This is a genomic window from Actinomycetospora sp. NBRC 106375 (assembly GCF_030269665.1).
GTDB lineage: Bacteria > Actinomycetota > Actinomycetes > Mycobacteriales > Pseudonocardiaceae > Actinomycetospora.
The window spans coordinates 1-115,343 of record NZ_BSTS01000012.1 but is presented as its reverse complement, the minus strand read 5'-3'; the positions used below and the strand labels follow the sequence as shown (position 1 = coordinate 115,343).

Genomic DNA, 115,343 nt, shown 5'->3' with positions numbered 1-115,343 from the left:
CGACCCTGCTCGACGACGTCGACGTCTGGCTGCGCCGGCCCGACATGGCCGTCGACCTGGGCGCCGACGCCCGCTCGCTCGACGCCGCCGTGCACCAGATGCTCACGGTCACCGACCCGCTCACGCGCACCCTGCTCGTCGTCCCGGATCGCGACACCCGCCGTCGGATGACCGGGTGGACCACGGTCGCCTACCACGCGGCGCGGCTGGCCCGGGCGGCCCGCGCGGTGCCCCGGGGCCGGGGGAGCGACGGGGGCGGGGCGCACCGCCTGGCGCGCCTGGCCGAGCGGTGGGGCGCCGAGGACCCCCGGACGCCGCGCGCCGCGACGCGGGCGGTCGGCGACCTCCTGGCCCACGCCGACCGGACCGGACGGCCGGGTGACCCCGTCGTGCGCGAGCTGCTGAGCCTCCACGAGGCGGTCACCGCCCTGGCCGACGCGCGGGGCTTCCTCGGGGACCGGGCCGACGACGACCCCGGCGTCCGGGGCCGCGTCCTCGACGCCGATCTCGCGCCGGCGTCCGCGACCGTGACCCTCGTGGACCGCGACGGCACGGGCGGCACGCCGGTGGCCACCGACGCCGACGGCGTGTACGCGACCGGCACGACGCCGGGCGGCCAGCTCGTCGTGGTGCCGGGACGCGGGCTCGACGCCGGGCCGACGGCGTTGCGCCTGCCCCGCGACGGGGCCGCTGTCCTGCCCGATGTCGTGCTGCCGCGACGCCGGGAGCTGCCGCGGGCGGCGCCGCCGCACCGCGTCCCGGCCGCCGTGGTCTGACACCGGGCGCTGCGGGACCGGGCGCTGCGGGACCGGGCGCTGCGGGACCGGGCGCTGCGGGACCGGGCGCTGCGGGACCGGGGTGGACGGCGCCCCCCGGGCCGTCCACCCCGGACCCCCTCACCCCCGCCGCGTGCGGAGCAGCGCGATCCCCAGCGCGATCCAGGTGAGGCCCCAGACGGCGATGGCGACGCTGCGGGGGACGTCGCCGAGCGCGCCGGCGGCCGGGATGGTGGCGAGCGGCCACACGCCGGCCGCGAGCGTCGTCCACCGCGGCAGGACGGCCGGGCCGCGGACCATTCCGAACGCCGCGACGACGAGCCCGCCGGCGGCGAGGACCATGAAGACGCTGAAGAGGATCACCGCGGTGTCCTCGTCGACCAGCGCGTAGGCGTGGGCCAGCGAGAAGATCGTCATGGCGACCGCGGCGACGGCGAGGGCGCCGGTCACGAGGCCGGACGCGCCGACCGCGCCCGCAAGACGCCGCACGCCGACGATCGCGGCGGCGAACAGCAGGCCGGCGGGCACGACGGCCGCGAACCAGCCGGCTCCCACGGCGGCCGGGTCCAGGGCGCCGACGATTCCGAGGACGGTGATCACGGCGCCGGCGAGGGCGGCGGCGACGCCGGAGGGTCGGACGCCGGTGTCGGTGCGGGCGAGGGTGTCGGTCATGGCTGCTCCCGGATGTCGGAGTGGACGAAGCAGGAGCGAGCCTCGGCGCGCGACCGTCCCGTCCGGCAGGGCCGGAGCACCCGGCGCGTGCCCGGGGCCGTCGGGAGGAACATCCCGGCCTGACCGGGAGAAACGGCCGCAGACAAGCGCCCGGCGGGGTCGCAGGATGAGCACATGGGGGGCACCCGTACCGACCGGCCGCCGTGGCTCGCGGTCGCCGTCACCGCCGTGGGGCTCGCGGAGACGGTGGCGGCGGTCGTGGGCGTCCTCGTCACGGGCATGTCGTTCGCGGCGGCCCGGGACAGCTTCCTCGTCTCCAACGCGGTCATCGGCACCGTCGGCACCCTCTGCGGGGGCCTGATCGCGGCGTACCGACCACGTCACCCGCTGGGCTGGGTGCTGCTCGGAGCCGGCGTCGCGCAGACGGCCACCGCGGCGGTGACCCCCTGGCTCGCCGCGGCGCTCGTCGCCGGCGACCCGACCGCGATCACCTGGACCGCGACGGTCTACTCCGCGGCCTGGCCGTGGGCGATCGGCCTGCTCCTGCCCCTGGCCCTGCTGGTGTTCCCGGACGGCCGGGTGCCGCGCCCGCTGCTCGCGGTCGCGCTGGTCAACGGGGTCGTCCAGGTCCTGCTGTTCAGCGCCGACCCCTACCCCCTCCAGACGGTCGCCGGGTTCGCGGCGGGGGAGGCGCCGCCGGCGTGGTCGGTGCTGGCGGTCCCCGGCCTGGGGTCCGGCCCGGTCGACGTCGCGTCGAACGTCGTGCTGGCGGCGACCTACCTCGCCGGGGTGGTCACGCTGGTCGCGCGCTACCGCCGCGGTGACGAGCGCACCCGCCGCCAGATCCTCTGGCCCCTGCTCGCCGCCGTCGCGACGGTCGTCGTCATCGCGGCGACGCGGGCGCTGTGGACGCTCATGCCCACGGGCACCGTCTTCCCGGTGATCTCCACGGTCGCGGTCGCCCTCGTCCCGATGGCGATCACGGTCGCCGTCCTGCGCCACGAGCTGCTCGACATCCGCCTGCTCTGGTCCCGGGCGGTCACCTACCTCGTGCTGACCGTCGCGCTCGTCGCCACCTACGTCGCGGTCGTCGAGCTCGTCGCGCGCCTGGTCGGGCCGGCCGACGGGCTGGCGTCCTCGGTGGTGGCCACGATCGTCGTCGCGGCCGCCTTCGACCCGATCCGGGTCCGGCTGCAGCGCCTGGTCGACTCCCTGCTCTACGGCGACCGCGCCGACCCGGTGCGCGCGATGTCGTCGGTCGGCGAGCAGCTGGACCGGCCGGTGGACGTCCTGCCGGCGGTGTGCCGCGCCCTGCGGCTGCCCTGGGCGGCGCTCGCGGTCGACGGCGCCGTCGTCGGCGAGACCGGGACGCGACCCGCGGAGGTCGAGACGTTCCCGCTGCGGCACGCCGGTCGCACCGTCGGCGAGCTGCGGGTCGGGGTGCGCTCCGGCGAGGCCCGCCTCGCGGCGTCCGACCGGGCCGTCCTCGAGCTCATGGCCCTGCCGATCGGCGTCGCCCTGCACGCCGAGGCGCTCTCGGCCGCCGTGCAGCGCTCGCGGCAGGAGATCGTCGCCGCCCGCGAGGAGGAGCGCCGCCGCCTGCGGCGCGACCTGCACGACGGGCTCGCGTCGGTGCTCACCGGCGTCGCGTTCCAGGCCGACGCCGTCGTCACGCTGGCCGATGGGCAGGTCGCGACGCTCGGCGAGAGCATCCGCACCGGGGTCACGGGCGCGCTCGCGGACGTCCGGCGCCTCATCAACGAGCTGCACCCGACCGCGCTGGACGAGCTGGGCCTGGCCGAGGCGGTGCGCCGGCACGCCCAGCGGCTCGCGCGCGGGGAGCCGGCGCCGCTGGCGTTCGCGGTGCTCGACGAACCGGTCGGCGAGCTGCCCGCGGCGGTCGAGGTGGCCGCCTACCGCATCCTCGTCGAGGCCCTGACCAACGTCGCCCGCCACTCCGGCGCCACGCGCGCGGAGGTCGAGATCCGGCGCTGCGACGGCGATCTGGTCATCGGTGTCCGCGACAACGGCACCGGTGCCGCGGACCGCTGGGACACCGGTGTCGGTCTCGCGTCGATGCTCGAGCGCGCCGCGGAGCTCGGCGGGCTCGTGTCCGCGGCGCCGTCGCCGGCGGGCGGGCGGGTCGAGGCGCGCCTGCCGCTCGCCCGGGTCCCGTCGTGACCGAGCCGGCGGTGCGGGTGGTGCTCGCCGACGACCACCCGGTCATCCGCGACGGGCTGGCGGCCCTGCTGACCGCGACCGAGGGGATCGAGGTGCTCGCCACCGCGGAGTCCGGCGCCGAGGCGGTCGACGCCGCCGTGACCGCCCGGCCCGACGTCCTCGTGGTCGACCTGCACATGCCCGGCGGCATCGACGGCGTCGAGGCGACGCGCCGGGTGCGCGCCGGGGCGCCCGAGGTCGGGGTCCTCGTGCTGACCATGCTCGACGACGACACCTCGGTGCGCGCGGCGCTCGACGCGGGCGCGGCCGGCTACGTGCTCAAGGGCGACTCGCGCCAGCAGATCGTCCGCGCCATCCACGCGGTCGCGGCGGGGGCGACGTTCCTCGGGGCGGGCGTCACGCCGGGGCCGTTCGGGGCCGACGCCTTCGCCGAGCTGACCGCCCGCGAGCGCCAGATCCTCGACATGCTGGCCACCGGCGTCCCCACCGCCACCATCGCCGCCCGTCTCGGCGTCGCCGCCAAGACCGTCACCAACAACCTCTCGACCATCTTCGCGAAGCTTGGCGTCACCGGCCGCACCGAGGCCGCACTGCTGGCGCGCGACCACGGGCTCGGGCGGCGCGGCTGATCAGCCCGAGTCACCGCAAGGCCGCGAGGTGCTCGAGGGTCATGGCGACGACCTCCTCGTCGCGCAGCGTCCGCCCGCGCAGGACGGCCCGGTCGAAGGCCTCGTCGCCGAGCCGGGTCCGCAGCGTCTCGACGGTCGCGGCGACGCGGTCGGCTTCGACCGGCTCGAAGGGCAGCGCGGTGGCGGCACCGGCCGCGTCGATCGCGGCGTGCAGAGCGGCCGCGACCTCGTCGAGCCCGTGGTCGGCGAAGATCGCGAAGACGTGGCGCAGGGAGAGCCACTGGTTGGCCCAGTCGCCGCCACGGAACCAGGTCTCGACGACCTCGGGCCACCCGTCGACCGCCGCGCCGACCTCGCCGCGCGCGGCGCGCACGGCCAGCTCCTCGGTGCGGGCGAACGCGCGCAGCCAGCGGTTGCCGACCCCTTCGGCGAGCTCGACGCTCTCGCGCAGGTACCGCAGGGCCCGCTCGGGGTCGTCGCGCTCGCAGGAGACCCCGAGCGCGTAGGCCGCCTGCGCCCGCGCGGTGGGCGACCCGCTGCGCTGCGCCGCCTGCCGCGAGTGGTCGGCCAGCGTCCGCGCCGCGTCCGGGTCGCCGATGCTCGTCGAGGCCACCGAGCGCATGTAGTCCACGTGCGCGGCGAGGGCGTGGTCCCCGGTGCGCGCCGCGTCCTCGCTCATCTCCTCGAGGACCCGGAGCGACGGGTCGGTGTCGCCGCGGTAGATCAGCGCGTTCGCGAGCGTGCGCTCGGCGAGGGCGCCGGTGCGGACACCGAGGCGCTCGGCGCTCGCGAGCGCCTGCCGGGCGCCGACCACCGCCCCCGTCAGCTCCCCGCGGACGAAGCGGCCGTAGGCGACCACCCCGAGGACGACGGGGGACCACGGCCGGTCCTCGGCGCCGGGCGCGGCGAGCGCCGCCTCCGCCCAGCGGAAGATCTCGTAGCGCACCGCGCGGAACGCGAACTCGCGCACGGACGCGACGAGCTCGAGGGCGACGTCGACCTCGCCGAGGGCCAGGCTCGTGCCGAAGGCCTCCCGCAGGTCCTCCATCTCCCGGTCGACCTCCCGCAGCCAGGCGCCCTCCTCGGGCCCGCCGAACCCGTCGCGCGCGGCGCGGGCCGCCGCGAGGTGCGCGCGGGCGTGCGCGAGCCGGACCGCCGCCGCCTCCGGGCGCTCGTCCAGGCGGGCGCGGGCGAAGGCCCGCAGCGTCTCCAGGAGCCGGTAGCGCGTCCCGCCGTCGACCTCGCGGGCGACCACCATCGACTTGTCGGCCAGCGTCGCGAGCAGGACGGCGACGTCGGCACGGTCCAGGTCGCCGTCGGCGCACACCTCCTCGGCGCGGCGCAGCGTGAAGCCGCCCGCGAACACCGAGAGCCGGGCGAACAGCGTCTGCTCGCCCGGCGCGAGCAGGCCGTGGGACCACGCGACGACGTCGAGCAGGCTGCGGTGGCGGACGTCGGCGTCGTGCCGGCCCGCGAGGAGCCGGAAGCGCTCGTCGAGACGCTCGGCGACCTCGGCGACGGTCATGGACCGGACCCGCGCGGCGGCGAGCTCGAGCGCGAGCGGGAGGCCGTCGAGGCGCACGCAGATCTCGGCCGTGGCCCGGGCGGACCGCGCGTCGAGGGTGTACCCGCGGCGCGCGGCGGTGGCCCGGGCGACGAACAGCGTCACGGCGGGGGAGGCGCGGACGGCGTCGGGGGTGACGTCGTGGGCGCCCGGCACGGCCAGCGGCGCCAGGGTGTGCGTCACCTCGCCCGGGAGCCCGAGCGGCTCGCGGCTGGTGGCGAGCACGCGCACGCGGGGGCACCACCGCAGGATGCGGGCGACGAGCGGTGCGACGGCCTCGAGGACGTGCTCGCAGTTGTCGAGGATCAGGACGAGGTCCGCCGACCGCAGGGCCTCGACGATCGAGTCCTCGAGCGAGCGCTCCGGGCGCCGTTGCAGGTCGAGCTCGGTGGCCAGCGTCGCCGTGGCGGCCTCGGGGGAGCGCACCGCGGCGAGCTCGATCCACCGCGCCGTGTGCCCGCCCGGGTCGCCGGCGAGCTCCTGCGCGAGCCGGGTCTTGCCGACACCGCCGGGGCCGACGAGCGTGACCAGCCGGTGCGCGGCGAGCTGGTCGCGCAGCACCGCGAGGTCCGCGGCGCGCCCGACCAGGTCGTCGGACGCGGGAGGGGGCTCGGGGGCGGGGACCCGCGCCGCCACCGGGCGACCGTCGAGCTCGGGGCTCTCGACGAGGATCTTCCGCTCGAGGTCGCGGACGTCGGGCGTCGGATCCATGCCGAGCTCCTCGCGCAGCAGGAGCCGCAGCTGCTGGGCCCGCCGGAGCGCCTCCGCCGGACGCCCGGAGCGGTAGAGCGCGAGCATCAGCGCCGACCAGAGGCGCTCCCGCAGCGGGTGCTCGACCACCAGGGCCTCGAGCTCGCCGACGACCTCGCGGTGGAGCCCGCACGCGAGGCCCGCCTCCGCCGCGAGCTCGTGGCCGGCGACGCGCAGCTCCTCCAGCCGGCCCGCCTCGGCGCGGACGCCGTCGGCGCCCGCGAACTCCGCGAACGCCGGGCCGCGCCAACGGGCGAGCGCCGTCGCCGCGAGCCGGCGGGCCGCGGCCGGGTCGTCGTCCATCCGCGCGCGCACGCCGTCGATCTCCGCGGAGAACCGGTCCGCGTCGACGTCCGCCGCGGCCACCATGAGGCGGTAGCCGGGGGCGCGGGTCTCGAGGACGGCGCCGCCCCCGTCCAGCGTCCGGCGCAGGCGCGAGAGGTGCGTCTGCAGCGTGGGGATCGCGGTGGACGGAGCGTCCTCGCCCCACAGGACGTCGACCAGGCGGTCCGTGGTGATCATGTGCCGCCGGTGCGCGAGCAGCACCGCGAGGAGCAGGCGCGGCTTCGGCCCGCCGAGCGCCCGCCGGTGGCCCTCGGTGACGACCTCGAGGGAACCGAGGACCCGGAACTCCATCGAAGGAGTGTGCCCCATGTCTCATTGATGACCGAAGAGTCACCGATGGGCTGCAAGGCCGGTTGCGCACGCTCGGCCTCGCCGGCGGCGCCGAGGGGCCCGCCCGGGACCACGGAGGGGCTCATGCGGATCCAGAAGGACGACATCCCGCGGACGATCGACGCACCGGGCGCGATCGCGCGCCAGCGCCAGGACTTCGGCGAGGCGACCGGCTACGGCTCGATCGCGGGCGAGTACTTCTCGCTCGGCGGCGGCGCGGACATCGCCCCGCTGCTCGTCGGGCTGCCCGGCGACAGCTGCCACGCCCCGCACTGGGGCTACATGATCTCCGGCGAGGTCACCGTCTCGTACGTCGACGGCACCGAGGAGACCGTCACCGACGGGGATCTCTTCTATTGGCCGCCCGGCCACACCGTGCGCGTCGGCCGCGACGCCGAGGTGATCCTCTTCAGCCCCGCGCAGGAGCACAACGCCGTGCTCGACCACATGAAGACCACGATGGGCGCGTGACCCGTCGCCCTCCTGCGACCGTCGCGTCCGCGCTCAGGCGGGCGCGGCGGCGCGGGCGTACCCGCGCATGGTCGAGACGACCTCGTCCTGCGCGGGGGTCGTGGGCCGCGGGGCGGCGGGGGAGATGCCGCCCTTGTCGCGGTTCATGAGCAGGGGGATGTCGGGCTCGTCCTCGTCGTCGGACACCCGCGCCATCGACCACCGCCCGAACGCCCGCTCGGCGTCGGGGGACTCCTCGAGGATCGTGAGCCGCTCGTGGCGCGGGTCCTTGCGGATCGTCTCGTAGAGCTCGCGGACGACCGCCTCGTCACCCTCCAGGGCCTGGACGACGCTGTCGTGCCACACCAGCAGCGCGCCGGTGACACCCTGCTTGGTGTTGTTCGACCGTGCGGTGCTGAAGATCGCCCCGAGCTGGGCCTTGCGCTCGTGCGCGGGGATGCGCAGGTGGCTGCTGTAGATCAGTCGAAAGCACGCCTCGGGGGCCTGGTCCGCCATCACGTCGCTCCTTCGCCGGGATCACCGGCGACGCTAGCCCATGGTGACCGCGACCACACCCGGGCGGGCGGCGGGGATGCCGGCGCATGCCGTGTGCGGTGAGTCACCGGCGACGGGATCGGTGAGGGGCTCGCCAGCTGTCTCCCCGGCTCGTCGATGCTGCTCCGACGAGGGCAACGGGACACCGCAAAGGGCGGCAGGGGCGCCTGCCCTCGAGCTTCATTATCACGCCCAGTAGTTCTTCGCGACGACGCGTAACGCCATCGACATCGCCTCGTTGAGTGGAGTCGTCACCGTGTGAGTCGGAATCCGGCCCGCCCGGCGGCGAGGGGGCACCACGGGCGGACACGTTCGGGGCGTTCCCCGCTCCCCTGAACTGCCACACGAGGAGTCCCTGTGCTGAAGAAGATGGGTGTCGTGACCGCGGGCGTCACGGCCGGGCTGCTGGCCGCCGCGCCGTTCGCGTCGGCGACCGAGTGCCACGACGGCGACCACCACGAGTCGAAGAGGTCGCACAGCTCGGAGAGCAACTGCAACGTCACCGGCGGCAACTCCGAGGCCAACTCGGAGATCAGCGGTGACTCGCTCGCCAACGCCGTCACGCAGGCGCCCGTCGGCGGGTCCAACGTCGGCAACATCGTCTGCAGCAACATCCTGAACGACAACCTCAGCGGCAACCACCTCAACATCAAGGTGCTCTGACGCGCTGAGCCGTCGCCGGGCCCGATCACTGGGGAACCAGGGGTCGGGCCCGTCGCCTGCCCGGCCCGCTGTGCACGCGCTCACGCTCCGGCACTGCGCCCTCGCCCGGTGTTGCTGTTAGGTTCGCCTAAGCACACCTGCAGCCGACGGAAGGGTGCGCGGTGGGTTCCACGGCCGTCGCCGGGCCTCGCCTGTCCGGGCCGCCGGTGCGTCGGCGGGGTCGCCCGGTGCTGGCCCTCGGTCTCGGGCTCGGTGCCCTCGCCGTCGTCGTGGTGCTCAGCATCGCCGTCGGCTCCGGACCCACGACCCTGGACGAGGTCTGGCGCGCGCTGGTGGCGCCCACCGGCTCGCCGGCCGACATCGTCGTCCGCGACCTGCGCGTGCCGCGCACCCTGCTCGGTGTGATGGTCGGTGCGGCGCTGGGGGTCGCCGGCACGCTCATGCAGGGCCACACGCGCAACCCCCTCGCCGACCCGAGCCTGCTGGGCATCAGCGGCGGCGCCGCGTTCTGCGTCGTGCTCGCGACGACCGTCCTCGGTGTCAGCGACGTCTACGGCTACATCTGGTTCGCCTTCGCCGGGGCGGCGCTGGCCGCGATGATCGTGTTCTCGCTCGGTGCCGCGAGCCGGGGCGGGCCGACGCCGGTGACCCTGGCGCTGGCCGGTCTGGCGGTGTCCGAGCTGCTGCTGGCGATCACGTCGGGCCTCGTCCTCGGGGACGGGCCCTCGCTGGACGCCTACCGGTTCTGGTCCGCGGGCGCGCTCGACGACCGCGGTGCCGACCTGATCCTGCAGGTGCTGCCCTTCGTCCTCGTCGGCCTCGCGCTGGCCGCGGCGAACGCCCGCGCACTCGACGTGCTCGCCCTCGGGGAGGACAGCGCCCGCGGTCTGGGGCAGAACGTGACGCGCGCGCGGGTCGTGGGCCTCCTCGCCGTCACCCTGCTCGCCGGGGCGGCGGTGGCGGTCAGCGGGCCCATCGGGTTCGTCGGCCTCATCGCGCCGCACATCGTGCGGTCGCTGGTCGGGCCCTCCCACGGGCGCCTGCTGCCCCTGGCGGCGCTGGTCGGGGCGGTGCTCGTGGTGGCCGCCGACGTCGTCGGGCGCGTGGTCGTGCGACCGGGCGAGCTCGCCGTCGGCATCGTGCTCGGGATCGTCGGCGCGCCCTTCTTCATCGCCCTCGTGCGGCGGAGGTCGGTGCGGCTGTGACCACGGAGACCGACACCACGGAGACCGGCACCACGGAGACCGGAGCAGGCACCCGGGTCCCCGACGCCGTAGCCGGCCGCCGCCCGCTGCGCGCCGGCCCCGTCTCGGCGGTCTGGCGGCCCCGCGGCGCGGCGGTCGTGCTGGTCGGCGCGGCCGTCCTGGTCCTCGTCGGGGCGGTCAGCATCGGCCGGGGCGACTACCCGATCGCCGTCGGGGACGTCCTGCGCGTGCTGTTCGGGGGCGGCAGCCGGAGCGAGACCTTCGTCGTCACCGAGCTCCGGCTGCCCCGCGTCCTGACCGGGGCCCTCGTCGGCGCGGCGCTCGGGATCGCGGGTGCCATCACCCAGGGCGTGGCGCGCAACCCGCTCACCAGCCCCGACGTCCTCGGCGTCACCGACGGGGCCGGCGTCGCCGCGCTGCTGGTGCTGGTGCTGGCCGGCACCGGCGGGTCGGCGGTGGGCTTGCTGGCGGCCCTGGGGCTCCCGCTCGCGGCCCTCGTCGGCGGGCTGCTCGCCGCGGCGCTCGTCGTCGTGCTCGCGTACCGCCAGGGCCTCGACGCGTTCCGCTTCATCCTCGTGGGCCTCGGCATCAGCGTCGCGCTGGTGTCGGTCACGTCGTGGCTGCTCGTGATCGCCAACGTCCAGCAGGCGGGGCTCGCGCTGGTCTGGCTGCGCGGCTCGCTCAACGCCCGCGGCTGGGAGCACGTGCTCCCCGTGGCCGTCGTGCTCGTCCTGGTCGTGCCGGTCACGATCGCGCTGACCTTCCGCCTCGATGCCCTCGACCTCGGCGACGACACGGCCCGGGGCCTCGGCGTGCGGGTCGACCGGACCCGGATCTCGCTGCTGGGCCTCGCCGTGGTGCTCGCGGCATCGGCCACCGCCGCGGCGGGCCCGATCCGCTTCGTGGCGCTCGTCGTCCCCCAGGTGTCGCTGCGCCTGGCCGGGGGCTCCCGACCACCCCTGATCGCCTCGGCGATCGCGGGCGCGGTGCTGGTCGTCGCCGGGGACCTCCTGGCGCGCACGGTGCTCGGCGGCGAGGTCCCCGTCGGCGTCGTCACCGTCGTGCTGGGCGCCCCCTATCTGCTGTTCCTGCTGGTCCGCCGGACGAGGAAGGACTCCGCGTGAGCGCCCACACCGAGGACGCCGTCGAGCACGAGGCGACCACCGACGCCGGCACCCGCCTGCGCGCCGAAGGCGTGCGCGTGGGGTACGGCGACACGGTCGTCGTCGGCGGCACGGAGGGGCTCGACCTCGACGTCGTCGAGGGCACGGTGACCGCGGTCATCGGCCCGAACGGCTGCGGCAAGTCCACGCTGCTGCGGACCCTCGCCCGGCTGCTGACCCCGCGGCACGGGCACGTCCTGCTCGACGGGCGGCGCCTCGACGCCGTCCCGTCCCGGGAGGTCGCGACGGTCCTGGGCGTCCTTCCCCAGGATCCCACGGCGCCCGAGGGCATCACGGTCGCCGACCTCGTCGCGCGCGGCCGGCACCCGCACCAGCGCTGGTTCCGGCAGTGGTCGGCCGAGGACGAGGAGGCGGTCGCCGAGGCCCTGGAGTGGACCGGCATGGCCGGGTTCGCCGAGCGCACCCTCGACACGCTCTCCGGCGGTCAGCGCCAGCGGGTGTGGATCTCGATGGCCCTCGCCCAGGGCACCGACGTGCTGCTCCTCGACGAGCCCACGACCTTCCTCGACCTCGCCCACCAGGTCGACGTGCTCGAGCTCGTGGCCCGCCTCAACCGCGAGCGCGGCCGGACCGTGGTCATGGTGCTGCACGACCTCAACCTCGCCGCGCGCTACGCCGAGCGGCTGGTGGCCCTGCACCGCGGCGAGATCGCCGTCGAGGGCACGCCGCACGAGGTGCTCACCGAGGACACGGTGCGCGACGTCTTCGGGCTCGAGGCTCGCGTCGTCCCCGATCCCGTCGCCGGGACACCCATGGTCGTTCCGATCGGGCGATACGTCACATAGCGGACGGTTGACGTCTCCTCGGCGTTAGGTAAGCCTCCCCTATCGAGATCACTCTCCGATCGCCGACGATCCACGGAGCGCTTGCATGTCCCTCGTCCCCGCCGGAGCGACCACCCGCCTGCTGGGCGCGCTGGCCGCGGTCCTCGCCCTCGTGCTCGCCGGATGCGGTGGGGGAGGTGACGAGCAGGGCTCCGGCGGGTCGGCTCCCGCACCGGGGTTCCCGGTGACCATCCCGCACGCCTTCGGCCAGACCACCGTCCCGACGAAGCCCACGCGCGTCGTCACCGTCGGGTACAACGACGCCGACTTCGCCCTCGCGCTCGGCACCGTCCCGGTCGGGGTGCGTGACTTCATCGGCGCCTTCGACGAGACGACCCGGCCGTGGGCCCAGCAGGCCCTGAACGGCGCGCGGCCCGAGATGGTCGGCGGCAACGAGATCGACATCGAGAAGGTCGCCTCGCTGCAGCCCGACCTGATCCTCGGCGTGTACTCCTACATGGACCGCGCCACCTACGACCGGCTCTCGCAGATCGCGCCGACGGTCGCCGACCCCGTCGAGAACGTGGCCGCGCCCTGGCAGGAGCAGACCCGGATCACCGCCCGCGCCCTCGGCGTGCCCGAGCGGGGCGAGCAGGTCGTGGGCGACGTCGAGCGCCGTTTCGCCGACGCCCGGACGGCGAACCCCCAGTTCGCCGGCAAGAACATCGCGGTCGCGCTCGTGGCCTCGGGTGAGTACAACCTCCTCGGCCGCGACGACGCGCGCACGCAGGTCTTCACCGGCCTGGGGCTGGGCGTCCAGGAGACCACCGAGACCCTCTCGACCGAGCAGCTCGGCCGCCTCGACCAGCAGGGCGTCGCGGTGCTCGGGGTGCCGCCGCAGGTGGCGCTGTCCAACCCGCTGTTCGCGAACCTCGGCGCCGTGCGGGCCAACCGTGTCGCCTTCCTCGGCGACGAGGCGTCGCCGGTGGCCGGGGCGCTCGGCTTCTCGAGCCCGCTGAGCCTGCCGTACGCGCTCGACCAGATCACGCCGGAGCTCGCCCGGGTCTACGGCACGACGTAGCCCGCGTCCGGCGGCCACACCCCTGCCTCGCGCGGGGGTGTGGCTGGTCGTCGACTACGGATAGCCTCACCTAACATCGCGCGCGGACCTCGAGGAGAGCCATGAGTGCGCAGTCGAGCAGCTCGGACGCCCCGGAGACCCTGGACGTCCTCGGCGTGGGCTTCGGGCCGTCGAACCTCGCGCTGGCGCTCGCCGTCCAGGAGCACAACGAGCAGTCACCCGGGGACCAGCGGATCCGGGCGTCGTTCGTCGAGCAGCAGGCGGCGTTCGGCTGGCACCGCGGCATGCTCATCGAGGGCGCCACGATGCAGGTGTCGTTCCTCAAGGACCTGGTCACGATGCGCGACCCGACGAGCCCGCGGTCGTTCCTCAACTACCTGCAGGGCCAGGGCCGGCTCGCCGACTTCATCAACACCAAGACGATGTTCCCGTCGCGGATCGAGTTCCACGACTACCTCGAGTGGTGCGCCGCGGACGTCCGGCACCTGGTCTCGTACGGCACGCGCGCCGTCGGGGTGCACCCGGTCGCCGGGCGGGCGGACGGCCGCATCGAGGAGCTCGAGGTCGTGCTGCGCGACGTGGCGACCGAGCGGTCGCGGGTGGTGCGCACGCGCAACCTGGTGCTGGCCACCGGGCTGGTGCCGTCGGTGCCGCCCGGCGTCGCACGCTCGCCGAGGATCTGGCACAACAGCGAGTTCCTGCACCGCCTCGCCGCGGTGGACGACGACCCGGATTCTGCGCCGCGGCGCTTCGTCGTGGTGGGCGCAGGCCAGAGCGCGGCCGAGACCACCGAGCACCTGCACAGCCGCTACCCCGACGCCGAGGTGCACTCGGTGTTCTCGCGGTACGGCTACAGCCCCGCCGACGACACGTCGTTCGCGAACCGCATCTTCGACCCCGACGCCGTCGACCACTTCTACTCGGCGCCGGGCGACGTCAAGCAGATGCTCATGGACTACCACGCGAACACGAACTACTCCGTGGTCGACCCGGAGCTGATCCAGGAGCTCTACACGCGGGCGTACCAGGAGAAGGTCCACGGGCGTCAGCGCCTCCACGTCCACGGCGCCTGCCGGGTCGCGGGCGTCCGGGAGCCCGCCGGGGACGCCGCGGACGACGGGGCCGGCGGGGCCGACGGCGCCGACATCGAGGTCGACATCGAGTTCCTGCCCACCGGCGAACGGGAGACGGTCGGGACCGACGTCGTCGTCTACGCCACCGGCTACCGGCCGATCGACCCGACCACCCTGCTCGGTGACCTCGGGATGTGGTGCCGGCGCGCGGAGAACGGCGAGCTGCTCGTCGAGCGCGACTACCGCCTCACGACCGAGGAGCCGCTCGACGCCGGGATCTACGTGCAGGGGCCCACCGAGCACACGCACGGCATCAGCTCGACGCTGCTCTCGACGACCGCGGTGCGCGTCGGCGAGATCGTCGCGTCGCTGCGCGGACGCCGACCGGCCACCGCCGCGGCTCGGGCGTCACCGGCGCCGCGCCCGCGGCCCGAGGACGACGGCGACGAGCCCGTCGACGGCGGCCCGCTCTCGCCCGACGCCCGCGTCGTGGACCACGCCGGCAACCGGCCGGTGGGTTCGTGAGCACGCTCGACGCCGCCCGGCCCGCGGCGGTCGGGGTGGGCCGGACCTGGCCCGACCGGTTCGCCGAGCAGGTCGCGGCCCGGGGCGACGCCGTCGCGGTGGAGCTGGGCGACGAGTCGCTGACCTACGGCGCCCTGGCCGACCGGGCCGGGCGCCTGGCCGCGGCCCTGCAGGCGCACGGTGCGGCGCCCGAGCGGTTGGTCGGGCTCGCGCTGCCCCGCTCGGTCGACCAGGTGGTCGCCCAGGTCGCGGTGCTGTGCGCGGGGGCGGCCTACCTGCCGGTCGACCCCGACCAGCCCGAGGAGCGCATCCGGTTCGTCCTCGACGACGCCGCGCCCGCGGTCCTGCTGACGACGCCGGAGCTGCGCGACGCGCTCCCGCCGGAGTGGCGTACGCGGGCCGTGCTCCTGTCCGACCTCGATGTCACCGGGACCCCACCCGCGCCGCTCGACCCGGGGGTGTCCGTCGACGGGCTCGCCTACGTCGTCTACACCTCGGGATCCACCGGCCGCCCGAAGGGTGTGCTGGTCACGCACGCGGGTGTCGACAAGCTCGTGGCGACCCAGACCGAGCGGCTCGGCGTCGGCCCCGAGGACCGCGTGCTCGCCTTCGCGTCGCCGAGCTTCGACGTCGCGTTCTGGGAGCTGTGCCAGTCGCTGCTCTCGGGCGCTCGCCTGGTGGTCGTGCCCAGCGAGCTGCGGGCACCGGTCCCGGAGCTCGCGGCGTACCTGTACGCCCACGACGTCTCCGTCATGATCCTCCCGCCGGTGCTGCTGGCGGCCATGCCCGAGGACGTCACGCTGCCCCCCGGCGTGCTGCTCGCGGGCACCGAGCGCGTCGCCCCGGAGCTCGTGGCGCGCTGGGGTCGCGACCACCGGATGTTCAACGCGTACGGGCCCACCGAGGCCACCGTGAACTCCACGCTCGGCGAGAGCCACCCCGACACCCTCGACGGGACGTCGGTCCCCATCGGCGTGCCCGACCCCCTGACCACCGCCCGCGTCCTCGACGCCGCGCTCGTGCCGGTCGCCGACGGGGAGCCGGGCGAGCTCTACCTCGGCGGCCCCGGCCTCGCGCGCGGCTACCTCGGGCGGCCGGGCCTGTCGGCGGAGCGCTTCGTCGCCGACTCGTTCGGCAGGCCGGGCGACCGGCTCTACCGCACCGGCGACCTCGTCGTCCGCCACGGTGAGGTCCTCGACTTCCTCGGCCGCACCGACGACCAGGTGCAGATCCGCGGCTTCCGCGTCGAGCCGGGCGAGGTCGAGTCGGAGATGCGGTCGCACCCGGGGGTGGCGCAGGCCGCGGCCGTGGTGCGCGAGGACCTGCCCGCCGGGCGCGGCCTCGTGGGCTACGTGGTGCCGGCGCTGGGAGAGGCCGGCGAGGGCCGCGTCGACGAGTGGAAGGAGCTCCACGAGGTCCTCTACACGGCGGCCGACGAGGACGCGGCGCTCTTCGACGACGGCTTCGCCGGCTGGAACTCGACCTACGACGGCACCGACATCCCGCGCGAGCACATGCGCGCGTGGCGCGACGCCGTCGTCGACCGCATCCGCGCGCTGCCCGCGGGGCGGCGCGTCCTGGAGATCGGCGTCGGCAGCGGGCTGCTGCTCACCGAGGTCGCGCCGGAGGTCGAGCGCTACGTCGGCATCGACCTCTCCGCCGAGGGCGTCGCGTCCCTGCGACGACGGGTCGACGCCGACGACGAGCTGCGCGGGCGCGTGGTCCTCGAGACCCGCCCGGCGCACGAGGTCCGCGGGGTCGACGGCGGGCCGTTCGACGCCGTCGTGATCAACTCGGTGGCCCAGTACTTCCCCGGCGCCGACTACCTGGCGGCGGTCCTGCGCGACGCCGCGGGGCTGCTGGCGCCGGGGGGCTCGATCCTCGTCGGCGACGTCCGGCACGCGGGTCTGCTGCGCGCCCTGCGCGCCGGCGTCGAGACGGCCCGGGACCCCGGAGGCGACCCGGCGGCGCTGCGCCGGGCCGTCGACGCGTCGGTGGCGTGGGAGCCCGAGCTGCTCGTGCACCCCGACTTCTTCCGCGACGTCGCCGACGAGCTGGGCCTCGCCGCCGACGTCGAGCTCGAGCGCACCCCGCACCACGACGAGCTCTCCCGCTACCGCTACCACGCCGTCCTCCGTCCGGCCCATGTGAGCGAAATTCCCGGCTATGGCCGGGAACTTCGCTCACATACCTGGACCGGGTCGGTGGAGGAGGTGCGGGCGGCGCTGGCGGCGTCTCCCGGGCTGCGGCTGCTCGGCGTGCCGAACGCGCGGCTGACCCCGGACCTCGAGGCGCTCGCGCGGGTCGACGGCAGCGCGCTCCCGGACGCGCCGGCCGCGGACCCCGAGGACCTGATCGCGCTCGCACCCGGCCGCGCGCGGGTGACCTGGGACCCCGAGGACCCGACCCGGTTCGAGGTCCTCTACGGCGACGCCGGGCCGGCCTTCCGCGGCGGCGGGCCCACCGGCACCACGACCCCGGCACCGTTCCGCGACGTCGGCGCCCTGACCGCCGGGGTGCGCGAGCACCTGCGCGACCGGCTGCCCGAGCACCTGGTGCCGGCGGCGGTCGTCGCGGTCCCCGCGCTGCCGACCCTGCCCAGCGGCAAGCTCGACCGCGCCGCGCTCCCCGCGGCCGACCTCGCCGCCGAGCTCGACGGCACCGCGCCGCGCACGCCGCGCGAGGAGCTGCTCGCGGCGGTGTTCGCCGAGCTGCTCGGCGTGCCGGGCATCGGCGTGCACGACGACTTCTTCGCCGTCGGCGGCGACTCGATCCTGTCGGTCTCGCTCGTCGCGCGGGCTCGCTCCGCCGGGCTGGAGATCACGCCGCGGCAGATCTTCACGAGCCGGACCGTGGCGGGACTCGCCCAGGTGGCGGTCGCCCACGAGGACACCGCGGACGCTGACGGCGTCGCCGTGGAGCTGGACGACACGGCGCAGGCGGTGCTCGGCGACGCGGCCCCGATCACCGAGGTCTGGCCCGTCTCCGCGCTGCAGGAGGGCTTCTTCGTCCACGCGGCGCTCTCCGACGTCTACACCGTCCAGGAGGTCGTGCGGCTGCGCGGTCCGGTCGACGCCGGTGCCTGGCGTGCGGCGGCGCAGCGGCTCCTCGCACGCCACCCGCAGCTGCGCGCGGGCTTCGCGCAACGTGCCGACGGCCGCGTCGTCCAGGCGATCGCGGAGTCCGTCGACCTGCCCTGGCGCGCGGTCGACCTCCGCGACCTCGACACCGCCGCCGCCGAGCGCGCCCTCGACGACGTCGTCGTCGCCGAGCGCGCCGAGCGCTTCGACCTGGCCCGCCCGCCCCTGATCCGCGCGGCCCTCGTGCACACGGGCGAGGAGGCGGCCGCCCTCGTGCTGACCTTCGAGCACATCGTGCTCGACGGCTGGTCGGTCGCCGTGGTGGTGCGGGAGCTGCTCGCGGACACGGGGGACGACAGTGCCCCCGACACCGACCTCCCGACCCACCGCGCCCGCTGGGCCCGGCCGCCCGACCAGGCCGCCGACCTCGCCGCGTGGCGCGACGCGCTCGCCGACCTCGACGGCCCCACGCGGCTGCTCGAGGCGCTCGCCCCGGACGCCGGTGTCGGCGCACCCGAGCCCGAGCGCGCCCCCCGCCACCACCAGCGCCGGCTCGGGATCGACGAGCAGACCACCGGCCGGCTCGTCGCCGCGGCCCGGCGCCGCGGCCTGACCCTCGGCACGGTGCTGCACGGCGCCTGGGCGCTGGTGGTGGGGCGTCTCACCGGCTCCCGTGACGTCGTCGTCGGCAGCACGGTCTCCGGCCGCGACGGCGTGCTGCCCGGCGTCGAGGACGCGGTCGGCCTGTTCATCAACACGGTCCCGGTCCGGCTGCGGTGGGCGCCGGGGGAGCCCGTCGCCGACGTCCTCGACGCCCTACAGGCCCACCGCACCGCGCTGCTCGACCACGACGGCGTCGCGCTCGCGGCGCTGCAGCGCGAGCTCGGGCACGGGGAGCTGTTCGACTCGCTGGTGGTCGTCGAGAACTACCCGCGACCGGACGGGGTGGAGGCCGTCGACGTCGTCGACGCCGTGCACTACCCGGTCGCGCTCATCGCCGCCGTGGGCCCGCGCCTCGAGCTGACGGTCAAGCACGACCCGACGCGCGTCGACGCCGCGGCCGCCGAGCTCGTCGTCGCCCAGCTGCGCCGCACCCTCGACCGCCTCGCGGCCGACCTCGACGCGCCGGTCGCCGCGATCCCGCTGCGCGACACCCCGCCGCGCCACCCCGACACCGCGCGCACCGTCGCGCCCGCGACGCTCACGTCCTGGATCGCCGAGCAGGCCGCCGCGACGCCCGACGCCCCCGCGGTGATCGCCGAGAACGGCACGCTGACCCACGCGGAGCTGGCCGGACGCGCCGCCGGGCTGGCCCGGCACCTGGCGGGGGAGGGTTCCGTCGTCGGCGTCGCCGTGCCGCGCTCGGCCGACCTCGTCGTCGCCCTCGCCGGCGTGCTGCACGCGGGGAAGGCGTACGTCCCGCTCGACCTCGACCTGCCGCGCGATCGCCTCGCCGCGGTGATCGCCGACGCGGGTGTCGAGGTCGTCGTGACCACCGGGGCGACCGCGCTCCCCGACGGCCCGCGGCGCGTCCACGTCGAGGACACCGGCACGGCCGACACCGCCCCGGTCTCCGCAGACCCCGACGACGCCGCCTACGTGATCTTCACGTCGGGCTCGACCGGGCGCCCCAAGGGCGTCGTCGTCAGCCACCGCGCGATCGTCAACCGGCTCGCCTGGACCCAGGACACCTACGGGCTCGCCCCGGACGACCGCGTGCTGCAGAAGACGCCGGTCGGGTTCGACGTCAGCGTCTGGGAGTTCTTCTGGCCGCTCGTCACCGGGGCGGCGATCGTCGTCGCGCGCCCGGGCGGGCACCGCGACCCGGCGTACCTGGCCGGTCTCGTCGCCGACGCCGGCGTGACGACGATGCACTTCGTCCCGTCGATGCTCGAGGCCTTCCTCGCGTCCGACGAGGTCACCGAGGACCCGTCCTGGGCGGGGTCGCTGCGCCGCGTGCTGGCGAGCGGCGAGGCGCTGCCCGCGGGCGCCGCCGCGCGCTGGCGGGCGCTCACCGGAGTGCCGCTGCACAACCTCTACGGCCCGACCGAGGCCGCCGTCGACGTCACGTACCACCGGGTCAGCGACGTCGACACGGCCCACGTGCCGATCGGTGCGCCGGTCTGGAACACCACGCTGCACGTCCTCGACCCCTGCCTCGTGCCGGTGCCCGACGGGGTGCCCGGCGAGCTCTACCTCGCCGGCGTCCAGCTCGCCCGCGGCTACACCGGCCGGCCCGGCCTCACCGCCGAGCGCTTCGTCGCGGACCCGTTCGCGCCCGGCCGGCGGCTCTACCGCACCGGCGACCTCGTGCTCCGGCGCCCGGACGGCGAGCTCGAGTACCTGGGGCGCACCGACGAGCAGGTGAAGATCCGCGGTCAGCGCATCGAGCCGGGCGAGGTCGAGGCCGCGCTCGCCGCGCAGCCCGGCGTCGCCCGGGCCGCGGTGACCGTGCGCCGCGACGGCCCGTCGCCGGCGCTCGTGGGGTACGTCGTGGGAGACGCCCACGGTCTCCGGGAGGCCCTGGCCCGGGAGCTGCCCGAGGCCATGGTCCCGGTGGCGGTCGTGGCGCTCGACGCGCTGCCCCTGACCGCCAGCGGCAAGCTCGACCGTCGGGCGCTCCCGGCCCCCGAGCTCGGGACGGGGCCCGCCCGCGAGCCCGCGACCGAGGCCGAGCGCGTGCTCTGCGCGATCTTCGCCGAGGTCCTGGGCCGCGAGACCTGCGGTCCCGACGACGACTGGTTCGCCCTCGGCGGCGACTCGATCTCCGCGATCGGCGTCGCGAGCCGGGCGCGCCGCGCGGGCCTGGCCGTCGGGCCCGCCGAGGTGTTCGCGGGCCGCAGCCCGGCCGGGGTCGCGGCGCGGGTGCCGGACACGGCCGCCGACGCCGCCCGGGTCGAGGACCTGGCCGCCCCGGTCGCGCCGGAGCAGGTCCGGGCAGACGTCGACGTCGCCGAGGTCTGGCCCCTCTCCCCGCTGCAGGAGGGCCTGTTCTTCCACGCGGGACTGGACGGCAGCGCCGACGTCTACCGGGTCCAGGAGACCGTCGACCTCGACCACCGGCTCGACGCCGACCGCCTGCGCGACGCGGTGGCGACGCTGCTCGCCCGTCACGACGCGCTGCGCGCCGGCTTCACCAGCGAGGGCCTCGACGAACCGGTGCAGTTCGTCGCCGCGTCCCTCGAGCCGCCCGTGCGCGTGGTCGACGCGCCGTCCGACGACGCCGTCGCCGCGGCCACCGCCGAGGACAGGGCCGCCGGCTTCGACCTGGCCGCGCCGCCGCTGTTCAGGGTCGTGCTCGTGCGCGGTCCCGCGAGCGACCGCGTCCTGATCTCCCGGCACCTGCTGCTGTGGGACGGCTGGTCGGCGTGGACGGTGCTCGCGCAGCTGCTCGGCGCCTACGCGGGCGACGAGCTGGAGCCCGCCGGCTCGTACCGCGACCACCTCGCCTGGCTCGCCGCCCAGGACACCGACGCGGCCATGGACGCCTGGCGGACCGCGCTCGCGGGTCTGGAGGAGCCCACGCTCGTCGGCCCGGACACGCCCGAGCCCCTGCGCGAGCGGGACGTCGAGCTCGACGCCGACGTCACCGCCCGCCTGCGCGCCCTGACGCGCGAGCGGGGGATCACCGCGCACACCGTCCTCTCGACCGTGTGGGGCCTCGCGCTCGCCGCGGCGACCGGACGCACGGACGTCGTCCTCGGCACCACCGTCGCGGGCCGCCCCGACGCCGTGCCGCACGTGGAGACGACGGTCGGCCTCTTCCTCACGACCGTGCCCACCCGCCTCGTGCTCGACGCCGGCGAGTCCGCGGGCGCACTGCTCGCGCGGGTGCAGGACGAGCGGCTGGGGCTGCTCGCGCACGAGTGGGTCGGGCTGGGCGCGATCCAGCGCGCCGCGGGCCGGCGGACCCTGTTCGACACGCTGTTCGTCTACCGCCCCGAGGGCGGCGAGGAGCGCATCGCCGACCTCTCGGACCGTCACGGCGTCACGGCCCTGCAGGGCGACGACGCCACGCACTACCCGCTGACCTTCATCGTCACCCCGGGCGAGCGGATGCGGCTCACGCTGGCCCACACGCTCTCCGACGACGACGCGCGGGCGTGGCTCGACCGCTTCACCACCCTGCTCGACCAGGTCCTCGCCGACCCCGAGGCGGCGGTGCCCGCGCTGGACCCGCTGCTGCCGGCCGAGCGCGAGGCGGTGACGGGCGGCCGCGACGGGGCACCGGTGGATCTGGGGAACGTCACCGTCGCCGACATGCTCGCCGAGCGGGCCGCGCTCGTGCCCGACGACCTCGCGCTGGTCTCCGGGGACTCCGGTGAAGAGGCGCTGACCTACCGCGAGCTCGACGCGGCCATCGACCGCACGGCGCGCCTGCTGCGGTCGCGCGGCGCGGGCCCCGAGACCGTGGTCGCGCTCGCCGTGCCGCGTTCCGCCGAGACCGTCGTCGCGCTCTTCGCGGTGCTGCGGACGGGCGCGGCGTACCTGCCCCTCGAGCTCGACCACCCGGCCGAGCGGCTCCGGGAGACGATCGCGGACGCGGAGCCGGTCGCGCTGGTGACGGTCGCGCGGGTGGCCGACAGGTTCAGCGGGGTGCCCGCGATCGTGCTCGACGACCCGGACGTCGCCGCCGAGCGCGACGCGCTCCCGGCCGGGCCGTTGTCCGACGCCGAGCTGGGCGACTTCGCGCGCGACCGCGCCGACCGCCTCGACCGGCCCGCCTACCTGATCTACACGTCCGGCTCGACGGGCAGGCCCAAGGGCGTCGTCACCCCCTACCGCGGGCTGACGAACATGCAGATCAACCACCGCACGGAGATCTTCGACCCGGTGGTGGCGGCGGCCGGCGGGCGGCGCCTGCGGATCGCGCACACCGTCTCGTTCGCCTTCGACATGTCGTGGGAGGAGCTCCTCTGGCTCGTCGAGGGCCACGAGGTGCACGTCCTCGACGAGGAGCTGCGCCGCGACGCCACCCGGCTCGTGGCGCACGCCGACGAGCACGCGGTCGACGTCGTCAACGTGACCCCGACGTACGCCGACGCCCTCATCGAGGAGGGCCTGCTCGGCGGGACACGGAGCGATCAGGGGAGCACGCCGATAGGGGAGCTGGACCCGTCGAGACGGCGCGGCATGCCGCTGGTCCTGCTCGGCGGCGAGGCGGTGTCCGACACGGTCTGGTCCACGCTGCGGGACACCGGCGGCACCCTGGGCTACAACCTCTACGGCCCGACCGAGTACACGATCAACACGCTCGGCGGCGGCACCGAGGACAGCGCGACCCCGACCGTCGGACGCCCGATCACCAACACGCGCGCCCACGTGCTCGACCCGTGGCTGCGCCCGGTCCCCGACGGCGTCCCGGGCGAGCTCTACATCGCCGGGACCGGTCTCGCCCGCGGCTACTGGCGGCGCCCGGGTCTGACCGCCGAGCGGTTCGTCGCCGACCCCACCGACCCGGCCGGCGGCCGGATGTACCGCACGGGCGACCTCGTCCGGCGCCGCCCGGGAACGGGCGGCGTGCTGGACTTCCTGGGCCGTACCGACGACCAGGTCAAGATCCGCGGGCACCGCGTCGAGCCGGGCGAGGTCGCCGCGGTGCTGACCGCGCACGACGCCGTCGCGCGCGCGGCCGTCGTCGCCGACAGGTCCGGGCCGGGCGGGTCGGCGCGGTTGATCGGCTACGTGGTCCCGGCGGCGGGAGACGCAGCGCAGCGGAGCTCGACCATCGATACAGCGCTCGACCTGGCCGCCGTCCGCGACGACCTGCGCGGCCGCTTGCCCGACCACCTCGTCCCGGCCGCGCTCGTCGAGGTCGACACCCTGCCGCTGACCGTCAACGGCAAGCTCGACGTCGGTGCGCTGCCGACGCCGGACCTCGCGCCGGCCGGCGGCGGGCGCCCACCCGCGACGCCGCAGGAGGAGACCCTCTGCGGGATCTTCGCGGCGGTGCTCGACGTCCCGCGCGTCGGCCCCGAGGACGACTTCTTCGACCTCGGCGGGCACTCGCTGATCGCCACGCGCCTGCTCTCGCGGGTGCGCACCGCGCTCGGCGCCGACGTGGCCCTGCGGGACCTGTTCGACGCGCCGACCCCGGCGGCGCTGGCCGGGCGGGTCGGCGCCCGCGAGCCGGTCGCGGCGCGTCCCGAGCTCGCGCCCCGCGAGCGGCCCGCTGCCCTGCCCCTCTCGGCCGCCCAGCAGCGGCTGTGGATGCTCGCGCAGCTCGACGAGACGGGCGGCTCCGCCAACAGCGCCTACCACTACCCGATCGTGCTGCGGGTGCGCCCGGACGGCGAGGAGCTGGACCTCGACGCCCTCGCCGCCGCCCTCGACGACGTCGTGGCCCGGCACGAGCCGCTGCGCACGCTGATCGACGGCGTCACCCAGCGGGTGCTGTCCGACGTGCGGATTCCTCTGACGCGGGCATCCGCGTCCTCGGAGGACGAGGCCGCGGAGATCGTCGCGGCCGAGGTCGCGCGCCCGTTCGACCTCGCCCGCCGACCCCCGCTGCGGGCGACGGTGATCGCGCTGCCCGGCGCTGATCCCGGGGGTGGCGAGCACCTCATCGTGCTCGTCCTGCACCACATCGCGACCGACGAGTGGTCCGACGGGCCGCTGTTCGCCGACCTCGCCGCGGCCTACGCGGCCCGGCGCGACGGGCACGCGCCCGCCGTCACCCCGCTGCCGGTGACCTACGGGGACTACGCGCTGTGGCAGGCCGAGCTGCTCGGCTCCTCCGACGGGGGGTCGCCCGAGGCCGACCGCCAGCGGGCGTTCTGGGCCGACGCGCTCGCCGGCGCCCCGGAGGAGCTGGCGCTGCCGACCGACCGGCCGCGCCCGGCGACGCCGAGCTTCACCGGCGGCACGGTCGCGCTGCCGCTCGACGACGCCGTGGCCGAAGGCCTGCGCGAGCTCGCCCGCGAGCGCGGTGCCAGCACGTTCATGGTGCTGCAGGCCGCCGTCGCGGTGCTGCTCGCGCGCCTCGCCGCCGGGGACGACGTCCCGCTCGGCGCCCCGGTCGCGGGCCGCACCGACCCACGCCTCGACGACCTCGTCGGCTTCTTCGTCAACACGGTCGTGCTGCGCACCGACCTGTCGGGCGCCCCGTCGTTCGGCGAGCTCGTCGACCGTGTCCGGGCCGCCGACCTCGCCGCGTTCGCGCACGCCGACCTGCCGTTCGAGACCGTCGTGGAGCACCTCGACCCGCCGCGCGTGCTCGCCCGCACCCCGTTGTTCCAGGTCATGGTGGGCCACCACGCGCGGTCGGGATCGCCGCTCTCGCTGCCCGGGCTCGAGATCAGCGAGGACGACGTCGCCGGCACCACGGCGAAGTTCGACCTCGTGTTCTCGTTCGTGGAGGACACCGCGGCCGGCGGCGCGATCACCCTGCACCTCGAGTACGCCGCGGACCTGTTCGACCGCGGCTCGGCCGAGCGGATGGCAGAGCGGTTCGCGCGGGTGGCGGGGTCGGTGGTCACGGCGCCCGACGCCCCGGTCGCCGACGTCGACGTCCTCGCCGACGACGAGCGCGAGCGGCTCGCCCGGATCGAGGGCCGTCCCGACGCACGCGCCGTGCCCGAGGAGACCCTGGTCGCGTCGTTCGAGCGTCACGTCGACACCACGCCCGACGCGGTGGCCGTGGCGGACGTCGACCGCGCGGTCTCGTACGCCGAGCTCGACGGGCTGGCCGAGGGCGTCGCCGACCTCCTCGACGGCGTGGGGCCCGAGGACGTCGTCGCGGTCGCGGTGCCCCGGTCGGTGCCGATGGTCGCCGCGGTGCTCGGGGTGCTCAAGCGGGGGGCCGCGTGGCTCCCCATCGACCTCGCGCACCCCCCGGAGCGCCTGGCGCACATGCTGGCGGACTCCGGGGCGGTGCGGGTCGTCGTCACCCCGGCCACGGCCGAGCGGGCGCCGTCCGGGGTGACCCGCCTGGTGCTCGACGGTGTCGTGCCGGCCCCGCGGCGGGACCGCGCCCGCCCGGCGAGCCTCGACGCCGCCGCCTACGTCCTCTACACCTCGGGCTCCACGGGCCGGCCCAAGGGCGTGGTCGTGCCGCACGAGGGCATCGGGAGCCTCGCCGCGACATCGGTCGACCGCATGGGGGTCACCGCCGAGTCGCGCATCCTGCAGTTCGCGTCGGTCGGGTTCGACGTCGCCGCGTTCGAGCTGACGATGGCGCTGACCCTCGGCGGGCGCCTGGAGATCCTGCCCGACGACGCCCGGGTCGCCGGTCCGCCGCTGACCGACTTCCTCCGCGACCGGAGGGTCACCCACGCGATCCTGCCGCCGTCGCTGGTCGCCGCCCTGCCCGACGACTGCGTGATCCCCGGCGGCACGACGGTGCTCGTGGGCACGGAGACCGTGCCGCCGGACCTCGTCGCGCGGTGGGCCGAGCGGCTGCGGATGCTCGTCGCCTACGGGCTCACCGAGGCGACGGTGAACTCGACGCTCTGGCGCACGCGCACCGACTGGTCCGGACCCCTGCCGATCGGCGAGCCCGACCCCAACACGGTCGTCCGCGTGCTCGGGCCGCGGCTCGACCCGGTGGCGCCCGGGGTCATCGGCGACCTCTGGGTCGGCGGGCGGGGGCTCGCGCGCGGCTATGTCGGCCGCCCCGACCTCACCGCCGAGCGGTTCGTCGCCGACCCGTACGGCGCGCCCGGCGCAAGGCTCTACCGGACCGGGGACCGCGCGCGCTGGCGTCGCGACCCCGCGGCGAGCGCGGGCTGGGTGCTCGACTTCCTCGGCCGCGACGACGACCAGGTCAAGATCCGGGGTGTGCGGATCGAGCCCGGCGAGGTCGCCGCGGCGCTCGCCGAGCACCCCGGGGTGGCGCAGGCCGTGGCGGTGGCCGACAGGGACGGGGACCTGGCCCGCCTGGTCGGCTACGTGAGCCCGGCGTCCGGTCCCGTCGACGTGGACGAGGTGCGCGCGGCGGCCGCGGCCCGGCTGCCCGAGCACATGGTCCCGGCGCTGGTCGTCGCCCTCGACGGGCCGATGCCGCTGACGCCGAACGGCAAGGTGGACCGCCGGGCGCTGCCGGCGCCGGACTGGTCGGCGCTCGTGACCTCGGCGGCGCCGACGACCCCGGAGGAGGAACGCCTCGCCGCGATCGTGGCCGACGTGCTGCGGCTCGACCGGGTCGGCGTCGGCGACGACTTCTTCGCGCTCGGCGGACACTCGATGGCCGCGATGCGCCTGGTGTCGGGGGTGCGCGAGGCCCTCGGCGTCGAGCTGGTGGTGCGTGACGTGTTCGAGGCGCCGACCGTCGCCGCGCTGGCCGTGCGGGTGGCCGACGCGCCGCGCGCCCGGCCCCGTCCGACACCGGGCGGGCCACCGGGGGCGGAGGAGCCGCTCGCGCCGGGGCAGCGCCGCCTCGTCGCCGACGGCACGAGCCGGCGGCCCGATCACGCGCTGCTCCTGGACGGGCCGTTCGACCGGGACGCGCTCGCCGCGGCGGTCGACGACGTCGTCGCGCGCCACGAGCCGCTGCGCACGACCGTCGGGGAGGTCCGCCGTGTCGCGACCCGCGGGCCCGGGCTGACCGAGCGCCGCGGCGTGCTCGAGGACCTCGCCCGCGAGCCGTTCGACCTCGCCGCCGAGCCGGCCTTCCGCGCGCACCTGGTCGACGGGCGGCTGCTGCTCGTGCTCGGCTACACGGCGGTCGACGAGTGGTCGGTCGTGCCGCTGCTGCGCGACCTCGCCACGGCCTACGCCGCCCGTCGCGGCGGCGGGGAGCCGGCGTGGGCGCCGCTGCCGATCTCCTACACCGACTACGCGCGCTGGGCGACGGCGCTGCCGGTCCGGTCGGCGTCGGAGCGCGCCGACCTGGAGGAGCTGCCGACGTCGTTGTTCGCGTCCGGCTCCGGCGGCGAGGCGTCGGTGATCGCCGTCGAGCTGGACGCGGGGCGCCGGCTCGCGCTCGACCGGCTGGCGCGCCGCACCCGCACGAGCCTGCTCATGGTGCTGCAGGCGGCGCTCGCGTCCGCGCTGACCGCCGAGGGCGCGGGCGAGGACCTGCCGCTGGTGACCATGGACGCGGGCCGGGTGGACGCCGCCCTCGACGACCTCGTCGGGTCGGTCGCCGACCTCATCGTCGTGCGCACCGACACCTCCGGCGACCCGTCGGTCGAGGAGCTGCTCGACCGCGTGCGCCGCGCCGACCTCGCCGCGTTCGCCCACGACACCGCGTTCGCCGACGTCGCCGCGCACACCGGGCTCGCCCGCCCGCCGGTGGCGCTCGTGCACCACGAGGACGTGGGGATGGCCGGCGAGCAGTCGGTGCTCGGCGCCCTCGACGCGGTGCCGACCGGGGCGTCGCCCGCCGACCTCACCCTGGCGTTCTGGGAGACGGCGCCGGGGCGGCCGATGGCGATCGAGCTGATCCACGACCCGGCGGTGGTGGACGACGCCACGGCCCGCCGGATCCTCGACCGCGTGCTGACGTTCGGGGTCTGATCACCGACCGCTGGCGACGCGGCCGACCCCGGCGGCCCAGAGCTCGGCGTAGCGCCCGCCCGCGGCGAGCAGCTCGTCGTGGGTGCCGTGCTCGACGACCACGCCGGCGTCCAGGACCGCCACCCGGTCGGCGGCGGCCGCCTGCGACAGGCGGTGCGCGACGACGAGCGCGGTGCGCCCGCGCAGCGAGTGGTCCGCGGCGGCCTCGAGGATGCGCGCGCCGGCGCTGCCGGCCTCGGCGGTCGCCTCGTCGAGCACCGCGACGGCCGGGTCGGCGAGCACGAGGCGCGCGAGGGCGAGCTGCTGGGCCTGCGCCGCGGTGAGCGTGTGGCCGCCGGTGCCCACGACCGTCCGCAGCCCCTCGGGGAGCCCGGCCACCCAGCCACGGGCGTCGACGACGTCGAGCGCGGCCCACAGGTCCTCGTCGGTCGCGCCGGGCGCGGCCAGGCGCAGGTCCTCGGCGACCGTGCCGGCGAAGACGTGGACCTCCTGGCTGACCATGGCGACGTCCCCGACCTCCACGCGACCGGCGCTCGCCCGGTGCACCCCGGCGACGATCGTCGCGAGCGTGGTCTTCCCGGCCCCGCTCGCCCCGACCAGCGCCAGGCGTTCCCCGGGCGCCAGGTCGAGATCGACACCGGAGAGGACCTCGTGGCCGGTGGTGTAGGCGTGGGAGACACCCCGGACGCGGACACCCCCGTCGGGCGACGCCGACCGGTCGTGGCCGTCGGCGTCGTCGGTGTCCTCGGTGTCCTCGTCCCGGTCCACCACGCCGACGACCCGAGCGAGGCTCGCGCCCGCCGACTGGAGGGTGTCGAGCAGGAAGAGCACCTCGTTGATCGGGGTGAAGAGGTTGATGAAGTACAGCGCCGCGGCGCTGGCCGTGCCGACGGTCGCGGTCCCGGCGCCGACGAGCGCGAACCCGGTCGCGAGCACGGCCGCGACGCCGAGGAACTCGGCGAGGTTGAGCCGGCCGAAGAAGCCGGTCTGCAGCCGGACGACCCGCAGCGCGAGGTCGACGACGTCCGCCGCGCGGGAGCGGACCCGGTCGCCGTGGTCGTCGTGGAGGTCCAGGGCGCGGACGGTCGCGATGCCGCCGGCGGTGTCGAGGAGCTGCTGCTGCTGCGCCCCGCCGACCTCGCGCTGCTCGCGGTAGAGCGGGCTGGACCGGCGCACGTACCACCGGGCGGTGAGGACCTGCACCGGGACCGCCACGAGCGCGGCGACGAAGAAGCGCCAGTCCAGGAGCGCGAGCCCGCCGAGGCTCAGGACGATCACGAGGGCCCCGCGCGCCATGTCGGGCACGGCCTGCCGCACCGCGTCGCCGACGAGGGCGAGGTCGCTGGTCACCCGCGAGGTGAGGTCGCCGGCACCGGCCTGCTCGAGACGGGCGAGCGGCAGACCCAGTGCCCGGGCGACGAACCGCTCGCGCAGCGCGGCGAGAACCTGCTCCCCGACCCGGGCGATGGCGGCCATGCCGACCACGGCCAGCAGTCCCTGCGCCAGCGCCGCGCCGACGAGGCCCAGCACCGGGTCGGTCACCGCGTCCGCGCCCTGCCGCCCCACCACCACGTCGACGATCCGTCCGAGCAGCGGGGGGACGAGGGTGCCCGCCGCGGCGCTGCCCACGAGGGCGAGGAGCCCGAGGGCGAGCACCCCTCGCCGGCCACGGAGCGGGCGCCCGATCGCCGCCCGCACGGCCCGCGTGTCGGCGACGGGGAGGATGGTCCGTCCCGAGGTCCCGGCGTCCGCGCTCACCCCAGCACCGCCGACCGGTAGACGGGATGGGACGCGACCAGCTCGGCGTGGGTGCCGGTCGCGGCGACGCGCCCGTCGACCACCAGGACGACCCGGTGCGTGACGGCGAGCAGCGCCGGGCTCGTCGCGAGCACGAGGGTGGTGCGGTCCGTCCGCAGGCCGGCGACGCCCTCCGCGATGCGGATCTCGGTGACGCCGTCGATGGCGGTCGTCGGGTCGTGCAGCACGAGCACCGGGGCGTCGGCGGCGAGCGCCCGCGCCAGGGCGACCCGCTGCCGCTGGCCGCCGGACAGGGAGCGGCCCTGCTCACGCAGCAGCGTCTCCGCGCCGTCGGGGAGCACGTCCGCGACCTGGTCGGCCTGCGCGGCGGCCATCGCCGACGCGACCGGCGCGGGGTCGCGGGCGGCCGCGGCGACGTTCTCGCGCAGCGTCCCGGAGAACAGCTCGGCCCCGTGCGACGCGACGAGCACCCCGCTGCGCGCGGTCCGCGGCGGGTGGGCGGCCAGCGCCCGGCCCTCGACCGTGACGGTGCCGCGCGCCGGATCGACCTCGCGCGCCAGGCAGGCGACGAGCGCCGCGGCGTCCGCGGGATCCGCCGCCACGACGCCGACCGTCTCCCCGGCCCCGACCTCGAGATCGACGCCGCGGAGGGACCCGTGGTGCAGGTCGTGCAGGGCGAGCGCCGGTCGGTGGGGGACCGGGGGCGCCGCCGGATCGCCGCCGGCGACGGCGGGGCCGGCGGCCAGGAGCCCGGCGATGCGGGCGGCGGAGGCCCGGCCCTGGGCGATCCGTCCGTTGACCCACCCCAGCATCTGCAGGGGCGTGATGAGGAACTGCGCCAGGCCGACCGCGGCGACGAGGCCGCCGATGCTGATCTGACCGTCCGCGGCGAGGCGGCCGCCGACGAGGGCGACGAGCGCGAGGAAGAGCCCGTTCGCGGCGAGCACCGCGCCCTGGTAGCCGGCCTGGACGCGGGTGGCGCCGAGGGTGGCGCCCAGCGCCTCCTGGCTCGCCCGCTCGTAGCGGGCCACGGCGGCTGGGACGGCGCCGAGACCCTTGAGCACCCGCACCCCGTCCACGAGGTCGGCGGCGACACCGGAGGCACGGGCGGCCCGCTCCTGCTCGGGCCCGCTGCGGCGCTGCAGGGGGACGCCCAGGAAGTGCACGACCAGCAGCAGCGGCGGGGTGCCGAGCAGGATCAGCAGGCCCAGCGGCACGGAGATCCGCACCAGGGAGACCGCGGCGACGAGCATGGCGGCCAGCGCCGCGAGCCCCAGCGGCACGGCGAAGTTCACGACCCCCACGCGCTTGGCGTCGGCGACCGCGAGGTTCGCGAGCTCGCCGGGCAGGCGGCCGGTCTCGGCGCCCCCGCGCGGATCGAGCAGCCGGTCGGCCACGAGCAGCCGCAGCCGCTGGTCGGCGCGGACGTCGCCGAGCCAGGCCCGCCGGGCGCCCCAGCGGTAGCAGAACGACAGCACGAGGAAGTCGAGACCGAGCACGGCGAGCCAGCGCAGGAGGGCGCCGGTGTCGCCGCTCGCGACGGCCCGGTCGACGACGGTGCCGACCAGCACCGGGACCAGCGCCTCGCCCGCCTGGTGGCCCATGAACAGGAGCGCGGCGGCGGAGACGGGTCCCCGCTGGTCGAGGATCGCGCCGCGCAGCACGCGCGGCCCGGTGATCGGTGCCGTCACGGGGTCAGAGCGTCTCGGACCGACACGGAGGGAAGGCTCACCTCACTCGACGCGGCGGTCAACCACCCTGGGGAGTGCGCCACATTTCGTACCGGACAGGTACCGATGGCCGCACCGAGAGTGGTCAGGGCGACCGACTTGTGACGGATGTCGACCTTGACAGTCGCGCTCTGTGCCGACTTTGCTGAGCCTACCTTAAGTCAACGTCGGCTCCGGGCCGTCGAGGAGGACGCTCGTGACCACGACGCCCACGGGTGCACCCACGGACAGCACTGTCGGCACGGACCGTACGGAGAGCTCGCCGGAGTGCCTCGCGTCGCCCCCCGGCCCGGCGCCCGCCCCCGGGGTCGCGCGCTCCGTGCTCGTCCTCCCGTCCGGCGAGCTGCACGCCACCGGCGTCCGCACGACGGTCGAGCCGGACCCCGCGACCGGGCGGGCCGGGGCCGCGGCCGTGGTGGCCCGACTGCACGCGGAGGGCGTGGCGGACCCGCTCGTGACGGGGGTCCTGGGCGCCGACGACGGACGGCCCGGGCGGCTCGTCGTCCCCGTCGCCTGGGAGCGCCGCGCGCGGCGGGCCCCGGCGCCGCCGCCGCCCGCGCGGGACGCGCGGGCCGCCGGGTGGGACGTCCGCCCGGAGCCCGCACCCCCGCGGTACGCGGCCGCCGTGCACCGCGCCCTCGAGCTGATCGCCGACGGCGAGGTCGGGAGCGTCGTGCTCGCCCGCGCGCTCGCGCTCGTCGCGCCCCGCCCGGTGGACCCGGACGAACTGCTGTCCGCGCTCGTCGATCCCGACGACGACGCCTCGGCCGTCCGCGTCGACCTCGACGACCGCGGCGGCTCCTCGCTGGTCGGGCTCGGCGACGAGCTCCTGGTCGCCCGGCACGGTGACCGCGTCGTGAGCGCCCCCCTCGCCGGGACCGCGTGGCGCAGCGCCGACCCGGACGAGGACGTCCGGCGCGGCCGCGAGCTCGCGGCGCAGGCCGACCTCACGACCCACGCCGTGGCCGTCGCCCGGGCGGCCGAGCGACTGGCCCCCTGGTGCGACCACCTCGACGTGCCCACGGCGCCCGCGCTCGTGCCCACGGCCCGGCGGTGGCGCCTGGTGAGCCGCGTCGAGGGCCGCCTCCGGGTGCCCCGCCCGACGGCGCTCGAGCTGGCCGAGGTCCTGCGCCCGGGCGCGGGGACCTGGGGCGACCCGCCCGAGGTGGCCCGCGCCGTGGTCGACGACCTCGAGCAGGCCGATCGTGGCCACCTGGGTGCCGCCGCGGGATGGTGCGCCGCCGACGGCGACGGCGAGTGGGTCGTGACCGCCCCCTGCGCCGGGATCCGCGGGCGGCACGTGCGGCTGTCGGCCGGGGCCCTGGTCGCGGCGGGGTGCCGGCCCGAGACCGAGCTCGCCGGTACCGGCGCCACGTTCCGCACCCTCCTGGCGGCGCTCGGCATCGAGTCGACCCCCTGATCCCGCTGCACCCCCGACCGGACGGGAGCCGATCATGACCAACCCCTTCGACGACGCCGACGGGCGCTTCCTGGTCCTCGTCAACGACGAGGACCAGCACAGCCTCTGGCCGGTGTTCGCCGACGTGCCCGCCGGGTGGCGGGTCGTGTTCGGTGCCCCGCCCGAGGGCGAGACCCGGGAGGCCTGCGTGTCCTACGTCGAGGAGCACTGGACCGACCTGCGGCCGCGCAGCCTGCGCGAGCGCACCGCGGCGGAGGCCGGCTGATGCGCGTCGTCCTGTTCGGGTTCCAGAAGTGGGGGGCCCAGCTCCTCGCCGCGCTGCTCGACTCCCGCCACGAGGTCGTGCTGACCGTCAGCCACCCCGAGGAGGGGGAGTGGGCACCGGAGATCTTCGACGAGTCGATGGGCGACCTCGCCCGCAAGCACGACATCCCCGTGCTCTACCGCGAGAAGGCCGTGGACGCCGAGCTGGTCGAGGCGATCCGCGAGTCGGGCGCCGAGATCGGCCTGGCCTGCAACTGGCGCACCTGGATCAGCCCGGAGGTGTTCTCCGCGCCGGCGCGCGGCACCGTCAACACCCACGACTCGCTGCTGCCGCGCTACGCGGGCTTCTCCCCGCTGAACTGGGCGCTGATCAACGGTGAGAGCCAGGTCGGGATCACCGCGCACTGGATGGACGCCGATCTCGACCGCGGCGACATCATCACCCAGCGGACCGTGCCGGTGACCCCGACCGACACCACCGAGGACCTCTTCGCACGCACGGTGCCGCTCTTCGGGCCGCTCTCGCTCGACGCCTTCGACCGCATCGAGTTCGGCCCGCACGACTGGCTGCGCCAGGACCCCGAGCACGCGTCGTTCTTCCACAAGCGCGCCGACCCGGACAACAGGATCCACTGGGACCGGTCCGCGCGGGACCTCGTCAACCTCGTGCGGGCGCAGACCGGGCCGTACCCGAACGCGTGGTGCCTGCACTCCGGCGAGCGGCTGCGGGTGCTCGAGGCCTCGGTGTCGCGGGAACGCTGCGGCGGGACGATCGGGCGCGTCTTCGCCCGCGAGGGCCGGGGCGTCATCGTCGTCGCGGGGCCCGAGGCCTGGCGGGGCCGGCAGTACGGCCTGGTGCTCCAGCGCGTGCTCGACGCCCGGGGCGTCGAGCACGTCGCCGGCGACTACTTCCGCCGGATGGGCGACTACCTGGGCTGACCCGGACGAGCGGTCCCCGGCCGGCGTCGCTGCGCGAGCGACACCGGCCGGGAGGCCCTCAGTGCTGCCCGCCGCCCTTGCCGCGGAACTTGTTCACCATGTCCTGGGCCTTCTGACGGTTCTTCGGGTCCTGCGCGTAGCGCTTCGCCTGGTCGGCGTACTTGCGACCCTGCGGGCTGCGCAGGAACTCCTGCACCTTCTGGAACAGACCGGGCACGACGTCTCCTGAGGGGCGGGCGGGGCGGTCTCTCCGCCCCGCTGACCGCCAGCATATCGCCCGTTTCGGACACCCTCGGGTTACTGCCGAGTAGGGCCCTACACCCTACTCGTCAGTAACATGAGAGGGATACGCCACCGTGCCTTTCCCGATCAGGCGTGGGAGAGTCGGGGCAGAACGCAGGTTACCGACGAGTACGTTACCGGGCGGTAGCCCCGGCGCTCGGCCGGACGATGCGAGCACAGGAGGTCGCAGAACGCCCATGAACATCGTCGTGCTGATCAAGCAGGTGCCCGACACCTGGTCGGAGCGCACGCTCTCCGACTCCGACAAGACGCTGGACCGCGCGTCGACCGACGCCGTGCTCGACGAGATCAACGAGCGCGCCGTCGAGGAGGCGCTCAAGATCAAGGAGGCCGGCGACGCCGAGGTCACCGTCCTGACGGTCGGGCCCGACCGCTCCACCGACGCCATCCGCAAGGCCCTCTCGATGGGCGCGGACAAGGCCGTCCACGTCAACGACGAGGCCCTGCACGGCTCCGACGCCGTGACCACGGCCAAGGTGCTGGCCAAGGCCGTCGGCACCGTCGGGGAGGTCGACCTGGTGCTGGCCGGCAACGAGGCCACCGACGGCCGCAGCGGCGCCGTGCCCGCGATGCTCGGCGAGGTGCTCGGCTGGCCGTCGCTGACCCACGCGAACGCGCTGACCGTCGAGAACGGCACCGCGACGGTGAAGCGCGAGACCGACGAGGGCACGTGCGACGTCACCTCGGCGCTGCCCGCCGTCGTGAGCGTCGGCGAGAAGATCAACGAGCCGCGCTACCCCTCCTTCAAGGGGATCATGGCCGCGAAGAAGAAGCCGGTCAGCGCGATCGGCATCGCGGACCTCGGGCTCGACGCGGGCGAGGTCGGCCTCGCCGGCTCGCTGACCCAGGTCGACTCCTTCGCCCCGCGCCCGCCCAAGTCCGGCGGCCAGAAGGTCGAGGACGAGGGCGACGGCGGCACGAAGATCGCCGAGTTCCTCGTGGGCCAGAAGCTCATCTGATCACCCCCTGACTGCGAAGAGGAGAACCCATGGCTGAGGTCCTGGTCCTCGTCGACCACGTCGACGGGGAGATCAAGAAGAACACCTACGAGATGCTCACGGCCGCGCGCCGGCTGGGCGAGCCGTCCGCGGTCGTCGTCGGCACGCCCGGCACGGCGGCGAAGCTCGCCGAGGGTCTCGCGGCGCACGGCGCCGAGAAGATCTACGTCGCGGAGTCCGACGACGCCGTCAACTACCTGTCGACCCCGCAGGTCGACGCGCTGGCCGCCCTCGTCGAGCGGGTCTCCCCGCCGGCGGTCCTCGTCGCCGCGGGCGCCGACGGGCGCGAGGTCGCCGGCCGCCTGGCCGTGCGCACCAACTCCGGCTGGCTCAACGACGTCGTCGACCTCGACGGCGAGCGCGAGGGCACCCACTCGATCTTCGGTGGCGCCTTCACCGTCTCGGCCCGCGCGACCACGGATACCGCGGTGATCTCGTGGCGCGGCGGCTCGATCGAGCCCGAGGAGCACGCGGGCGCCGGCGCCCAGGAGACCGTCGACGTCCCGGCGATCGACGAGGCGACGTCCGCCAAGGTGTCGAACCGCGCGCCGATCGTCGGCGGCGACCGCCCGGAGCTCACCGAGGCGAACGTGGTCGTCGCCGGTGGCCGCGGTGTGGGGTCGGCCGACAACTTCTCGGTCGTCGAGACGCTCGCCGACTCGCTGCACGCCGCCGTCGGCGCCTCGCGTGCCGCCGTCGACTCGGGCTACTACCCCAACCAGTTCCAGGTGGGGCAGACCGGCAAGACGGTGTCGCCGTCGCTCTACATCGCGCTCGGCATCTCCGGCGCGATCCAGCACCGCGCCGGGATGCAGACCTCGAAGACGATCGTCGCGGTCAACAAGGACCCCGAGGCCCCGATCTTCGAGATCGCCGACTTCGGTGTCGTGGGCGACCTGTTCTCGATCAGCCCGCAGCTGAGCGAGGAGGTCGGCAAGCGCAGCTCGTAGGCGCGCCCTGTCTTTCTGACCGAAGGGCACCTTCGCTCGATCTCCTCGAGCGAGGGTGCCCTTCGGTCGTTTCAGCGCAGGGGTGTGAACGTCACCGGCAGGTGCGAGATCGCCCAGGTGGTCCCGATCGTCTCGACGACGTCGGCGGGGTCGGTGAGGCGGAGGTCGTCCATCGCGGCGAGGGCCTCCTCGAGGGCGACCTTCATCTCGGCGCGTGCCGGGTGCATCCCGACGCAGACGTGGGAGCCGAACCCGAAGGCCATGTGCCGGTTCGGGCGGCGGTCCAGGTCGATCTCGTCGGGGCGCGGGAACGTCCGCGGGTCGTGGTTGGCCCCCGCCCAGTTGAGGTAGACGCGCTCGCCCGTGCGCAGCTCGCGCCCGCCGATGACGCAGTCGGCGGTCACGGTGCGGGTGTGCGAGCGCGTCGGCGTGGCGTAGCGCATCAGCTCCTCGATCGCGTCGGGGATGCGGGCGGGCTCGGCGCGCAGCCGCTCGGCGACGTCGGGCCGCTCGGCCAGCAGCAGGAACAGGAAGCTCATCGTCGACGCCGTGGTCTCGAAGCCGGCGGGCAGCAGGATCATGCAGTAGTCGAGGATCTCGGTCTCGGTCAGCGGCCGGTCGTCGACCGTCGCCGCGCAGAGCAGCGACACGATGTCCTCGCCCGGCGCCCGCCGGCGCTGCGCGGCGAGCCCGCCGAAGAAGTCGTAGACCTCGGCGGCCGCCGCGCCGTCGGCGCCCTCGCCGCGCACGAGTGAGACGGCGAGCTCGGCGAGGCGGCCGCGGTCGGGGCCGGGGACCCCCATCGCCTCCATCAGCGAGTGGGCGGCCAGCGGCGTGCAGAACTGACCGAACAGCTCGGCGCGGCCGTGGGGGAGGACCGCGTCGAGCAGCGTGCGCGTGACCTCGCGGTAGGCGGGCTCGCGCGCCGCCTGCGCCGACCGCGACAGCGGCGGCGCGATGATCTGCTTGTACTGGCGGTGCAGCGGCGGGTCGGACTCCATCGGGATCACCGGCCGGGTGTTGCCGAGGTCCTGGAGCAGCACGGGGAACGCGGAGAACGCCGTCCCCTCGGCCCGGTGCACGTCCTGGATCTCCTCGTACCCAGAGACCGTCCAGATCCCGGCCTTGTAGCCGTCGGTGTGGGTCACCGGGCAGCTCTGCGCCATCTCCCCGGCGACGCGCACGTACCGGCCCCGGGTGAGGGTCTCCGAGAGCGGGTCGAAGTGGTCCCGCCGGAACCCGGGGTCGTCGTGGGCGCCGGCCGGGCACTGCGGCGCCCAGTAGCCGACCCCGTCCCGTGTGTCCTCGGTCATGGGGCCTCCCGCGACGACCGGTGGCTGGTCCGATCCCCGTCCCGGCGACGGACGTGACCGGCCGCGACGCTAGTGCGCGCGCCCGTGTGTGACCACTGCGTGACCACGAGGTCGCCGTCGGTGCACGGGTCGGTACCGATCAGGGGAGACCAGCCGCGCGCGAGGGGATTACGCTGGCCGGTCGATGACGTACCTCGACCACGCGGCGACCACGCCGATGCTGCCCGAGGCGGCAGCCACCCTGACCGAGGCGCTCGGGCGCGTCGGCAATGCGTCGTCGCTGCACTCGGCGGGACGCCGGGCGCGCCGGGCGGTCGAGGAGTCGCGCGAGACCATCGCCGAGGCCGTCGGCGCCCTGCCGTCCGAGGTCGTGCTCGCCACCGGCGGCACCGAGGCCGACAACCTCGCGCTGAAGGGTCTGTACTGGGCGCGCCGGGCCGCCGACCCGCGGCGCACCCGGGTGGTCGTCTCCGCCGCGGAGCATCACGCGGTGCTCGACGCCGGGGAGTGGCTCGCCGAGCACGAGGACGCGGTCCTCGACGTCCTGCCCGTCGACCCCGAGGGCCGCGCCGACCCGGCCGCCCTGAAGGCCCTGCTCGCCGACCACGGCGACGAGGTCGCGGTCGTGTCCGTGATGTGGGCGAACAACGAGGTCGGCACCGTCAACGACGTGGCCGCGCTCGCGGAGGTCGCGCACTCCTGCGGGGTGCCGATCCACACCGACGCCGTCCAGGCCGTCGGCGCCGTGCCCGTCGACTTCGCGGCGAGCGGGGTCGACGCCCTCTCGCTGACCGGCCACAAGCTCGGCGGGCCGGTCGGGGTCGGCGCGCTGCTGCTGCGCCGCGACGCCGCCTGCACCCCGCTGCTGCACGGCGGCGGGCAGGAGCGCGACGTCCGCTCGGGCACCCTCGACGTCCCCGGCACGATGAGCCTCGCGACCGCCGTGCGCGCCGCCGTCGCCGACGTCTCGCGCCGGACCACCGTGCTCACGGCCCTGCGCGACGACCTCGTCGCCCGGGTGGTGACCGCGGTGCCCGACGCGCGGCTCAACGGCGTACCGCTCGACCGCCCCGGCGAGCGCCTGCCCGGCAACGCGCACCTGTCGTTCCCCGGCTGCGAGGGCGACAGCCTGTTGATGCTGCTCGACGCGCGCGGCATCGAGTGCTCGACGGGCTCGGCCTGCACCGCGGGCGTCGCCCGCCCCAGCCACGTCCTGCTGGCCATGGGCCTCGACGAGGACCTCGCCCGCGGGTCCCTGCGCTTCTCGCTGGGCCACAACTCCACGGCCGCCGACGTCGACGCCGTGGTCGAGGCGATCGGCCCGGTCGTCGAGCGCGCCCGCCGCGCCGGCGACGCGCTGGCCCGGTCGTGATGGTGGCCGTCGGCCAGGTGGGCAGTTCGGACAGCGATAGCCGTCCGAACTGCTCACGTGCGCGGAGCGCACGGTGAGAGTGCTGGCCGCGATGAGCGGCGGCGTCGACTCGGCGGTGGCGGCGGCCCGGCTGCGCGACGCCGGGCACGACGTCACCGGCGTGCACCTCGCGCTGTCGGCGAAGCCCGCGACGATGCGCGAGGGCGCCCGGGGCTGCTGCTCGGTCGAGGACTCCCGCGACGCCCGGCGCTGCGCCGACGTCCTCGACATCCCGTTCTACGTCTGGGACATGGCCGCGCGGTTCCGCGACGACGTCGTCGAGCCCTTCGTCGCCGAGTACGCCGCCGGCCGCACGCCCAACCCCTGCCTGCGCTGCAACGAGAAGATCAAGTTCTCGGCGGTGCTCGAGCGGGCGCGGGCGCTGGGCTTCGACGCCGTCGGGACCGGGCACTACGCGCGGCTCTCCTCCGGCGGGGTGCTCCGCCGGGCCGCCGACCCCGACAAGGACCAGTCCTACGTCCTCGGCGTCCTGCGCCCCGACCAGCTCTCCGGGGCGATCTTCCCGCTCGGCGCGAGCCCGAAGACCGAGGTCCGCGCCGAGGCCGCCGAGCGCGGGCTCGTCGTGGCCGAGAAGCCCGACAGCCACGACATCTGCTTCATCCCGTCCGGCGACACCCGCGGCTTCCTGGGCGAGCGGATCGACGACGCTCCCGGCGAGATGGTCGACACCGCCGGCGAGGTCGTCGGCCACCACCGCGGCGTCCACGACTTCACCGTCGGCCAGCGCCACGGCCTCGGCATCCGGCGCCCCGCGCCCGACGGCCGGCCGCGCTACGTGCTCAGCCTCGAGCCGGTGAGCCGGACCGTGCGCGTCGGACCGGCGGAGGAGCTGGACGTGACGGTGCTGCACTGCGCCGCTCCGGTGTGGCTGGGCGAGGTGCCGACCGACTGCGTGGTCCAGGTCCGCGCCCACGGCGGGCTCTCGGCGGCGACGGTCCGGGTGGTCGACGACGGCGTCGATGTCGCGCTCGCCGAGCCCCTGCGCGGCGTCGCGCCGGGGCAGGCGGCGGTGTTCTACCGCCCGGACTCCGGCGGCGACGTCGTCCTGGGTAGCGCGACCATCGCGGCGACGTCGCGCTGAGGCGGGCGCTCCTGATGATCAGGAGCGCGTGGTGCACGCGGCCGCCGCGGCCGAGGTGGATGAGGTGCTCGTGATCTCCGTGGAGCCGTCGGTGATCCTCCGCCGTCTAGTGTCCGGAGTAGAATCGATCGCACGATGACAAGCAACTGCATCGGGTGCGGCCGCGAGATCCCCGCGGAGCGCACCGAGCTGGGCTACACCTACTGCACGGCCCCGGCCTGCCAGGCGCAGTACCGCCAGGGCCCGACGGTCACCGCCGTGGCCGTCAACAAGAGCGGCGACGCGTACCGGGTCGCCGAGCCCGAGGACATCGCCGCGCGGGCGGCGGCGGGCGAGTTCGCGACCAAGAACACGGGGCTCGGGACGGTCCACCAGGACACGCCGCGGGTCCCGGCGCCGCGACGCCCGACGACCCGACCCACCCGGCCCACCCGCACGGCACGCCCGGCGACCCCGGCCTGGACCCCGGCCTGGACCCCGGCCCAGGAGAACATCGTCCGGCTCTACGCCGACATGGGCCTCTCGCCGCGGCAGATCGCCGCGCGGGCCCGCGAGAACACGCCGCGTCTCGGCATCACCGAGGCGCTCGCGGTGCGGATCCTCTCCTCGCCGCGCCGCTGAACTGCCGCGGTCACCGGGCCGACGGTGTTCTCCCGGGCATGACCGACCTCGCCGCGCGCCCCGACCCGACCGCCCTGCTCGTCACCCACGCCGCCGCGCGGAACGGGACGGGCGCACCCGTGATCGGCCCGGCTGAGGCGGACACGGCGCTGCGGTGTGCCCGCTACGCCCGGCACGCCTACCCGGGACCGGTGGGCGAGCTGATCAGCACCGACATCCACGCCGCCGTCGCCGGCGACCTGCCCGCGGGTCCTGTCGTCCGCCGGGTGGTCAGCGCCCTGCGGACCATGGAGCGGTCCCGCCCCCTGCCGCCGCTCGAGGGCGACCGCCGCCTGCCCGCCCGCCACGTCCCCGGCTCCGGCGGGCGCTGGGCCTACCGGACCGCCGCCGACGACGCGTGCTGATCGCCCGCGGGCCCTTAAGCTCCGGCCCATGGGCTTCGAGGCGGAGAACATCCGCGACTGGCAGGGCAAGGCCGTCGTCGACCCGACCGGCGGGAAGATCGGCGATCTCGAGGCGATCTACGTCGACACGCTCTCCGACGAGCCCGCGTTCGCGACGGTCGTCGTCGGCATCATCGGCCGCCGGCGCCTCGCGTTCGTGCCGCTGGCGGGGGCGACGGTGGCGCCCGACCACGTGCGCGTGACCGTCGCGAAGGACCTCGCCAAGCACGCACCGTCGATCGACACCGACGGCGAACTGGCGGCCGAGGACGAGCCGGCGGTGTTCGAGCACTACGGGCTCCCGACCGCGACGCCCGGTGGTGCGCGCCGGCTCGCGCGGCGCTGACATGCCGATCCGCGTCGAGGACGACGCCACCGACCCGCGCGTCACCGTCCTGACCATCGACCGCCCGGAGGCCCGCAACGCGCTCGACCCCGAGCACCAGGCGGCCCTCGGCGACGCCGTGTTCGCGTTCGAGTCGGACGACACCAAGCTCGTCGCCGTGCTCACCGGCGCCGGCGACACGACGTTCTCGGCCGGCGCCGACCTCAAGCGCCTCATCCCGACCTACCGCCACCGCGTGCGCGCCGGCGAGGACCCGCCGTGGAACTTCGGCGGCTTCACCGCGACCGAGCGCGCCAAGCCGCTGATCGCCGCGGTCAACGGGCACGCCCTGGCCGGCGGGCTCGAGATGGCGCTCGCCTGCGACATCCGCCTCTGCTCGCAGAACGCGACGTTCGGCCTCGCCGAGACCAAGTGGGCGATCATCCCCGGTGCCGGCGGGACCGTGCGGCTCCCGCGCGCCGTGCCGCTCGGGCTGGCGATGGAGATGATCCTGTCCGGCGAGCCGATCGACGCCGCCGAGGCTCACCGCGTCGGGCTGGTCAACCGCGTCGTCCCGCTCCGGGAGCTGCTGCCGCGGGCGCTGGAGCTCGCGCGCTCCATCGCCGACCGGGGACCGCTCGCCGTCCGCGAGGCCCGCGCCCGCGTCCTCGACGGCCTCGGGCTCGAGCACGACGAGGCGATGGCCCGGGAGCACGCCGCGTTCCTGCGGGTCATGCGCACCGACGACGCCGAGGAGGGCCCGGCGGCGTTCGCCGAGAAGCGCCCGCCGCGGTACGAGGGCCGGTGAGGGACGAGACCGCCGAGGACGAGCACGGGGGCGGGCCTACTGGCTGGTATCCCTCGCCGAGCGAGTGATACGAGCCAGTAACCGCCGGCCCCGGACGCGCAGGCCCCCGAACAGGGCGGTGACGACCAGGCGCAGCGGGCTCGTCGTGCTCCGGGGCGCCTCGCCGGTCCGCGCGGCCTCGTCGACGTTCGCGGCGAACTGCTCGAACATCCGCCGCGACACGTCACCGGCCAGCGCGCGCCCGAACTGCGCGACGCGGCCGGAGAGGTGGACGTCGGCGTCGGCCCACAGCGTCGTCCCGCCGTCGGGCGACGGGTCGGCCGCGAGCCGGATGACGGCCTGCGTCGACGACCCGCCCCGGTCCGCGCCCTGGGCGAGCACGCGCATCCGCCGGCTCGCCGCGTCCCGTTCCTCGACCTGGGCCAGGCCCTCGAACCGCAACGACACCGGCCCGAGCGCGACGACCGCGCGCCCGCGGTAGCGGTCGTCGCCGAGATCCTCGGTCATCTCCGCGCCCGGGAGGCAGGCGACGAGCCGCGAGACGTCCGCGAGCACGGCCCAGACGTCATCGACGGGCGAGGCCAGCCCACGGCGGACGTCGACGGTGACCGTCGGCGGGCCGGACGGCACCGTGATCTCCGCCGGGATCTCGGGCGAGCGTGTGGCATCACGGACACCGGATGTCTGCGGTGGCGCACCGCTGACACGCCCGACCAGCGCCGGGGGCACGGCGGCGCGGGGCGGGGGGACGCCGTCGGGGTGGGTGCGGGCGACGTCGGCGACGGCGGCGAGGATCCCGCGGTAGCCCGTGCACCGGCAGAGCACGCCGGACATGTCCTCGGGCAGCGTCGCCTCGTCGTAGGTGCCGCCGGCCAGCAGGTCGTAGGAGCTCATCAGCATCCCCGGCGTGCAGAAGCCGCACTGCAGGGCGTGGTGGTGGGCGAACGCCTGCTGCAGCGGGTGCTGGTCGTCCACGGCGCCGAGCCCTTCGACGGTCGTGAGCGCCGCCCCCTCGCACTGCACCGCGAACAGCAGGCAGGCGCGCACGGCCTCGCCGTCGAGCAGCACCGTGCACATGCCGCACACGCCGTGCTCGCAGCCGACGTGGGTGCCCGTGAGCCCGAGGCGGTCGCGCAGCACGTCGGACAGGGTGGTGCGCGGCGACACGGCGACCGTGACCGCGCGCCCGTTGACGGTCAGGGAGACCTCGGCGGTGGCGTCGGCGTCTACGAACACGCGGCCTCCCGGTGCGCCCGCGCCAGCTCCCGCGCCGCGAGCACGCCCAGCAGGCGGGCGCGGTAGCCGCGCGAGCCGTGGGCGTCGCCGTCGGTGTCGACGATCTCGCTCGCCAGGGCGTCGGTGACCGGGCGCAGGCCCGCCTCGGTCGGGTCGTCGAGCGTCAGCTCGCGGACCACGGGCCGGTCGGAGACCCCGAACGCGGCGAGCACCGCCGCGTCGCCGCGGACCCGCACCGCCACCCCCGCCAGCGCGAAGTCCCCGTGCCGGCGGGCGATCTCGGCGAACCCGAAGCCCTCGCCGGCGCGGGCGGCCGGGAAGCGCACCGCCGTCACCAGCTCGTCGAGGTCGACCGCGGTGGTCATCGGCCCGGTGACGAACTCCCGCGCAGCCACCGAACGCTCACCCCGCGGCCCCCGGAGCACCACGGTCGCTCCCAGGCACGCGGCGACCGCGGGCAGCTCGGCGGCCGGGTCGGCGTGGGCGAGGCTCCCGCACACCGTGCCGCGGCTGCGCAGCTCGCGGTGGCCCACGAAGGGCATGGCCCGCCCGATGAGCGGGACCGACGCCGTGGACGGCGATCTCTCCACGGTGCGCTGCCGGACCGCCGCCCCGATCTCCAGCTGCCCGTCGACGACCGACAGATCGTCCAGCCCCGGCAGCCGCGTGATGTCCACCAGCGTGCCCGGCCGGCCCAGGCGCATCGCCAGCACCGGCACGAGCGACTGCCCGCCGGCGAGCACCTTGGCGTCGCCGCGGGCCAGCACGTCCACCGCCTCGTCGACGGTGTCGGGGCGGCAGTAGGCGAACGCGGCCGGTTTCACGAGATCACCGCCTTCATCGCCCGGTGAACTCGGGCTTGCGCTTCTCGCCGAACGCCGCGACGCCCTCGGCGAAGTCGTGGCTCGAGCGCAGCATCGCGTAGGCCTTCCGCTCGAGCTCGATGCCGGAGTACAGGGGCGCGTCGATCCCGCGGTCGAGCACCTCCTTCGCGGCGCGCAGGGCCAGCGGCGAGAAGCCGAGCATCGTCGTCACCAGGGCTTCGGTGGCCGCGTCGAGCGCCTCGCGGTCGGCGTGCAGCTCGGCGACGACGCCCCAGTCGGCGGCCTCCTGGCCGGTCATGCGCCGCGCGGTCATGACGTGGTGCTTGGCCCGCGAGATCCCGATCAGCCGCGCGAGCCGCTGCGTGCCGCCGGAGCCCGGGATCATGCCGAGGTTCATCTCGGGCAGCGCGAAGCGGCTGCGCTCGGTGGCGAGGCGGATGTCGCACGACAGCACGAGCTCGAGGCCCACGCCGAACGCGTAGCCGTCGACGGCGACGATCACCGGCTTGGGGCTGCGCGAGGGCGCGGTGACGTCGTGGCCGAGGTCGGTGAAGTCGATCGGCTCGACCTCCATGAACCCGGCGATGTCCCCGCCCGAGGAGAAGTGCTCGCCGTCGGAGCGGATCACGACGACCTGCACCGCCGGGTCGCGGTCGATCTCGGTGAAGCGCTCGGCCATGAGCCGGCGCATCTCCCAGGTGATCACGGTGTACCGGCCGTGGGACAGCGTCACGTCCGCGACCCGCCCGTCGTGCGACCGCTCGAGCCGGACCTCGCCGCCGGTCAGTGCCATGGGAACCCTTCGTCGTGGTCGGGTACGTGAGCAGTTGGCGCCCCTATCGGGGCGCCAACTGCTCACGAAGGAGGTCGTGGAGCACGGAACCGTGCAGGGGCAGGGAGGTGACGGGGACGCCGGCGGGGGCCAGGGCGTCGGCGACGGCGTTGGCGTAGGCCACCGGCAGGCTCATCGAGCTGCCCTCGCCGCAGCCCTTGGCGCCGAGCGGGGTCAGCGGCGAGGGCGACGAGACGTGGTCGCTCACCAGCTCGAACGCCGTCTCCGCGCTGGTCGGGCACAGGTAGTCGAGGAAGGTCGCCGACGTCGGCTGGCCCGCGGGGGAGTAGCGGAACTCCTCGTACGCCGCGCCGCCGAGCCCGTGCACCAGCGCCCCGAGCACCTGCCCCTCGAGCAGCACCGGGTCGAGGATCGTGCCGGCGTCGTGCACGGTCGCGACCCGGTCGAGGGTGACCTCCAGCGTCGCGGCGTCGATCCGCACGCCCACCATCTCGGCCACGAACCCGTAGCAGAGCGACGAGTTGATCCGGTCCTCGGCGGTCGCCGCGACGGCCTCCGGCGGCACGAACTCGCCCTCGGTCGAGAGCCGGGCCGGCGAGCCCGCCGGCAGCGCGCCCGGGTCCCAGTGCACGACGCCCGCCGCGTGCCGGAAGAGACACGACGCGCCGGATGCCGGGTCGCGCACCGAGCCGTCCGCGAGCTCGAGACCGGACGCGTCGACACCCAGCAGCACCGACGCCCCGGCGCGCACCGTCTCCGCCAGCCGGTCCACCGCCGCGATCACGGCGCTCGTCACCAGCGGCGCGAAGCGCGACGAGTAGCTGCCCGACGTCACCGTCCAGGGCGTCGAGGCGGTGTCCATGTCCACGGTCGCGCGGACCTGCGAGACCGGCAGCCCCAGCCGCGACGCCGCCACCCGGCGCGCCACCGTCGCGTGCCCCTGGCCCTGGGGCACCGAGCCGAGCAGGACCGTCACCACGCCCTGCAGGTCCACCGACGCGCGCACGATCTCCGTCGACCCCGACTTGTCGCGGCCGGGCTTGCGGTCGGCGGCCGGCGTCGCGAGCCCCACGTAGCCGATGTTGGTGCCGGACGGGTCGACGACGAGCGCCAGCCCGACGCCGTAGTACGCCCCCTCGGCCCGGGCCAGCGACTGGCGCGTCCGCAGCTCGTCGTACCCGCCCTTGGCGAGCAGCAGGTCCAGCGCTCCCGTGTAGTCGCCGGAGTCGTAGAGCCCGCCGGTCGGCGTGCGGTGCGGGAAGGAGCGCACGAGGTTGCGCCGGCGGACCTCGGCGACGTCCAGCCCGGTCCGGCCGGCGACGGCGTCCATCAGCCGCTCGAGCCCGAAGTAGAGCTGCTGCCCGCCGAAGCCCCGGTTGAGCCCGGTCGGGGCGCGGTTGGTGACGACGGCGCGGGCGCGGATCGCGACGGCGGGCACGTCGTAGGCCCCGGTGATGTTGCCGAAGCAGCGGTAGAGCGTGCTCGGCTCGGGCGGGCGCAGGTACGCGCCGACGTCGTCGACGAGGTCGACACGCAGGGCGTCGACCGTCCCGTCGGCACCGACCGCCGCCGAGAACGTCATCACCCGCCCGGCCCCGGACGAGCTGGACAGCAGGTGCTCGACGCGGTCCTCGGTCCAGCGCACCGGCCGGCCCGCGTGCTTTGACGCCAGCGCCATGAGCACCACGTACGGGTAGATGCCGGACTTGATGCCGAAGCTGCCGCCGATGTCGGCCGGCACGTGCAGCCGCAGCCGGGAGACCGGCACCCCGAGGGCCCCGGCGACGACCGGGACCATCGTGAACGGGCCGTGGAAGTTGGCCCACACCTCGACGGCGTCGACACCCCAGTGCGCCACCACCCCGTAGCACTCCATCGGCACCGACGAGTAGCGCGGGAACGTGTACTCGCCGTGCACGACGTGGTCGGCGCGGTCGAAGGCGTCGTCGACCGGCCCGAACGAGAACGTGCGGTCCGTGGCGACGTTCGTGCCCGCCTCGGGGTGCAGCAGGACCGCGTCGTCCGACAGCGCCGACCGGGTGTCGACGACGACGTCCAGCGGCTCGTAGTCGATCGCCACCAGCTCGCAGGCGTCCTCGGCGACGTAGCGGTCGGTCGCGACGACGACGGCGACGGGCTCGCCGACGTAGCGCGCGGCGTCGGTCGCGGACGGCAGGTAGGGCATCGGCGTCGTGGTCGAGAGCGGGAACGGGCGCACGGCCGCGCGCACCTCGTCGGGCCCGATCACCGCCGCAACGCCGGGGTGCGCGCGGGCGGCCTCGAGGTCAGCCGCGCGGATCCGCGCGTGCGGGTGCGGGCTGCGCACGACCGCGGCGACGAGCGTCCCGGGCAGCGGGTCGAGGTCGTCGACGAACCGCCCGGCGCCCGCCACAAGGGCCGCGTCCTCGTCGCGTGCCGGCGTCCAGCTCACGGCGTCGCCCGATCCGAGCGGAGGTGCCCTTCGCTCGGTCGACCCGAGCGGAGGTGCCCTTCGCTCGGGACCCCGCCGGCCGTGTCCGCGAGCGCCGTGTAGTCCCCGCTCACGAGCACGCGGCGCAGGGTCTTGCCGACCGCCGAGCGGGGCACGGCGTCGATCGCGATCACGCGCTTCGGCCGGCGCAGCGACGGCAGCCGATCGCGCGCCCAGGACTCGGCGCCCCGCACGGCGTCCGCCGGCGCGATCCCGGCACCGGGCACGACGAACGCCGTCACCGCCTGCCCCCAGCGCTCGTCGGGCAGCCCGACCACGACGACGTCGGCGACCGCCGGGCAGAACGCGAGCGCGGCCTCGATCTCGTCGGGGTAGACGTTCTCGCCACCGGTGTTGATCATGTCGTCGACGCGGCCGCTGACCCAGAGGTCGCCGTCGTCGTCGGCCACGGCGAGGTCGCCGGTGAAGTACCAGCCCCCGCGCACGGCCTTCGCGGTCGCGTCCGGGCGCAGCCAGTAGCCCCCGAACGCCTCCGGGCTCGCCATCGACACCGCGACCTGGCCCTGCTCGCCCGGCGCGACCTCGTCGTCGGGTCCCGCGCCGGGGGACGGGTCGATGAGGCGCACGCGGCTGAACATCCCCGCCCGCCCCGCGCAGCCCGGCTTCGCGGCGACGTCCGGGCCGATCGTGAACGTGTAGATCTCGGTGGAGCCGAAGTGGTTGACGAACGCCTCCGGCGCCACAGTCTCGACCAGCCGCTCCGCCAGCGCGGGCGCCATCGGCGCGCCCGCGTAGGCGAGCCGCCGCACCCCGCCCAGGGCCGACGGCGAGGCCTCGCGCAGCAGGGTCCAGAACATCGTCGGCACGAGGTAGAGCGAGGTGACCCGCTCGCGCGCGATCAGCTCGGCGGCCTCGGCGGCGTCGAACCGGGCCTGCGGCACCCACGTCCCGCCCGCGAGCACCGTCGCGAGCAGGGTCCGCACGCCCATCGTGTGGAACAGCGGCATGACGCCGAGGACGACGTCGCCCGGGCGCTGACCCGTCTGCACGAGGTGCGCGACGGCCGCGGCGTGCTCGGCGCGGTGGGTGCGCGGCACGCCCTTCGGCCGCCCGGTGGTGCCGGAGGTGTAGAGCATGACGCTGACGTCGTCGGCGCCGGGCGGGTCCGACGGCGCGGTGTCGGGCTGGTCGGCGGCCCGTCGCTCGAGGTCGGCCACCCCCAGGTGCGTCACCGGGCGGATGCGCTCGTCGCCCATCGCCGTCGCGGTCGCCTCAGCGGTGGCGGCTTCGCTGACGACGAGCGCGGGCGCCGCGTCGGCCAGGCAATGCGCGAGTTCGGGCGGGCCGAACCGCGGCGAGAGCGGCGTGGCGACCGCCCCGAGGCGCTGCGCGGCGAGGTGCAGCGACGCCGCCGGCTCGCCGCCGACGAGCACGAGCGCGACCCGGTCGCCGCGGCGCACCCCGAGACCGCGCAGGGCGTGGGCCAGGCGGGCGGTGCGGGCGTCCCATTGCGCGTAGGTCATCGGGGCCGGCCCGCCGACGGCCCGGCGTGCGGGGAAGCGGTCGACCGCCCACGTCCACGCCGTCGCGAGGTCCATCCGGTCCCGCCTCCCGATCATGCTCCGCCGCATACGGTCTGTTTCGGACGGTATGACATGGACACTCGACGGGCAAGAGTGGGTACGCTCCGTGCCCGTGGCCGACCGGCTCTCCCCGACCTCCTACGTCGTGCTCGGCACGATCGCGCTGCGGGGGCCGTCGACGTCCTACGACCTCAAGCGGGCGGTCGGGCGCTCCATCGGCTACTTCTGGCACTTCCCGCACGCCCAGCTCTACTCCGAGCCGCAGCGCCTGGCCGAGCTCGGCCTGCTGGCGGCGGAGACCGAGGCGCAGGGCCGGCGCCGGCGCACGTTCCGGCTCACCGACAGCGGGCGCGCCGAGCTCAAGGCCTGGCTCGCGGAGCCCACGCCCGAGCACTTCCAGATGCGCGACATCGCCGAGCTCAAGCTGTTCTTCAACGAGGTCGCCGAGCCCGGCGACGTCGAGCGGCTGGCGCGCGAGCAGATCGCCGCCCACCGCGAGCGGATCGCGGTCTACGAGGACATGCAGGCGCGCTACGCCGACCTCGACGCCGTCGCGAAGCGGATGATCACCCTGCGGCTCGGGCTCGAGATGGAGCACGCCGCCCTGCGCTTCTGGACGGCGCTGGTCGACGAGGTTTCCTAGGTCATCCCGGACGCCGCGAGCGGGTCGTAGCCCGGGGCGCGGAACAGGTCCTGGAGCTGGCGGCGGCGCACCCCGATGTTGCTGCCCTCGATGATCGGGTAGGCCAGCGCCTCGTTGAGGTACTCGACGATCGGGAACCGCGCGTCGTACGAGGTCACGCCCACCAGCTTGACGAGGTCGTTGATCACGTCCACGCCGGTCTCGGAGCCGAAGACCTTGGCGTGCAGGGCCAGCTCGGGCGCCGACGGGTGCTGGGCGAGGACGGCGTCGAGCGCGCGCCAGGCCAGCAGCCGCGTGGCCTCGATCCTCCCCTTGGCGTCGGCGAGGACGTCCGACACCGCCTGGTGGTCGATGATCGGCGTCGGGCCCCCGCGCGTCTCCGTGGTGGCGAAGCGCAGCGCGACGTCGAAGGCGCCCCGCATCGCGGCGACGGCGAAGATGCCGATCGAGGCGCCGCTCGGCAGGAAGGCGTTGCGGGTCAGCGCGGCCCCCTGGCCCTCGGCGCCGAGCAGGTTCGCCTTCGGCACGCGGACGTCGTGGAGGCGCACCCGCGAGGTCAGGCAACCGCGCAGGCCGGGCAGGTCGTAGTGCTCCTCGACCTCGACGTGCCCGGCGAGGTGCTCCCGCTCGGCGACGATCAGCGAGATGCCGCCCGGTGCCCGGCAGACGATGGTCATGAGGTCCGGGCCGTCGCCGTCCCAGCCCGACAGGTGCGACGCCCACGCCTTGCGGCCGGCGATGACGTAGTGGTCGCCGTCGGGTGTCGCGGTGGTCCGCGTGCCCGTCGGGCTGTCGAAGTTCGCGCTGCCCTCGGGCTCGCTGTAGGCCGTCGCCGCGAGCGGTGCCCCGGAGTCGGCGAGGAACGGCGCGACGAAGCGCGCGACCTGCTCGGGCGTGCCGGCCTCGTAGACCGGCGCGAGCGCGATGAGCGGGCCGGCCATCGAGATCGTGACGTCGGGGCTGTGCACCGCCCACTCTTCGACGAAGATCGCTGCATCGACGCCGTTCGCGGCGGTGCCGCCGACCGGGGCCGGGATGAGGCCCTTGAGGAAGCCCTGCCCGACGGCCTTCTCGAAAACCGGGCGGGCCAGCAGCGCCCGGGTCAGCGGGTCCGGCTCGGTGCGGACGGCGGCGGCGAGGTCGCGCAGGTGCTCCTCGGCGAAGGCGCGGGCGGCGGCCTTGAGCTGTTCTTGCTCGGGGCTCAGCAGGAAGGACACGGTCATGCTCTGCAGAGCGTGGCGCGGCCCGTCGGCACCGTCTCGGCTTTCCGGGCACCGCACCGTGCCGTTCGTGCACGCCGACTACGGGCGCCGCTCCCGCGGCGAGACCCCGAACCGGCGCCGGAACGCCCGCGCGAACGCCGTCGGGTCGTCGAACCCGTGCGCGCGGGCGACCGCGGTGACCGTCGCCGTGGTCGCGGGGTCGGCGAGCACCGCCGCGCACCGGTCCAGACGCCGGTGCCGCACCGTCGCGGCGAACGACTCGCCGGTGCCGGCGAAGAGGTGGTGCAGCGTGCGGGGCGAGATGGCGAAGAGCCGGCACACGCCGGCGACGGTGAGGTCGCGGTCGCCGAGGTGGCGCTCGACGTGGGCGAGGACCGCGGCGCGGGTGACGCCGGCCCGCGGTCGCTCCGCGGGCGCTCCGGCGGTCGCCGCCGCCACCGCGGTCGCAAAGGACTCGGCGAGCTCGCCCGCCGCAGGGTCGGCGGCGTCGAGCGACCACAGCGCGGGCATGAGCGCGGCCACCGCGGCCCCGGCCCCCGTGGCGGTGACGGCCCGGCCGAGCCGCGGTCGCCGCCCGTGCAGCTTCGCGTCGAGCTCGCCGTGCGGGACGCGGAACGACAGCATCTGCCAGGGCCGGTCCAGCTCGAAGAAGTACGGCTCCGCGGTGTCGACGACGACGAGCTCGCCCGCGCGGACGACGCTCGTGTGCTCGCCGACCGTGGTCACGCAGCGGCCGGCGAGCTGCAGGTTGACGAAGTAGTACGCGCCGGCGGTGCGGGCCACCTCGCGCGGCCCGTGGTCGGTGCGCTGGGGACGGGAGCGCAGCCGGGCCCGGTTGAGGCCCGCGAGCGCCCGGGTCTCGACCTTGGCGGCGAACCCCGTCTCGTCGGTGGTGCGGTGCGGGGTGAGCGGGACGAAGGCCTGGCAGATGACCTCGTGCCAGTACGAGAACTGCTCGCGCGCCGGCAGCGTCGCGATGTCCCAGACCGCCACCGCCCCGACGGTAGCCCGGCGCCCGTCCCCACGGAACGGTCTCGGAGCCGCGCGGCACACTGCGGGGATGACGACGGCGGGCGGGGACGGCGGGGACGACGCGGACCTGGTGGCCGGGGAGCCGCGCAGGGTGCTGCGCCGGGCCCTCGCGCACCTGTCCACGCAGCGCCGCGAGGACGGGTCGCTCGAGCTGCTGGGCGACGTGCCGCCGGAGCTCGCCGACCCGCTGGTGCGCGCCATGGGGCGCATCGGCGAGGAGCTGGCGGCCGATGACGAGCGCCGGGGGGAGGTGCCCCGCAGCGGCGGGCGGTTGCAGGCCGACGCCTTCCTCGCCCTGCTGCTGCGGGTCACCGACACGCCGCCGGAGCAGGCGTAGGCCGGCCGGCTCAGCCCCGGCTCAGCCCCGGCTCAGGCCTGCCGGGCCTTCCAGCGCGGGTTCCGCTTGTTGATCACCAGGACCTTGCCGTGCCGGCGCACGACGCGCGATCCCGGCTTCTGCTCGAGCGCCTTCAGCGACGCGCGGACCTTCATGGCCTCTCCTCCCTGACGGGGTCGGAGGAGCGCTCAGCGCTCCTCGCGGAAGTCGACGTGGCGACCGACGCGGGCGTCGTACTTGCGCAGCACGAGCCGGTCCGGGTCGTTGCGGCGGTTCTTGCGGGTCACGTAGGTCGTGCCGGTCCCGGCCGTCGAGCGCAGCTTGACGATCGGGCGGACGTCGTTGCGGGCCACCGGTTCCCCTCCTTGTTGAGAACGATTATCGTTCACGGTAACGCCGACGGAGGGAGTTGTATGCCGGAGGGTGCGGAGATCGCCCGGGCCGGGCTGACGCTGGTGAGCGGCGCCGACCGTGTCGCGACCGCGGCAGTGGCGGCCGCGGTGCGGTGCGCGGCGACCGGCAGCGCCGGGGAGCGGACGCGGACGACGGCGGTGCTCGTCGCCCACGACCTGCGGGGGCTGGGTGAGGGTGTGGTGCACCGGCGGGTCGTCGAGGACGACGGTGAGCACGACGCGGTCCTCGAGCTCGCGCACGGGTGCGTGGCCTGCACGCTGCGGGAGGACCTGCTGCCGCTGCTGGTGTGCCTGGCGCGCGACCCCGAGGTCGGTGAGGTCGTGCTGCTGCTCGACCCCGGCGTGGAGCCCGAGGCGGTGTGCGAGGCGCTGCACGCCCTGGTCCCCGACGGCGCCGCGGGCCCGGTGACCGACCTGCTCGCGCTGCGCGGTGTGGTCACGGTCCTCGACGCGGCGATCTGGCTGGACGACGCGGGCGGCGACGACACCCTCGCCGGGCGCGGCCTGGCCCTCACCGGGGACGACGAGCGGACCGTGGCCCAGATGATCGTCGGGTCGGCCGAGCCGGCCGACGTCCTCGTGGTCGCGGGGCGGTGCCCCACGCCGTGGGACCGGGTCCGGCTCGAGGCCGTGCTCGACCGGCTCGCGCCGCGCGCGGTCCGGCTGACGGCCCCGGAGTCGCCCGCCGACCTGGCCGGCGCCCCCGAGCTCGCCGCGGACCTCGGCGCGGAGATCGTCGACCGCCTCGCGACGCTGCCGAGCGAGGCCCGTCGCGGGGCGCCCGAGGACGCCCACACCCCGCTGCTGCGGGGCCAGCCGCCGCTGACCCGCGACGCCGGTGTCTCGCTGCTGCACGTCGGGCACCGCCGCCCGTTCCACCCCGAGCGGCTGCACGCCGCGATCGACGTGCTCCTGCACGGCACCGTCCGGGTCCGCGGCCGCGTGTGGGTGGCCTCGCAGCCCGAGCACGTGCTGTGGCTCGAGTCCGCGGGCGGCGCACTGCAGATCGGCCCGGCCGGCACCTGGCTCGCCGCCGACCCGCAGGCCTGGGACGACGCCGGCGACGAACGGCGCGCGGCGGCGGCCCTGAGCTGGGACGAGCGCTTCGGTGACCGCGAGCAGCAGATCGTGGCGCTCGTCCACGACGCCGCCCCCGCGGGCATCGTCGAGGCGCTCGACGCCGCGCTGCTCACCGACGCCGAGCTGGCCCTCGGCGAGGAGGCGTGGCGCCGCTTCCCCGACCCGTTCGAGCACCGACACGTCGACCCGTGCGAGGACGTCCCCGAGGAGGCGCGGCACGCGCGGGACCGGGGCGAGGGATGAGCGGCACCGTCGGCTTCACCGCCGTCTACTGCGGTACCCCGGCGTGCCCGCACCACCAGCACCCGGCACCGGGCGGCGACGTCGTCGGCGAGGCCCTGCGGGGCGCCGTCCGCCGGTGCCCGCACGGACTGCTCGTGCGCGCACCGTGCCTGGCCGCGGCGGCGTGCGGACAGGGCACCGCGCCGCACGGGGCGGGCGGGCTGGTGCTCGTCCAGCCGTGCGACCACGAGCGCACGCCGACCGGCCCCGCGGTCGTCGCCGGTCCGCTGCACGAGCCGGCGGACGTCGACGACCTCTGCGCCTGGCTGGCCGGCGGCGCCCACCGTCCGCCGCCGTCGCACCTGCGGGCCGGCTGAGCTCGTCCTAACGTCGGGGCCGTGACGGGCCTGCGGGAGGAGTCGGCCACCCGGACGCGCGCCGTCGCCGTCGTCATGGTGCTGGTCGGGCAGTTCTCGGTGCAGTTCGGCGCCACGGCCGCGACCGGGTTGTTCGGCCGCGTGGGGCCGGTCGGGGCGGTCGCGCTGCGTCTCGCGTTCGCGTCGCTCGTCCTGCTCGCCGTGTGCCGGCCGCGCGTGCGCGGGCTCGGCCGGCGCGACGTGGCGCTCGTCGTCGGCTTCGGCGTCGCCCTCGCGGGCATGAACTCGATGATCTACGAGGCGATCGCGCGGATCCCGCTCGGCGCCGCGGTGACCCTCGAGGTGCTCGGGCCGCTCGTGCTGTCGGTCGCCGCGTCGCGGCGGGCGTCGAGCTGGCTGTGGGCGGCGCTGGCGGTCGCCGGCGTCGCCCTGCTCGGCCGCGGGGGCTTCGCGGATCTGACGGTGCCCGGGGTGCTGTTCGCGCTGGGCGCGGCGACGATGTGGGCGGCGTACATCCTCGCCTCGCAGCGCGCGGGCGGGCGGTTCGACCGCCTCGACGGGCTCGCCCTCGCGATGACCGTCGGCGCCGTGCTGACGGTGCCGCTCGGCGTGCTCCAGGGCGGCGCGGCGATGCTCGACCCGGTGGTGCTCGGGTGGGGCGCGGCGGTGGCGCTCCTGTCCTCGCTCGTGCCCTACAGCCTCGAGCTGCTCGCCCTGCGCCGGCTGCCGGCCTCGGCGTTCTCGGTGCTGATGAGCCTCGCGCCGGCGATCGCCGCGACCGCGGGGTTCGTCGTCCTCGGCCAGGAGCTCACGGCGCTCTCCGCGCTGGCCATCGCGCTGGTCGTCGTGGCGAGCATCGGCGCGGTCCGGGCGTCGCGGCCGGTCGCGTCGTGAGCGTCGGGAGCCTCGTGAGCACCGTCAACGCCCTGGTCCTGGCCGTCGTCGCCGCGCTGTTCACCCTTTATGCGCTGCTCCCCTTCGCCATGGCCAACGACGACCCCGCCTCCGGGCCGCTCGTGCGCCACGGGGTCCTGCAGCTCCTCGCCTACGGCGGGCTGATCACCTGGGCGGTGGTCGGCGTGATCGTCGCCTGGTCGGCGGGCGACCACGCCGGGTGGGCCGCCGTGGGCGTCGGCGCGGCCGGGTGGGGCGTGTGGATCGGCGGCGTCGTCGCGACGATGGCGGCGTTCTTCCTGCTCGCCCGGCTCGACAGGGCGCTCGGCGGCCGGTGACCCGCACGGCCGGGCCGCGGAGGAGCTGATCAGTGCAGGCCGGTGAGCCGCAGGTAGGCGGTGACGGCGTCGTCCGCGAGACGGGCGCGGACGGCGGGGGCGGCGTCCTCGCCGAGCTCGGCGAACCGGCGCACGATGCCCGTGATCGCCTGCGACACCGTGTCGGCGTCGAGGGCAGGGTCGGCGCGCCCGGCCGCGGTGAGGCGGTCGACGAAGCGGGCGTTGCGCCGGTGGACGCGGGCGAGCAGGTCGTCGCGGGCGGCGGCGACCGCCGGGTCGGTGCGGGCCCGCTGGTCGATCGCCGCGAGCAGGGGCAGGTGGCGGACGTGCAGCGCGAGGTAGGAGGTGATCACCGCGCGCGCGACCGCGACCGGGTCGTCCGTGTCGGGCACCTCCTGCGCGGCGAGGAAGGCGTCGCGGACCTCCCCGACGAGCGCGGTGAAGATCGCTTCCTTGGTGTCGAAGTACGCGTACACGGTGGGGCGGGTGACCCCGGCGCTGCTCGCGATCCGGCCGATGCTCGCCGCGCCCACGCCCTCGTCGGCGAACACCTGCGACGCCGCGTCGAGGATCGCCGTGCGGGTGCTCACCAGGTGTCCACGATCGGGTGGCGGGGCCCGAGGTCGTCGCCCGCGGTCTCGAGGGCGGCCAGGACGACGTCGCGGGTCGCGGCCGGGTCGACCACGTCGTCGACCTCGAACACGCTCGCCACCGACAGGCCCTTGCCGCGCTCGTAGTACGCGCCCACCAGCTCGTCGAAGCGGGCCTTCCGCGCCTCGCCGGTGAGGGCCTCGAGCTCCTGGCGGTAGCCGAGGTGCACCGCACCCTCGAGCCCCATCCCACCGAACTCGGAGGTGGGCCACGCCGCGGTGATGACGGGGCGGTGGAGGTGTCCGGCGGCCATGGCCATGGCGCCGAGCCCGTAGCCCTTGCGCAGCACGACGCACACGACCGGCACCCGCGCGTTCGCCCCGGCCACGAACATCCGCGAGAACCGGCGGACGGTCGCGGTGCGCTCGGCGTCCGGGCCGACCATGAAGCCGGGGGTGTCGCACAGCGAGACCACCGGCAGCCCGCGCGCGTCGCAGAGCTGCAGGAACCGGGCGGCCTTGTCCGCGGCGGGGGCGTCGATCGCGCCGCCGAGGTGGCGGGGGTCGTTGGCGAGCACGCCGACGGGTCGTCCGCCGAGGCGGGCGAACGCCGTGATCATTCCGACGCCGAACCCGGGGCGCAGCTCCAGGACGGTGTCCGGGTCGGCGAGCGTGTGCAGCACGCGGCGCACGTCGTAGACCCGCAGCCGGTTCTCGGGCACGGCGTGGCGCAGGGCGCGCTGGTCGTGGGGCGTCACGGGGCCGGTCGGCCCGGCGCAGAACCCCAGGTAGCGCTTCGTGACCGCGACGGCCTCGGCCTCGTCGTCGACCAGCACGTCGAGCACCCCGTTGGGTCCCTGCACGTCGGCCGGACCGACGTCGCCGGGGGCGACCGCGCCCAGCCCGCCGCCCTCGATCATCGCCGGCCCGCCCATGCCGAGCGACAGGTCGCGGGTGCCGACGATCAGCTCGGCGCACCCGGCCAGGGCGGCGTTGCCCGCGAAGCAGTAGCCCGCGACGACGGCCACCGTCGGGACCCGCCCGGAGAGCTGCGCGAAGAGTGCGAACGTGGTGACGTCGAGGCTCGCGACGGCGGTCGAGTCGGTGTCGCCCGGACGCCCGCCGCCGCCCTCGGCGAAGAGCACGACGGGCAGCCCGTAGTCGAGCGCGAGGCGCAGCAGCCGGTCGGTCTTGGCGTGGTTGAGCACGCCCTGGGTGCCCGCCATGACCGTGTAGTCGTAGGCCAGCACCGCGATCCGCCGGCCGTCGACGGTGCCGGTCCCGGTGACGATGCCGTCGGCCGGGGTGCGCGCGACGAGGTCCTCGACCGACCGCCGGCGGCGTTGCGCGGCCAGCGCCAGCGCGCCGTACTCGACGAAGCTGCCCTCGTCGAGCAGGTCGGCGAGGTTCTCCCGGGCCGTGCGCCGCCCGACGTCGCGGCGCTTCGCGACGGCCTGCGGGCGCGCCGCGTCGGTGGTGACGCGGTGGCGCTCGAGGGACTCCGCGAGGTCCGGGCGGACGTGGTCGGGGTCGACGGACGTGTCGGCTTCCTGGTGATCGGCGTCGGCGTCGCCGAGGGTCACCGTCGCCAGCACCCCACCGGCCGTCACGTCGTCGCCGACCGCGATCCGCAGCTCTGCGACGGCGCCCGCGACCCCGGCCGTGACGACGTGCTCCATCTTCATGGCCTCGAGCACGACGAGCGTGGCGTCGGGTCCGACGGTGTCGCCGGCCGTCCGCTCCACGGCGACGACGACGCCGGCGGTGGGGGCGCGGACCGCGTGGAGGTCACCGTCGGGCTCGTCGACGGCGTCCTCGACCTCCGGGGCCAGCTCGGCCGCGTGGCGGTCGACGAACCCGGTGTCGAGGGCGCCGACGGCGAGGCCGGGCTGGTCGAGCAGCGCGGTCAGCACCTCGAGGTTGGTGGGAACGCCCTCGATCTCGAACGTGCGCAGGCACCGCCCGGCCCGGGCCAGCACGCTCGTCGCGTCGCCGGCGGGGTCGTGCACGACGACCTTGGCGAGCAGCGAGTCGTAGCGCGGGCCGACCGTGTGGCCGGCGTGGCCGTGGGTCTCGATCCGCACGCCGCGCCCCGTCGGCGGGGTGAAGCGCGTGAGGGTGCCGGCCTGCGGGGTGACGGTCCCGTCGGCGCGCAGCGTCTCGGTGCACACCCGCGCCTGCACGGCCGTGCCCCGGACCGCGGGCACCGGGTCGAGCCCGGCGCCGCGCAGGTCGGCGCCGTCCGCGAGCCGGAGCGCCGCGGTGACGAGGTCGAGCCCGAGGACCTCCTCGGTCACCGTGTGCTCGACCTGCAGCCGGGGGTTGACCTCGAGGAACGCGGTCGTGGCGCCGTCGACGAGGAACTCGACGGTCGCGAGTCCCCGCAGCCCGACCGGGGCGACGATCCGGCGCGCGGCGTCGTGCAGGCGCGCGCGCACCTCGTCGTCGAGCGCGGGCGCCGGGGCGATCTCGACGAGCTTCTGGTGGCGGCGCTGGGCGCTGCAGTCGCGGTCGGAGAGCACCACGACGTCGCTCCCGTCGCCCGCGACCTGCACCTCGACGTGCCGGGCCCGCGGCAGCAGGCGCTCGACGACCACCGTCGGGTCGCCGAACGCGGCAGCGGCCTCGCTCGCGGCGCGTGCCAGGGCCTCGTCGAGGGCGGCGGGGTCGCGCACGGCCCGCATCCCGCGCCCGCCGCCGCCGGCCACGGCCTTGACCATGACCGCGCCGACGCGGTCCAGGAAGGCGCGGGCCTGCTCGGGCCCGACCGCCTCGAGCACGTCGACGCCGACGGAGCGGGCGTGCTCCTTCGAGCGGGCCTTGTCGCCGAAGAGCTCCAGGACCGCGGGGTCCGGCCCGACGAAGGTGACGGCGGCCTCGGCGCACGCCCGGGCGAGGGCCGGGTTCTCGGAGAGGAAGCCGTAGCCGGGGTGCAGGGCGTCGGCGCCGGACTTCTGCGCGGCGGCGACGACGGCCTCGACGTCGAGGTAGGCGGCGGCGCCGGTGCCCGGGAGCTCGACGGCGTCGTCGGCGGCGTCGACGTGGCGGGTGGTGCGGTCGTCGGCGGGGGCGATCGCGACGGTCTCGAGCCCCAGGTCGGCGGCCGCGGCGAGGATGCGCAGGGCGATCTCGCCGCGGTTGGCGACGAGCAGGCGGTTCATCGGCTCGTCACCCCGGTGCGGCGCACCCGGATGCCGGCGGCCTCGCGGTCCCAGCCGGTGGCGCCGCTCTCGCGCAGCCGGGCCTTCTGGACCTTGTGCGTCGGCGTCTTCGGCAGCTCCGCGGCGAGCTCGACGTAGCGGGGCACCATGAAGTACGGGAGCCGGTCGACCAGGAAGTACGTGAGCTGCTCGGGGTCGACCGTCGCGCCCTGCTGCGGGACGACGACCACCTTGATCTCGTCCTCGCCGACCTCGGACGGCACGGCGACCACGGCGCTCTCGTAGACGTCGGGGTGGGCGTTGACCACGCTCTCGACCTCGAAGCTCGAGATGTTCTCGCCGCGGCGGCGCAGCGCGTCCTTCATGCGGTCGGAGAAGAAGAAGCGCCCCTCGGCGTCGGTGCGGAACGCGTCGCCGGTGTGCACCCACCCGTCCCTGATCGTCCGGGCCGTCACCTCGGGGAGGCCGTGGTAGCCGGCCATCACGGTGTGGGGCTCCTCGGGGCGGACGAGCAGCTCGCCGATCTGTCCGGGGGCGACCTCCTCGCCGGCCTCGTCGACCAGCCGCAGCGTGAACCCCGTGCGAGGAAAGCCGCATTCCCCGCCGACGATGGACGCGGGCGGGCCGTCGAGGACGCAGCCGATCTCGCTCATGCCGTAGACGGCGGCGACGTCGGTGCCGAAACGGCGTCGGAAGCCCGCCACGTCGCTCGCGAGCGGGGCCATGACGGCGAGCTCGAGGGGGTTGTCGGCGTCGTCGGGGGCCGGCGGGGTCTGGGCGAGCAGCTCGGCGACCGCGCCGAGCATGGTCGTGTACGTGATGCCGTGCTCGCGGACGGCGCGCCAGAACCCGCTGACCGAGAACCCGGGCTCGAGCACGCAGGGGATGGTGTGGATCAGGGCCTGGTAGACGCCGTACCACTGCCCGGCGAGGTGGAAGATCGGCAGCGTGACCAGCGAGCGGTCGCCGGGCCCCGGCCTCTCGAGGTGCTCCCGGCTGGCGTAGGTGTACGCGTGGGCGTGGGGGACGAGCACGCCCTTCGCGCGGCCGGTGGTGCCCGACGTGTACATGATCGCCATGAGGTCGCCGGGCCCGCGGCGGACGGGGTCGGCGGGGCGCGCGGTCTCCAGCTCGGCCCAGGGGATCACGCGGAATCTCGTGCTGCTCGGCGCCGTCTCCCCCAGCACCACCACCGTGTGCAGCGCCGGTACCTCGTCCGCGACGGCGAGCACGCGCTCGACGTAGCCCGGCTCGACGACGAGCACCTCGGAGCCCGAGTCGCGCAGGACGTGGGCGAGGAAGCCGCCCTTGTAGGCGGTGTTGACGGGCACCTGCACCCCGCCGACCAGCGCGAGCCCGAGCGCGGTGTGCACGGCGTCGAACGAGTTGTCGACCATGAGCGCGACGGGGGCGTCCGGTCGCACGCCGAGCCCGTGGAGCCCGCTGCCGAGCCGCCGCGACCGGTCGAAGGCCTGGGCCGTGGTCCAGCGCCCGGCGCGGTCGATCTGGGCGACGTCGTCGGGCGCCCGCTCCAGGGCGCGCTCCAGCGTGGCGAGCACCGTGCGCTGCTCGAGCGCGGGGAGTCCCATGACCCCGGACTTTACAAGCCTGTCAAATGCGATCCCATGTGAGCGGTTGGCGCCCCTATCGGGGGGCCAACTGCTCACAGACGTGGAGGAGGCGGGCGCGGAGGGCGGCGCCGCGGTCGGCGAAGCCGCGCTGGGCGGCGGCGTACTCGGCCTTGCCCTCGGAGGTCTCGATGCGCACCGGGTCGTAGCCGAGGTCGGCGAGGTCGTAGGGCGACGCGCGCATGTCGAGCACCCGGATGTCGCGGGCGAGCGTGAACGCGTCGAGCAGCAGCTCGCCGGGCACGAGTGGCCCCAGCTTGTCGGCCCACTTGTAGAGATCCATGCCCGCGTGCAGGCAGCCGGGCTGCTCGAGGTCCGGCTGGCGCTCCCGGGTCGGGGTGACCGCGTTGCGCGGCGCCGCGGCGTCGGTGAAGAAGCGGTAGGCGTCGAAGTGCGAGCAGCGCAGGCGGTGCGACTCGACGACGGCGTCGGTGCCCTCGGTGCCCAGCCGCAGCGGGACCGGGTGCCGGGTGTCCTCGTCGCGGTAGACCATGGCCCACTCGTGGAGGCCGAAGCAGCCGAGCTGGGGCTCCCGCGACGCCGTGGCGCGCAGGAGGGCGGCGACGAAGGTGATCGTGGCGCCGCGCTCCCGCCCGAGCGTCTCGTGATCGACCCTCGTGCCGCCGTCCTCGGCGACGTAGTGGCGCCACACCGCCCGCTCCCCGGCGTCCTCGAGCACCACCCCGGCCCCGGGGTGCCAGCGCCGCAGCCGGCTGGGGCGGGTGGGGTAGTAGGTGTAGAGGAAGTCCTCGACCGGGTGCGCCTCGCCGCGCTGCCGGCGCGCCCGGTGCCCGGCGGTCAGGGCGTCGGCCCGCGCGGCGTGCTCGCCCGCCCGGGCCCGCCACTGCGGCCCCGCCAGCACCTGCGCCACCGGACCATGCTCCCAGCCGGTCGGCGTGGCGTTCCGACGAGAGGTGGCGACGCTTCGGTGCACGCCGCAGCGTCGCGCTCCTACGGTCGGGGCCATGGCACCGCAGACACCCGGCGGCGACGTCGACATGGCCGCGGTCGGTGAGCTGCTCGCCGACCGCGCCCGCTGTCGCATGCTGCTGGCGCTCGCCGACGGGCGGGCGCTGCCCGCGAGCACGCTGGCGGCGGAGGCGGGCGTGGCCCCGTCGACGGCGAGCGGGCACCTCGGCCGTCTGACCGAGCGCGGGCTGACCGAGGTCGTCGCGACCGGCCGGTACCGCTACTACCGGCTCGCGGGACCCGAGGTCGCGCGGCTCGTCGAGGTGCTGGGGCGGATCGCGCCCGCGCGCCCGGTCCGATCCCTGCGCGAGGGCACCCGTGCCCACGCGATGCGCCTGGCCCGCCGCTGCTACGACCACCTCGCCGGCCGCCTCGGCGTCGCCGTCACCGACGCGCTGCGCGACCAGGGCTGGATCGAGGGCTCCGACGGCACCCCGGACCCCACGGAGCGGGAGGGCCACCAGCTGCCCGGGCCCGTCGCCGAGGACGGCGCCTACCGCCTCACCGACACGGGCCGCGCCGGTCTCGCCGGCCTCGGGGTGGCGGTGCCCGACGGTCTGTCCGCGGTGCGCTGCTGCGTCGACTGGACCGAGCAGCGCCACCACCTCGCCGGCCCGCTCGCCGCGGCGCTGCTCGCGCGGTTCGACGAGGACGGCTGGCTGCGCTCGATGCCCGGCCACCGCGCGCTGAAGGTCACCGACGACGGCGTCGCCGGGCTGGCCGACCGCCTCGGCGTCGGGTGGCCGCCGCCGGCGGTGGACCTCGCCCCGGCGGGCGCCGGTCGCGGCTGAGGTCGTCCGGGGGCCGGTCGGAGGCCGGGTCTCCCGAGATCACGGGCACCTCATCCACCACCCGGGCCCCGGGCACGTGGACGAAGCGCTCCTGATCTCCTCGACCCCGCCGGGTTCCAGCGGAGGGCGCCCCTCGCCCATCTCTCCGCCCGACGGTGCTCTTCGCTCAGGACCACGGCGGCGCGGCCGCCCCGCGCGGCACGGTCCCGGAGGCCGGGTGGATCCTGGGCGCGTGAGTGAGACGACCGCCGCGCGGGAGCCCGAGCCCGGCGACCGTGCCACGGGGCTGGGCTCGTGGCCCGGGACCGACCGGCAGGAGGCCGCGCGCACGATCGTCGGCGAGGTCCCCGGCCTGCCCTACGTCCCGGAGCTCCCCGCTCGCGGCGCCGGCGCGGACATGATCGGGCGCGCCGCCGCGATGCTCGTCGACCTCGCCGTCGAGGTGTGGCCGTCGGGCTACCGGGTCGTGCACAGGCCCGGCGGCGACCAGCGGCGCGCCGAGGACCTGCTCGCCCGCGACGTGGACGCCCTCGACGAGGCCCTCGGCGCGGCCGGGGCGACGCCGCGCGCGGTGAAGTGCCAGGTCGCGGGGCCGTGGACGCTGGCCGCGGGCGTCGAGCTGCACAGCGGGCACCGCGTGCTCACCGACCGCGGCGCCGTCGCCGAGTTCGCCGCCAGCCTCGCCGAGGGGCTGCGCACGCACGTTGCCACGCTCGCCCGCCGCACCGGCGCCCCCGTCGTCGTCCAGATCGACGAGCCGACGCTGCCGGCCGTGCTCGCCGGTTCCCTGACGACGCCCTCGGGCTACGGGACGGTCGGCGCGGTGCCCGGCGCCGAGGCCCGGTCCCTGCTCGCCGCGACGGTCGAGGGAGCGCGCGCCGCGGGTGCGGAGAGGGTCGTCCTCCACTGCTGCCACCCCACCCCGCCGCTCGCCCTGCTCGGCGCCACCGCCCCCGACGCCGTCGCCGTCGACCTCACCGCGCTGGGTGGCCCGGACGCCCCCAAGGAGATCCTCGACGCCCTCGGGGAGCTCTGGGAGGACCGGGATCTCTGGCTGGGCATCGTCCCCTCCACCGATCCGAGCGCCCGGCCCGACCTCCACGCCCTCGCCGCGCCCGCCCTCGAGCTCGCCGACCAGCTGGGCTTCGACCGCGCCCGCCTCGCCGACCGCGCCGTCGTCACGCCGTCCTGCGGCCTCGCCGGGGCGACACCGGGCTGGGCCCGGCGGGCGACGAGCACGACCGTCGAGCTCGCCCGCGCGTTCGCGGACCCTCCCGCGAGCTGGTGACGGTGATCCCCGCGGCGCACGCGCCGGGCCGCGGGATCCGATACTGGGCGCCGTGCGGATCGGACTGGTGGGCGGCGGGTTCGCCGCCCTGCGCGGAGCCCTCGAGACGGCGTTCGACAAGGTCGGCTGGACCGGCGTCGAGATCGTCGACGTCCCCGTCGAGGTGCCGGACGGAGGCCTGGACCCGGTCGACATCCTCTGCCCCATGGGCAGCACGATCTCCGGCGCGCTGATGGACGCGACGACGCCACGCATGATCCAGCAGTTCGGCGTCGGCCTCTCCGGCGTCGACCTGCCCGCCGCGCAGGAGCGCGGCCTGCCGGTCGACAACGTCTCCGGCGCCGTGTCCGGCAACGCGGTCGCCGTCGCCGAGATCGCCCTGCTGCACCTGCTCGCGCTCCTGCGGCGGTTCGAGGAGGCGCGGGCGAACGTGTCGAAGGAGCTGGTGGGCGAGCCGTCCGGGCGGACCCTGGCCGGGCGCACCGTCGGCGTCCTCGGCGTCGGTGACATCGGCGCGGAGGTGATCGTCCGGCTGCGGGCCTTCGGCGCGGAGCCGGTCGGGATCGGACGGCGTCCGCGCGCCGAGACGCCCCGGGCCGCGGCGCTCCTCGACGACGCCCACTTCCACCGCGTCGACGACCTGACCGCCGCCCTGGCGTGCTGCGACGACCTCGTCGTCGCGTGTCCCCTCACCGACGAGACGCGCGGGATCGTCGGCACGGCCGCGTTCGACGCGCTGCGGCCCGGCGGCCACGTCGTCAACGTCGCCCGCGGACCGGTCGTCGACAAGGACGCGCTCACCGCCGCGCTGCGCGACGGCCACCTCGCCGGCGCCGGGCTCGACGTCACCTGGGTCGAGCCGATCGACGCCGACGACCCCCTGCTCGCCGAGAACGTCGCCGTCACCCCGCACGTCGGCGGCGTCACCGACACCTCCTACGCCGGCATCGCCACCGGCTTCGTCGCGTCGGTGGAACGACACCTGGGTCGACACGTAGAGTGATCGACTGGCGACGACCATCCCCTCGGACGGCCGATCGCGCGTACTCTCCGTGAGCACCGACGGCCCGGGGAGGCAGCCATGGCGCGACGGGGAGTGCTCGCCGGCGGTGTCGTCGCGACGGCCTGGGTGTCCGCCCTCCCCGTCGTCCTCACCGCCCCCGCCGACGGCGGGTTCGCCCTCGACACGCCCCGCGGCGCGTGGCACTCCGTGCTGCTCGCGGCCCTCGTCGCGGTCCTCGCGCTGGGCGGCCTCGCGCTCCTCGGCGCGCCGCCGCGGACCGGGCCGCAACGGGTGGCCGCCGGTGTCGTGGGCGGGATCGCCTGGGGCGCCGCGCTGCGGGGGTTCATGGCGGCGCTGGCCGGACCGGCGTCCGTCGTCACCTGGCTCGGCACGTTCGGCTTCCTCCTGCTGCCGAGCGCCGTCGTCGGCGGCCTGCTCGGGTACGCCGAGCACCGCCGGCGCCGCGGGCGGCCCGGTCGCCGCCTGACGCTCGTGCCGCTGATCTTCGCTCTCGACCCGTCCGCACTGCTGCTCGTCCTGCCCGCCATGGCGGGTGGATGGGCCCTGGCCGGGCGGGGGACACCGACGCGACGGCGCCTCGCGTGGGCGAGCACGGTCGTCCCGGTGGCGGCCTTCCTCGTGATCGTGGCGCTGCTCGGCGCGGGCCGGACCGTCCTCACCCCGACGGGTCTGGCCGCGACCGTGCTGCTGTTCTCCTGCTTCGGCGTCCTCACGCTCGCCTGCTCGATCCCGTTCCGCGCCGCGCCGCCGCCGGGCCCCGACACGGTCGAGTCACGGTCCACTGTCGGGGTGCGCGGCTAATCTCGGGCCCGTGACCAGCACGGAACACGCCCCGGAGCACGACGTGCCGACCGAGGCCGCGCAGCGCCACCGCGAGCTGGCGGAGATCGTGTCCGACCACCAGTTCCGCTACTACGTGCTCGACGCGCCGATCGTCACCGACGGCGAGTTCGACGAGCTGTTCGGCGAGCTGCAGCGTCTCGAGGAGGAGCACCCCTCGCTGGTCACCCCCGAGTCGCCCACGCAGCGGGTTGGCGGCGGGTTCTCCACCGACTTCGTCGCGGTCGACCACCTCGAGCGGATGCTCTCGCTCGACAACGCCTTCACCGCCGACGAGCTGCGCGAGTGGGTGCTGCGGGTCCAGCGCGAGCTCGACTTCCCGTCCGAGGAGCTGCTCTACCTCTGCGAGCTCAAGATCGACGGGCTCGCGGTGAACCTGCTCTACGAGAACGGGCACCTCACCCGGGCGCTCACGCGCGGCGACGGGCGCACCGGCGAGGACATCACGCTCAACATGCGCACGCTGGCCGACGTGCCCACCGAGCTCACGGGCACCGACGAGTTCCCGGTCCCCGAGATGATGGAGGTCCGCGGCGAGGTGTTCTTCCGCCTCGCCGACTTCGAGGAGCTCAACGCCGGGCTCGTCGCCGCCGGCAAGCAGCCGTTCGCCAACCCGCGCAACTCCGCGGCGGGCTCGCTGCGCCAGAAGGACCCGCGGGTCACCGCCACGCGCCCGCTGCACCTGATCTGCCACGGGCTGGGCAAGCGCCGCGGCTTCACCCCCGAGCGCCAGTCCCAGGCCTACGACGCGCTCGCCGCCTGGGGGCTGCCGGTCTCGTCGCACACCCGGGTGCTCCACGGCGTCGACGCCGTCATCGAGCACACCCGCTACTGGGGCGAGCACCGTCACGACGCCGAGCACGAGATCGACGGCGTGGTCGTGAAGGTCGACGACGTCGCGCTGCAGCGGCGCCTCGGCTCGACGTCGCGGGCCCCGCGCTGGGCGATCGCGTTCAAGTACCCGCCGGAGCAGGCCACCACGACGCTGCGCAACATCAGCGTCAACGTCGGCCGCACCGGGCGCGTGACGCCGTTCGCGGAGATGGACCCGGTGCTGGTCGCCGGGTCGACGGTGTCGCTGGCGACGCTGCACAACGCGGGCGAGGTCGAGCGCAAGGGCGTGCTCATCGGCGACCGCGTGATCATCCGCAAGGCGGGCGACGTCATCCCCGAGGTGCTCGGCCCGGTGGTCGAGGCCCGCACCGGCGACGAGCGCGCCTTCGTCATGCCGACGCACTGCCCCGAGTGCGGCACCGAGCTGCGCCAGATGCGCGAGGGCGACAAGGACCTGCGCTGCCCGAACGCCCGCTCCTGCCCCGCGCAGCTGCGTGAGCGTCTGTTCCACGTCGCCGGGCGCGGTGCGTTCGACATCGAGGTCCTCGGCTACGAGGCGGCGACCGCGCTGCTCGACGCCGGGGTGGTGCAGGACGAGGGCGACGTCTTCCGGCTCACCGAGGACGACCTGATCCAGGTCGACCTCTTCCGCACCAAGGCGGGCAACGTCTCGGCGAACGGGCGCAAGCTGCTCACCAACCTCGAGACCGCGAAGCACCGGCCGCTGTGGAAGGTGCTCGTCGGGCTCTCGATCCGCCACGTCGGCCCCACGGCGGCGCAGGCCCTCGCGCGCCACTTCCGGTCGGTCGACGCGATCGACGCCGCGACCGAGGAGGAGCTCGCCGCCGTCGACGGCGTCGGGCCCACGATCGCCGCGGCGGTGCGGGAGTGGTTCTCCGTCGACTGGCATCGCGAGGTGGTGGAGAAGTGGCGCGCCGCGGGCGTCGAGCTCGCCGAGGAGGCCGACGAGTCCGTGCCCCGCATCCTCGAGGGGCTCTCGATCGTCGTCACCGGCTCGCTGCCGACGTTCTCCCGCGACGAGGCCAAGGAGGCGATCCTCGCCCGCGGCGGGCGCGCCGCCGGCTCGGTGTCGAAGAAGACGGCGTTCCTCGTGACGGGCGACGAGCCGGGGTCCAAGTACGACAAGGCGGTGTCGGCGGGGGTCCCGATCCTCGACGAGGACGGCTTCCGCGTGCTGCTCGAGCAGGGGCCGGACGCCGCGGCGGGTGCGGCCGTATCCGGGGGAGACGGCTCGGGGCCCGAGAACGCCACCGAGGGCGCCTCCGCCGAGGAGTGACGAGATCGTCCGACCGGCCGGTAGCGGACCTTCCCGGGGTGTCCGGCACACTCACACCGTCGGGTGACGGCGGTGCGACCGTCCGGGTGGCGTGCCGCCGGGAGCCCGAGCGCTGACGCGTTGGCGTTGCCTCCGCCGCCGCCAGCGTCGAAGCTGGACACCCGGGACGAGGCTCACGGGCGGAGGGAGGGACGCCGCGGTGCTGCAGTGCTGCCCCAACGGTGCCCGTCCCGCGGACGTGTACCCGGCGGTCCCGATGAGCCCGCGCCACCTCGCGCGCGACGCCCGGGCGGTGGCGGCGCTGGGCGTCGAGAGCCTGCACGTCCACCCCCGCGACCGCGACGGCCAGGAGAGCCTCGACCCGCGGGTGATCGGCACGGTCGTCGACACCATCCGTCGCGAGGCCCCCGACCTCGAGATCGGCGTCACCACCGCGCGCTGGGTCGAGCCCGACCCCCTCAAGCGCACCGAGATCATCGGCCAGTGGGGGCGCCTGCCGCGGCACGCGCGCCCCGACGTCGCGGCGGTCAACGTGCACGAGCGCGGCTGGCAGCGCGTGTGCGCCGCGCTCGACGCCGTCGACATCGGCGTCGAGCTGGGCGTGTGGACCACCGGCGACGCCGTGCAGCTCAAGCAGGCCGGCCTGCCGCGGGGCACCGTCCGGGTGCTCGCCGAGGTCACCGTCACCGACCCGGACACCGCCGTCGCCGAGGCCGTCCGCATCCTCAAGGCCCTGGGCCCGGTGCCGGCGCCGATCCTGCTGCACGGCGAGGAGGCGGGCGCCTGGCCGGTGCTCGAGTACGCGCAGCGGAACAACCTCGACTGCCGCATCGGCTTCGAGGACACCCTCAAGGGTCCCGACGGCACCTGGCTCGCGACCGGCAACGAGGAGCTCGTGCGGTACGCGCAGGGCAAGGACGTGGGCGGCCGCTGGGACCGCAGGCGCAACGGCGCCCGCACCGGCGGCCTGCGCGCGGCCGGCTTCTGGCCCGGGTCCCGCGCCGAGCACCGCCGCTGACCCTCCGCATCCACCGCGTGCACGAGTCACCGGACAGCTTGGTGTCCTTCCGTAGTCGAATGCCGCCTTTGTCTTCGCCTAGCTATCGATGATAGCTCGTTCGGAGCAGCGTCTGATCACGGAGCGTGGCACTAGCGTGGGCGGCTCCGGAGCGAGGGGCGTTCCGGATCCAGGGCCGCGGGGGACCAGGTGGCCCGGGGGGAAGGAGTCCGACCCATGACACAGGTGATCTCACGGTTCGAGGACCTGCGCTCGGCGCTCACGGGGAGCGTCGTCACCGCGGACGACCCGGACTACGACGAGGCCCGCCGGGAGTGGAACGGCGACATCGACCGGCGGCCGTCCGTCGTCGCCTACTGCGTGACGGCCGAGGACGTCGCCGCGGCCGTGGTGTTCGCCCGCGACGCGTCGCTCGAGATCTCGGTGCGCTGCGGTGCCCACTCCGTCTCGGGCATGTCCGTCGGTGACGCGGGGATCGTCGTCGACCTCACGCGGATGAACGATGTGCAGGTCGACCCGGTGGCCCGGCGGGCCGTCGTCGGGGGCGGAGCACTGCAACGGGATCTCGACGCGGCGACCCAGGCCCACGGGCTGGCGGTCCCCCTCGGCGAGATCGGCCACACCGGGGTCGGGGGCATCACGACCGGCGGGGGGATGGGCTGGCTGACCCGCCAGCACGGGCTCACCTGTGACAACCTCGTCGCGGCGCAGGTGGTGCTCGCCGACGGCCGGATCGTGCGCGCGGACGCCGACGAGAACACCGACCTGTTCTGGGCCGTCCGCGGCGGCGGCGGGAACTTCGGGATCGTCACCTCGTTCGAGCTCGCCCTCCACGAGGTGGGCCCCCTGATCCAGCTGGGCATGCTCTTCTACGGCATGGACCGCGCGGCCGAGGCGCTGCGGGTGTCGCGAGAGGTCATCGCCGACCTGCCGCCCGACGTCAGCTTCGAGGTGGTGGCGATGCACGCCCCGCCGGCACCGTTCGTGCCCGAGGAGCACCACCTGCGGCGCGGGCTCGCGCTGTGCGCAGTCGGCTTCGGCGCCGAGGACGCCCATCGCGCCGTGGTCGACCGCGTGCGCGGCGCGCTGCCGCCGCTGTTCGAGCTGGTCACCCCGATGCCGTACGTCGAGCTGCAGCAGATGTTCGACGAGGCGTACGGCTGGGGGACCCGCGCGTACGAGAAGTCGCTCTACCTCGAGGGCTTCACCGACGACGTCATCGACGTGGTCGTGGACGGGGTGGGCGCGATGGCACCGCCGACGTCGGCGGTGTTCTTCTACGACCTCTCCGGCGCCTACTGCGACGCCGAGGACGCGAGCACGGCGTTCAGCGGCGAGCGGACCCCCCGTCTGCAGGTCTTCATCCTGGGGATGACCCCGGACGGCGTGCCGCTCACGACGGAGCGCGCCTGGGTGCGGGGCTTCTACGACGCCCTCGCGCCGCACGGGATCGGCCGGGGCGGTTACGCCAACGGGCTGGGCGTCGACGACGCCCACCGCGTCCCGGCGGCCTACGGCACGAAGTACGCGCGGCTCGCGGAGATCAAGGCCGCCTACGACCCGGACAACCTCTTCCACCGCAACGCCAACATCATCCCGGCGCCCTAGCCCACGATCGTCGCGACGATCCCGCACAGGTGGGAGAGCCGGGCGAGCTCGGAGGGCCGGAAGGCCGGCCCTCCGGGCCGCCCGACGACGAGGGCTCGTTCCGGGCGCCCGACGGGTGCGGCGGCGAGCTCCGTGTCGAGGTCGGTCCAGGCCTCCGGCACGGTGTGGCCGCCGATCGGATCGAGCACGGTGGCCTTGTCGAGGGGCAGCCAGGACAGTTCGGCGGCCTCGGTCTCGGGCGCCGCCGGGCTCGAGGCGACGCGGCGCACGCCCTGGCCCTCGCCGGTGGTCTCGGTGACGAGCGCCCACGCCGAACGGAACAGCCCGGGCACGCCCTCGGCGAGCAGCCGCACGCCCTCCTCGGGGTGGGCGGCGACCGCCTCGACGAGCTCCAGCTCGCGGGTGGTGTCCAGGGCGCCGGCGAACGGGCGCACCGACTCCACGATCACGCCGTGGACGGCCTCGGCGGCGGTGATGAGCACGTCGGGCGGGCGGGAGCTGGGCATGTCGACCACGAGGTCGTCCACCGCCGAACCGGCGCCGCGCTCCACCACGTCGACCGAGAGGATGTCCGCGCCCTCGGCGCCGAGGGCCGAGGCCAGCGAGCCGAGCGTGCCCGGACGATCGGGCAGCACCACACGCAGCAGGTAGGTCACGACCCTCCTCGACTCCCGGACGCCCGACGACCCCCGCCTGGTGGGCCGGCGCGGGCACTCGGCTGTACCCCGCCGGGGAGGCGGCGGTCGCACTTCCCGGGCGCCCCGCCGAGATACCCCACCGGCGGGACCGGCGCATCCTCCCAGGCCGACCCCCGCCGGGGCGAGCGATGATCAGAGCTTGACCGCGGCAGCCGCCGGAATCCTCGTCGAGGGCCCGCGCGACCCGGTCCTAGACTGGACATCCGCGCCGGGAGACACCGTCCTGCGGGCTCGCGCCCGGCGCCGGGAGACGCAGCGAAGCGCCGCTCGACCCGAGGCACGTGCAGCACCCCCGGAGGGACATGTCCGACATCACCCGCGACGACGTCGCCCACCTCGCCCGGCTGGCCCGGCTCGCCGTCTCCGACGCCGAGCTGGACATGTTCTCGGCGCAGATCGACGCGATCGTCGACACGGTCTCGAAGGTCGGCGAGATCCCCGACGACGTGCCGCCGACCGCGCAGGTGGTCCCGCAGACCAACGTCGTGCGCCCGGACACGGTCGAGCCCTCGCTGCCGCGCGACGTGGTGCTCGCCGCCGCGCCCGCCGCCGAGGAGGGCCGCTTCCGCGTGCCGCGGATCCTGGGGGAGGGCGCGTGAGCTGGGACACGCAGCGCAGCGGAGCTGGACCGGTGGACTCCGAGCTGGTCTCCCTCGACGCCGCCGAGCTGGCGCGCCGCATCCACGCCCGCGAGGTGTCCTCGGTCGAGGTCACGCGCGCCCACCTCGAGCGCATCGAGGCCGTCGACGGCCCGGCCGAGAGCGGCGTGCACGCGTTCCTCCACCTCGACGCGGACGGCGCGCTGGCCGCGGCCGGGGCCGCGGACCGCGCCATCGCCGACGGCGGTCCGGTGTCGCCCCTGGCCGGGGTCCCGATCGCCCTCAAGGACAACCTCACCACCACCGACATGCCCACGACGTGCGCGTCGCGGATCCTCGAAGGATGGCGCCCGCCGTACGACGCGACCGTCGTCACCCGGCTGCGCGCCGCCGGCCTGGTCCCGCTGGGCAAGACCAACCTCGACGAGTTCGCCATGGGCAGCTCGACCGAGAACTCCGCGTTCGGGCCCAGCCGCAACCCCTGGGACCTCACCCGCATCCCCGGCGGCTCCGGCGGCGGGTCGTCGTCGGCGGTCGCCGCCGGCGAGTCGCCGCTCGCGCTCGGCTCGGACACGGGCGGCTCCATCCGTCAGCCCGGCGCCGTGACCGGCACGGTGGGCGTCAAGCCGACGTACGGCACCGTCTCGCGCTACGGGCTCGTGGCCTTCTCGTCGTCGCTGGACCAGATCGGCCCGTGCGCACGCTCGGTGCTCGACGCCGCGCTGCTGCACGAGGTCATCGGCGGGAAGGACGCGAACGACCAGACCTCGGTGAGCGCGCCCCTGCCGCCCGTCGTCGAGGCCGCGCAGGCGGGCGCCCGCGGGGACCTCGCCGGCGTCCGGGTCGGCGTCGTCTCCGAGTTCTCGGGCGAGGGCTACCACTCCGGCGTGCTCGCGGCGTTCACCGACGCCGTAAGGGTGCTCGGCGAGCTGGGCGCCGACGTCGTCGAGGTGTCGTGCCCGTCGTTCGCCTACGCCCTGCCCGCGTACTACCTCATCGCGCCCAGCGAGGCCTCGAGCAACCTCGCCCGCTTCGACGCGATGCGCTACGGCCTGCGGGTGGGCGACGACGGCGAGCACGCGGCCGACGAGGTCATGTCGCTCACGCGCGAGGCCGGCTTCGGGGCCGAGGTCAAGCGCCGCATCATGATCGGCACGCACGCCCTGTCGGCCGGCTCGTACGACGCGCTCTACGGCAAGGCGCAGAAGGCCCGCACGCTGATCGTCCGCGACTTCACCGCGGCGTTCGAGACCTGCGACGTCCTCGTCTCGCCGACCACGCCGACGACGGCGTTCGCCATCGGCGAGCGCAGCGACGACCCGCTGGCGATGTACCTCGCCGATCTCTGCACGATCCCGTCGAACCTGGCGGGCAACGCGGCGCTCTCGGTGCCGTGCGGGCGGTCGGCCGACGACGGCCTGCCGGTCGGGCTGCAGGTCATGGCGCCCGCCCTGGCCGACGACCGCGCCTACCGGGTCGCCGCCGCCTACGAGGCCGCCACGGCGGGCTCCGCCGCCGGTCCGCGCATCCCCGAACTCCGTGCCCTGGAGACGAGCCGATGACGGCCACTGTCGAGTCCGCGCCGTACACCGTCGAGGAGGTCTGCGAGCACTTCGACCCCGTCATGGGGCTCGAGGTGCACGTCGAGCTCAACACCGACACCAAGATGTTCTGCGGCTGCGCCAACGCGTTCGGCGCCGAGCCCAACACCAACATCTGCCCGGTCTGCCTCGGTCTGCCCGGAGCGCTGCCGCGCGTCAACGGCACCGCCGTCGAGTCCGCGATCACGATCGGCCTGGCGCTGAACTGCCAGGTGCGGGAGCGGTCGGGCTTCGCCCGGAAGAACTACTTCTATCCGGACATGCCCAAGAACTTCCAGATCTCCCAGTACGAGGACCCGATCGTCTTCGACGGGTACCTCGACGTGCCGCTCGACGACGGCGGCACCTGGCGGGTCGAGATCGAGCGCGCGCACATGGAGGAGGACACCGGCAAGTCCCTGCACATCGGCGGGGCCACCGGGCGCATCCACGGCGCGGACTACTCGCTGCTCGACTACAACCGCGCCGGCGTGCCGCTCATCGAGATCGTCACCAAGCCGATCGTCGGTGCCGGCGTCCGCGCGCCCGAGGTCGCGCGGGCGTACGTGACCGCGCTGCGTGACGTGCTGCGCGGGCTCGCCGTGTCCGACGTGCGCATGGACCAGGGCTCGATGCGCTGCGACGCGAACGTGTCGCTCAAGCCGAAGGGCACCGAGGAGTTCGGCACCCGCACCGAGACCAAGAACGTCAACTCGCTGCGCTCGGTCGAGCGCGCGGTGCGCTACGAGATGGGCCGCCACGCGGGTGTCCTGCTCTCCGGCGGCACGATCCGCCAGGAGACCCGGCACTTCGACGAGCAGTCCGGCACGACGTCGGCGGGCCGGCCGAAGGAGACCTTCGCCGACTACCGCTTCTTCCCCGAGCCCGACCTGCCGCCGCTCGAGCCCTCCCGCGACTGGGTGGAGTCGCTGCGCGCCGGGCTCCCGGAGCGGCCCTGGGAGCGCCGGGCCCGCATCCAGACCGAGTGGGGCCTCTCGGACGAGGAGCTGCGCGACCTGGTCAACGCCGAGGCGCTCGACCTCGTCGCCGACACCGTCGACGCGGGCGCCCCGCCCGAGGCCGCGCGGTCCTGGTGGGTCTCGTACCTCGCCCAGCAGGCCAACACCGCCGGCGTGACGCTCCCCGAGCTGGCCATCACGCCGGTCCAGGTGGCGCGCGTGGTCGCCCTCGTCGGCGAGGGCACGCTGACCAACAAGCTGGCCCGCCAGGTGGTCGACGGCGTCCTGGCCGGCGAGGGCGAGCCCGACGAGGTCGTGTCCGGGCGGGGTCTCGCGGTCGTGAGCGACGAGAGCGCGCTGACGACAGCCGTGGACGAGGCCCTGGCCGCGCAGCCCGACATCGCCGAGAAGATCCGCGCGGGCAAGACGAAGGCCGCCGGCGCGATCGTCGGAGCGGTGATGAAGGCCACCCGGGGGCAGGCGGACGCCGCCCGTGTCCAGGAACTGGTGCTCGAGCGCTGCCGGTGAGCCCTGACTCACCGAGATCGATCATGTTTTCCGTGATCTACCCGTAACCCGGACGAGATCCCTCCGTTGGGTGATTCAGGGAGCAGCGTGTAGCCGTTCCCTGGCCGGGCGTTACGGCGTGCCCACCGTCCGGTTCATCCCCCGATGCCATACGAAGTACTGGAGGGTTCCGAATGGGTGCACACAGTGCCCGCCAGACCAGCACGGTCGGCAAGGTCGCCGGCCGGGGCGCGCTGACTGCTGCCGCGGCGCTCGCGCTGACCGGCGGGACCGCGTCGTTCGCCTTCGCCGCCGAGGCGCCGAACGTCGACAACACCACGAGCACGCTCTCCGACGTCGCGCAGGAGAACGCCGCGGCGCTGCAGGACCTGCCCGACACCGACGTCCCGACGACGGTCAAGGGCGGCGAGGAGCTCGTCGGCGGCCACGTGTCGGCCGGCCAGCACCAGGTCAACCGCATCACGTCGGCCGCCACGTCGGACCTGCAGACCGCGGCCAACGCCAACGGCATCCCGGTCGGCAGCCACGCCACCGACACCGAGCAGAAGATCTCCGGTGCGGCCAACCGCGTCGCGGGCCAGGTCCACGACGCGACCGGCGCCGGCGCCCACCAGGTCGACGACGCGATCGCCTCGCACGGCTCGAGCCTCATGTCCTTCGGGCACAGCAGCGACAGCGACGACTGAGACGGATCGACGTTCGCCTGGTCCGCTCCCCAGATCAGGTGGCCCGCGGCCCCGGTCCTCCCCACCCCGAGGTGGAGGACCGGGGCCGCGGTGCGTCCGGCGTCGTGTCAGCGAAGTGCCGTCACGGACGCTGAGCGTCCGTATCGGTACTTCGATCACTGCGCTCACGGCATCTCGGTGACGGGGACGGCCTCCCGCCCAGGGTCTAGTCCGCTCCGCTCGCCCCGCCTGACGGCGGACGGATGCGCACGACGCGGTCGTCCGTCGGCGTCACGGGCCCGCCCCCGCCCCTGTTGGCGGTGGTGAACCAGATCAGCCCGTCCGACGCCACGTCGGCGCCGGTGATGCGCCCGTAGGTGCCCTGCAGGACCGCCTGGGGCGCGCCGACGAACCCGCCCTGGGGCGTCGGGCGCAGCACGAACATCGCGCTCGAGCCCTGCAGGCCCACGACGAGCGTGCCGGGCAGCGCCGCGCAGCCGGCGACGCCGGGACGCTCGGGCCAGGTCCAGGCCGGCGAGGCCGCGGCCCCGGCACCGGGCGCGACGCCGGGGCGGACCGCGAGGAGCACGTCGCGCGGCCCGGCGCGGTCGGTCACCCAGCTGACGCCGGCCGCGGGGTCGGCGCACACGTCGCCGGGGGAGTGCAGCCCGCTACCCACGACGGGTGAGGCCGGGTTCGGCGTGCCCGGGACGGGCCGGCCGAACGGATCGATGCGCAGGAGCTTGCCCGCGAGCGAGGTGGGCGCGGCGGCCGCGGCCGCGTTGCCGGCGTCGCCCGTGGCCACGAGCAGCGTCCCGTCGGGCTCCACGCCGATCGCCCCGCGGTTCCCCGACGCGCCGCGCGGGATGCCGCCGAGCACGACCTTGGGCACGTCGCCCGGGGCGATCCGGAAGACCGCGTTGCCGGCGGCGGTGGTGCCGTAGGCGTAGATCAGCTGGTCCTCGGCGAAGCTCGGGGACAGCGCGAGGCTCATCAGCCCGCCGTCGCCGGCTGAGTCGACGGGCACCGTCGCGACCTGCTCGGGCGTCTCGTCGGGCGTGATCCGCAGGATGCGCCCGGTGGTCCGCTCGGCGACCAGCGCCGAGGCCCCGCCGGGCAGCGTGACGACCGCCGACAGCGGGTCGAGGCAGGTGGCGACGACCTGCGGGTCCGGGTCGACGCACGGCGGGGGCACCGACGGGCCCGCGGAGTTCGGCGCGGGCGTCGGCTCGCCGGTCTCCGGGAGCTCGGGCTGGGGAGCCCGTTCCGCCGAGAGGTCGGGACGCTCGCGCCACGGCTGGGTCCCCGCGTCCGGGAACTGCGCGCAGCCGGCGAGCAGCGCGGTGAACGTCGTCAGCGCGACGATCAGCGCGACCCTGCGGAGCGGACCGGACACGGCACGACACAGTAGGCGTCCCGGGTTCTGCCGGCCGTGAGACGGGGCGGGTCGGGGTCGATCACCGCGCCGCTCGGCCCCGCGCCGACCCGGGAGGAGTAGCGTCCGCCGACCGTGAGTCCGGAACCCGTGACCGTCCTGGTACCCCACGACGAGGGCGAGGCCGCGCTCGCCGACATCGACGGCCTCGAGCTCGTCCGCTACGACGAGCAGGCCGACGAGCTCCCCGACGCCGCCGACCGGGCCGCGGTGCTCATCCCCGGCTTCCTGGCCACGAGCGACGCGCTGAAGCTCGTGGAGCGCTGCCCGCGGCTGCGCCTGGTGCAGCTGCTCTCGGCGGGCGCGGAGCTGTGGGTCGGACGGCTGCCGGCGGGCGTGCAGCTCTCCGACTGCCAGGGCGCCCACGGCGGCGTCACCGCCGAGTGGGTGCTCGCGGCGACGCTCGCGGTGCTCCGCGAGATCCCGCCGTTCGTGCGCGCCCAGGACGAGGGCCGCTGGGACCAGCACATCACCGACACGCTCACCGGCAAGCGGGTGCTGCTCGTCGGCGCGGGAGACCTCGCCGAGCAGACCGCGCGGCGCCTCGAGACGTTCGACGTCGACACGATCACCCGCGTCGGGCGCCGCGCCCGCGACGGCGTCCACGCGACGTCCGAGCTGCCCGACCTGCTGGGGGACCACGACGTCGTCGTCCTGCTCGTGCCCCTCACCGACGAGACGCGCGGGCTGGTCGACGCCGCGTTCCTCGCCGCGATGCCCGACGGTGCGCTGCTGGTCAACGCCGCGCGCGGCCCCGTGGTCGACACCGACGCCCTGCTCGCCGAGCTGCGCGCGGAGCGCCTGCGTGCCGTCGTCGACGTCGTCGATCCCGAGCCCCTGCCCGCCGACCACCCGCTCTGGACGGCGCCCAACCTGCTGATCACCCCGCACGTCGGCGGCAGCGTCCCCGGTCACCTCGACCGCGCCTATCGCGTCGTGCACACCCAGCTCGCGGCCGTCGCCCGCGGGGAGGACCCGCCGAACCTGGTGACCAACGGGTACTGATACTTACTTGCCAGCCGACACGCAAGTATGTAGAACGGACTCCGACGCCCACGTAGCGGACGTGGACGACGTCGGAGCGGAGTGGGCCATGACGGCGTGGACGAGCGTGAGCAGCGGGGCCGGCGAGGAGATCGTGAGCGTGCAGGTCGACGACGGCGACCCGTTCGCGGTGATGACGATGGGCCGGCACACCGCCGTGCTCACGCGCGACGAGTGCCGCCGGATCGCGGACGCGCTGCGCGCCGCGTCCCGGCGGCACCCGCCGGCGTGATCCCGGCTCAGACCGAGCGGACCGCGCCGGTCGCGCCCGAGGTGACGAGCTTCGCGTAGGCGCGCAGGGCGCTCGTCAACGGGCGGTTCCGCTCGGCGGCGGGCTGCCAGGGCCGCTCGGAGGCGTCCATCTTGGCGCGGCGCTCGGCGAGCACGTCGTCGTCGACCAGCAGCTCGATGCGCCGGGTGTCGACGTCGAGGAGGATCTCGTCGCCGTCCTGGACGAGCCCGATCGCGCCGCCCGCGGCCGCCTCGGGGGAGACGTGGCCGATCGAGATGCCGCTCGACCCGCCCGAGAACCGGCCGTCGGTGACCAGCGCGCACACCGCGCCGAGCCCCGCCCCCTTGAGGAACGCCGTCGGGTGCAGCATCTCCTGCATCCCCGGGCCGCCTGCCGGGCCCTCGTAGCGCACGACGAGCACGTCGCCGGGCTGCACCTGCTTGCCGAGGATCACCGAGACGGCCTCCTCCTGGCTCTCCACGACGCGCGCGGGACCGCGGAAGTGCCGCCCGTCCTCGGGCAGGCCGGCGCTCTTGATCACGGCGCCGTCGGGGGAGAGGTTCCCGGTCAGCACGGCGAGCCCGCCGTCGGCCGAGAACGCGTGCCCGACGTCGCGGATGACCCCGCCGACGCCATCGGTGTCGAGCGACGACCAGCGGTTGGTCGTCGAGAACGGCTCGACGGTGCGGACGCCGCCGGGGGCGGCGTGGAAGAGCTCGACGGCCTCGTCGGAGGGCGAGCCGCCGCGGATGTCCCACGTCCCCAGCCAGGACGCGAGCGACGGCGCGTGCACCGCGTGCACGTCGCGGTGCAGCAGCCCGCCGCGGTCGAGCTCGCCGAGGATCGCCGGGATGCCGCCGGCACGGTGCACGTCCTCCATGTGGTGCGCCGAGTTCGGCGCGACCTTGGCGACGCACGGCACCCGCCGGCTCACCGCGTCGATGTCGGCGAGCGTGAAGCCCAGCTCGGCCTCGTGCGCGGCGGCGAGGATGTGCAGCACGGTGTTCGTCGACCCGCCCATCGCGACGTCGAGCGCCATCGCGTTCTCGAACGCGTGCCTGCTCGCCACGTTCCGCGGCAGCACGGAGTCGTCGTCCTCGGCGTAGTAGCGCCGGGCGAGGTCGACGACGGTGCGGCCGGCGTCGAGGAACAGCTGCTGGCGCGCCGCGTGCGTCGCCAGCGTCGACCCGTTGCCGGGCAGCGAGAGGCCCAGCGCCTCGGTCAGGCAGTTCATCGAGTTCGCGGTGAACATGCCCGAGCACGACCCGCACGTCGGGCACGCCGAGCGCTCGACCTCGGTGAGCCCGTCGTCGCTGACCTGCGAGGACGCCGAGGCGGAGATCGCGGTGATGAGGTCGGTCGGTGCCTGGGCGACGCCCTCGACGACGACGGCCTTGCCCGCCTCCATCGGCCCGCCGGACACGAACACCGTCGGGATGTTCAGCCGCATCGCGGCGTTGAGCATGCCCGGGGTGATCTTGTCGCAGTTCGAGATGCACACCAGCGCGTCGACCGCGTGGCCCTGCACCATGTGCTCGACGCCGTCGGCGATCACCTCGCGCGAGGGCAGCGAGTGCAGCATCCCGCCGTGGCCCATGGCGATGCCGTCGTCCACCGCGATGGTGTGGAACTCGCGCGCGATCCCGCCGGCCTCGCGCACGGCGCCCGCCACGAGCTCACCCAGCTCCTTGAGGTGCACGTGACCGGGCACGAACTGGGTGTACGAGTTGGCGATCGCGACGAGCGGCTTGCCGAAGTCGGAGTCGGTGAGGCCGGTGGCGCGCCAGAGGGCCCGGGCCCCGGCGGCGTTGCGGCCCTGGGTGGTGACGCGCGAGCGCAGCGGCGGCACGGCAGACCTCGCAGGGAAACGATCAGGCGGTGGACGAGCGCGAGGCTACGCCCGCTCGTCGGCCCCGTCGGCCGGAGTCTCCTCGGCCGGAGCGTCCTGCGCGGCGGGGGCCTGCCGGTCCCGCAGGGCCGCGATCCGCATCCGCGTGGCCTCGAGCTCGCGCTCGTGCTCCCGGGCCTCCTCGACCTCCTCGGGGCTCGGCATGGTGATCCGCCCCCCGCTGGCCTGGGCGACGCGGCCGAGGTGCCGCGCGCGCACGCCCACCAGGGCCGGCTCCTCACGGTCACCCGCCTCCGGCGCGGCAGCTCCCGCTCCGCTCCGTGCCGCCCCGGCCCGCACGGCCCGGACCCAGCCGCGGTCGGCGACGCGCAGCGTCTCCACGTCGTCCCACGGGATGCGCCGGGACCCGGTGAGCGTGAGCACGCGCAGGGAGGTGTCGTCGACGACGGTCCGCGTGCGGACGACGACCCACGCGAGCGCGACCGGGACCAGCAGGACGAGGAACCAGGGCCCGCCCTGGAACGCGATGGGCGAGATCCCGATCGCCAGCATCCCCACCGCGACCAGGGCGGGGAGGGGGAACGGACGGAAGGTCACGCGCCCCGACACTGCGTCGACGGTGGTCGTGGTGGTGTCCTCGTTCGTCACGGGGCCAGGGTGCCACCACCCCGGTTTGACGACCTGCCGAGCCGCCACCTACCCTCGCTCCCGTGATCCAGCGGCGAATTCTCGTACTCCCGGGGCGCGTCAGCGCCTGACGGGCCTCGCCGCCCGCCGTGAGTTCCTGCTGACGCGCCTGCCCTCTCCGCCTCGAGGCGGTGGGGGCTTTTTCATGTTCGGCCCCAGTTCCGCACCCGGTAACGACCGCTTCGAGGCAGACACCCCATGACTCAAGCCAAACCCTCCGCGCCGCCCGGTACCCCGGGCCCGGCCGCGAACGGCGCCGCGACCCGGCGCCCCGCTCCGCGCGCCGGCGCACCCAGCGAGCAGCAGGACACGGTCTCGCAGGAGCCCGTCCGTCCCGACGCCCCGCGCCCCACGCACGTCGACCCCGAGCCCGCCACCGGCGCCCGCTCGCTCGTGCGCTCGCTCGAGTCGGTCGGCTGCGACGTCGTCTTCGGCATCCCGGGCGGCGCGATCCTCCCGGCCTACGACCCGCTGTTCGACTCGACGCTCGTGCGGCACATCCTCGTGCGCCACGAGCAGGGCGCGGGCCACGCCGCCACCGGCTACGCGCAGGCCACCGGGCGGGTCGGGGTGTGCATCGCGACCTCCGGGCCGGGGGCGACCAACCTCGTCACCCCGCTCGCCGACGCGATGCTCGACTCGGTGCCTGTCGTCGCGATCACCGGACAGGTCGGGCGCAAGCTCATCGGCACCGACGCGTTCCAGGAAGCCGACATCTGCGGCATCACGATGCCGATCACCAAGCACAACATGCTGGTGACCGACCCCGCGGACATCCCGCGGGCGATCGCGGAGGCGTTCCACATCGCGTCGACGGGACGTCCCGGGCCGGTCCTCGTGGACCTGCCCAAGGACGTCCTGCAGGCGCAGACGACCTTCAGCTGGCCGGTCGAGACCCGGCTGCCCGGCTATCGGCCGACGACCCGGCCGCACTCCAAGCAGATCGCCGCGGCCGCCCGCCTCGTGCGCGAGGCGCGGCGTCCCGTCCTCTACGTCGGCGGCGGCGTCATCAAGGCCGAGGCCTCCACCGAGCTCCTCGACCTCGCCGACGAGACCGGCGCGCCCGTGGTCACCACCCTCATGGCCCGCGGCGCCTTCCCCGACGGCCACCGCCAGAACCTGGGGATGCCGGGCATGCACGGCACCGTCGCCGCGGTCGCGGCGATGCAGAAGTCGGACCTCCTCATCGCGCTGGGGGCCCGCTTCGACGACCGTGTGACGGGCGATCTGTCGACCTTCGCGCCCGACGCGAAGATCATCCACGCCGACGTCGACCCGGCCGAGATCGGCAAGAACCGCCCCGCGGACGTGCCGATCGTCGGTGACGCCCGCGAGGTCATCACCGAGCTCACCGGCGCCCTGCGCTCCGGGGAGTCCGACCGCGAGGAGCGCCACGAGCGACTCCGGCCCTGGTGGGAGCAGCTGGAGGGCTGGCGGACGACCTTCCCGCTCGGCTACGACGACCCGCCCGACGGCACGCTCTCGCCCGAGTACGTCATCGAGCGGATCGGGGCCATCGCCGGCCCGGACGCGATCTACGCCGCGGGCGTGGGCCAGCACCAGATGTGGGCCGCGCAGTTCATCCGCTACGAGAAGCCGCGCACGTGGCTCAACTCCGGCGGCGCCGGGACGATGGGCTACGGCGTGCCCGCCGCGATGGGCGCCAAGGTCGGGATGCCGGACACCACGGTGTGGTGCGTCGACGGCGACGGCTGCTTCCAGATGACCAACCAGGAGCTCGCGACCTGCGCGATCGAGGGCATCCCGATCAAGGTCGCGGTCATCAACAACGGCAACCTCGGCATGGTCCGCCAGTGGCAGACCCTGTTCTACGAGGAGCGCTACTCGAACACCGAGCTCGGCACGCACAAGCACCGCGTGCCCGACTTCGTCATGCTCGCCCAGGCGCTCGGGTGCGAGGGCCTGCGCTGCGAGTCGAAGGACGACGTCGACCGCGTGATCGAGCAGGCGATGGCGATCGACGACCGCCCCGTGGTCATCGACTTCACCGTGGGCGCCGACGCGCAGGTCTGGCCGATGGTCGCGGCCGGCACGGGCAACGACCAGATCATGGCCGCGCGCGACATCCGCCCGCTGTTCGACGACCCGGAGACGGGTGGAGCCGACGAGGTGCCCGCGTGACCACGACCCACACGCTGTCCGTCCTCGTCGAGGACAAGCCCGGCGTGCTCGCCCGCATCTCGGGGCTGTTCTCGCGGCGCGGCTACAACATCCAGTCGCTGGCCGTGGGCCCCACCGAGGAGGAGGGGATCTCACGGATGACGATCTGCGTCACCGTCGACGACTTCCCCCTCGAGCAGGTCACCAAGCAGCTCAACAAGCTCGTGCACGTCATCAAGATCGTCGAGCTGGAGCCGACCACGTCGGTGCAGCGCGAGCTGGTCATGATGAAGATCCGTGCCGACGCCAGCGTGCGCTCGCAGGTCCTCGAGGTGACGCAGATGTTCCGCGCCAAGGTCGTCGACGTCTCGCCCGAGGCGGTCACGGTCGAGGCCACCGGCACCGAGGACAAGCTGAACGCCCTGCGCCGGATGCTCGAGCCCTACGGCATCCGCGAGGTGGTCCAGTCGGGCATGGTCGCGCTGTCCCGCGGGCCGCGGTCGATCGCCGCGCACCACCGCTAGCTCGCCCCCGCTAGATTCGTCTCCCGTACAGCCAGACCCCGGAAGGAAGTAGTCCCGCATCATGAGTGCCCCGACCACCGGCAATGCCGAGGTCTTCTACGACAGCGACGCCGACCTCTCGATCATCCAGGGGCGCAAGGTCGCCGTCATCGGCTACGGCAGCCAGGGCCACGCCCACGCGCTGTCGCTGCGCGACTCGGGTGTCGACGTGCGGGTCGGCCTGCCGGAGACGTCGAAGAGCCGCGCCGACGCCCAGGAGGAGGGCCTGCGCGTCGTCACGCCGGCCGAGGCCTCCGCCGAGGCCGACGTGATCATGATCCTCGCGCCGGACACCAAGCAGCGCACGATCTACGCCGAGGACATCGCGCCGAACCTCGAGTCCGGCAACGCCCTGTTCTTCGGCCACGGCTTCAACATCCGCTACGACCTGATCCAGCCGCCGAAGGACGTCGACGTCGCGATGGTCGCCCCCAAGGGGCCCGGCCACCTCGTGCGCCGCCAGTTCGTCGACGGCAAGGGCGTGCCGTGCCTCATCGCCGTCGAGCAGGACGCGACCGGCGGCGCCCAGGCGCTCGCCCTGTCCTACGCCGCGGCGATCGGCGGCGCGCGCGCCGGCGTCATCAAGACGACCTTCACCGAGGAGACCGAGACCGACCTCTTCGGCGAGCAGGCCGTCCTCTGCGGCGGCACGTCGGCGCTGGTCCAGGCCGGGTTCGAGACGCTGGTCAACGCCGGCTACCAGCCCGAGATCGCCTACTTCGAGTGCCTCCACGAGCTCAAGCTGATCGTGGACCTCATGTACGAGAAGGGCATCTACGGCCAGCGCTGGAGCTGCTCGGACACCGCCGAGTACGGCGACCTCACCCGCGGCCCGCGCATCATCAACGCCGCGGTGAAGGAGGAGATGGGCCGTGTCCTCTCCGAGATCCAGGACGGGTCCTTCGCCCGCGAGTGGGTCGCCGAGGACGACAACGGCCGCCCGAACTTCACCAAGCTCGAGGAGGAGGGCAAGGCCCACCAGATCGAGCAGGTCGGCGCCAAGCTCCGCGGCCTCATGCCCTGGATGGCGCGCCCGACCACGTGATCGCCCGCTCGCCCGGATGCCCGTCGTGCGGGGCGTCCGGAGCAGCGTGTCTGGTGAACGAACGGCGCTCTCGCTACCTCCGAAGCAGCGAGAGCGTCGTTCGTTCGTCACCCCGTGACCCTGTGAATCGGTTCACGACGGGTCGGTAAGCTCGCCGTGAGTACGGGACGATCAGGCCCGTACGCACGTCGGCGTGTGTGACATCGGTAGGTGCAGGGCTCGTCGGCGTGGACCGCCGACCCCCCGGGAGCGATCACACGTGACCACCGCCGCCAGCAAGCCCGTCGTCCTGATGGCCGAGAAGCTCGCGCCGTCGACGCTGGAGGTGTTCGGCGACGAGGTCGAGGTCCGCTCCGTCGACGGCACCGACCGTGCCGCGCTGCTGGACGCCGTCGCGACGGCCGACGCCCTGCTGGTGCGCTCGGCGACACAGGTCGACGCCGAGGTCTTCGCCGCCGCGAAGCAGCTGAAGATCGTGGGCCGCGCCGGGGTCGGGCTCGACAACGTCGAGGTCCCGGCGGCGACGTCCCACGGCGTCATGGTGGTCAACGCCCCCACGTCGAACATCGTCTCCGCCGCGGAGCACGCGCTCGCGCTGCTGCTGGCCACCGCCCGCCACATCCCGCAGGCCGACGCGAGCCTGCGCGAGGGCAAGTGGGAGCGCAGCAAGCTCTCCGGCGTCGAGATCCAGGGCAAGACGGTCGGCGTCATCGGCCTCGGCAAGATCGGCCAGCTCTTCGCGGCGCGCATCGCGGCGTTCGGCACCCATGTCATCGCGTACGACCCGTACCTGCCGCAGGCCCGCGCGGCGCAGCTGGGCATCGAGCTCGTGGAGCTCGACGAGCTGCTCGCCCGCGCGGACATGATGACCATCCACCTGCCGAAGACCCCGGAGACGCAGGGCCTCATCGGCAAGGAGGCGCTGGCCAAGACCAAGCCGGGCGTCATCATCGTCAACGCCGCGCGCGGCGGGCTGGTCGACGAGGACGCGCTGGCCGAGGCGGTGCGCTCCGGCCACGTCGCCGGCGCCGGCATCGACGTCTACGTCACCGAGCCGACGACCTCCTCGCCGCTCTTCGAGCTCCCGCAGGTGACGGTGACGCCGCACCTGGGTGCCTCCACCGCGGAGGCCCAGGACCGCGCCGGCACCGACGTGGCCCACTCCGTGCTCGCGGGCCTGCGCGGCGACTTCGTCCCCGATGCCGTCAACGTCTCCGGCGGCGCGGTGGGCGAGGAGGTCCGGCCGTGGCTGGGCATCACGCAGAAGCTCGGCATCCTGCTCTCCGACCTCGTCGGGGCGCCGGGGGAGCTGCAGGTGCAGGTCCGCGGCGAGCTCGCGCACGAGGACGTCTCGGTGCTCGCGCTGGCGGCGCTGCGCGGGGTGTTCGGCGAGGTCGTCGACGAGCCCGTCACCTTCGTCAACGCCCCCGCCCTGGCCGAGGAGCGCGGCGTCGCCGCGACCGTCGAGACCGCGACCGAGAGCCCGAACCACCGCAGCATGGTCACCCTGCGGGCGGTGCGCGACGGCTCGGACGGCTCCGACGCGGTCACGGTCTCAGGAACCCTGACCGGCGAGGACGAGGTCGAGAAGCTCGTCGAGATCAACGGGCGCAGCTTCGACCTGCGCGCCGAGGGCCACGTGCTGCTGTTCGAGTACTCCGACCGCCCCGGGGCCATGGGCACCGTCGGCACGATGCTCGGCGAGTCGGACGTCAACATCGAGGCCGCCCAGCTCTCGCAGCAGCGCGACCGGTCCTCGTCGATCATGCTCCTGCGCGTCGACCAGCCCGTCGGCTCCGAGGTGCTCGAGACGATCGGCCAGGCGCTCGACGCGCGGACGACCCGGCTGATCACCTTCGGCTGATCCGGGGCGGTCGAGGTCCGGCAGGGCCGTTCCGCCGCTCAAACCCCGCCGAGCGCAGCAACCCCGTCGGAGACCGCATTCCTACGATCCGGCGATCCGGTTCCGTGATCGACCGACACGCCTAGTAGTCTCCCCGGGTCAGCCCCGGTCACCCCGTCGCGGGGCGACCCGCTCGGTGGAGGTTGTTGCGGATGCGACTCGCGGTGGTGCCCGGGGACGGCATCGGTCCCGAGGTCGTCGGCGAAGCGCTGAAGGTCCTGGACGAGGTCGCCCCCTCGGTGGAGACCACGCAGTACGACCTCGGCGCGGCGCGGTGGCACTCGACGGGGGAGCTGCTTCCCGAGTCGGTGCTCTCCGAGCTGCGCGAGCACGACGCGATCCTGCTCGGCGCGGTGGGCGACCCGTCGGTGCCCAGCGGCATCCTCGAGCGCGGCCTGCTGCTGCGGCTGCGCTTCGAGCTCGACCACCACGTCAACCTGCGCCCCGCCCGGCTCTACCCGGGCGTGCGCGGGCCGCTCTCGGGCAACGCCGAGATCGACCTCATCGTGGTCCGCGAGGGCACCGAGGGCCCGTACGCGGGCACCGGCGGGCTGCTGCGCAAGGACACCCCGCAGGAGATCGCCACCGAGGTCAGCGTCAACACCGCGTTCGGCGTCGAGCGCGTCGTGCGGGACGCCTTCACGCGCGCCAACAACCGCCCGCGCCGCAAGCTCACGCTCGTGCACAAGACCAACGTGCTCACCCACGCCGGCTCGCTGTGGTCGCGCGTGGTCGAGGAGGTCTCGCTCGAGCACCCGGAGGTCTCGGTCGACTACCAGCACGTCGACTCGACGACGATCCACCTGGTCACCGACCCGTCGCGCTACGACGTGATCGTCACCGACAACCTGTTCGGCGACATCCTCACCGACCTCGCGGCCGCGGTGACGGGCGGCATCGGCCTCGCGGCCTCGGGCAACCTCGACGTCTCGCGCGCCAACCCGAGCATGTTCGAGCCCGTGCACGGCTCCGCGCCGGACATCGCGGGCAAGGGCATCGCCGACCCGACCGCCGCGATCCTCTCGGTAGCGCTACTGCTCGACCACCTCGGCGAGCCCGAGCTCGCCCGCCGCGTCGAGGCGGCCGTGGCCTTCGACCTCGCCACCCGCGACCACACCAACCCGGGCGGCACCTCGGCGGTCGGCGACCGCCTCGCGGCCCTGGTCTCCTCGACCGCGGGCACCCGTACCCCCGCCTAGTGGCGCACCGTCCCGTTGCGAGCAATGCGGCTTTCCTGGCGTCTGACGCCAGGATCGCCACATCCTCGACGACGTGACACGCCGGGGGAACCTGGTCGTCGCCGCTGTCGAGGTGACGTGCGGCGTGGCGGTCGCCGGGTACTTCGTCGTTCTCGGGCTGACCGCGGACGGACCGGGCCGCACGCCGGTCGACCGTGCGTTCCCCTACGTCATGGCGGCGCTCGCCCTCGCGCTCCTGGGGACGATGGCGTGGCGAGGTGTGCGGCGAGCTCGCGACACGCCCACATCGTCCGCGCGTGATCGATGTGGCGATCCTGGCGTGAGACGCCAGGAAAGCCGCATTGCTCGAACACCCAGGACGCCGCTGACCGCGCCGACGCCGCTGACCGCGCCGACGCCGCTGACCGCGCCGACGCCGCTGACCGCGCCGACGTCGCCCCCACTCCCACCCCCGCCACCCCCGCAGGAACGGCCGGAGCTGTCGCCGGAGGGGCGGGCGGCGACGGGGCGGTTGCTGCGGGTGCTCGCCGAGGCCGGGGTGCTCCCGACCGCCGTCCCCGACGTCGACGCGATCGCCGAGGCCGTCGCCGACGCCGGCGAGCCGCCGACCGCCGGGACGGTGCTCGGCGCGATCGGGGAGGCCGCCTACTGGCACCCCGGGTTCGACGCCGAGCCGCACCTCGCGGACCTCGCGTTCCACGACGGCCACGCCGAGCAGTTCGCCGACACCCTGCGCGAGCAGGTCGAGGACCTGGCTCGGCTGGTCGGGGACGCGCTCGCCGTGCACCTCGAGCACGTCGAGATCACCGACGACGGGCGCCACCACCTGCGTCTACGTCTGGGCGACGACGTGGCGGACCTCGACTACGCCGGTCACGTCAAGTACCTCAGCACCGTGCTGCACGTCGAGGTCGCGCGCGCCGCGCACGCCGCCGGCACCCGTCTCGCGTGGCTGTGGGTCGACCAGGGCGTGTACCTCGCCGTGCCGGTCACGGGTCTCGCGGAGCTGAACGCCGTCGCCCCGGACCACGAGCGGTGGTCGTGGGTGGACGAGGACGAGCCGGTGGCCGCCGGCGCGCTCTGAGCACCCCGCCGGATAGGGTCGGCGGCCGTGCGCCTCGCCCGGATCGCCCATGCCGAGGGCGTCTCGTTCGCCGCCCTGCAGTCCGCCTCGACCGCCGGGGGCGAGCCCGAGTCCTCCGCCGACGTCTGCGCCGAGATCGCCGAGCACCCCTTCGGCGACCCGACCTTCACGGGACGGACCTGGCCGCTCGCCGACGTCCGGCTGCTCGCTCCGATCCTGCCCACCAAGGTCGTCTGCATCGGCAAGAACTACGCCGCGCACGTCGACGAGATGGGCGGCGAGGCCCCGCCGGTCCCGCTGATCTTCATGAAGCCCTCGACGAGCGTCATCGGGCCCGGCCTGGCGATCCAGCTGCCGCCGGACTCCCAGCGCGTCGACTTCGAGGGCGAGCTCGCGATCGTCATCGGGCGGCCGTGCCGCGACGTCCCCGAGGCGCGTGCCCGCGACGTCGTCCTCGGCTACACCGTCGCCAACGACGTCACCGCGCGGGACCTGCAGCAGTCCGACGGGCAGTGGACGCGGGCGAAGGGCTACGACTCGTTCTGCCCGCTGGGGCCGTGGATCGAGACGACGATCGACCCGGACGACCTCGCGATCCGCACCGAGCTCGACGGCGAGGTCCGGCAGGACTCCCGCACGCACCTGCTGCTGCACCCGATCGACGAGCTGATCGCCTACATCTCGCGGGTCATGACGCTGCTGCCCGGTGACGTGATCCTCACCGGGACGCCCTCCGGGGTCGGGCCGATGAGCGCCGGGCAGCAGGTCAGCGTCACCGTCGAGGGCATCGGCACGCTCACCAACCCGGTCCAGGTCCGATAGCTACCCTGGAACGGGATCGATCCGGGAGAAGGAGCACGCGCAGGTGGTGGAGACGGCCGGGACACCGGAGCCGGACTGGGTGTCGACGATGGCCGACGAGGTCATCGAGCGCGCCGGACCGGGGAGCAGGATCGTCTGCGCCTCGGGCCTGAGCCCCTCGGGCCCGATCCACCTCGGCAACCTGCGCGAGGTGATGACGCCGCACCTCGTCGCCGACGAGATCCGCCGCCGCGGCTACGAGTGCGAGCACCTGATCTCGTGGGACGACTACGACCGCTTCCGCCGTGTGCCCGCCGGCGTCGACCCGGCCTGGTCCGAGCACATCGGCAAGCCCCTCTCCGCGGTCCCCCCGCCGTTCGGCAGCCCGTACGACACCTGGGCCGACCACTTCAAGGCCCCGATGATCGCCGCGCTCGAGGAGCTCGGCGTGCCGTTCCGCGGCATCAGCCAGACCGCGATGTACACCTCGGGCGCCTATCGCGACCAGGTGCTGCTCGCGATGCGCGAGCGCGCGACGATCGACGGCATCCTCGGCCGCTTCCGCACGAAGAAGAAGGACGCGGAGGACGACGACCCCGACGATGATGCCGACGTCGTGCACGGCGCCGAGTACTTCCCGTTCAAGCCCTACTGCGGCGGCTGCGGGCGCGACGACACGACGATCACCGCGTACGACGACGACACCACCGAGATGACCTACACGTGCGCGTGCGGGTTCTCCGAGACGGTGCCGCTGCGCGAGTTCACCCGCGGCAAGCTGGTGTGGAAGGTCGACTGGCCGATGCGCTGGTCGTACGAGGGCGTGCACTTCGAGCCCTCCGGGGTCGACCACTCCTCGCCCGGCTCGTCGTACCAGGTCGGCGGGCTGATCGTGGACGAGGTCTTCGGCGGCCGGCAGCCCATCGGTCCCATGTACGCCTTCGTCGGCATCACCGGGCAGGCGAAGATGTCCAGCTCCCGCGGCGCGGTGCCCACCCCGGGCGACGCCCTGGCGATCCTCGAGACGCCGGTGCTGCGGTGGCTGTTCGCGCGCCGCCGGCCCAACCAGGCCATCAAGGTCGCGTTCGACGCGGAGCTGCACCGCCTCTACGACGAGTGGGACGCCCTGGAGCGCAAGGTCGCGGCGGGCACGGCGGGCGGGATCGAGACCACCGGGCACGTCCGCGCGGTGAGCACCGCCGAGCGCGAGCTGTCCCGCACCCCGGAGCCCGTCTCCTACCGCACGCTCGCCTCGGTCGTCGACATCACCGCCGGCGACCCGGCCCAGCTCGAACGCATCCTCGCCGGGCTCGGCGTCACCCTCGACGGCGCGCGCCCGCGCCTCGACCGCGTCACCCAGTGGGTCGAGAGCTACCTGCCCGAGGACGCGCACACCCGCGTGCGCGACGAGCCCGACACCGACCTGCTCGCCTCCCTCGACGAGCAGGACCGCGAGGCCGTCGCGATGCTGCGCGACCACCTCACCGACGACTGGTCGCTCGACGGGCTCACCACGCTCGTCTACGGCGTGCCCAAGAAGCAGGCCGGTCTGCCGCTCGACGTGAAGCCCACCGACGAGCTCAAGGCGGCCCAGCGGCGCTTCTTCGTCGTCGTCTACCAGCTGCTGGTCGGCGCGGACACCGGGCCGCGCCTGCCCACGCTGCTCCTCGCCGCCGGCCCCGAGCGCGTGCGGCACCTGCTCGGCGGCTGACTCTTCCTCGCCGGGGTCCCGACCACGGTCGTCGACGCCCACCGCGCGCCGGATGCGCCACGACAGGCACCTTGCGCATGATCGACGGGTGCCTCGGCCTGCGGAATGTGCCCCTCGTGAGGCGCCGAGGACCGAGGGACGCCCTGGCTGCGTCGCACGCAGCGAAGGCGTCCTTCGCTCCGCTCGTGCGGGAGATCGCTCCGCCAGCGCGGGGAGATCAGGAGCACGTGGTGCACCGAGGAAGTCGACGCCCGTCGATGAGGTGCTCCTGATCATGCTCGGGCGTCCCGCCGGCACTCGGGCCGTCGACGACCGGCACGGTGCGCATGATCGACAAGCGTCGGAGCGTGCGGAACGTCCCCCTCGTGCGGCGCCGAGGATCGAGGGACGCCCTGACTGCGTCGCACGCAGCGAAGGCGTCCCTCGCTCCGATCCCGACGCAGCGAAGGCGTCCCTCGCTCCGATCTCGACGCTGCGAAGGCGTCCCTCGCTCCGCACGCGCGCCCGACCCCCGACGCCCCCCGACACGTCAGCGCAGGAAGCTCCCGAGCACGCCGCCGACGCCGCCCTGGCCGGCCTGCTGACCGCCGCCCTGCCCGCCGACGCCACCGACGCCGGCGCCCGCCGGGACCTCCTCGGACGGCTGGACGATGACGAAGCCGTGACCCGAGAAGCCCATCGTGAAGGCCTCGCCGGTGGTGCGGCCGATGAGCGTGCCGAGGCCGAACTGGTCGGCGCGGTGCACGCCGGTCTGCAGCCCCGCCGACCAGGCGACGGCGGCCTGGGGGTCGGCGTAGGTGGGCTGGTCGACGGTCAGCACGACCGGCGTGCCCTTGCACGTGATCGCCAGGCGGCCGCGGCCCGAGAAGACGCAGTTGAACAGGCCGGCGCCCGACATCATCCCGGCGCCCTGCACCATCTGGATGTCGTAGGACAGCGAGGGCTCGAAGGCGAGCACGTTCTTGCCGTTGATCGACAGCGCGTCGTGCGGGCCCTCGAGGTCGATGAGGTGCACGTCGGACGCGGCGTCGGCGAGGAAGACGTCGCCCCGGCCCGTGACCTTCATCAGCGGCACGCCCTCGCCGGTGAGCTGCTGCTTGATGAACCCGCCGATGCCGCCCGAGCCCTGGGCCTCGAAGTGCACCTGGCCCTGGAAGGCGACCATCGAGCCCTGGCGGGCCAGGCACTCGCCGTTGAGCTCGATCTTGAGCATCTTCGAGTTCTGCAGACGCAGGCCCGGCTGCGCGGACTCCTGCTCCTGGTTCTCCGGGGCGAACAGGTTGCTGCGCACAGCGGGAGTCTGTCAGCGCGGCGAGGCGAAGACGACGACGTTGTCGACGTACGAGCGGGTCCGCGGGTCGAACGGTCCGCCGCAGGTCACGAGGCGCAGCGCGGGGGCGGCCGTGGGGCCGTAGACGCGGTCGGTCGGGAACGTGTCCTTGCCGAACTGCTCCACGGAGTCGACGACGAAGTGCGCGACGGTGCCGTCGCTGCGGGGGACGTCGATCGCGTCGCCCGCGCGCAGCCGGTGGAGCCGCGAGAAGACGCCCGGCCCCTGCCAGGAGTCGACGTGCCCGACGACGACAGCCGGCCCGGACTGTCCGGGCACCGCCCCGTCGGTGAACCACCCGAGGTCCTGCGGGCCGCCCCATGCCGGTGCTCGCCGTCCCCGCCGCCCCGCGGGCGGGCCTGCGTCCCACCGGCCTGTCCGTGCCGGCGCTCGGGATCGCGGCCGGACCCGAGGCGCCGGACAGGCCCCCGTATCCCGATGCCGCCACGGCCGGGTCGGAGAGCTCGCCGAGCTCGTCGTCGTCGCCGACCGGGGCGACCCCGACGACGACGGCGAGCGCGCCCTGCGTCGACCGTGGCGTAGTCGGAGGCCGCGCCGTAGAAGACGTCGTCGGCGATCGGCCCGCCGCCGCGGGCGGTGACGTCGAGGGCGCCGACGCCGGTCGCGGCGGACACGACCCGCACGAGGGCCCGGTCGGCGCGGCGGTGCGGTCGGCGAGGATCTCCGTCTGCGGGGTGCCGTTCGGGCCCACGTCGACGAAGGCGGCGGTCTGGGCGGACCCGGCGGCGACGGCGACGCTCGCGGTCAGCGCCGGCGGCGAGGTGGCGGGGAGGTGGCGGCGGCGCCGGCGGGGCGGGCCTGCAGCGTGTAGACGCCGGGCGCGGCCGGGAGGTAGCCGGTGAGGCCGCGGTAGGAGACCCCGGACGCGACCTTGGTCAACGGGAGCCCGGGGCCCTCGGCGTACATGTCGACCGCGCCGGTCGAGGGCGAGAGGTGGGCGACGCGCAGCAGGCCCTGGTCGGTCGGCGCCGACTGCGAGGACGGCGCGACGGCGAGCGACACCACCCCGGCCTGCGCGAGCACGCCCGTCCCGCCGATCGCGAGGGCCGTCGTGGTGAGCGCGAGCGCGGCCGTGCCCGCGCGCCGCCCGATGAGTCGACCCATCCGTGGTCCCATTCCGCCGTCTCCCGCTGCTCGCCGTGGTCGCCGTCCTGCCCCGACCCGCATCGTTCGTCCGAACGGGCGAGTCGGTTCAGGCGATCGACTGGCGCGTCCGTCACAACGAGCGGCGTCGCGCGGGGATGCGACCCACGCGGCACGATCACGTCATGACCGCTGCGGACCCCGGCACACCCGCCCTCCCGCTCGACGGCGTCCTGGTCGTGGCGTGCGAGCAGGCCGTCGCCGCGCCGCTGGCGACCCGCCACCTCGCCGACCTCGGCGCCCGCGTCATCAAGATCGAGCGTCCGGGCCGCGGGGACTTCGCGCGCGACTACGACACGGTCGTCGGCGGCCTCTCGAGCCACTTCGTCTGGCTCAACCGCGGCAAGGAGAGCGTGACGCTCGACCTCAAGGACCCCGAGGCGCTCGCCGACCTGCAGCGGATCCTCGCCCGCGCCGACGTCTTCGTGCAGAACTTCGCGCCCGGGGCCGCCGAGCGCCTCGGGCTCGGCGCCGACGACCTCCGCCGGGAGCACCCGCGGCTGGTCCACTGCAGCATCTCGGGCTACGGCGCGGACGGCCCCTACCGCGACGCGAAGGCCTACGACCTGCTCATCCAGGCCGAGACGGGTCTGGTGACCATGACCGGCACGCCCGAGCACCCGGCCAAGGCCGGCATCCCCGCCGCCGACATCGGGGCCGGCATGTACGCGTTCTCCGGCATCCTCGCCGCGCTCTACGACCGCGAGCGCACGGGGGAGGGGACTGCGCTGGAGGTCAGCCTCTTCGACGCGCTGAGCGAGTGGATGGGCTTCCCGCTGACCTACGCCGCCGGCGCCGGACGCGCTCCGCAGCGCGCCGGAACGTCCCATCCCGCGATCGCGCCCTACGGGACGTTCGCCGCCGGCGACGGCACCGAGGTCGTGCTCGCGATCCAGAACGAGCGGGAGTGGGCGCGCTTCTGCGCCGAGGTCCTGGGCGACGAGGGGCTGGCGACCGACGAGCGCTTCGCGACCGGGTCCGCTCGCCTCGAGCACCGCCCCGACCTGCACGCCGCCATCGACGCGGTGCTCGGCGCGCTCGACGGCGAGGAGGTGGTCACGCGCCTCGCCGGGGCCGGGATCGCGCACGCCCGGCAGCGCGACCTCGTCGGCGACGAGGGCGTCCTGCACCATCCGCAGCACACCGCGCGTGACCGCTGGCGCACCGTCGGGTCCCCGGCCGGCGCGGTGCCCGCCCTGGTTCCGCCGATCGGGCTGCCGGGCCGCCCGCTGCGGATGGGCGCGATCCCGGACGTCGGCGAGCACACCGACGCCGTTCTTTCCGAGTTCCGGAAGACCTGACGCGCGGCGCTTGTCCTCCGCCGGTCGGTGCGCTTCGGTGCCGGCACCGCACCGGTCGAAGGAGGACACCCATGGCCGCTCCCTCGCGCCGGAGCATCGTCACCGCGAGCCTCGTCGGCACGTCGATCGAGTGGTACGACTACTACATCTTCGGCACCGCCGCGGCGCTGGTGTTCGGGGGCCTGTTCTTCCCGCAGTTCTCCTCGGTGGCCGGCACGCTCGCCGCGTTCGGCACGTTCGCCGTCGGCTTCATCGCCCGTCCCCTGGGCGCCGCGGTCATCGGCCACTTCGGCGACCGCCTCGGCCGTAAGGCCATGCTCGTGCTGACGCTGCTGCTCACCGGCGGGGCGACGGCCCTCATCGGCCTGCTCCCGACGTACGCGGCCATCGGCATCGGCGCCCCGCTGCTCTTGGTGCTGCTGCGCGTGATCCAGGGATTCGGGGTCGGCGGCGAGTGGGGCGGAGCGGTGCTGATCGCCACCGAGCACGCGTCGCGCCGCCGCCGGGCGGTCTACGGCAGCTTCGCGCAGTTCGGGGTGCCGGTCGGCGTGCTGACGTCGAACCTCGCCTTCCTCGCCGTCGCCGGCCTGTCCGACGAGGCGTTCCGCTCCTGGGGCTGGCGCATCCCGTTCCTGCTCTCGGTGGTGCTCGTCGTCGTCGGCTTCGTCGCGCGCAGCCGGCTCCGGGACGCCCCCGAGTTCGAGCGGGTGAAGCGGGAACGCACGACGAGCCAGGTGCCCGTCGCGGAGCTGCTGCGCCGGCACCCGCGCGTGCTCGCCCTCGCGAGCCTCGCCTCGATCGCGCCGCCGGCCGTCGGCTACACCGTCATCGTCTACATGCTCAGCTACGGCACGACGGTGCTGGACTACGAGCGCACGACCCTCCTCACGCTGATCATGCTCTCCACGGTGGTCTGGGTGGCGACGATCGTCGTGGCGGCGATGCTGTCCGACCGGTTCGGCGCGCGACCGGTCTACGTCGTCGGGGCGATCACCGCCGTGCTGTGGCCGCTGCCGATGTTCGCGCTGGTCAACACCGGTTCCGCGGGCCTCGCGGGTCTCGCGTTCGCCGTCGCGGCGGTCGTGCAGGGCATCATGGCGGGCGCCCAGGGCGGGCTGTTCAGCGAGATCTTCCCGGTGCGGGTGCGCTACAGCGGGATCTCCATCGCCTACCAGATCGGCGGGATGGTCGGCGGGGCGATCACGCCGCTGGTCGCGACCGCGCTGTTCGGCGCGACCGGCTCGTCGACCCCGATCGCGCTCTACGTCGCCGCGCTGTCGTTGCTGACCCTGCTCGCGGTGTTCGGGCTGCACGAGGGATCCGCGCGGTCGGAGGAGCAGGACGACGTCGCCGAGGACGCGGTGGGGCATCAGCCGAATTGATGCGCACCATTCCCGATCGCTGTTTCTCGGGCCGCGGAGTGCATTCCTACGATCGATCGCGTGAGGATCGTGGTGTCGCGGCTCGACGAGTTCGGGCCGGGGGAGCGGCGCATCGTCGAGGCGGGGCGCCGGTCGATCGGCGTGTTCCGGGTCGGTGACCGGTTCTACGCACTGAACAACCACTGCCCGCACCAGGGCGGGCCGCTGTGCCTGGGACGGGTCGCGCCGTGGCTCCGGTCCGCGGCGCCGGGCGACTACCGCGTCGACGACGAGGACGCGCTGCTCGCGTGCCCCTGGCACGGCTGGGAGTACGACCTCGCCACCGGCCAGTCGTTCCTCGGTCCCGGGGAGGCGCCGGTCCGGACCTACGGGGTCTCGGTGGGCGGTCGCGAGCCGGGCCCGTACGTCGCCGAGACGTTCCCGGTGCACGTCGAGGACGCATGGGTCGTGGTCGACACCGCGACCCGCGGGGAGGGTTCCGCATGACGGCCACGGCACCGACCAGCACGCGCCCCGGACGGGAGCGCACCACACGGACACTCGTCGACGCCGACATCCACCCCCACGCCCTGGCGCGCGACGTCGCAGCCCGGCTCGCGCCCGCCCACCGCCGCCGGTGGGAGATGTTCGGCAGCCGCGTCCCCGGACCGCCGGAGATCTACCCGCGGGTGCGCAACGCCGGCTTCCGCGTCGACGCGTGGCCCGACGGCGGCTTCCCGGGCAGCGACCTCGGGATGGTGCGCGACCAGCTCCTCGACGAGTTCGACGTCGACCACGGCATCCTCATCCCGCTGCAGGGGCACAGCTGGGGCGTCGAGGCACCGGAGTACGCGGCCGCGCTGTGCGGTGCGCTCAACACCTGGATCCGCGAGGAGTGGCTCGACCGGGAGCCGCGCCTGCGTAGCTCGATCGCCGTCCCGCACGAGGCGCCCGACCTGGCGGCCGCCGAGATCCGCCGCCGGGCCGGCGACCCCGGGTTCGTGCAGGTGCTCCTGTCGACCGGCACGGAGCTGTCCGTCGGGCGGCGGAACTACTGGCCGATCTTCGCGGCGGCCGCGGAGGCCGGGCTGCCGATCGCCGCCCACACCGGCGGCCTCGCCCAGCACCGGTCCGCCGGCTGGCCCTCGTTCTATCTCGAGGAGCACGTCTGGAACGGCAACACCATGGCCGCCCTGCTCATGAGCTTCCTGCTCGAGGGCGTCTTCGAGGAGTTCCCGACGCTGCAGCTCGTGCTCGTCGAGGGCGGGATCGCGTGGGCCGGTCCGCTGCTCTGGGCCCTCGACCAGGCGTGGGCGACGCTGCGCGAGGACGTCCCCCACCTGCGGCGGCCGCCGTCGGAGATCGTGCGGGAGCGGGTCTGGTTCACCACGCAGCCGATCGAGGAGCCCGACGACCCGCGCCACCTCGAGCTCGCGCTGCGCCACCTCGACATGGACGACCGGATCCTCTTCGCCTCGGACTACCCGCACTGGGACTTCGACTCGCCGCGCCACGCCCCGCGCGCCTTCCCGGCCGCGATCCGGGAGACCGTGATGGGCGCGAACGCCTGCCGCCTCTACGGACTGCCGGCGCGGGACGCCGGGTGAGCACCGCGGTCGGGACGGGCGCGGTCGACTGCGACGTCCACTGCGCGCCGGCGCACCTCGACGAGCTCGGTGGCTCCTTCGACGGCTACTGGCGCGGCTACGTGCGCGACGCGGGCCTCGCGCTGTCGCCGACCCAGGCGGGCGCCTACCCGCCGGGCGCGCCGACGAGCGCGACACCCGCGGCCCGGGAGGCCGGTCTGCTCCCCGCGGCGGGCACCGTCGACGCGCTGCGTGACGCGCTCCTCGACCCGGCCGGCCTGCGGACCGCGGTCCTGAGCTGCACCAGCGCGTTCCCGGTCAACCGCAACCCGTACTACGAGGCGGCGCTGACCCGGGCCGTCAACGACTGGCTCCTCGAGCGCTGGCTGGCCCGCGACGACCGCCTGCGGGCGAGCATCGTCGTGCCCACGCTCGACACGCGGGCCGCCGTCGCCGAGATCGAGCGGGTGGGGTCGCACCCCGGCGTCGTGCAGGTGCTGCTCCCCGTCCGCACCGACGCGCCGTGGGGCAACGTGCGGCACCGTCCCGTCCTCGAGGCCGCCGCCGAGCACGGTCTGGTCGTCGGCCTGCACGCGTGGGGACGCGCCGGGCAGGCCGGGACCCCGTCCGGGCTGACCCACACCTACGTCGAGGACTACCTGACCAACTCGCAGGTCGCCGCCCAGGCGCAGCTGACCAGCCTGGTCACCGAGGGCGCGTTCGCCGCCGTGCCGGAGCTGCGGGTGACGCTGGTCGAGTGCGGCTTCTCGTGGCTGCCGGCCCTGCTGTGGCGCTTCGACAAGGACTGGAAGGGGGTCTGGCGCGAGGTGCCGTGGGTCGCCGGGCGGCCCTCGGAGATCGTGCGCGAGCACGTGCGCTTCACGACGGCGCCGGCCGCGCTCCCGCCCGACCCCGCGCGGATCCGGGAGGTCCTCGAACTGCTCGGCGGGACCGACGCGCTGCTCTGGGCGAGCGACCACCCCCACGACCACGGGCCCGGGGGACGGTGGCTGCTCGACGCGCTCACCGACGACGAGCGGGCGGCGGTGACGCGCGACAACGCCGTCGCCTGGTACCGGCTGTGACCCTGCCCGGCTTCGCCCCGAGCGACGTCGAGACCGAGCCGGGCGTCCGGATCCGCATCCACGTCGCGGGGTCCGGGCCGCCGGTCCTGCTGCTGCACGGGTGGCCGCAGACCTCGGCGATGTGGCACGCCGTCGCCCCGGACCTGGCCCGCGACCACACGGTGGTGGCCGCCGACCTGCGGGGCTACGGGGCGAGCACGGCGCCGGCGACCGCCCGGTTCGACAAGCGCGCGATGGCCCGCGACCAGATCGCCGTGATGGCGGCGCTGGGTCACGAGCGCTTCACCGTCGTCGGCCACGACCGCGGCGCCCGCTGCGCCTACCGGCTCGCCCTGGACCACCCCGGCGCCGTCGCGGCCCTCGCCGTGCTCGACGTCCTGCCGACCGGGGACGTGGTCGCGACCGTCGACGCGTCCTTCGCGCTCGCGGCCTGGCACTGGTTCTTCCTGGCCCAGCCCGGGGGCGTGCCGGGGCGGATGATCCTGGCCGACCCGGACGCGTTCTTCGCCCGCCACGTGCCCGACCCCGCTCCGTACCGCGAGGCCTGGCGCCGCCCCGAGGTCGTCGCGGCGATGTGCGCCGACTACCGGGCCGGCGTCACCGCCGACGTCGCCCACGACGAGGCCGACCGGGACCGTCGCGCCATCGCCTGCCCGACCCTGGTGCTCTGGGGCGAGACGGGACCGCTCGGGCGGGCGCCCGACCCGCTCGGGACGTGGCAGCGGTGGGCCCCCGCTGCCACCGGACGGGCCCTCGCCTGCGGTCACCACGTCGCCGAGGAGCGCCCCGCGGAGACGCTGGCGGCGCTGCGGGAGCTCCTCGACCGTTGACGCGGCCGGTGCCGGACCCACCAGAATCGGGCATGCCACCGACGGCGGGTCACCGATGAGCCGCCCGCGCGCGTCGCTGGCCAACCTCGACCTCAACCTCGTCGTGTTCCTCCGGGAGCTGCTGCGCGAGCGCAACGTGACACGGGCCGCCGAGCGGATCGGGGTCACCCAGCCCGCCGCCAGCGCCGCCCTGCTGCGGCTGCGCCGCCACTTCGCCGACGAGCTGCTGGTCCGCAACGGCGCGCAGTTCGTGCTCTCGCCGCTCGCCGAGCAGCTCGCCGGCCAGGTCGAGCCGGTCTGCGAGGGCCTGGAGGCCCTGTTCGTCACCACCGGGGACTTCCGGCCGGAGGACTCGCAGCGCGAGTTCACCCTCCTCATGCCCGACTACGCGGTCTGCGCGCTCGGCGAGTCGCTGTCGCGCGCGATGTACCGGGCCGCGCCCGGCACCCGGCTCCACGTCAAGATCGTCAACGAGGCGCTGCCGACCGATCCGCTGGACACGCTGCGCGTCATCGACGGGATCATCTCCGCGCCGACCCAGGCCCTGCGGACCGCCGGGATCCGCGACCTCGAGCTCTTCCGCGACCGGTGGGTCTGCGTGATCGACCGGCACCACCCGGCCGCCGAGCGGCTCGCGCTGCCCGACCTCGAGGAGCTGCCGTGGGTGGTGCCGCACCACCCCGACGGCGGCTACCCGGCCAGCTACCCGCTGACCCCGTTGCTGTCCCGGCTCTCCCGCCGCCCCCGGGTCGCGGTCCGCGTCGACAGCTACCGCGCGACGCCCTACTTCGTGGCCGGCACCGACCGGGTGGCCGTGATGCAGCGGCGCCTCGCGGTGACCTTCGCCGACCACCCGGACCTGGTCATCGTGCCCTGTCCCGGCGACCCTCCCGAGATCGTCGAGTGCCTGTGGTGGCACCACCGCGTCGACGACGACCCGTCGCACCGGTGGCTGCGCGGCGTGGTCCGCCAGGCGGCCCGGATCTCCCCGGACACCGATCTCGGGATGATCACGGCGAGCGGCCATACACCCGGATGATGACGTCAATTCGAACTACTGATTTCCCGCCGGATCGGAATCGTTCGTAGTGTGATTTCGGCCGTCGAGGGATGCGTTTCCACCATTCCCCGGGCGCGCCACCACGAGGCGAGACCGAGGAGGCTCGGGTGACGACGTCGTTCCCGATGACCCCGGCGCTGTCGCGCCGCCGGTTCCTGCACCGCGCCGGCCTCGCCGCGACGGTCGGGGCCGCGGCGGTGGTCGTCCCCGCCTGCTCCTCCGGGCCCGGCGGGTCCGGCGACCGGGTCGTCTTCCTCAACGTCCTGCCGCTGGAGACGCTCTCCTTCACCCCGGAGCTCGTCGCCGCGGCCGGTGGGCACTTCGCGCGGGAAGGCCTGGACGTGCAGTTCCAGACCACGCGCGGGTCGGCCCAGGCGATCCAGACGCTCATCGCGGGCAGCGCGCTCGTGTCCCGCATCGGCGACATCGAGACGATGATCGCCGTCGGTCAGCGGAACGCGCCGCTGGTCAACGTCAGCACGATGCTCCAGCAGGTCACGGTGCGGATGGTCTCCGCGGCGAGCGCGCCGATCCGGACGCCGGCCGACTTCGCCGGCAAGACGATCGGGCTGCCGTCGCAGGGCGGCACCAGCGAGACCACCCTCGACCTCGTGCTCGCCCGCGGCGGCGTCGACCCGGCGAGCGTCCAGCGCCAGGTCGTCGGCGTCGCCCCGGGCGTGTTCGACCTCGTCGCGCAGGGCCGCATCGCCGCCTACGTCGCGTCGCTGGACACCTCCGAGCAGCTGCGCACCCAGCGCCCGGACGCCGTCGTGTTCAACCCGGCCGACGTGATCTCCAGCGGCGCCCAGCTCTACGCGACGTCGCGCCCGCAGCTCGACGACCCGCGCAACCGCGACCTCATGACCCGCTACCTGCGCGGGATCCGGTCGGCCGTCGGCGCGGTGCTGTCCGACCCGACCGGCGACCAGACGCTCGCGACGATCCGCAGCCGCTACGACTTCCCGATCCTGCAGGACACCGAGCTGGCGAAGACCAGCCTGCGGGCCTACACCGCGAACTGGAACGCGGCGGGACCGCAGAACCTCATGCGCACCGACCCCGCCCGCTGGCAGGCCACGTACGCCGAGCTGACCGCCGCCCGCATCATGCCCGGCGGCCTGCAGCCCGACCCGTGGTTCACCAACGATCTGCTCGGGACCTGACATGACCGACCACCTCCTGGAACAGGCCGCCCCCGCGAGCGCCGTGACGCACCTCGAGCTCGAACTGGCGGGCGTCGACAAGGTCTACAGCTCGCGGCGCGGCAGCACGGAGGCCCTGCGCGGCATCGACCTGAGCGTGGCGAGCGGCGAGTTCGTGGCGCTGGTCGGCCGCTCCGGCTGCGGCAAGACCACCCTGCTGCGGATCCTCGCGGGCCTGCTCCCGCCGACCGCCGGTGAGGTGCGCGCGGGCGGGCGCCCGGTGTGGCGCGGCACGCGGCGCGACGAGGAGACCGTGAGCCGCTTCGGGCTGGTCTTCCAGGACGCGAACCTCTTCCCCTGGTTCTCGATCGAGGACAACGTCGCGCTCCCGCTCAAGCTGCGCGGGACCGACCGGGCCACGCGGCGGGCGCGGGCCCACGAGCTGTGCGACCTCGTCGGGCTCGGCGGCTTTGAGAAGTCGCTGCCACGCGAGCTGTCCGGCGGGATGCGCCAGCGCGCGGCGATCGCCCGGGCACTGAGCTGCGACCCGAGCGTGCTGCTCATGGACGAGCCGTTCGGCGCGCTCGACGCCCTGACCCGCGACCGGATGAACATGGAGCTGCAGAGCATCGCGGCGAGCACCGGCGCCACCGTGGTGTTCGTGACGCACTCGATCCCCGAGGCGGTCTTCCTGGCCGACCGGGTCGTGCTGCTCTCCCCGCGGCCGGGCCGGATCCACTCCGTCGTCGACGTCGACCTCGCCCGTCCCCGCGAGCTGGAGATCGACGTGGAGCCCGGCTTCAGGGAGACGGTCCGGTCGCTGCGCGGGGCGCTGGACGAGGAGGACTGAGATGGAACAGCGCGGGCTCTCGAAATGGCTGCCCTGGATCTCGGCGCCGGTCCTGCTCGTCCTGCTGGTGGTCGTCTGGTCGCTGGTGGTGTCGGTGTTCGGCATCTCGGAGTTCGTCCTCCCGCCGCCGTCGGCGGTGGCCGCGTCCCTGGGCGAGCTGCTGGTCGACCCGGAGACCTGGGGCCACGTGCAGGTGACCGTCTCCGAGGTGCTCACGGGCTTCGTCATCGCGCTGGTGCTCGGGGTGCTCGGCGGGTGGGTGCTCGGGCGGGTCGCGTGGCTCGAGGTCGCGATGCGCCCGGCCCTGGTCGCCTTCCAGGTCGTGCCGAAGGTCGCCCTCATCCCGATCTTCGTGATCTGGTTCGGCTTCGGGCTCACCTCGAAGGTGATCATGGCCGCGATCCTGGCGTTCTTCCCGATCCTGCTGAACGTGCTGCTCGGCGTGCGCTCGGTCGACCCGGGCCACCGCGACGTGATGCGGGGTCTCGGCGCGAGCCGCTGGTCGACGTTCCGCAACCTCGAGCTGCCGAGCACGCTGCCCTACGTCTTCGCCGGCATGGAGGTCGCGATCGTCTTCTCCGTGATCGGCGCGATCGTGGGGGAGTACCTGGGCGGCAACGAGGGCCTCGGCTTCCTCGTGGTCTCGAGCCTCAACGCCCTCGACGCCCCGGCGCTGTTCGCCGTCATCGTCCTGCTCGCCGCGGTCGGCTCCGTGCTCTTCTTCGCGGTCAACCTCGCCAAGCGCCTCGTGATCCCGTGGCACGAGTCGGTGAGCGAGAAGGAGTTCGCGTGACGTGCCCCATCCGCTGACGCCGCTGCGGCTCGACACCGTCGTCCGCCCGGCCGACGAGGCGCCGCACGCGCTGCGCGCGGACGTGTGCGTGGTCGGCGCGGGGATCGCCGGGGTGTCCGCGGCGCTCGAGGCCGCCCGTCTGGGCCGCGACGTCGTCCTGGTCGACGCGCTGCCCGTGCTGGGCGGCCAGATGGTCACCTCGCTGATCGGGCTGTTCTGCGGGGTGTTCGGCAACGCGCCGGGGTACCGCCGGCTGACCCGTCACGTGTTCGACGGGATCCTCGCCGACCTCGGCGCGTCCGGGGACCTCGCCTACCACCACCGGCACACCGTGACGGTCAGCTACGACGAGGTGGCGCTCGGGCGCTGGGTCGAGCGGGCCGTCCGCGACGCCGGGGTCCGGGTCGTGCTCGGGGCGTCGGTGCAGGGGGTCGAGGTCGCCGACGGGCGGCTCACCCGGGTCCGGGCGGGCACGCGGTACGGCGACGTCGTCGTCGACGCGACGGGGTTCGTCGACGCCAGCGGGGACGCCGCCCTGACCTGGCACGCGGGCCTGCCGTGCCGCGTGCCCGAGCGCCCGATCTACGGCAGCCAGCAGATCGTGCTCGAGCGCCTCGACGAGGACGCCCGGCCCGACCCCGCCGAGCTCGCGGCGCGCGTCGGCGCCCGCGTCTCGGACTACGGGCTCGTGCGCCGCGACGGGCTCGCGTTCTTCTTCACCGGCCGCGACCAGGCGGTCATGAACATGACCCACGTCGAGGCGCCGCTCGACCCCGTGGCGGCCGCCGCGGCCCAGCTCGCGGGCCGCGAGCAGGCCGACCGCGTGGTGGCGTTCCTGCGCGCCGAGTTCCCCGCGGCCTTCGGGAAGGCCCGCGTGCGGGCCTACGGCTTCCCCGGACGGCGCCAGACCCGGTGGATCGTCGGTGCCGGGCAGGTCACGGTCGACGACGTCCGTTCCGGACGGCGCCCGACCGACGCCGTCGCCCGCACCGCCTGGCCGATCGAGCTGCACGACCGCGTCGAGGGCTACGTGTGGGAGACCTTCGACGCCGACCACGTGCACTACGTGCCGCTCGCGGCGATGACCCCGCCGGACGTGACGAACCTCGTCGCCGCCGGCCGCTGCGTCGACGGCGACGCCGCCGCGCTCTCGAGCGTGCGGGTCATGGGCCCGTGCTCGGCGATGGGCGTCGGCGCCGCGCACGCTCTCGACCTCGCGGGCACCGGCTCGGTGCACGCGATCGACCACGCCGCGCTCGGGGCGCGGTTGACGGCGAACCTCGACTCCTGAGGAGCACGCGCATGACGACCACCTGGGACCCGCCGATCCTCGACCCGTCGGGTGGCGGGGCCCGCGACGCCGACCCGGCGCTGACCCCGCGGCCGGCGACCCTCGACGGGCTGCGGCTCGGCCTGCTCGACAACGGCAAGCCCAACGCCGGGGCGCTGCTCGACGCGCTCGCCGAGCGGCTCGGTCACCGCTTCCGGCTCGCCGCCGTCGTCCGCGAGACCAAGGGCTACTTCGGCACCCCGGCCGACGAGGACCAGATCCTGCGGATGCTGCGTTCCTGCGACGTGGCCGTCACCGCCATCGGCGATTGAGGCTCCTGCAGCGCGGCCAGTCTGGCCGACGGGATCGCACTCGAGCGCGCGGGCGTGCCGGCCGTATCGCTGTGCACCGACGCGTTCACGGCCGCCGCGGGGGCGATGGCGCGGGTCCAGGGCCACCCCGACTTCCCGTACGCGGTGCTGCCCCATCCGCTGGCGAGCCTCGATCGTGACGGCGTCGCCGCGCGGGCGGACGCGATCGTCCCCCGCGTCCTCGCGATCCTGGGGGTGCCGGATGCCTGACCCACGGGTGGCCCGCGCGGCCATCGAGCACTGCTACGACGCGGGCTGGACCGACGGGCTGCCGGTGGTGCCGTGCACCGAGGACGCGCTGGCCGAGCTCCTCGCGACGACGGCGCGCGACCCCGACGAGGTCCTGCTCGACCTGCCGCAGATCGGGCGCGCCGCGACCGTGCGCCTGGCCGCCGTCACCGCCGTGATGGCCGGCTGCCGCCCGGAGTACTTCCCGGTGGTCCTCGCGGCGTGGGACTCGCTGCGCGCCGAGCGCTACCCGGGCCGCGGCATCTGGCAGTCGACCACCGGCACGGCGCCGATGGTGCTGGTCAACGGCCCGGTCGCCGAGCGGATCGGGCTCAACGCCGCGGGGAACGTCTTCGGCTCCGGGGTCCGCGCCAACGCGACGATCGGCCGGGCCATCCGGCTCGCCGCGATCACGATCTTCGGTCTGCGGCCGGGTGAGCTCGACCAGGCCACCCAGGGCACCCCGGCCAAGCACACGTGCTGCCTGGCCGAGAACGCCGCGGCGAGCCCGTGGGACCCGCTGCACGTCGACCTCGGCTTCGACGCGGCGTCGAGCACCGTCACCGCGATCGTCATCCGCTCGATCGTCCACGTCGAGGCCCGGCACACCGCGCGCCCCGAGCAGCTGCTGCGCGACCTCGCGGGCACCGCCGCCCGCACCGGTGCGCTGCTGCACGCGAGCACCAGCGCCGCGCTCGTGCTCTCCCCGGAGCACGCGCACCTGCTCGCGGACGCCGGCTGGTCGAAGGCCGACGTGTCCCGCGCCGTCCACGAGGAGTCGTGGATCGACCGGGACCGGCTCGCCGCGGTCGGCAAGTCCGCGGTGTCGTCGACCACGCGCTGGCGGGTGCCCGACGACCACCCCGAGGCCACCGGCCACGTGGAGTCCGGGCTGCACGCGCTGACGTCGCCGGAGGCCGTGCTCGTGGTGGTCGCCGGCGCCGCGAACGCGGGGGTCTCGGCGGTCGTCGACACCTTCGGGCCCCGCGGCGGGCCGCCGCCCACGGTGGCGGTCGAGGACGGCGACCTCGACCGCGCGCTGGCCCCGCTGCGGCACCTCGTCGCCCGGGACGGCTACGCGCTGACGTGGTCCGTGCGCGGCGGCGCCGTCGCGGTCGACATCGCCGCCGGGCCGCAGGCCTGCGAGGACTGCCTCGCGCCGCGACCCGTCATCGCCGGCGTGCTCGCCGACGCGCTGGCGGGGTCCGGGTGGCGTCTCGGGGACCTGAGCCTGCCGACCGACCCCGTCATGCCCCCGCCGGAGTGATCGCCACGGCGAGCGAGAGGTCGTCGGAGCGCGCCGCGGCACCCCCGTTGACGGCGCCCTCGGTCATCGACACCGCGAGCACCTCCTCGGCGATCGAGCCGGCGTGGGTGCGCACGGCGTCCGCGACGTCGGCACGGTCGGCGGCCCAGGTCAGCGCGATGCGGTCGGACACCTCGAGGCCGCGGGTCTTGCGGGCCTCCTGCACGACGCGCACGACGTCGCGGGCGAGGCCGGCGGCGCGCAGCTCGTCGGTGAGCTCGGTGTCGAGGCCGACCGAGAGGCCGCCCTCGGAGCGCACCGCCCAGCCCTCGCGCGGGGTCTCCTCGACGAGGATCTCGTCGCCGGACAGGGCGATCTCCTCGCCGTCCACGACCACCGTCAGCGACCCGTCGACGGGCGCGTCGGTGGACGCCTTGACGGCCTCGGCCACCACGGGCGTCTGCTTGCCGAAGCGCTTGCCGAGCGCGCGGAAGTTCGGCTTCACCACGACCTCGACGAGGTCCGACCCGGCCGCCTCGACGCGCCCGACGTTGAGCTCCTCGGCGATCTCGGCGAGCAGGCCCCGCCCCTGATCATCGGATGCGAGGTCGGCGAACCCGGGGGCGGCCACCACGGCTCGCGAGAGCGGCTGGCGGGTGCGCACGCCGCTCGCGGCCCGCGTCGAGCGGCCGAGCTCGACGATCCGCTGCACGAGCGCCATCCGCTCGGCCAGGCCCGGGTCGATCGCGGCCTCGTCGACCGTCGGCCAGTCGGCGAGGTGCACCGAGTCCGGCGCCCCCTCGACGACGTCGCCCTGGAGGAGCGTCCACAGGTAGTCGGTCGCGAACGGGGTGAACGGCGCCATGAGCCGGGAGAGCGTCTCGACGCAGGTGTGCAGCGTCGACAGGGCCGCCGGCTCGCCGTGCCAGAAGCGCCGCCGCGAGCGGCGGACGTACCAGTTCGACAGGTCGTCGACGAACGCCGTGATCGCCCGGCCCGCGCTCGAGGAGTCGAAGTCGTCGAGCGCGCGGGTGACCTCGCGGACGCACGTCGCGAGCTCGCCGAGGACCCAGCGGTCCATGGGGTGGTCGCTCGGCGTCGGCTGCTCCGCGGGCGTCCACCCCGACGCGTTCGCGTACGTGACCAGGAACGACGCCGTGTTCCAGTAGGTCAGCAGGATCTTGCGGACGATCTCGCGCAGCGCCTCGTGCCCGACGCGCCGGTCGACCCACGGCGAGCCCTGGGCGAGCATCAACCACCGGACGGCGTCGGCGCCGTGGGAGTCGAACAGCTCGAACGGGTCGAGCACGTTGCCCAGGTGCTTGGACATCTTGCGGCCCTGCTCGTCGAGGAGCAGACCCAGGCACACGACGTTCTCGTACGAGGACCGGTCGAACACCAGCGTGCCCACGGCCATGAGCGAGTAGAACCAGCCGCGGGTCTGGTCGATGGCCTCGCAGATGTACTGCGCGGGGTAGGCGGCCTCGAAGTCGGCCTCGTGGTGGTGCGGCGCGCCCCACTGGGCGAACGGCATGGCACCCGAGTCGTACCAGACGTCGATGACGTCGGTGACGCGCCGCATCGTGCCCGTGCCGCTCGGCGCCGGGAACGTCACGTCGTCGACGTAAGGGCGGTGCGGGTCGAGCTCGGCGAGGTCCTGGCCCACCCACGAGCCCAGCTCGGCGAGCGAGCCGACGCACACCATCTCGGACGGGTCGGCGTCGTTGCGCCAGATCGGCAGGGGCGTGCCCCAGTACCTGTTGCGGGAGAGCGCCCAGTCGACGTTGTTCTCGAGCCAGCCGCCGTAGCGGCCGTGCTTGATGTGCGGCGGGTACCAGTTCGTCCGCTCGTTCTCCTCGACCAGCCGGTCGCGGATCGCGGTCGTGCGGATGAACCACGACGGCAGCGCGTAGTAGATCAGCGGCGTGTGGCAGCGCCAGCAATGCGGATACGAGTGCTCGTAGGACTCCGAGCGCCACAGCACGCCCCGGGCGCGCAGCTCCTCGACCAGCGTCGGGTCGGCCGCCTTGAAGAACATCCCGCCGATCAGGGGGACGTCCTCGTCGAAGTGCCCGTTCGGACCGATCGGGTTGACCATCTCGAGGCCCTCGGCCTTGGCCACGAGGTGGTCCTCGGCGCCGAAGGCGGGGGCCATGTGCACCAGGCCGGTGCCGGCGTCGGTGGTGACGTGGTCGCCGTGCACGACGCGGTGGGCGTCACCGAAGCGCTCGTCGTCGAGGAGGTCGAGCGGGCGGCGGTAGTGGCTGCCCAGCAGGTCGGCGCCGGTGGCGCGATCGGTGACGGTCGCGCCCTCGCCGAGCACGCCCAGCAGGTCCTCGGCGACGACGAGGTCGTCCCCGTCCGCGGTGGTCGCCCGCACGTAGGCGATGTCGCGGGCGACGGCCACGGCGGTGTTCGACGGCAGCGTCCAGGGCGTCGTCGTCCAGACCAGCAGGTCGGCGCCGGCCCAGAGCCCGTCGGTCAGGGGGAAGCGGACGTAGACCGAGGGGTCGACGTCGTCCTCGTACCCGAGCGCCACCTCGTGGTCCGACAGCGGCGTCTCGTCGCGCGGGCAGTACGGGGTGACGCGGTGGTCCTCGACGAGCAGCCCGTCGTCGAAGATCTTCTTGAGCGACCACCAGACGCTCTCGACGTAGCGCGGTGCCATGGTCAGGTAGGCCTGGTCGAGGTCGACCCAGTAGCCCATGCGCTCGGTCATCGCGGCGAAGGCGCTCACGTTGCGCAGCGCCGACTCCTTGCACGCCGCGTTGAACTCCGCGATGCCGTAGCGCTCGATGTCGCCCTTGCCCGTGAAGCCGAGCTCGGACTCGACGGCCAGTTCGACGGGCAGGCCGTGGCAGTCCCAGCCGGCGCGGCGGGGCACGTGGTAGCCGCGCATCGTCCTGAACCGGGGGAAGAGGTCCTTGAACGCGCGGGCCTCGACGTGGTGGGTGCCCGGCTGGCCGTTGGCGGTCGGCGGGCCCTCGTAGAAGATCCACGGCTCGCCGTCGGCGGTGCGCTCGAGGGTGCGACGGAACACGTCGCGGTCGTCCCAGCGGGCCAGGACCTCGCGCTCGATCGCGGGCAGGTCCACGCTCGCGGGGAGGGAGGCGAACGCAGGCTTGCTCCCGTTGCCGGGGGCGGGCGAAGAACTCACGTCTCGATCTTCCTGGTCGTGCGGCTGCCCAACTCACCCAGGCTACCGGGACGCTGGTCCGGGCTCTGACCTGCGGCCCCGTCGCCGCTCTCGGGGGGTGTCGAGCGTGGGGGAGCCGATGTCCTAGACTGGATGCCGTCGCCGGGCGCGGTCGTGCGTCACGCTCGGTGATCGCCATGGGGTATGGTGTAATTGGCAACACGGCTGATTCTGGTTCAGTTGTTCTAGGTTCGAGTCCTGGTACCCCAGCTGCGAGCGGTGGCGGACCGTGATCTAGAGTCGTCGCCGTTCTCCTAGGGCCCCGTCGTCTAGCGGCCTAGGACGCCGCCCTCTCAAGGCGGTAGCGGGGGTTCGAATCCCCTCGGGGCTACGCAGGTCAGAGGCTCGCAGAGCCTCTCGACCTCGTGTTCGTGGAGCTATTCATGGTGCGAGTCTTCTCTAGACTCGCACCATGGCTAGCGCCCGCGCTCCCCGCCGCCAGCGCGGCGAGGTTGAGACTCTCCCGAGCGGCGGGCTGCGCGTCCGCGTCTACGCAGGCGTCGACCCCCTCACGGGCAAGCGGCTCTATCTGACCGAGTCGGTGCCCGCCGGGGCGCGGGCGGCCAAGGAGGCCGAGAAGGCTCGAGTTCGGCTCATCAGCCAGGTCGATGAGCGGAAGCAGCCCCGCACACGAGCAACGGTCAACCAACTCCTCGACCGCTACCTCGAGGTGCTCGAGGTCGACGCGACCACCCAGACTCGCTACGAGTCGATCCTCCGGCTCCACGTTCGACCGGCGCTCGGCGACCTCCCAGTCCCAAGGCTCACCGGCGAGATCATCGACCGGCTCAAGGGAGAGCTTCGTCGCTGCCGTGATCACTGTGACGGGCGCTCGGCAAGCGAGCACCGCGTCATCGGAGGGCACGACTGCACGTCGAACTGCCGGCCTCACGTCTGTAAGCCGCTGTCGCCGGCCTCGATTCGCGAGGTCCACTTCTGTCTGTCGGGGGCCCTGTCCCGCGCGGTGCGGTGGGGGTGGATCAGCGTGAACCCCCTCGACGCCGCCGAACCTCCGGGCGGAGTGCCCAACAACCCGCAGCCACCGACCGCCGAGCAGGCGGCCGCGATCGTCGAGGCGGCCTTCGCGATCGACCTCGGGTGGGGTGTCCTCGTGTGGTTGGCCATGGTCACCGGCGCTCGGCGGGGCGAGCTGTGTGCGCTGCGATGGGAGTCCGTCGACTTCGAACGCGCAGTCCTCGCGATCCGATCGAGCATCGCGCAGGAAGGCACCAAGACCTGGGAGAAGGACACCAAGACCCACCAGCAGCGTCGGATCGCCCTCGACCGATCGACTGTCGCCCTCTTGAGGGCGTACCGAGGTCGTTGCGATGACCTCGCTGCGTTCGGAGGGGCGGCACTAACTGCCTCGTCGAGGCTGTTCTCGAAGGACCCCGACTTCGGCTCGTGGTTGCCGCCGTCCTCGGTGACCCAGCGCTTCATCCGCATGAGCGCACGGCTTGGCTGGAGCATCCACCTCCATCAGCTGCGCCACTACTCGGCGACCGAGCTCATCGCGGCCGGTGTGGACGTGCGGACCGTGGCGGGCCGTCTAGGGCACGGGGGAGGAGGCACCACCACCCTCAAGGCGTACGCCGCTTGGGTCTCTGAGGCCGATCAGCGCGCCGCCGGGCACTTTGATCGCCACATGCCGTCGATGCCGATCGATCTCGACGACGCAGCTCCGATCGTGAGCGCTGACGTTCAGACATCGCGCGCCTCGAGTCCGTACGAGCGCATCGCTGCTGACCTTCGCGGTGCTATCACCAGCGGGGTGCTGACAGCAGGGATGCTCTTGCCGACGGTCGTGCAGCTCATGGAGCGCTATGGGGTGTCCGCTGGAACCGCCCAGAGGGCGGTTGCGCAGCTGGCTGAAGCGGGATTAGTGAGAGTTGCTCGCGGACGACGAGCGGTTGTCTCCTGAGTGGTGCTGCCAGCCTAGGTTGGCCCGACAGACACTCGAACGAGGGCGCCCGATAGGCTGTCAGCGGAGGCTCTTAACAGGTGGAAGACCCTATGCTCGTGGTTGACCTCGTTTAGGTCTAACTGCCTACCAAGTGGCGGGCTTCTTCGTAATTTTGTGGTCCCATCGTGGGCAGCCAGTCAGTCGAGCAATGGGGGAACAGTCATGGGATTATTCCAAAAGACGCCTGAACAGCAGGAGGAGCAGGCGCGACGGCAGCGCGAAGAAGACGAGCGTCGGAGAGTTCGACAAGTCGAGAGGGAGGCGCAGGAGTTTCTTGCGTCTCCAGTCGGTCGAGCGCGAACGGCATTCGAGCGAGGAGACCATGTCCACCAGACATCCCTCGACGTGATGAATCAAGAAGCGATTATCGTAGCCATGGTCGGAAGCAACACAACTCAACGGGCCACTGATCCGAACGATATACTCAACGCGATATGTGGCGAGGGCTGGGACTTGGCCTCATGCTCCTTCACCTTCGTGGAAGAGGGTCAGCAGAGCCGTGACAAGTTCATGTCTTCGGGCCAGAATGTCGCCACAAAGGGCCGTACAGTTGGCTACTATCACTTCAAGCGATCACCCAATCTTCGGCAGGCGACCCAACCGCGGAGTCTGGCTGCCCCGCGACACGGCAGATGAGCCGCTCTGTGCTGCTGGTCTGTTACTCGCGTGAGCGCTCCATTACCTCAGCATCGATATCGGCTCGCCCTGAGGTCGTGGTGAGCTCTGTTGGCCCGTGGCCTCTTCGTCATCACCCCGGCCCGAGTCGATGGCGCGCCCTACAGCGACGCCGTGCCCGAACCGAGACCGGGCGATGGGCGCGCGCCGACGACCTCCGTCGTGACCTTGTCGATGTCGACCGTGAGCTCACAGTGCCCGGATGAGGCCAGCACCAGGACGTCGAGCACCGCAAGGCTGGACGCCTGGTACGGAGCGGGCCGCGTCACGAGGGTCACCTCACAAGAGGTGCGGTCACGATGGGCCGCGGGAGCGCACTACGGTGCCAGCGCGACCTCGAGGGGACTATCAGACTGGGGACAGCCTCTGCCTGGACCGCCGGTGCTGAGGAGCCGGGCGGGTCACGTCGTGTTCCCGGCCGAGCCTGCGCGCTGTTGATCTCTGCGCTGGCCGTGTCGATCTCCATCGTTCACGTCGAGACCCTTCGTGAGAGTCAGCGCCAGGATGTCGAGGACCGGCCGGCGCCTCGCCCAGGTAAGGCGATCGACCTCAAATTCGCATCCAGTCCCGCGCCCCGTATGTAGATCATCTTCGGCATCAGCGCGATCCGCGAGGTATCAGCGGCGCCCTGGAGGCGCTCAAGATCGACGGCCTTGGTCTGCTGCTCGGGGGTCGGCTCGAGCGGCTTCAGTTGTACGGGCCCGGGGACATGGGAGTGAGCGTTGTCGCCGAGTCTCTGTTCGGCCAATCGGACGAGTGCAACCACTGCAAGTCGATGCATGATACCGCTCCGTGCAGGGCGGCCGTTCGAGACAACGACGGCACCACCTGGTTGCCGGTGGTGCTCTCGTTGGCGCAGCAGCGGCTGTTGCCATTGCTCGCCTCATGCCTCGGAGGGCTTCCCTAGGAACGGTGAAGTTCGAGTGCTCCGGAGCCCGGCTGCCGGCTCCGCAGCGCTCGCGGGACCGGTGGGGTCCTGTGGCAGCGTTGATTACATCGATAGCTGCGCTCGCCAGCGCCTTGATCGCCGTCCTCGCGCTCATTAGTACTACAAACCAGACGGGGGAGGGGCAGGTCACGGATCGGTACATTCGAGCCGTGGGGCAGCTCGGTGACCCGGGCTTGGACGTCAGGCTCGGCGGCATCTACGCTCTCGGGCGTCTTGCGCGCGATTCTTCTCGCGACCAACCTACTGTCACAGACGTTCTTGCGGCCTACACGCGTGACCACGTAATCGATTCCCGCGACCCGGCGTGCGGATCCTTGGCATTGGTGGGCGGTAATAATCCACCCGACCTGGTTCTCCCTAGCGATGTTCGCGCCGCCATTCAGGTCATTGGAGGTCTGAACCCGCAAGCGTCGCCGGATCAGAATCTGGCGAACGTTTGTCTTCCTCGCACGGACATCCTTGCAAACGCAACCTTATCGGGCTCTTCCGGAATTAGAGTGCGAGTGCGCCGCAGTGCAGTAGGGCTCGGATGCGGTAGTTGATCAGGTTGCGGAACCCGAGGGCGTTGCGTCGGAGGGCTTCAAGCCGGCCGTTGATGGCCTCGGTCGGCCCGTTCGAGGCGCGGTGGGTGAAGTAGGCCAGGACGTCGTCGCGGCGGCGGTGCAGGGTGCGCCCGAGCGTGGCCAGTTCCTCGAGCCCGGCCGGTAGCCCGGATCGGAGCCGGTCGATCACGGCGGCGAGCAGGGTTCTGCCGCGGTGGCGGTCGTGGTCTTCGTAGGCGGCGATGATCTGCTGGTAGGCCCACCAGGTCACCTCGACCGCGACGTGCTCGTCGTAGGCGAACACGGTCTCGAGGCGGGCGCGTTGGCGGTCGGTGAGCAGCCCGAGGCGGGTTCGCAGGGTGAGACGCGGTAGAGCGGGTCTCGGGAGCGCCCGCGGTGCCCGAGGGTGTCCTGTTGGACGCGTTGAACGGCACAGGTCGAGCTTGTGCCCGGCCAGAGCGACGACGTGGAACGGGTCCATCACCGTGACCGCGTCGGGCAGCGCCTCGACCGCGGCGTTCTTGTAGCCCCCGAAGCCGTCCATGGCCACGATC

General features: G+C 74.6%; 92 protein-coding genes, 2 tRNA genes and 1 pseudogene (1 of these 95 running past the window's edge). 65 read left to right on the top strand and 30 right to left on the bottom strand.

Annotated features, from left to right (window positions below; genetic code table 11):
• Positions 1–776: the 3' portion of an FUSC family protein gene (locus QSK03_RS20735; RefSeq protein WP_285656061.1), read on the top strand. The gene continues 1,666 nt to the left of window position 1, outside the view; the window shows 776 of its 2,442 coding nt (coding positions 1,667–2,442); its start codon lies beyond the left edge, outside the window; the stop codon is at positions 774–776.
• 120 nt (positions 777–896) lie between these two features.
• Here QSK03_RS20735 and QSK03_RS20730 read toward each other — a convergent pair whose 3' ends face one another.
• On the bottom strand, positions 897–1,448 hold the full coding sequence (locus tag QSK03_RS20730) for a hypothetical protein (RefSeq protein ID WP_285656058.1): 552 nt from the start codon (positions 1,446–1,448) through the stop codon (positions 897–899).
• Positions 1,449–1,622: 174 nt separating this feature from the next.
• On the opposite strand from QSK03_RS20730, the gene QSK03_RS20725 reads away from it, so the two are divergent.
• Together QSK03_RS20725 and QSK03_RS20720 are read left to right on the top strand one after the other, a co-directional pair.
• Complete coding sequence (locus tag QSK03_RS20725; RefSeq protein ID WP_285656055.1) at positions 1,623–3,629, top strand: sensor histidine kinase; 2,007 nt, start codon at positions 1,623–1,625, stop codon at positions 3,627–3,629.
• A complete protein-coding gene (locus QSK03_RS20720) occupies positions 3,626–4,258 on the top strand; it encodes a response regulator transcription factor (protein WP_285656052.1) in 633 nt (210 codons plus the stop codon). The genes QSK03_RS20725 and QSK03_RS20720 overlap by 4 nt, the downstream gene beginning before the upstream one ends.
• Before the next feature lie 10 nt (positions 4,259–4,268).
• On the opposite strand, the gene QSK03_RS20715 is transcribed toward QSK03_RS20720, so the two are convergent.
• Positions 4,269–7,208: an AfsR/SARP family transcriptional regulator gene (locus QSK03_RS20715; protein WP_285656050.1), complete on the bottom strand. Its 2,940-nt coding sequence runs from the start codon at positions 7,206–7,208 to the stop codon at positions 4,269–4,271.
• Positions 7,209–7,331: 123 nt separating this feature from the next.
• Between QSK03_RS20715 and QSK03_RS20710 the strand changes: the two genes are divergently transcribed.
• Positions 7,332–7,718 (top strand): cupin domain-containing protein, encoded by a 387-nt coding sequence (locus QSK03_RS20710; RefSeq protein ID WP_285656047.1) that lies wholly within the window; start codon positions 7,332–7,334, stop codon positions 7,716–7,718.
• A gap of 33 nt (positions 7,719–7,751) precedes the next feature.
• On the opposite strand, the gene QSK03_RS20705 is transcribed toward QSK03_RS20710, so the two are convergent.
• A complete protein-coding gene (locus QSK03_RS20705; protein ID WP_285656045.1) occupies positions 7,752–8,213 on the bottom strand; it encodes a BLUF domain-containing protein in 462 nt (153 codons plus the stop codon).
• A 396-nt stretch (positions 8,214–8,609) separates the two neighbouring features.
• On the opposite strand from QSK03_RS20705, the gene QSK03_RS20700 reads away from it, so the two are divergent.
• The 7 genes from QSK03_RS20700 (at position 8,610) to QSK03_RS20670 (ending at position 28,285) form a co-directional block, all read left to right on the top strand.
• Positions 8,610–8,915, top strand: coding sequence for a hypothetical protein (locus tag QSK03_RS20700; protein ID WP_285656042.1), 306 nt, complete (start codon positions 8,610–8,612; stop codon positions 8,913–8,915).
• Positions 8,916–9,076: 161 nt separating this feature from the next.
• Complete coding sequence (locus QSK03_RS20695) at positions 9,077–10,120, top strand: FecCD family ABC transporter permease (protein WP_285656039.1); 1,044 nt, start codon at positions 9,077–9,079, stop codon at positions 10,118–10,120.
• On the top strand, positions 10,117–11,244 hold the full coding sequence (locus QSK03_RS20690; protein ID WP_285656036.1) for a FecCD family ABC transporter permease: 1,128 nt from the start codon (positions 10,117–10,119) through the stop codon (positions 11,242–11,244). The genes QSK03_RS20695 and QSK03_RS20690 overlap by 4 nt, the downstream gene beginning before the upstream one ends.
• Positions 11,241–12,089, top strand: coding sequence for an ABC transporter ATP-binding protein (locus tag QSK03_RS20685; RefSeq protein ID WP_285656033.1), 849 nt, complete (start codon positions 11,241–11,243; stop codon positions 12,087–12,089). The genes QSK03_RS20690 and QSK03_RS20685 overlap by 4 nt, the downstream gene beginning before the upstream one ends.
• Before the next feature lie 85 nt (positions 12,090–12,174).
• Positions 12,175–13,149: an iron-siderophore ABC transporter substrate-binding protein gene (locus QSK03_RS20680; RefSeq protein WP_285656030.1), complete on the top strand. Its 975-nt coding sequence runs from the start codon at positions 12,175–12,177 to the stop codon at positions 13,147–13,149.
• Between the two features lie 101 nt (positions 13,150–13,250).
• Entirely contained in the window at positions 13,251–14,747 is a 1,497-nt protein-coding gene (locus QSK03_RS20675; RefSeq protein WP_285656027.1) for a lysine N(6)-hydroxylase/L-ornithine N(5)-oxygenase family protein, read from the top strand.
• Positions 14,744–28,285, top strand: a complete 13,542-nt coding sequence (locus tag QSK03_RS20670; protein ID WP_285656024.1) for a non-ribosomal peptide synthetase — start codon at positions 14,744–14,746, stop codon at positions 28,283–28,285. Before QSK03_RS20675 ends, QSK03_RS20670 begins: the two co-directional genes overlap by 4 nt.
• Here the strand turns inward: QSK03_RS20670 and QSK03_RS20665 are convergent, their stop codons facing one another.
• Entirely contained in the window at positions 28,286–30,043 is a 1,758-nt protein-coding gene (locus QSK03_RS20665; protein ID WP_285656021.1) for an ABC transporter ATP-binding protein, read from the bottom strand.
• Entirely contained in the window at positions 30,040–31,734 is a 1,695-nt protein-coding gene (locus QSK03_RS20660) for an ABC transporter transmembrane domain-containing protein (protein ID WP_285656018.1), read from the bottom strand. The genes QSK03_RS20665 and QSK03_RS20660 overlap by 4 nt, the downstream gene beginning before the upstream one ends.
• Positions 31,735–31,969: 235 nt before the next feature.
• Here QSK03_RS20660 and QSK03_RS20655 point away from each other — a divergent pair, with 235 nt between their 5' ends.
• From QSK03_RS20655 to QSK03_RS20645, 3 genes are read left to right on the top strand one after another with little or no spacing between them, the layout of a single operon-like run.
• Positions 31,970–33,193: a chorismate-binding protein gene (locus tag QSK03_RS20655; protein ID WP_285656015.1), complete on the top strand. Its 1,224-nt coding sequence runs from the start codon at positions 31,970–31,972 to the stop codon at positions 33,191–33,193.
• Positions 33,194–33,227: 34 nt separating this feature from the next.
• On the top strand, positions 33,228–33,458 hold the full coding sequence (locus tag QSK03_RS20650; protein WP_285656012.1) for an MbtH family protein: 231 nt from the start codon (positions 33,228–33,230) through the stop codon (positions 33,456–33,458).
• Positions 33,458–34,396 (top strand): methionyl-tRNA formyltransferase, encoded by a 939-nt coding sequence (locus QSK03_RS20645; RefSeq protein WP_285656009.1) that lies wholly within the window; start codon positions 33,458–33,460, stop codon positions 34,394–34,396. Before QSK03_RS20650 ends, QSK03_RS20645 begins: the two co-directional genes overlap by 1 nt.
• A 58-nt stretch (positions 34,397–34,454) precedes the next feature.
• Here the strand turns inward: QSK03_RS20645 and QSK03_RS20640 are convergent, their stop codons facing one another.
• Positions 34,455–34,613, bottom strand: a complete 159-nt coding sequence (locus QSK03_RS20640) for a hypothetical protein (protein ID WP_285656006.1) — start codon at positions 34,611–34,613, stop codon at positions 34,455–34,457.
• 262 nt (positions 34,614–34,875) lie between these two features.
• On the opposite strand from QSK03_RS20640, the gene QSK03_RS20635 reads away from it, so the two are divergent.
• Together QSK03_RS20635 and QSK03_RS20630 are read left to right on the top strand one after the other, a co-directional pair.
• Positions 34,876–35,658, top strand: a complete 783-nt coding sequence (locus QSK03_RS20635; RefSeq protein ID WP_285656003.1) for an electron transfer flavoprotein subunit beta/FixA family protein — start codon at positions 34,876–34,878, stop codon at positions 35,656–35,658.
• Positions 35,659–35,687: 29 nt separating this feature from the next.
• Positions 35,688–36,647 carry an electron transfer flavoprotein subunit alpha/FixB family protein gene (locus QSK03_RS20630; RefSeq protein WP_285656000.1) on the top strand — a complete coding sequence of 320 codons (960 nt, stop codon included), beginning with the start codon at positions 35,688–35,690 and terminating at the stop codon, positions 36,645–36,647.
• A 71-nt stretch (positions 36,648–36,718) separates the two neighbouring features.
• Here the strand turns inward: QSK03_RS20630 and QSK03_RS20625 are convergent, their stop codons facing one another.
• Positions 36,719–37,960, bottom strand: coding sequence for a cytochrome P450 (locus QSK03_RS20625; protein ID WP_285655997.1), 1,242 nt, complete (start codon positions 37,958–37,960; stop codon positions 36,719–36,721).
• 184 nt (positions 37,961–38,144) lie between these two features.
• Between QSK03_RS20625 and QSK03_RS20620 the strand changes: the two genes are divergently transcribed.
• The 6 genes from QSK03_RS20620 (at position 38,145) to QSK03_RS20595 (ending at position 42,670) form a co-directional block, all read left to right on the top strand.
• Positions 38,145–39,332 (top strand): cysteine desulfurase family protein, encoded by a 1,188-nt coding sequence (locus QSK03_RS20620; protein WP_285655994.1) that lies wholly within the window; start codon positions 38,145–38,147, stop codon positions 39,330–39,332.
• Positions 39,333–39,405: 73 nt separating this feature from the next.
• Complete coding sequence (gene mnmA / locus QSK03_RS20615) at positions 39,406–40,473, top strand: tRNA 2-thiouridine(34) synthase MnmA (RefSeq protein ID WP_285655991.1); 1,068 nt, start codon at positions 39,406–39,408, stop codon at positions 40,471–40,473.
• Between the two features lie 135 nt (positions 40,474–40,608).
• Entirely contained in the window at positions 40,609–41,094 is a 486-nt protein-coding gene (locus QSK03_RS20610) for a hypothetical protein (protein WP_285655988.1), read from the top strand.
• Between the two features lie 38 nt (positions 41,095–41,132).
• Positions 41,133–41,498 carry a hypothetical protein gene (locus QSK03_RS20605; protein ID WP_285655985.1) on the top strand — a complete coding sequence of 122 codons (366 nt, stop codon included), beginning with the start codon at positions 41,133–41,135 and terminating at the stop codon, positions 41,496–41,498.
• A 28-nt stretch (positions 41,499–41,526) separates the two neighbouring features.
• Positions 41,527–41,883 carry a PRC-barrel domain-containing protein gene (locus tag QSK03_RS20600; RefSeq protein ID WP_285655983.1) on the top strand — a complete coding sequence of 119 codons (357 nt, stop codon included), beginning with the start codon at positions 41,527–41,529 and terminating at the stop codon, positions 41,881–41,883.
• A 1-nt stretch (position 41,884) separates the two neighbouring features.
• A complete protein-coding gene (locus tag QSK03_RS20595; RefSeq protein ID WP_285655980.1) occupies positions 41,885–42,670 on the top strand; it encodes an enoyl-CoA hydratase/isomerase family protein in 786 nt (261 codons plus the stop codon).
• A gap of 36 nt (positions 42,671–42,706) precedes the next feature.
• Here the strand turns inward: QSK03_RS20595 and QSK03_RS20590 are convergent, their stop codons facing one another.
• The 5 genes from QSK03_RS20590 to QSK03_RS20570 are packed head-to-tail and all read right to left on the bottom strand — an operon-like array spanning position 42,707 to position 49,552.
• Complete coding sequence (locus QSK03_RS20590) at positions 42,707–43,906, bottom strand: xanthine dehydrogenase family Fe-S subunit (RefSeq protein ID WP_285655977.1); 1,200 nt, start codon at positions 43,904–43,906, stop codon at positions 42,707–42,709.
• On the bottom strand, positions 43,897–44,730 hold the full coding sequence (locus QSK03_RS20585; RefSeq protein WP_285655974.1) for an FAD binding domain-containing protein: 834 nt from the start codon (positions 44,728–44,730) through the stop codon (positions 43,897–43,899). The genes QSK03_RS20590 and QSK03_RS20585 overlap by 10 nt, the downstream gene beginning before the upstream one ends.
• A gap of 13 nt (positions 44,731–44,743) precedes the next feature.
• The gene (locus QSK03_RS20580) at positions 44,744–45,523 is read right to left on the bottom strand and encodes an enoyl-CoA hydratase/isomerase family protein (protein ID WP_285655971.1); all 780 of its coding nucleotides are present in this window, start codon (positions 45,521–45,523) and stop codon (positions 44,744–44,746) included.
• 43 nt (positions 45,524–45,566) lie between these two features.
• Positions 45,567–47,954 (bottom strand): xanthine dehydrogenase family protein molybdopterin-binding subunit, encoded by a 2,388-nt coding sequence (locus tag QSK03_RS20575; protein ID WP_285655969.1) that lies wholly within the window; start codon positions 47,952–47,954, stop codon positions 45,567–45,569.
• The gene (locus QSK03_RS20570) at positions 47,951–49,552 is read right to left on the bottom strand and encodes a class I adenylate-forming enzyme family protein (RefSeq protein WP_285655966.1); all 1,602 of its coding nucleotides are present in this window, start codon (positions 49,550–49,552) and stop codon (positions 47,951–47,953) included. Before QSK03_RS20570 ends, QSK03_RS20575 begins: the two co-directional genes overlap by 4 nt.
• A 97-nt stretch (positions 49,553–49,649) precedes the next feature.
• Between QSK03_RS20570 and QSK03_RS20565 the strand changes: the two genes are divergently transcribed.
• Positions 49,650–50,180 carry a PadR family transcriptional regulator gene (locus QSK03_RS20565; protein WP_285655963.1) on the top strand — a complete coding sequence of 177 codons (531 nt, stop codon included), beginning with the start codon at positions 49,650–49,652 and terminating at the stop codon, positions 50,178–50,180.
• Here QSK03_RS20565 and QSK03_RS20560 read toward each other — a convergent pair.
• Positions 50,177–51,403, bottom strand: a complete 1,227-nt coding sequence (locus tag QSK03_RS20560; protein WP_285655960.1) for an acyl-CoA dehydrogenase family protein — start codon at positions 51,401–51,403, stop codon at positions 50,177–50,179. The genes QSK03_RS20565 and QSK03_RS20560 overlap by 4 nt on opposite strands.
• A 78-nt stretch (positions 51,404–51,481) precedes the next feature.
• On the bottom strand, positions 51,482–52,396 hold the full coding sequence (locus QSK03_RS20555) for a helix-turn-helix domain-containing protein (RefSeq protein WP_285655958.1): 915 nt from the start codon (positions 52,394–52,396) through the stop codon (positions 51,482–51,484).
• 67 nt (positions 52,397–52,463) lie between these two features.
• Between QSK03_RS20555 and QSK03_RS20550 the strand changes: the two genes are divergently transcribed.
• Positions 52,464–52,772, top strand: coding sequence for a hypothetical protein (locus tag QSK03_RS20550; protein ID WP_285655956.1), 309 nt, complete (start codon positions 52,464–52,466; stop codon positions 52,770–52,772).
• Positions 52,773–52,804: 32 nt separating this feature from the next.
• On the opposite strand, the gene ykgO is transcribed toward QSK03_RS20550, so the two are convergent.
• On the bottom strand, positions 52,805–52,927 hold the full coding sequence (gene ykgO / locus QSK03_RS20545; RefSeq protein ID WP_285655954.1) for a type B 50S ribosomal protein L36: 123 nt from the start codon (positions 52,925–52,927) through the stop codon (positions 52,805–52,807).
• A 33-nt stretch (positions 52,928–52,960) separates the two neighbouring features.
• The gene (rpmG, locus tag QSK03_RS20540) at positions 52,961–53,125 is read right to left on the bottom strand and encodes a 50S ribosomal protein L33 (protein WP_274203511.1); all 165 of its coding nucleotides are present in this window, start codon (positions 53,123–53,125) and stop codon (positions 52,961–52,963) included.
• Between the two features lie 60 nt (positions 53,126–53,185).
• Here rpmG and mrf point away from each other — a divergent pair, with 60 nt between their 5' ends.
• From mrf to QSK03_RS20520, 4 genes are read left to right on the top strand one after another with little or no spacing between them, the layout of a single operon-like run.
• Positions 53,186–54,508: a ribosome hibernation factor-recruiting GTPase MRF gene (mrf, locus tag QSK03_RS20535; protein ID WP_285655950.1), complete on the top strand. Its 1,323-nt coding sequence runs from the start codon at positions 53,186–53,188 to the stop codon at positions 54,506–54,508.
• On the top strand, positions 54,505–54,864 hold the full coding sequence (locus QSK03_RS20530) for a hypothetical protein (protein WP_285655948.1): 360 nt from the start codon (positions 54,505–54,507) through the stop codon (positions 54,862–54,864). Before mrf ends, QSK03_RS20530 begins: the two co-directional genes overlap by 4 nt.
• Before the next feature lie 21 nt (positions 54,865–54,885).
• The gene (locus QSK03_RS20525; protein WP_285655945.1) at positions 54,886–55,758 is read left to right on the top strand and encodes an EamA family transporter; all 873 of its coding nucleotides are present in this window, start codon (positions 54,886–54,888) and stop codon (positions 55,756–55,758) included.
• Positions 55,755–56,096 (top strand): hypothetical protein, encoded by a 342-nt coding sequence (locus tag QSK03_RS20520; RefSeq protein WP_285655942.1) that lies wholly within the window; start codon positions 55,755–55,757, stop codon positions 56,094–56,096. The genes QSK03_RS20525 and QSK03_RS20520 overlap by 4 nt, the downstream gene beginning before the upstream one ends.
• Before the next feature lie 29 nt (positions 56,097–56,125).
• Here QSK03_RS20520 and QSK03_RS20515 read toward each other — a convergent pair whose 3' ends face one another.
• Genes QSK03_RS20515 through QSK03_RS20500 form a run of 4 tightly spaced genes read right to left on the bottom strand, consistent with a single transcriptional unit; the run spans position 56,126 to position 62,346 of the window.
• On the bottom strand, positions 56,126–56,686 hold the full coding sequence (locus QSK03_RS20515; RefSeq protein ID WP_285655939.1) for a TetR/AcrR family transcriptional regulator: 561 nt from the start codon (positions 56,684–56,686) through the stop codon (positions 56,126–56,128).
• Positions 56,683–59,847 carry an acetyl-CoA carboxylase family protein gene (locus tag QSK03_RS20510; protein ID WP_285655936.1) on the bottom strand — a complete coding sequence of 1,055 codons (3,165 nt, stop codon included), beginning with the start codon at positions 59,845–59,847 and terminating at the stop codon, positions 56,683–56,685. Before QSK03_RS20510 ends, QSK03_RS20515 begins: the two co-directional genes overlap by 4 nt.
• Positions 59,844–61,436 (bottom strand): AMP-binding protein, encoded by a 1,593-nt coding sequence (locus QSK03_RS20505; RefSeq protein WP_285655933.1) that lies wholly within the window; start codon positions 61,434–61,436, stop codon positions 59,844–59,846. The genes QSK03_RS20510 and QSK03_RS20505 overlap by 4 nt, the downstream gene beginning before the upstream one ends.
• A 55-nt stretch (positions 61,437–61,491) precedes the next feature.
• Positions 61,492–62,346: a 3-methyladenine DNA glycosylase gene (locus tag QSK03_RS20500; protein WP_285655930.1), complete on the bottom strand. Its 855-nt coding sequence runs from the start codon at positions 62,344–62,346 to the stop codon at positions 61,492–61,494.
• Positions 62,347–62,440: 94 nt separating this feature from the next.
• Between QSK03_RS20500 and QSK03_RS20495 the strand changes: the two genes are divergently transcribed.
• The 7 genes from QSK03_RS20495 (at position 62,441) to QSK03_RS20465 (ending at position 71,144) form a co-directional block, all read left to right on the top strand.
• A complete protein-coding gene (locus QSK03_RS20495; RefSeq protein WP_285655927.1) occupies positions 62,441–63,235 on the top strand; it encodes an ArsR/SmtB family transcription factor in 795 nt (264 codons plus the stop codon).
• A 232-nt stretch (positions 63,236–63,467) separates the two neighbouring features.
• Entirely contained in the window at positions 63,468–64,523 is a 1,056-nt protein-coding gene (locus tag QSK03_RS20490) for a methionine synthase (RefSeq protein ID WP_285655924.1), read from the top strand.
• 52 nt (positions 64,524–64,575) lie between these two features.
• Positions 64,576–65,526: an NAD(P)-dependent oxidoreductase gene (locus QSK03_RS20485; RefSeq protein ID WP_285655922.1), complete on the top strand. Its 951-nt coding sequence runs from the start codon at positions 64,576–64,578 to the stop codon at positions 65,524–65,526.
• 78 nt (positions 65,527–65,604) lie between these two features.
• Complete coding sequence (locus tag QSK03_RS20480) at positions 65,605–66,348, top strand: hypothetical protein (RefSeq protein ID WP_285655919.1); 744 nt, start codon at positions 65,605–65,607, stop codon at positions 66,346–66,348.
• A gap of 10 nt (positions 66,349–66,358) precedes the next feature.
• Entirely contained in the window at positions 66,359–68,518 is a 2,160-nt protein-coding gene (gene ligA / locus QSK03_RS20475) for an NAD-dependent DNA ligase LigA (RefSeq protein ID WP_285655916.1), read from the top strand.
• 256 nt (positions 68,519–68,774) lie between these two features.
• Positions 68,775–69,536: a 3-keto-5-aminohexanoate cleavage protein gene (locus tag QSK03_RS20470; RefSeq protein WP_502872199.1), complete on the top strand. Its 762-nt coding sequence runs from the start codon at positions 68,775–68,777 to the stop codon at positions 69,534–69,536.
• A gap of 216 nt (positions 69,537–69,752) precedes the next feature.
• The gene (locus tag QSK03_RS20465; RefSeq protein ID WP_285655912.1) at positions 69,753–71,144 is read left to right on the top strand and encodes an FAD-binding oxidoreductase; all 1,392 of its coding nucleotides are present in this window, start codon (positions 69,753–69,755) and stop codon (positions 71,142–71,144) included.
• Here QSK03_RS20465 and QSK03_RS20460 read toward each other — a convergent pair.
• Positions 71,141–71,800: an ACT domain-containing protein gene (locus QSK03_RS20460; protein ID WP_285655910.1), complete on the bottom strand. Its 660-nt coding sequence runs from the start codon at positions 71,798–71,800 to the stop codon at positions 71,141–71,143. The two genes, QSK03_RS20465 and QSK03_RS20460, sit on opposite strands and share 4 nt — an antisense overlap.
• Positions 71,801–72,144: 344 nt before the next feature.
• On the opposite strand from QSK03_RS20460, the gene gatC reads away from it, so the two are divergent.
• The 4 genes from gatC (at position 72,145) to QSK03_RS20440 (ending at position 76,194) form a co-directional block, all read left to right on the top strand.
• Positions 72,145–72,441: an Asp-tRNA(Asn)/Glu-tRNA(Gln) amidotransferase subunit GatC gene (gene gatC, locus QSK03_RS20455; protein WP_285655907.1), complete on the top strand. Its 297-nt coding sequence runs from the start codon at positions 72,145–72,147 to the stop codon at positions 72,439–72,441.
• Positions 72,438–74,003: an Asp-tRNA(Asn)/Glu-tRNA(Gln) amidotransferase subunit GatA gene (gatA, locus tag QSK03_RS20450; RefSeq protein WP_285655905.1), complete on the top strand. Its 1,566-nt coding sequence runs from the start codon at positions 72,438–72,440 to the stop codon at positions 74,001–74,003. The genes gatC and gatA overlap by 4 nt, the downstream gene beginning before the upstream one ends.
• Positions 74,000–75,508: an Asp-tRNA(Asn)/Glu-tRNA(Gln) amidotransferase subunit GatB gene (gene gatB, locus QSK03_RS20445; protein ID WP_285655903.1), complete on the top strand. Its 1,509-nt coding sequence runs from the start codon at positions 74,000–74,002 to the stop codon at positions 75,506–75,508. Before gatA ends, gatB begins: the two co-directional genes overlap by 4 nt.
• A gap of 173 nt (positions 75,509–75,681) precedes the next feature.
• Positions 75,682–76,194 carry a hypothetical protein gene (locus QSK03_RS20440; protein WP_285655901.1) on the top strand — a complete coding sequence of 171 codons (513 nt, stop codon included), beginning with the start codon at positions 75,682–75,684 and terminating at the stop codon, positions 76,192–76,194.
• 205 nt (positions 76,195–76,399) lie between these two features.
• On the opposite strand, the gene QSK03_RS20435 is transcribed toward QSK03_RS20440, so the two are convergent.
• The gene (locus tag QSK03_RS20435) at positions 76,400–77,569 is read right to left on the bottom strand and encodes a PQQ-dependent sugar dehydrogenase (RefSeq protein ID WP_285655898.1); all 1,170 of its coding nucleotides are present in this window, start codon (positions 77,567–77,569) and stop codon (positions 76,400–76,402) included.
• A gap of 114 nt (positions 77,570–77,683) precedes the next feature.
• Between QSK03_RS20435 and QSK03_RS20430 the strand changes: the two genes are divergently transcribed.
• The gene (locus tag QSK03_RS20430) at positions 77,684–78,613 is read left to right on the top strand and encodes a 2-hydroxyacid dehydrogenase (protein ID WP_285655895.1); all 930 of its coding nucleotides are present in this window, start codon (positions 77,684–77,686) and stop codon (positions 78,611–78,613) included.
• 61 nt (positions 78,614–78,674) lie between these two features.
• Complete coding sequence (locus tag QSK03_RS20425; RefSeq protein WP_285655892.1) at positions 78,675–78,884, top strand: hypothetical protein; 210 nt, start codon at positions 78,675–78,677, stop codon at positions 78,882–78,884.
• 7 nt (positions 78,885–78,891) lie between these two features.
• Here QSK03_RS20425 and ilvD read toward each other — a convergent pair whose 3' ends face one another.
• Together ilvD and QSK03_RS20415 are read right to left on the bottom strand one after the other, a co-directional pair.
• A complete protein-coding gene (gene ilvD / locus QSK03_RS20420; protein WP_285655890.1) occupies positions 78,892–80,733 on the bottom strand; it encodes a dihydroxy-acid dehydratase in 1,842 nt (613 codons plus the stop codon).
• A 45-nt stretch (positions 80,734–80,778) separates the two neighbouring features.
• Positions 80,779–81,381 carry a PH domain-containing protein gene (locus tag QSK03_RS20415; RefSeq protein WP_285655888.1) on the bottom strand — a complete coding sequence of 201 codons (603 nt, stop codon included), beginning with the start codon at positions 81,379–81,381 and terminating at the stop codon, positions 80,779–80,781.
• A gap of 237 nt (positions 81,382–81,618) precedes the next feature.
• Between QSK03_RS20415 and QSK03_RS20410 the strand changes: the two genes are divergently transcribed.
• The 8 genes from QSK03_RS20410 to lysS all read left to right on the top strand — a co-directional run bounded on the left by QSK03_RS20410 (position 81,619) and on the right by lysS (position 91,847).
• The gene (locus tag QSK03_RS20410) at positions 81,619–83,562 is read left to right on the top strand and encodes an acetolactate synthase large subunit (RefSeq protein ID WP_285655886.1); all 1,944 of its coding nucleotides are present in this window, start codon (positions 81,619–81,621) and stop codon (positions 83,560–83,562) included.
• Complete coding sequence (gene ilvN, locus QSK03_RS20405; RefSeq protein WP_285655883.1) at positions 83,559–84,065, top strand: acetolactate synthase small subunit; 507 nt, start codon at positions 83,559–83,561, stop codon at positions 84,063–84,065. The genes QSK03_RS20410 and ilvN overlap by 4 nt, the downstream gene beginning before the upstream one ends.
• A 61-nt stretch (positions 84,066–84,126) precedes the next feature.
• Positions 84,127–85,149 carry a ketol-acid reductoisomerase gene (gene ilvC / locus QSK03_RS20400; protein WP_285655881.1) on the top strand — a complete coding sequence of 341 codons (1,023 nt, stop codon included), beginning with the start codon at positions 84,127–84,129 and terminating at the stop codon, positions 85,147–85,149.
• A 292-nt stretch (positions 85,150–85,441) separates the two neighbouring features.
• The gene (gene serA, locus QSK03_RS20395; protein WP_285656374.1) at positions 85,442–87,013 is read left to right on the top strand and encodes a phosphoglycerate dehydrogenase; all 1,572 of its coding nucleotides are present in this window, start codon (positions 85,442–85,444) and stop codon (positions 87,011–87,013) included.
• Positions 87,014–87,204: 191 nt separating this feature from the next.
• Positions 87,205–88,251 carry a 3-isopropylmalate dehydrogenase gene (locus tag QSK03_RS20390; protein WP_285655879.1) on the top strand — a complete coding sequence of 349 codons (1,047 nt, stop codon included), beginning with the start codon at positions 87,205–87,207 and terminating at the stop codon, positions 88,249–88,251.
• A 319-nt stretch (positions 88,252–88,570) separates the two neighbouring features.
• On the top strand, positions 88,571–89,335 hold the full coding sequence (locus QSK03_RS20385; RefSeq protein WP_285655876.1) for a hypothetical protein: 765 nt from the start codon (positions 88,571–88,573) through the stop codon (positions 89,333–89,335).
• Between the two features lie 27 nt (positions 89,336–89,362).
• A complete protein-coding gene (locus tag QSK03_RS20380) occupies positions 89,363–90,157 on the top strand; it encodes a fumarylacetoacetate hydrolase family protein (RefSeq protein WP_285655874.1) in 795 nt (264 codons plus the stop codon).
• Positions 90,158–90,200: 43 nt separating this feature from the next.
• Positions 90,201–91,847, top strand: coding sequence for a lysine--tRNA ligase (gene lysS, locus QSK03_RS20375; RefSeq protein ID WP_285655871.1), 1,647 nt, complete (start codon positions 90,201–90,203; stop codon positions 91,845–91,847).
• A gap of 529 nt (positions 91,848–92,376) precedes the next feature.
• On the opposite strand, the gene QSK03_RS20370 is transcribed toward lysS, so the two are convergent.
• The 3 genes and pseudogenes from QSK03_RS20370 to QSK03_RS20360 form a co-directional block, all read right to left on the bottom strand.
• Positions 92,377–93,138: an AIM24 family protein gene (locus QSK03_RS20370; RefSeq protein ID WP_285655869.1), complete on the bottom strand. Its 762-nt coding sequence runs from the start codon at positions 93,136–93,138 to the stop codon at positions 92,377–92,379.
• Between the two features lie 12 nt (positions 93,139–93,150).
• Positions 93,151–93,471 (bottom strand): annotated as a pseudogene (locus QSK03_RS20365) (sortase domain-containing protein); the annotation flags it as partial.
• A gap of 471 nt (positions 93,472–93,942) precedes the next feature.
• Positions 93,943–94,302, bottom strand: a complete 360-nt coding sequence (locus QSK03_RS20360; protein ID WP_285655867.1) for a DUF4397 domain-containing protein — start codon at positions 94,300–94,302, stop codon at positions 93,943–93,945.
• Positions 94,303–94,466: 164 nt separating this feature from the next.
• Between QSK03_RS20360 and QSK03_RS20355 the strand changes: the two genes are divergently transcribed.
• From QSK03_RS20355 to QSK03_RS20290, 13 genes are all read left to right on the top strand, one after another.
• Positions 94,467–95,642, top strand: coding sequence for a CaiB/BaiF CoA transferase family protein (locus QSK03_RS20355; protein ID WP_285655865.1), 1,176 nt, complete (start codon positions 94,467–94,469; stop codon positions 95,640–95,642).
• A 71-nt stretch (positions 95,643–95,713) separates the two neighbouring features.
• Entirely contained in the window at positions 95,714–97,024 is a 1,311-nt protein-coding gene (locus QSK03_RS20350; RefSeq protein WP_285655864.1) for an MFS transporter, read from the top strand.
• A 60-nt stretch (positions 97,025–97,084) separates the two neighbouring features.
• The gene (locus QSK03_RS20345) at positions 97,085–97,510 is read left to right on the top strand and encodes a Rieske (2Fe-2S) protein (RefSeq protein WP_285655862.1); all 426 of its coding nucleotides are present in this window, start codon (positions 97,085–97,087) and stop codon (positions 97,508–97,510) included.
• Positions 97,507–98,610 (top strand): amidohydrolase family protein, encoded by a 1,104-nt coding sequence (locus QSK03_RS20340; RefSeq protein ID WP_285655860.1) that lies wholly within the window; start codon positions 97,507–97,509, stop codon positions 98,608–98,610. Before QSK03_RS20345 ends, QSK03_RS20340 begins: the two co-directional genes overlap by 4 nt.
• A complete protein-coding gene (locus QSK03_RS20335; protein ID WP_285655857.1) occupies positions 98,607–99,674 on the top strand; it encodes an amidohydrolase family protein in 1,068 nt (355 codons plus the stop codon). Before QSK03_RS20340 ends, QSK03_RS20335 begins: the two co-directional genes overlap by 4 nt.
• The gene (locus QSK03_RS20330; protein WP_285655854.1) at positions 99,671–100,504 is read left to right on the top strand and encodes an alpha/beta fold hydrolase; all 834 of its coding nucleotides are present in this window, start codon (positions 99,671–99,673) and stop codon (positions 100,502–100,504) included. The genes QSK03_RS20335 and QSK03_RS20330 overlap by 4 nt, the downstream gene beginning before the upstream one ends.
• Positions 100,505–100,559: 55 nt before the next feature.
• Complete coding sequence (locus tag QSK03_RS20325) at positions 100,560–101,543, top strand: LysR family transcriptional regulator (RefSeq protein WP_285655852.1); 984 nt, start codon at positions 100,560–100,562, stop codon at positions 101,541–101,543.
• A gap of 128 nt (positions 101,544–101,671) precedes the next feature.
• Positions 101,672–102,727 (top strand): ABC transporter substrate-binding protein, encoded by a 1,056-nt coding sequence (locus tag QSK03_RS20320; RefSeq protein WP_285655849.1) that lies wholly within the window; start codon positions 101,672–101,674, stop codon positions 102,725–102,727.
• A gap of 1 nt (position 102,728) precedes the next feature.
• Positions 102,729–103,556, top strand: a complete 828-nt coding sequence (locus QSK03_RS20315; RefSeq protein WP_285655845.1) for an ABC transporter ATP-binding protein — start codon at positions 102,729–102,731, stop codon at positions 103,554–103,556.
• Between the two features lies 1 nt (position 103,557).
• Positions 103,558–104,349 carry an ABC transporter permease gene (locus QSK03_RS20310; RefSeq protein ID WP_285655842.1) on the top strand — a complete coding sequence of 264 codons (792 nt, stop codon included), beginning with the start codon at positions 103,558–103,560 and terminating at the stop codon, positions 104,347–104,349.
• Position 104,350: 1 nt separating this feature from the next.
• Positions 104,351–105,640, top strand: a complete 1,290-nt coding sequence (locus QSK03_RS20305; RefSeq protein ID WP_285655839.1) for an FAD-dependent oxidoreductase — start codon at positions 104,351–104,353, stop codon at positions 105,638–105,640.
• Positions 105,641–105,651: 11 nt separating this feature from the next.
• Entirely contained in the window at positions 105,652–106,200 is a 549-nt protein-coding gene (locus QSK03_RS33435) for a UGSC family (seleno)protein (RefSeq protein ID WP_502872198.1), read from the top strand.
• Positions 106,193–107,485: a hypothetical protein gene (locus tag QSK03_RS20290; protein ID WP_285655832.1), complete on the top strand. Its 1,293-nt coding sequence runs from the start codon at positions 106,193–106,195 to the stop codon at positions 107,483–107,485. The genes QSK03_RS33435 and QSK03_RS20290 overlap by 8 nt, the downstream gene beginning before the upstream one ends.
• Here QSK03_RS20290 and ileS read toward each other — a convergent pair.
• Complete coding sequence (gene ileS, locus QSK03_RS20285) at positions 107,466–110,621, bottom strand: isoleucine--tRNA ligase (protein ID WP_285655830.1); 3,156 nt, start codon at positions 110,619–110,621, stop codon at positions 107,466–107,468. The genes QSK03_RS20290 and ileS overlap by 20 nt on opposite strands.
• Positions 110,622–110,798: 177 nt before the next feature.
• Here ileS and QSK03_RS20280 point away from each other — a divergent pair.
• From QSK03_RS20280 to QSK03_RS20270, 3 genes are all read left to right on the top strand, one after another.
• A tRNA-Gln gene (locus QSK03_RS20280) sits at positions 110,799–110,870 on the top strand.
• Between the two features lie 48 nt (positions 110,871–110,918).
• A tRNA-Glu gene (locus QSK03_RS20275) sits at positions 110,919–110,991 on the top strand.
• A gap of 81 nt (positions 110,992–111,072) precedes the next feature.
• Positions 111,073–112,581: a tyrosine-type recombinase/integrase gene (locus QSK03_RS20270; protein ID WP_285655828.1), complete on the top strand. Its 1,509-nt coding sequence runs from the start codon at positions 111,073–111,075 to the stop codon at positions 112,579–112,581.
• 818 nt (positions 112,582–113,399) lie between these two features.
• On the opposite strand, the gene QSK03_RS20265 is transcribed toward QSK03_RS20270, so the two are convergent.
• Both QSK03_RS20265 and QSK03_RS20260 read right to left on the bottom strand, forming a co-directional pair.
• Entirely contained in the window at positions 113,400–113,567 is a 168-nt protein-coding gene (locus QSK03_RS20265; protein WP_285655826.1) for a hypothetical protein, read from the bottom strand.
• A gap of 1,172 nt (positions 113,568–114,739) precedes the next feature.
• A partial coding sequence (locus QSK03_RS20260) for a transposase (protein ID WP_285655822.1) occupies positions 114,740–115,343 on the bottom strand: 604 nt, incomplete at its 5' end.

What these genes read in the sequence shown, in the direction of transcription:
- QSK03_RS20495 (WP_285655927.1), top strand. Translation starts at nt 62,441, where the DNA reads ATGGCACCGCAGACACCCGGCGGCGACGTCGACATGGCCGCGGTCGGT.
- QSK03_RS20340 (WP_285655860.1), top strand. Translation starts at nt 97,507, where the DNA reads ATGACGGCCACGGCACCGACCAGCACGCGCCCCGGACGGGAGCGCACC.
- QSK03_RS20610 (WP_285655988.1), top strand. Translation starts at nt 40,609, where the DNA reads ATGACAAGCAACTGCATCGGGTGCGGCCGCGAGATCCCCGCGGAGCGC.
- QSK03_RS20730 (WP_285656058.1), bottom strand. Translation starts at nt 1,448, where the DNA reads ATGACCGACACCCTCGCCCGCACCGACACCGGCGTCCGACCCTCCGGC.
- QSK03_RS20355 (WP_285655865.1), top strand. Translation starts at nt 94,467, where the DNA reads ATGACCGCTGCGGACCCCGGCACACCCGCCCTCCCGCTCGACGGCGTC.
- QSK03_RS20715 (WP_285656050.1), bottom strand. Translation starts at nt 7,208, where the DNA reads ATGGAGTTCCGGGTCCTCGGTTCCCTCGAGGTCGTCACCGAGGGCCAC.
- QSK03_RS20725 (WP_285656055.1), top strand. Translation starts at nt 1,623, where the DNA reads ATGGGGGGCACCCGTACCGACCGGCCGCCGTGGCTCGCGGTCGCCGTC.
- QSK03_RS20315 (WP_285655845.1), top strand. Translation starts at nt 102,729, where the DNA reads ATGACCGACCACCTCCTGGAACAGGCCGCCCCCGCGAGCGCCGTGACG.
- QSK03_RS20410 (WP_285655886.1), top strand. Translation starts at nt 81,619, where the DNA reads ATGACTCAAGCCAAACCCTCCGCGCCGCCCGGTACCCCGGGCCCGGCC.
- QSK03_RS20595 (WP_285655980.1), top strand. Translation starts at nt 41,885, where the DNA reads ATGCCGATCCGCGTCGAGGACGACGCCACCGACCCGCGCGTCACCGTC.
- QSK03_RS20440 (WP_285655901.1), top strand. Translation starts at nt 75,682, where the DNA reads ATGGGTGCACACAGTGCCCGCCAGACCAGCACGGTCGGCAAGGTCGCC.
- QSK03_RS20675 (WP_285656027.1), top strand. Translation starts at nt 13,251, where the DNA reads ATGAGTGCGCAGTCGAGCAGCTCGGACGCCCCGGAGACCCTGGACGTC.
- QSK03_RS20620 (WP_285655994.1), top strand. Translation starts at nt 38,145, where the DNA reads ATGACGTACCTCGACCACGCGGCGACCACGCCGATGCTGCCCGAGGCG.
- QSK03_RS20530 (WP_285655948.1), top strand. Translation starts at nt 54,505, where the DNA reads ATGAGCGGCACCGTCGGCTTCACCGCCGTCTACTGCGGTACCCCGGCG.
- QSK03_RS20710 (WP_285656047.1), top strand. Translation starts at nt 7,332, where the DNA reads ATGCGGATCCAGAAGGACGACATCCCGCGGACGATCGACGCACCGGGC.
- QSK03_RS20325 (WP_285655852.1), top strand. Translation starts at nt 100,560, where the DNA reads ATGAGCCGCCCGCGCGCGTCGCTGGCCAACCTCGACCTCAACCTCGTC.
- QSK03_RS20705 (WP_285656045.1), bottom strand. Translation starts at nt 8,213, where the DNA reads ATGGCGGACCAGGCCCCCGAGGCGTGCTTTCGACTGATCTACAGCAGC.
- ykgO (WP_285655954.1), bottom strand. Translation starts at nt 52,927, where the DNA reads ATGAAGGTCCGCGCGTCGCTGAAGGCGCTCGAGCAGAAGCCGGGATCG.
- QSK03_RS20480 (WP_285655919.1), top strand. Translation starts at nt 65,605, where the DNA reads ATGGCGCGACGGGGAGTGCTCGCCGGCGGTGTCGTCGCGACGGCCTGG.
- QSK03_RS20650 (WP_285656012.1), top strand. Translation starts at nt 33,228, where the DNA reads ATGACCAACCCCTTCGACGACGCCGACGGGCGCTTCCTGGTCCTCGTC.
- QSK03_RS20600 (WP_285655983.1), top strand. Translation starts at nt 41,527, where the DNA reads ATGGGCTTCGAGGCGGAGAACATCCGCGACTGGCAGGGCAAGGCCGTC.
- QSK03_RS20605 (WP_285655985.1), top strand. Translation starts at nt 41,133, where the DNA reads ATGACCGACCTCGCCGCGCGCCCCGACCCGACCGCCCTGCTCGTCACC.
- mrf (WP_285655950.1), top strand. Translation starts at nt 53,186, where the DNA reads ATGCCGGAGGGTGCGGAGATCGCCCGGGCCGGGCTGACGCTGGTGAGC.
- gatC (WP_285655907.1), top strand. Translation starts at nt 72,145, where the DNA reads ATGTCCGACATCACCCGCGACGACGTCGCCCACCTCGCCCGGCTGGCC.
- gatB (WP_285655903.1), top strand. Translation starts at nt 74,000, where the DNA reads ATGACGGCCACTGTCGAGTCCGCGCCGTACACCGTCGAGGAGGTCTGC.
- serA (WP_285656374.1), top strand. Translation starts at nt 85,442, where the DNA reads ATGGCCGAGAAGCTCGCGCCGTCGACGCTGGAGGTGTTCGGCGACGAG.
- QSK03_RS20505 (WP_285655933.1), bottom strand. Translation starts at nt 61,436, where the DNA reads ATGGGACTCCCCGCGCTCGAGCAGCGCACGGTGCTCGCCACGCTGGAG.
- QSK03_RS20550 (WP_285655956.1), top strand. Translation starts at nt 52,464, where the DNA reads ATGACGACGGCGGGCGGGGACGGCGGGGACGACGCGGACCTGGTGGCC.
- QSK03_RS20290 (WP_285655832.1), top strand. Translation starts at nt 106,193, where the DNA reads ATGCCTGACCCACGGGTGGCCCGCGCGGCCATCGAGCACTGCTACGAC.
- QSK03_RS20645 (WP_285656009.1), top strand. Translation starts at nt 33,458, where the DNA reads ATGCGCGTCGTCCTGTTCGGGTTCCAGAAGTGGGGGGCCCAGCTCCTC.
- ilvC (WP_285655881.1), top strand. Translation starts at nt 84,127, where the DNA reads ATGAGTGCCCCGACCACCGGCAATGCCGAGGTCTTCTACGACAGCGAC.
- QSK03_RS20570 (WP_285655966.1), bottom strand. Translation starts at nt 49,552, where the DNA reads ATGGACCTCGCGACGGCGTGGACGTGGGCGGTCGACCGCTTCCCCGCA.
- QSK03_RS20635 (WP_285656003.1), top strand. Translation starts at nt 34,876, where the DNA reads ATGAACATCGTCGTGCTGATCAAGCAGGTGCCCGACACCTGGTCGGAG.
- QSK03_RS20465 (WP_285655912.1), top strand. Translation starts at nt 69,753, where the DNA reads ATGACACAGGTGATCTCACGGTTCGAGGACCTGCGCTCGGCGCTCACG.
- QSK03_RS20680 (WP_285656030.1), top strand. Translation starts at nt 12,175, where the DNA reads ATGTCCCTCGTCCCCGCCGGAGCGACCACCCGCCTGCTGGGCGCGCTG.
- QSK03_RS20560 (WP_285655960.1), bottom strand. Translation starts at nt 51,403, where the DNA reads ATGACCGTGTCCTTCCTGCTGAGCCCCGAGCAAGAACAGCTCAAGGCC.
- QSK03_RS20360 (WP_285655867.1), bottom strand. Translation starts at nt 94,302, where the DNA reads ATGGGTCGACTCATCGGGCGGCGCGCGGGCACGGCCGCGCTCGCGCTC.
- QSK03_RS20580 (WP_285655971.1), bottom strand. Translation starts at nt 45,523, where the DNA reads ATGGCACTGACCGGCGGCGAGGTCCGGCTCGAGCGGTCGCACGACGGG.
- QSK03_RS20630 (WP_285656000.1), top strand. Translation starts at nt 35,688, where the DNA reads ATGGCTGAGGTCCTGGTCCTCGTCGACCACGTCGACGGGGAGATCAAG.
- QSK03_RS20350 (WP_285655864.1), top strand. Translation starts at nt 95,714, where the DNA reads ATGGCCGCTCCCTCGCGCCGGAGCATCGTCACCGCGAGCCTCGTCGGC.
- QSK03_RS20470 (WP_502872199.1), top strand. Translation starts at nt 68,775, where the DNA reads ATGAGCCCGCGCCACCTCGCGCGCGACGCCCGGGCGGTGGCGGCGCTG.
- QSK03_RS20510 (WP_285655936.1), bottom strand. Translation starts at nt 59,847, where the DNA reads ATGAACCGCCTGCTCGTCGCCAACCGCGGCGAGATCGCCCTGCGCATC.
- QSK03_RS20270 (WP_285655828.1), top strand. Translation starts at nt 111,073, where the DNA reads ATGGCTAGCGCCCGCGCTCCCCGCCGCCAGCGCGGCGAGGTTGAGACT.
- QSK03_RS20390 (WP_285655879.1), top strand. Translation starts at nt 87,205, where the DNA reads ATGCGACTCGCGGTGGTGCCCGGGGACGGCATCGGTCCCGAGGTCGTC.
- QSK03_RS20310 (WP_285655842.1), top strand. Translation starts at nt 103,558, where the DNA reads ATGGAACAGCGCGGGCTCTCGAAATGGCTGCCCTGGATCTCGGCGCCG.
- QSK03_RS20625 (WP_285655997.1), bottom strand. Translation starts at nt 37,960, where the DNA reads ATGACCGAGGACACACGGGACGGGGTCGGCTACTGGGCGCCGCAGTGC.